Source organism: Allobosea sp. CRIB-10 (assembly GCF_900112185.1).
In the GTDB taxonomy this organism is placed as follows: Bacteria; Pseudomonadota; Alphaproteobacteria; order Rhizobiales; family Beijerinckiaceae; genus Allobosea.
On record NZ_FOKP01000019.1, the window covers coordinates 1 to 112,383 of the forward strand.

Sequence of the window (112,383 nt, forward strand, 5' to 3'; positions counted from 1 at the left end):
GACTTGCAGGGTCACGCATCACATCCCCTGGCGGCTGCTGCGCGGCGTCCTCAACGGCGATCGCCTCGACGAGCTGCACAAGCGCCTGGTCTGCCGGAAATGCGGCACCAGGCCGGCGCCCGAGGATGTCTGCATCCCGGAGCCGGTGAAGTTGCCGGGCGGGCCGCTCTATGGGCCGGGTTGATCGTTTCGCGGGCTCTGTTGACATACGCAAAAATGCGTATATGCTCCTTCCTGTCAGCAAGCGCTGGCGCCCGGCGCCTCCCGGCAATGAGGGGCAGGACCAAGACCATGGCCACGATCCGCATCCCCGTCTACGCGCAGGACAGCCACAATTACCTGACCTCCTCCGACCACGTGCACTATTCCTGGCGGTCGGCCGATGGCTTCGCCCACACCTACGCAGATCCGATGTCCGGCCGAGACACCGGCTGCATCGACCTTTCGGCCGAGGATAGCCGCCTGATCGGGCACATCGTCGCGCCGGCCGGCTCGAAGACCTATGTCAGCGTCTGCGAGATGGAGTGCCTGGCGCTGCCGGGAGACCGTTCCGGCTACGACATCTACGAGGCCGTCATGATCGCGAAAGCTGGCGAGTGCGGCCTCGGCTGGGAGCGGGCTCAATGAGCCCCTCCGTCAACCGCGGCCGAATCCTCGTCCAGGAGCTGGGCGCGGGCTGGGTGAGCAAGTTCACCGGGACGCTCCGCCCGCCGAAGGGCTGGGAGGCCGTGGCCGAGGTCAAGCGGCTCGACAAAGAAACCGGCTGGTCACTCATGATCCGCAACCAGCACAACGGCACGCTTGCGGCTTGGTACGGCGGCAGCATCGAGAGCCTGCCGCAGGACAAGGCGCGCGCGGCGCTCTCGGCTCTGCTCGGCGAGGATGGGGCCGATGCCGAGGAGCTCCCGGCCAACGCGGCCGAGGGCGGCCGCGAGGTCGCCGCCCTCCTTCAGCAATGGCGAGGCAAGGCGGCTATGACGCAGGGCGACGCAGCCACGTTGCTAGGCGTGCCGCTGCGGACCTATCAGGGCTGGGAGGCTGGCCGCGTCGGCAACACGCTGCGCCGCCTGATCGTCCTGGCGCTCAAGGCCTTCGACTGAGAGCACGTTACGGACGGCACTCACTCATCGGCCGATCCAGCGTGACAGTTCGAGATCGGGCGTCATGCCCGTTCTCCAGCGCCATGCGATTGAATTTGCTACATTTTCGTGAACTGTCATGCACGCGCTCGCCATACCGGCAAATCATGACAGTTCCGGCGGGCGCCGCGACGGGATTTCAATGGGTTAGCGCGCCGCCCGATTTCTGGCTTTCTGCCTTTCGGGATTTCTGGCCACTCAGGCCGCGAAGGATCAAATGGCAATAGCCGCCGCGCCGTTCGCCGCCTAAGCCCTTGCGCCGCCGCCGCTTTCCGCCTGATCCCGGATAGTCCCGGTTAATCCCGCCTCATTGCCATGTGATTGTTCGTTTCACACATCGGTCATCGGAAACCTCGGCTCGGCCCCGGACACGCAAAAGCCGCCGGCTGGGCAGCGCGGCGGCTTCGTTCGTCTCAGGCGCAATTCGTGAGCGTTCCTGATCTCTACCCGATCAGCGTCACGATGTCAAGGACAAAATTCCTACTCTGCAGAGAATGGTCAAACCTCCGTCTTCTCCACCCATTTGATCTGGGTCTGCGGCTTGTAGGCGTCCATCTTGTCGAGCAGCGCCGCCGGATCGGTCTCCATCATCGCCATGTCGCGATGGGCCTGCCACATGAAACCGGCCTTCGTCGTATTGTCGAGGAAAGCGAAGAGCGCGTCGTAGAAGCCGTCGATGTTGAGAAAGCCGAGCGGCTTGCCGTGGATGCCGAGCTGGCTCCAGGTCCAGATCTCGAAGATCTCCTCGAAGGTGCCGATGCCGCCGGACATGGCGATGAAGCCGTCGGAAAGCTCGGCCATGCGCGCCTTGCGGATATGCATGGTCTCCACCACCTCGAGCCGGGTCAGCTTGTTGTGGCCGACCTCCTTCTCGCGCAGCGCGCGCGGGATCACGCCATGGACCTCGCCACCGGCTTCGAGCGCGGCATTGGCGACGATGCCCATCAGGCCGACGGCGCCGCCGCCATAGACCAGCGTCAGGCCGCGCTTGGCGATGACCGTGCCCATGGCGCGGGCGCCCTCGGCATGGACGGGATCATGGCCCGGGCTCGAGCCGCAGAAGACACAGACCGATTTCATGAGGCGAGTTCTTGCAAGATGCGGGCCCAGGAACGCTGGCCCTTGTGGAAGGAGGACAGATCGTATTTCTCGTTCGGCGAATGGACGCGGTCGTCGTCGAGGCCGAAGCCGACGAAGAGCGTGTCGAGCCCGAGCGTGCGCTTGAAGTCGCCGCCGACCGGAATCGAGCCGCCGCTGCCGATCGAGACGACACGGCCGCCCCATTCCTCGGCGAGCGCCTTGCGCGCCTTCTGCAGCACGGGGGAATCGACCGGCACGGCGAGCGCCGGCGAGCCGGAATGGCTGATGAACTCGGCGGTGACGTCCTCCGGCAGGCGCTCGCGCACGAACTGGTGGAAGGCGGCGGTGATCTTCGCCGGGTCCTGGTCGCCGACGAGGCGGAAGGAGACCTTGGCCGAGGCCTTGGCCGGGATGACGGTCTTCGAGCCCTCGCCGGTATAGCCGCCCCAGATGCCGTTGACGTCGCAGGTCGGGCGCGACTGGATCTGCTCGATCAGCATGCGGCCCTTCTCGCCGATCGAATGCTTCAGCCCGATCTGGCCGAGGAACTCCTTCTCGGTCAGGTTGAGATCGGCCCATTCGGCCTTCTGCGCATTGGTCGGCTCGTGCACGCCATCATAGAAGCCGGGAATGGTGATCCGGCCGCTCTCGTCATGGATCTCGGCGACGATCTTGGTCAGCACATGGATCGGATTCGCGGCGGCGCCGCCGAACAGGCCGGAATGCAGGTCGCGGTCGGCCGCGCTCAGGCGCACCTCCTGGTAGACCATGCCACGCAGGGTCGAGGTGATCAGCGGCGTGACGCGGTCCCACATGCCGGTGTCGCAAACCAGCGCGAAATCGGCCTTCAGCTCAGCGGCGTTGGCCTTGATGAAGCCCGGCAGGTTGACCGAACCGGATTCCTCCTCGCCCTCGACCAGGATGGTCAGGCCGATCGGCAGGTCGCCGGTCTCGGCGAGCGTGGCGCGGATGGCCTCGATGAAGGTCATGACCTGACCCTTGTCGTCGCAGGCGCCGCGAGCGAGGATCGCCTTCCGCCCCGGCTCGATCTCCTTGACGGCCGGCTTGAACGGATCGTTGTCCCAGAGCTCCAGCGGATCGACCGGCTGGACGTCGTAATGGCCATAGAACAGCGCATGCGGCGCGCCGGGCTTCGGGCGATGTGCCAGCACGACCGGGTGACCGCCGGTCTCGCGCAGTTCGGCCTTGAAGCCGAGGCCTTCCAGATCACGACACAGCCATTCGGCCGCCTCGCGCGTCTGCGGATTGAAGGCCGGATCGGTTCCGATCGAAGGGATTTCGAGCCAGGACGACAGGCGAGCCAGCGAAGCGTCGAGATCGGCGTCGAGGCGGGAGAGGATGGCGGGAAGCTGGGACATGGCGCTCACTGGAGGCTGATTCCGGTGGCGCCATCATGCCCAGTCGCGCGCCGGATGCCAGCCATCCGCGCGCATGGCGGCAGATTGATTACCGCCGCCCGCCGGTGAGGCTCCCGAGCACGCCGCGCAGGATGGCGTTGCCGACCTGCCGGCCGATCGAGGTCGCGGCCGAGCGCGCCGCCGAGGTGATGATCTTCTCGGTCATGCTCTGCGGCAGCGGGCCACCACGGCTGCCCGGCCCGGTCTTCGGGCGCTGCTGGGGAGCGCCACCGCCGAGCCAGCCGCCGATCGTGTCGAGGATGCCGCCGCCCCCTTCGGTCGACGCCTCCACCGGCGAGCCGTCGGCATTCATCCCCTTGCGCGTCATCAGCGCCTCATAGGCCGAGTCCCGGTCGACCATGGTGTCGTATTTGCCGGTGAAGCCGGAGTCGCGCATGCACTGCGTCCGCTCCTGCGGCGTGATCGGGCCGACCTGCGCCATCGGCGGCGCGATCAGGCAGCGTTCGACGATGGTCGGCGAGCCCTTGCCCTCCAGCGTCGAGACCAGAGCCTCGCCGACGGCGAGCTGGGTGATCGCCTGCTCGGTGTTGATTTTCGGGTTCTGCCGGAACGTCTCGGCGGCGGCCCTGACAGCCTTCTGGTCGCGCGGGGTGAAGGCGCGCAGCGCGTGCTGGACGCGGTTGCCGAGCTGGGCCAGCACGGTATCGGGAATATCGAGCGGGTTCTGGGTGACGAAATAGACGCCGACACCCTTGGAGCGGATCAGGCGCACCACCTGCTCGACCGCGGTCAGCAGCGCCTTGGGCGCGCCGTTGAAAAGCAGATGCGCTTCGTCGAAGAAGAAGACCAGCTTGGGCTTGTCGAGATCGCCGACCTCGGGCAACTGCTCGAACAGTTCCGAAAGCAGCCAGAGCAGGAAGGTGGCGTAGAGCCGCGGATTGGCCATCAGCTTGTCGGCGGCCATGATGTTGATGATGCCGCGGCCGTCGCGGTCGGTCTTCATGAGGTCGTTGATGTCGAGCGCCGGCTCGCCGAAGAACAGGTCGCCCTTCTGGTTCTCCAGCACGAGCAGCGCGCGCTGGATGGTGCCGACCGAGGCGGAGGTGACGTTGCCGTATTTGGTCGTCAGCTCCTGCGCGTTCTCGGCGATGAAGCTGAGGATCGCGCGCAGATCCTTGAGGTCGAGCAGCAACAGCTTCTGCTCGTCGGCGATACGGAAGGCGATGTTGAGCACGCCTTCCTGGGTGTCGTTGAGATCGAGCAGGCGCGCCAGCAGCAGCGGGCCCATCTCGGAGATGGTGGCGCGGACCGGGTGGCCCTGCTCGCCGAACACGTCCCAGAACACGGTGGTGAACTGGTCGGGCTCGTATTTGAGCTTGAGCTCCTCGGCGCGCTTGACGAAGGGCGGTTTGGAATTGCCCGGCGCTGCGATGCCGGAGAGATCGCCCTTGATGTCGGCAGCGAAGACCGGCACGCCGTGCTTGGCAAAGCCCTCCGCCAGAACCTGCAGCGTCACCGTCTTGCCGGTACCGGTCGCGCCGGTGACCAGGCCGTGGCGGTTGGCGAGCTTGAGCAGCAGCACCTCCGGCTTCTCGCTCTTGCCGATCAGGATCGTGCCGTCATCCGCCATGGTCGCGCCTGTTCCGTTGCCATAAGGTCGTGGAAAGGGTGTAGCGAAACGAGAAGTTGGGCGGAAGCATGAAGATCGCTTCCATCGCAGATAGTTTATGTGTAAACTATTTTCAGAGCACCCGAAGGCTCAGCATCAGAGGACCGCACGATGGATGAACTGATCTCCCGCATCATGGCCGCTTCCGGCCTCGACCAGTCGCTGGTGCAGAAGGCGATCGGCATCATCCTCGCTTTCCTGCAGAAGGAAGGCCCCGCGGCCGAGATCGGCCAGCTGATGGCGGCGCTGCCGGGTGCGCAGGAGCTCGCCGACGCCGAAGGCGGCGCCAAGGGCGGCCTGCTCGGCACGATCGGCGGCATGATGGGCGGTGGCGGCGGCGTCATGGCGCTCGGCGGCCAGCTGATGGGCGCCGGCCTGTCGATGGGCCAGATCCAGAGCGTCTCGAAGGAGATGTTCGCCGTCGGACGCGAAAAGGCGGGCGAGGACACGATGGGCGCCATCGTCGGCGCGATCCCAGGCCTCGGCCAGTTCGTCTGAGCCGAAACATCCCTAGGAGATATTGCGACGCCGCCCTTCCGGGGCGGCGTTTTCGTTTGCAGGCATAGGCGTTCCCTGTCGCGGGAATTACGCATTTCGGCACGGCTTTCCGACCAAGGGGGCATTTGCGTTCGCGCCGAGCCATGGCAATCAGGACTTCGCGGTTGCACAATGGGCCGCCAATTGGCGTGTGTTCCACCGCCCGACGGACATGGCGGGAGGAACGCATGCAAGGAGTTCGTTGCTGATGACCTCGACAGTCCTCGCCGACCTGCCCTTCATGGACGCATTCCCGACGCCGGGCGAGGCGCAGTGGCGCGCGGCGGTCGACAAGGTGCTGAAGGGCGCCGACTTCGAGAAGAAGCTGGTCGGACGCACGACGGACGGGATCCGCATCGAACCGCTCTACGAGGCGGCAACCGAGCAAGGCGCACGCCCCCTGCGCGCAGAGGCCGGACGCTGGCGCGTCGCGGCGCGCGTCGATCACCCGGATACAACTGAAGCGTCGAGGCTCGCCCTCGCCGAGCTGGAAGGTGGTGCCGATTCCCTCAGCCTGGCTTTCGCCGGTGCTCCTGCGGCGCATGGCTTCGGCCTTACCGCAGCGTCGGTCGAGGCACTCGACCTGGCGCTCGACGGCATCATGCTCGACCTCGTCCGCCTGCGGCTCGATCCGGCTCCCGGCGGCCGCAAGCACGCGCTGCTGCTGGCCGAGCTGGCCGAGAAGCGCGGTCATGCACCCTCCTCCCTCCAGATCGATTTCGGCATGGAGCCGATCGGCGTGCTCGCCAGCTCGGGCGCGCTAGCAGTACCATTGCCCGAGCTCGGCAAGCGCATCGCTGAGACGATCGGGACGCTGAAGGCGCGCGGCTTCGTCGGCCCGTTCCTCGCAGCCGATGGCCGAATCTGGCACGAGGCCGGCGCGACCGAGGCTCAGGAGCTCGGCGCCGTGCTGGCGACCGCTGTCACCTATCTGCGCCTGCTCGAAGCTGAAGGCCTCCCGCTCGCCGAGGCGCGCGACGCCATCTCCTTCACCCTCGTCGCCGATCCCGACGAATTCGTCACCATCGCCAAGCTGCGCGCCGCCCGCCTGCTCTGGGACCGGGTGCAGCGCGCTTGCGGGCTTGAGCCAAAACCCGTCTTCATCCATGCCGAGACTGCCTGGCGCTCGCTGACCCGGCGCGATCCGTGGGTGAACCTTTTGCGCGGCACGATCGCCGCCTTCTCGGCCGGCGTCGGCGGCGCGGATTCGATCGGCGTGCAGCCCTTCACCGCGGCGCTCGGCCTGCCTGACGGCTTCGCCCGCCGCATCGCCCGCAACACCCAGTTGATCCTGCTCGAAGAAGCCAATCTCTGGCGCGTCGCCGATCCGGCGGCCGGCGCTGGCGGCTTCGAGGCCCTGACGCAGGCTCTGTGCGAACAAGGCTGGCGCAAGTTCCAGGACCTCGAGGCGGAAAGCTCCGACGGCCTTACCGGCATCGTCGCCGCGCTCGCCAACGGCCATATCCAGAAGGGGCTGGCGCGCGAGCGCGACGCCCGGGCCAAGGCGATCGCGACCCGGCGCGAGCCGATCACCGGCACGAGCGAGTTCCCGAACCTGTCGGAAGCCTCGGTCTCGGTGCTGGCACCGCCGCCCGCTGCTTCCACTGAACGCACCGGTAGCGACGGCGCGATCACCGTCGATGCGCTACCGAGCATCCGCCTCGCCGAGCCGTTCGAGGCGTTGCGCGCCAGCGCCGACATCGCCGAAGCCGCCGGCGAGCGGCCGAAGGCCTTCCTCGCCACGCTGGGCTCGATCGCTGGCTTCACCGCACGATCCGGCTTCGCCCGCAACCTGTTCGAGGCCGGCGGCATAACTGCGCCCTCGCGCGACGGTTTCGCCAAGACAGGCGCGACCGATCTCGACGCGCTCATCGTAGCTTTCCGCGCTTCCGGAGCGAAACTCGCCTGCCTCTGCGGCTCCGACGAGAGCTATGCCGCTGAGGCGGCCCCCGCAGCGAAGGCGCTGACCGCGGCGGGCGCCACGGTCTGGCTCGCCGGCCGGCCCAGCGAGCAGGAAGCGGCGCTGCGCGAAGCCGGGGTAACGAACTTCATCTTCGCCGGCTGTGACGCCATCGCCGTGCTGCAGGATGCGCTGGCGATCGCCATATCCCCTGTCAGCACCAGCAAGGGATAAGCATGCCGATCGCCCTCACCATCGCCGGCTCCGACTCCAGCGGCGGCGCCGGCATCCAGGCCGACCTCAAGACCTTCGCCGCGCACCAGGTCTACGGCGCCAGCGTCATCGTCGCACTGACCGCGCAGAACACCACGGCGGTGACCGCGATCCATCCGGTGCCGGCCAATTTCGTCGCCGCCCAGATCGATGCCGTCTTCGACGATCTCAAGGTCGATGCAGTCAAGATCGGCATGCTTGCCACCGCCGAGCTGATCGAGACCGTCGCCGACGGGCTCGAACGCCATGGCGCGAAGAATATCGTGCTCGATCCGGTGATGATCGCGGCTTCCGGGGGGCGGCTCCTGCAGGAAGATGCGATCGAGGCGCTGAAGCGCCGCCTGCTGCCGCTCTGCACCATCGTAACGCCCAACTTGCCCGAGGCCGCCGCGCTGCTCGGAACCGCCATGGCGGAGACCGAGGAGGCTGCGGCCGAACAGGCCGAGGCGCTGCTCGCGCTCGGCCCGGCCAATGTCCTGGTCAAGGGCGGCCACGGCAGCGGCGACGACAGCGTCGACATCCTGATCGGCCGGGATGGCCGCCGCGAGCGCCTGGTCGCGCCGCGCATCGCCACCCAGAACACCCACGGCACCGGCTGCACGCTGTCCTCGGCGATCGCCTCGGGCCTCGCCCACGGCATCGCGCTGAACGAGGCGGTGGCATTGGCCAAGCGCTACATCTCGGCCGCGATCGCGGCCTCGGACATGGTCAAGGTTGGCCGCGGCCACGGACCGGTGCATCATTTCCACCATTGGTGGGACCGACCAGACGGGAGCAAGCCATGACCGCGATCCCGGATTTCACGAAGCTCGCCTTCGCCGACGGTGCGGCCGGCGCGGTGCCCGCTCCGCAGAGCAAGGGCGATATCTGGCAGACGCCGGAAGACATCCCGGTCAAGCCGCTCTACACGGCCGCCGACCGCGACGGCCTGCCCTTCGTCGACACGCTGCCGGGCATTGCGCCCTATCTGCGCGGCCCCTACCCGACCATGTATGTCAACCAGCCCTGGACGATCCGGCAATATGCCGGCTTCTCCACGGCGGAGGATTCCAACGCCTTCTACCGGCGCAACCTCGCCGCCGGCCAGAAGGGCCTGTCGGTCGCCTTCGATCTCGCCACCCATCGCGGCTATGACAGCGACCATCCGCGCGTCGGCGGCGATGTCGGCATGGCCGGCGTCGCGATCGACTCGATCTATGACATGCGCACGCTGTTCTCCGGCATCCCGCTCGACCAGATGAGCGTGTCGATGACGATGAATGGCGCGGTGCTGCCGGTGCTGGCGCTCTACATCGTCGCGGCGGAAGAACAGGGCGTGCCGGCGGCCAAGCTGTCGGGGACCATCCAGAACGACATCCTCAAGGAGTTCATGGTCCGCAACACTTATATCTACCCGCCCTCGCCCTCGATGCGGATCATCGGCGACATCTTCGCCTACACCTCGGCGAGCATGCCGAAGTTCAATTCGATCTCGATCTCCGGCTACCACATGCAGGAGGCCGGAGCGACGCAGGACCTCGAGCTCGGGTACACGCTCGCCGACGGCGTCGAATACATCCGCGCCGGCCAGCGAGCGGGCCTCGGCGTCGACGTCTTCGCGCCGCGGCTCTCCTTCTTCTGGGCCATCGGCATGAACTTCTTCATGGAGGTGGCGAAGCTCAGAGCCGCCCGGCTGATCTGGGCCAAGCTGGTCAAGGATTTCGGGGCGCAGAACGAGAAGTCGCTGCCCTTGCGCACCCATTGCCAGACCTCGGGCTGGTCGCTGACGGCGCAGGACGTGTTCAACAATGTGCCGCGCACGATGATCGAGGCGATGGCGGCGACGCAGGGGCACACCCAGTCGCTGCACACCAACGCGCTCGACGAGGCGCTGGCGCTGCCGACCGATTTCTCCGCCCGCATCGCCCGCAACACCCAGATCGTGCTGCAGCAGGAGAGCGGCACCAACCGGATCATCGATCCCTGGGGCGGCTCCTATTATGTCGAGCGATTGACCGCCGAGCTCGCAGCCAAGGCCTGGGGCCATATCCAGGAGGTCGAGGCGCTGGGCGGCATGGCCAAGGCGATCGAAGCCGGCATCCCGAAGCTCAGGATCGAAGAGGCCGCGGCCAAGACTCAGGCGCGCATCGATGGCGGCCAGCAGGCGATCATCGGCGTCAACATCTACAAGCCGGAGAACGAAGCGGCGATCGACGTGCTCAAGGTCGACAATGCCTCGGTCCGCGCCCAGCAGCTCGACAAGCTCCGGCGGCTGAAGGCCGAGCGCAACGAGGCCGAGACGCAGGCCGCCCTCACCGCGCTGACCAACGGTGCGCAGGGCGGAGGCAACCTGCTCGACCTCGCGGTCAAGGCGGCGCGGGCCAAGGCGACCGTCGGCGAGATCTCGATGGCGATGGAAAAGGTCTTCGGGCGCCACCGCGCCGAGATCAAGGCGATCTCGGGCGTCTACAAACGGGAGGTCGGCACGATGAATCCCGCCGTGACGCGCGTACAGGCGATGTGCGAGGCCTTCGAGGAGGCCGATGGGCGCCGCCCGCGCATCCTCGTCGCCAAGATGGGCCAGGACGGCCATGACCGCGGCCAGAAGGTGATCGCCTCGGCCTTCGCCGATCTTGGCTTCGACGTCGACATCGGCCCTCTCTTCGCGACCCCGGACGAGGCCGCGCGCCAGGGCGTCGAGAACGACGTCCACATCGTCGGCGTCTCCTCGCTGGCGGCGGGGCATCTGACACTGGTGCCGGAGCTCAAGGCTGCGCTTGCCAAGGCCGGCCGGCCGGACATCATGATCGTCGTCGGCGGCGTGATCCCGCCGCAGGATTTCGACGCGCTGATCGCGGCCGGCGCCAGCGCGATCTTCCCGCCGGGCACCGTCATCGCCGATGCGGCCGAGAAATTGCTGGAAGAGCTGAACCAGCGCCTGGGCTACGCGCAGAAAAGCGCGGCGGAGTGATTCGCCGCGCTTCGTCTGGCGTCACGGCTCACCAGCCGCCGCGCCAGCGATGATAATACCGCGGCGGCGGCGGCGGGCCATAGAAGCGCGGGCCATCATAGTGGTGGCGGCGCCAGCGCGGCACGCCCCAGTAGCCATAGGCCCGCGGCGGGCCGCGCCAGCCATAGCCGGGACCGGGACCGCCGTAATAGGCCTGCTGGATCAGGACGCCGGCCTCGGCCTTGCTGGGCGTTGCTGCGCTGATCCCGAGCGCGGCGGCCGCGATGAGGCCGGCGGAAGCGAGAGTGCGAAACATCGTGACGTCTCCTTTGCCGGAGCGGAAACGCTTCCCGCTCTGGCACGGACTATCGCGCTCCCGGGCTGAACCGGTTTTGAGCAGGACGTTCAGCCGGCGTTTAGGTCAGCGCCCCGCCAGAGCGTCCCGTTTCATCAGCAGCGATGCCCCGATCACCGCGGCCGCCACCGCCGCGATCATGATCGTGCAGGCGGCGTTGATCTCGGGCGTCACCCCGAGGCGGATCGCCGAATAGAGCCGCATCGGCAGCGTCGTCGCGCCCGGCCCGGTGGTGAAGCTGGCGATGACCAGGTCGTCGAGCGAGAGCGTGAAGGCCAGCATCCAGGCGGCAGCGACGGCCGGCCAGATCAGAGGCAACGTCACCGTCCGGAAGGTTTCCACCGGAGTCGCGCCGAGGTCGCGCGCGGCTTCCTCCAGCGAGCGGTCGAAGCCGGCGAGCCTGGCCTGCACAACGATGCAGGCGAAGCCGAGGCTGAAGGTCGCGTGGGCGATCACCACGGTCCAGTAGCCGCGCTCGACATCGCCGGCGACGAAAAGGAGCAGCAGCGACAGGCCGGTGATCACCTCGGGCATCACCAAAGGCGCCATCACCATGCCGGAGAACAGCGTGCGGCCGGAAAAGACCCGGTAGCGCGCCAGCGCCAGCGCTGCCAGTGTCCCCAGCACCGTCGCGAGCGTCGCCGAGACCAGTGCGACACGGATCGTCAGCCAGGCCGCGTCGAGCAAGGGCTCGTTGCGCAGCAACGCACCATACCAATGTGTCGAGAAACCGCCCCAGACCGTCACCAGCCGCGAGGCGTTGAAGGAATAGGCAATCAGCGCGACGATCGGCAGATAGAGGAAGGCGAAGCCGGCGACGAGCGCGGCGAGATGGAAGGCTCCGAAGCGCCTCATCGTGCCGCTCCCCTCGCCCGCTGCAACAGCATCAGCGGCAGGACGAGGACGACGAGCAGCACGATCGCCACCGCGGAAGCCAACGGCCAGTCTCGGTTCGAGAAGAACTCGTTCCAGAGCACCTTGCCGACCATCAGCGTGTCGGAGCCGCCCAGCAGGTCGGGGATGACGAACTCACCGATCGCCGGGACGAAGACCAAAGCCGAGCCGGCGATGATGCCGGGGATCGACAGCGGCAGGGTCACCGTCAGGAAAGTGGTCAGCGGCGTCGCGCCGAGATCGGAGGCCGCTTCCAGCAAGGTGCCGTCGAGCTTCTGCAAAGTCGAGAACAGCGGCAGCACCATGAAGGGCAGATAGGAATAGACCATGCCGATCAGCACGGCGGCATCTGTGTTGAGCAGGCGCAAGGGGTCGCTGGTCAACCCGATGCCCATCAACGCCATGTCGAGCAGGCCGTCCGGCCTGAGGACACCGATCCAGGCGTAGACGCGGATCAGGAACGAGGTCCAGAACGGCAGGATGACGAGGACGAGCAAGATGCCCTGCCAGCGCTTCGGAGCCAGCGCCATCGCATAGGCGAGCGGGTAGCCGATCGCGAGCGCGATCAGCGTCGTCAGCGCCGCGATGCGCAGCGAGGAGAGATAGCTCTGCCAGTAGAGCGGATCGTCGCCGAGCAGGCGGAAATTCTCGAGATCGAGCGCGCCAAGGAACTCGCCGAGCTGGGCGAAGCCGGGGAAATGCGGCGCATAGGGCGGCTGATCGGTCGCGGCGTCCGAAAGCGCGATCCGCAGCACGATGACGAAAGGCACGAGGAAGAAGGCGACGAGCCAGAGATAGGGAATGGCCGCGACCAGCAGGCCCCGCCCCGCCCCACTGCTTCGCGGAACCGGCGTGCTCACGACGCCAGCACCATGCCGGCCTCGACGTCCCAGGAGAGCCAGACCTTGTCTTCCCAGGCGAAGGGCCGCTCGATCCGCCTTGTGCGGTTGGTCAGCGAGACCTTGAACAGCTTGCCCTCGTCACCGCCGACCATGACCTGGACCATCGTCATGTCGCCGAGATAGCCGATGTCCCAGATCTCGCCCGCGACCTTGTTGACGCCCTGCGCGGGCTCGTCATGGCTGAGCGCGATCTTCTCGGGGCGCAGGCCGACGGTGAGCGCATCGCCCGGGCGACAGCTTGGCGCATCCTCGTCGAGCTCGATCACGCCGACAGGCCAGCTTTCCAGTGTGACGAGATCGCCCGCGACGCCGGTCACCCTGCCCTCGATCAGATTGATGTCGCCGACGAACTCCGCGACGAAGCGGCTGGACGGCGCCTCGTAGATCAGGTCCGGCGGCGCGATCTGCAGCAGCCGGCCATGGTCCATCACCGCCATGCGGTCGGCCATGGTCATGGCCTCATCCTGGTCGTGGGTGACGACCATGAAGGTCAGGCCGAGATCGGCCTGCAGGTCCATCAGCTCGTATTGCGTCTCCTCGCGCAGCTTCTTGTCGAGCGCCCCGAGCGGCTCGTCGAGCAGCAGGAGCTTGGGCTGCTTGACCAAAGCGCGGGCGAGCGCGACGCGCTGGCGCTGGCCGCCCGAGAGCTGGTCCGGCCGGCGCTTCTCCATGCCCTTGAGGCGCACGCGCCCGAGCATGGCCTCGACACGCGCAGCGATCTCCGCCTTGCGCAGGCCCTCGCGCTTCAGCCCATACGCGATATTGTCGCCGACGCTGAGATGCGGGAACAGCGCATAGGACTGGAACATCATGTTGACCGGCCGCTGGTGCGGCGGCACCGCGGTGATGTCGACGCCGTCGAGCAGGATCTCGCCCTCGTCGGGCTGCTCGAAGCCGGCGAGCATGCGCATCAGCGTGGTCTTGCCGCAGCCGGACGGGCCCAGCAGCGCGAAGAACTCGCGCTGATGGATCGCAAGCGACAGCCGGTCGACCGCGGTCACCGCGCCGAAGCGCTTGGTGACGTTCCGGAATTCGACCAGCGGCTTCGCCGCCGGGTCGTTCCAGGGCTGGAAGTCGCGCCGGACGCTGCCGGGCGAGGCGCGTCGTCCGGCAGCCTCAGGCCTGTTCACCTGCCGCTCTTGACGCGGGTCCACAGCCGGTTGACCACCCGCTGTATCTTCTGGTCATACGGCGTGATCGTGTAGAGGCGGCTCATCACCGCATCGGTCGGATAGATGCCCGGATTGTCGCGCACGTCGGCCGAAAGCAGCGGCTTCGCGGCGAGATTGCCGTTGGCGTACTGGATGAAGTCCGAGTTCTTCGCCGCCATCTCCGGCCGGTTGACGAAATCGATGAACTGCAGGGCCGCTTCGGGATTGCCCGCATCCTTCGGGATCACGAAGGAATCGAACCACATCAGCGCGCCCTCCTTGGGGATGACATAGCTGATCTCGACCTTGTTCTTGGCCTCGACGGCGCGCTTCCTGGCCTGCAGCACGTCGCCGGAATAGCCGACCGCCAGGCAGATATCGCCATTGGCGAGCGCGTTGATGTATTCCGACGAGTGGAATTTCTGGATGTGCGGGCGGATCTTGCGCAGCAATTCGCCGGCCTTGTTGAGGTCGGCCTCGTTCTTCGAATCGGGATCGAGCCCGAGATAGCGCAGCGCCGCCGGGAACATTTCCTCGACCGCGTCGAGCACGTGCACGCCGCAATTGGAGAGCTTCTTCAGCTTCTCCGGATCGAAGACGATGCTCCAGCTGTCGATCACGGCGTCGTTGCCGAGCCGCTCCTTGATCTTGGCGGTGTTATAGCCGATCCCGGTGGTGCCCCACATATAGTTCACGGCGAACTTGTTGCCGGGGTCGTATTTCGACAGGCGCTGCTTGATCTCGGGCCAGGCGTGCCTGAGGTTTTGCACCTTGGCGGTGTCGATCGGCGTATAGAGCCCGATCGGGATGTGCCTGGGCAGGAAGGAGGCGGTGACGACGACGAGGTCGTAGCCGGTCTTGCCGGCGAGAAGCTTGGTCTCGACCGTCTCCATCTGGTCGAAGGTGTCGTAGACGACAGTGATGCCGGTCTCTTTCTTGAAGGCGTCGAGCACCTCCGGATTGACGTAGTCCGACCAGTTGAAGATGCGCAGTTCCTTGTTCTCCTGCGCCCCAGCCGGGCCAGCCGCGAGAGCGAACCCGAAAGCCGCCGCGGCGGCCAAGCTATGCATAACCGACGTCAACGTGCGCAATCTGCCCCTCCTTTGATTTCGCGCGGGCAAGCTAGCAGCTTGTGACCAAGCCTCAACCTCGATTTCGTGATCGGCGACGCTCCGTCGCGCCTTGTTGCGGCCCCGCCTCGCCCCCTATTTTCCGCAGAAGCATGATCCGACGGTTTTTCCTGTTCTTCGCGCTCGTTTTCCTCCTGCCCCTCGGCACCCATGCCGCCTGGTGGCAGTGGCAATCCCGCGCGCCTGACTGGGCCCGTGCCGACTGGTCGAGCGCCGCGCTTCTGCCTGCTCCCGCCATCGCGCCCGAGGCGAGCGTCCACGTCTTCGCCGCTCGTGTCGGCCGCTGGCGCGGTGTCTTCGCCCATCACTCCTGGGTGGTGGTGAAGGAGAAGGACGCCGCGGCCTATACCCGCTTCGACGTCGTCGGCTGGGGCAATCCGGTGCGCGTCAACGTCCGCGTCGCCGACGGGCGCTGGTACGGCAATGTCCCGGAGTTGGTCGGCGAGATCAAAGGGCAGGCCGCCGAGGCCCTGATCCCGCGCATCCGCGAGGCCGTGAAGAGCTATGGCTATAGCGACTACGGCTCCTATGCCGCCTGGCCCGGACCGAACTCGAACAGCTTCGTCCAGCACATCCTCGCTGAAGTGCCGGAGCTCGGCCGCGCCTTGCCGCCGACCGCGATCGGCAAGGACTGGCGCGAGAGCGGCCTTTATGCCGGTTTCACGCCAAGCCGCACCGGCCTGCAAGCCTCGCTCTACGGGCTCGCTGGCTTCACCTTCGGATGGGTCGAGGGCGTCGAGATCAACCTGCTCGGGCTGGTCGCCGGCTTCGACCTGCAGCGGCCGGCGCTGAAGCTGCCGGGCTGGGGGCGCGTCGGCCTCTAGCGGCTGCGCAATGGTGTCCTGATTGGACGCGTGTCGTCCCGGGCGACCGCAGGGAGACCCGGGACCCATTCCGGAACCTCTTTCGGGAAGGCTCAGGAATGGATCCCGGATCGGCGCGGCTTCGCCGCTTGTCCGGGATGATCAACATCGAAAGCCACGGCAAATCGCTCAATTCCGCAGCACCAGACACGCCCCGCCTGCCTGCCGCAGACGATTGCAGGCCAATGTCGCCTCGCGCAGGCTCTGCGCCGGCAACCTGACGCGGTAGAAGCGCCCTCTGCCCCGGCCTGGCACCGCCGAGCCGAGGATCATCGTCGGCTTGCCCGCCAGCAGTGAGGCGAAGCGCGCCGCGACGCGCTGATAGGAGGCGATGGCGCGCGCTTTCGAGGTGTTGCCGGCGAGTTGCACGCCGAATGGCCCATAGGCGCCCTCGACCAGCGCCGCCGGCGTGGCGATGCGGATCGACGCGACCGTGGCGAGGCAATCGGTCTCCTCGCGCGTCGCCGGCGGTGGCGTCTCGCCCGCGCCCAATCGCCATTCCTCGACGGGGCGGCCGGTGATGAAACGGACATAGGCCTGCGTCTCGTAAGGCAGCATGCCGCCACGCTCGACCCAGCGCGCGACGCGGTTCGGCCCGCCATTATAGGCGGCAGCGGCGAGGCCGAGATTGCCGAACTGGTTCTTCAACGCTGCGAGAAAGGCGGCGGAATGCGGGATCGCCGCCTCCGGATCGAACGGATCGGCGAGGCCGCGCTCATTCGCCGTGCCCGGCATGAACTGGGCGATGCCCTGTGCTCCGGCGGGGCTGACGACGTTCGGCCGGAAGCTGCTCTCGCGCCAGATCAGGCGGGTGAAGAAGGCGACCGGCAGGTCATGCGTCTTCGCGGCGCCCTCGATCAGGCGGCAGATGGTCTGCGCCACGCTCTCGGTCTGCGGCTCGGCGAACGCCGGGCCGCCAAAGAGCGGATAACCGAGCGTGGCGACGAGCGCCGCGACGAGGATGCGGCGCCGCCCTGCCCTCACGCGGCGTCGAGCGCCTGGGCGAGATCCGAGATCAGGTCCTCGATGTTCTCGATGCCGACCGAGATGCGGATCAGCGCGTCTGTGAGGCCGATCTCCTCGCGCAGCTCCCGGGCGACGCCGGAATGGGTCATCGCGGCCGGATGCGAGACCAGCGTCTCGGTGCCCCCGAGGCTGACCGCGAGCTTCATGATCTGGAGATTGTCGAGCACGGCGAAGGCTTCCTTCTCGCCGCCCTTGACGTCGAAGGCGAAGGTCGAGCCCGGCTCGACGCATTGCCGGTCGAACACCGCCTTGCGCGGATCGCCTTCGGCGAGATCGCCGAGATAATGGACCTTGGCGATCTTCGGGTGCTTGCGCAGATAGTCGGCGACCTTGCGGCCGTTCTCGTTGGCGCGGTGCATGCGGATGTCGAGGGTCTCGAGCGAACGCATCAGCATCCAGCAGGAGTTCGGATCGAGCTGTGTGCCGAGCGAGCCGCGCCAGCTCTTCACCTGCCGCACCAGCGCCTTTGAGCCGCTGATCGAGCCGCCGACGAGATCGCTGTGGCCGCCGACATATTTGGTCAGCGACAGCAAGGTGAGATCGGCGCCGTGCTTCAGCGGCTTCTGGAAGATCGGCCCGAGCATGGTGTTGTCGACCACGACCGGCGGGCGATGGCCCTGGCTCTTCTCCAGCTCGTCGGCGATGGCCTTGCAGGCCGAAAGATCGACGAGACCGTTGGTCGGGTTGGCCGGCGTCTCGACCAGGATCATCGCGACGCGACCCTTGGCGGCGGCATCCTGCGCCACCTTGCGCATCTGCGCGACGTCGACGCCGTCCGTGAAGCCGAAGGGGGTGACGCCGAAGGCGCCCATCTGGTTCTTCAGCAGCGTCTCGGTGCCGCCATAGAGCGGGCGGCTATGGACGATGGTATCGCCCGGCCGCAGGAAGGCGAAGCAGGTCGTCGCGATCGCCGCCATGCCGCTGGCGAAGACGGCGCAGGCTTCGGCCTCGTCCCAGATCGCCAAGCGATCCTCGAGAATCTCCATGTTGGGATGGTTGAAGCGCGAATAGACCAGGCCCGATTTCTCGCCCGGCTTGAGCTGGCGGCGGCCGGCGGTCAGGTCGAAGAAGTCCTTGCCCTGCTGGGCGTTCTCGAAAACGAAGGTCGAGGTCAGGAAGACCGGTGGCTTGAGCGCGCCTTCCGACATGGCCGGCGAATAGCCATAGCCCATCATCAGGGTCTCGGGATGCAGCCGGCGATTGGCGATCCGGTCCTTGTGGTAGTTGTCGTCGCTCATGACTGCCTCCTGCCCGGCCAATACGGCCTCGCGACGTGAGCCTAGGCTGATCCTAAGGCCATTGCATGAACGATCATCTGTGCCCTAGAGCAAGATTTTGCAGCTTCCTGCTCGCAGATTAGCCTGGAGGAGCAGATCATGCTCGATACGATCGACCGCCGCATGCTCACCCTGCTGCAGGAGGATGGCCGCATCACCAATCAGGACCTGTCGGAGAAGGTCGGCCTGTCGCCGACGCCATGCCTGCGCCGGCTGAAGCGGCTGGAGGAAACCGGCGTCATCAGAGGCTATTCGGCGATCGTCGATCCCAAGGCCTATGGCCTGCCTTTCAGCGTCTTCGTCTCGGTCCGGCTCAGCCAGCAGAACACGGAGCAGATCGCCGAGTTCGAGAGGGCGGTCGAGAACTGGCCCGAAGTGGCGGAGTGCTATCTGATGACCGGCTCGCAGGATTATCTGCTGCGGGTGCTGACCGACGGCATCGAGGGCTATGAGCGCTTCCTGAAGCAGAAGATGACGCGATTGAAATGCGTCCAGTCGGTCGAATCCAATTTCGCGCTGGCGACGATCAAGAAACGCGTCGGCCTGCCGCCGCTCTAGGTGATTCGAGGAAAGAAGGCTGCAACACCGTGGACATCGAGATCGAAACCTCGCGACTCGTTCTGCGCCCCTGGAGCGAGGCGGACATCGAGCAGCTTACGCTTGGCCTGAACGATCTCGACGTTGCGAAGTGGCTGGCCTTCGTCCCCCACCCCTATACGGCCTCGCACGCCAGGGATTGGGTCAGCAGATGCCGGGAGATTGCGAGCGCCAGCGCCCAGCCGACTGCCTACGAATTTGCGATCGAGCTCAAGTCCGAGCTACGCGCGATCGGGGGGATCAGTCTCAACAAGATCGACCCAGCGGCCGGGACGGCTGGCGGAGGAATCTGGATCGCCAACGGTTATCAGGGCCGCGGCTATGGACGCGAAGCGTTCGACGCCAAGATCCGGTTTGCCTTTCGCGACCTCGGCCTGACGAAGCTGGTCAACGGCTATTTCGACGGCAATGAGAGCTCCTGGGCGATGCAGCGCAAATTGGGTTATCGGCCCGCCGGCGAGGTGCCGAGCCGTTGCATGGCTGACGGCCGGCAAACCATCGAGCATGTGACGACGCTGCTGCGCAGTGACTGGCAGGGTCGTGTGGGCTGAACGAGCGACCGCCGCGCAAGGAACGATCCACCTCACATGCTGGCGCGGCAAGGCTGCCATGTGGTCAAGAGCGGTGGCCACCCTCCGCTCTCCCCCTAAGCTCCTCTGGCAAGGGCCGTCGGCAAAGACGGACCACACGGAGGAACACCATGAGCAGAGCAGATCGCGCCAACAGCGCAGCGTCGCTGTTTGCCATCGCCGCCGTCACGATCGCCGGATGCCTGCCCGCCAAGGCCGAGCTGTCCAGCGCGGTGAAGCGCTCCGAGCAGACGGTCGCCGGCCTGCAAGGGCCGGCGGAGTTGATCCTCGATCAATGGGGCGTGGCGCACATCTACGCCTCCTCGAGCCGAGATGCCCTGTTCCTGCAAGGCTACAACGCGGCGCGCGACCGGCTCTGGCAGATCGATCTCTGGCGCAAGCGCGGGCTCGGGCTGCTCGCCAAGGATTTCGGCCCGTCCTATGTCGCGCAGGATCGGGCCGCGCGGCTTTTCCTCTATCGCGGCGAGATGGACAAGGAATGGGCCGCCTACGGCCCCGACGCCAAGGCCTATACCGACGCCTTCGTCGCCGGCATCAACGCCCGCGTCGACGAGGTGCGCTCCGGCAAGCAGCCATTGCCGCTCGATTTCCGCGTCTCCGGCACCTTGCCGGATCGCTGGAGCGCCGAGGACGTCGTGCGCATCCGCAGCCATGGCCTGACCCGCAACGTGATGTCCGAGGTGGTGCGCGCCCGCGTCGCCTGCGCCGCCGGCATCGAGGCCGATCGCTTCCGGCGCGTGCTGGAACCGAGCGTGAAGACCAAGGTGCCGGAGGGGCTCGATCCCTGCGCGATCAAGCCGGACATCCTCGACGACTACACTCTCGCGACCCGCGAGGTCACCTTCGCTGCGCCCGGCGAGAAGCGCGCCGCGCTGGACCGCGACGCCATCTTCGCCGCGGCCGGCGACAGCGTCTCGACCATCGGCTCGAACAACTGGACGATCGCGGCGAACCGCACCGCGACCGGCCGGCCGATCCTGGCCAACGACCCGCACCGCGCCCATGGCGTGCCGTCGCTGCGCTATGTCGTGCACCTCAACGCGCCGGGTCTCTCCGTGATCGGCGCCGGCGAGCCGGCCCTCCCCGGCATCTCGATCGGCCACAACGGCGAGATCGCCTTCGGCCTGACGATTTTCGCGATCGATCAGGAGGACCTCTACGTCTACGAGACCAACCCGACCAATCCGAACCAGTATCGCTATGGCAGCGGCTGGGAGGAGATGCGGACCGTCAGCGACACGATTGAGGTCAAGGGCGAGACGCCGCGCCAGATCGAGCTGAAATTCACCCGCCACGGCCCGATCATGAAGGCCGAGCCCGACGAGAAGCGCGCCTTCGCCATCCGCACGGTCTGGTTCGAGCCGGGCACCTCGGCCTATTTCAACTCGGCCGAATACATGACCGCGAAGGACTGGGCCGGCTTCAAGAAGGCGATGGCCGAATGGGGCGCGCCATCCGAGAATCAGGTCTATGCCGACAACAAGGGCAATATCGGCTGGATCGTCGGCGGGCGGGCGCCGCAGCGGCCGAACCATGACGGCCTGCTGCCGGTGCCGGGCGATGGCCGCTATGAGTGGACCGGCTTCCTGAAGGCCGGCGAATTGCCCGAGACCTACAATCCCACGGAGGGCTTCTTCGCCACCGCCAACGAGATGAACATCCCGAAGGATCATCCGCTGCTCGCCAAGCGCATCGGCTTCGAATGGTCCGATCCCTCGCGCATCAACCGGATCAAGGCGGTGCTCGGCACCAAGACCAAGGTGACGCTCGCCGACGCAATGGCCCTGCAGAACGACGACAGCTCCGACAACGGCCGCAAGCTCGCCGCCCTGTTGGTCCCGCTAACCTCGGACGATCCGATTACCGCTGAGGCCCTGAAGCTGGTCAAGGGCTGGAACCACGAGACCGCGGTCGACAGTGCCGCCGCCGCATTGTCGGAAGTCTGGATGAGCAAGCATCTCGGCCGGGCACTGACGGCCAAGGCCGTGCCGGAAAAGGCGCGCAGCGTGATCGGGCCGCTCGATGTCGCGGCGGTCGTCGCTTATCTGCAAGCGCCCGACAGCGCACTCGGCGCCGATCCGAAAGCGGGCCGCGACGCCTTGCTGCTCGAGACGCTGAAAGCGGCGATGGAGGAGCTGCGCCAGTCGCTCGGGCCGGACACGGCGAAGTGGAACTGGGGCAAGCTCCACCACGCCCAGTTCGACCACGCGCTCTCGCCGCTCGCCGGCGGTCCGGATCGGGCGCAGCTCAATGTCGGGAGGCTTGCCATGGGCGGCTCGGCCTTCAGCCCGCGCGCGGCGTCTTACCGGATCTCCGACTTCAAGGTCACTGCCGGCGCCTCGTTCCGCATGGTGCTCGACGTCGGCAACTGGGACGAGAGCCGCTTCATCAACACGCCGGGCCAGTCCGGCGACGCCTACAGCGCGCATTATCGCGATCTCGCGCCGCTCTGGGCCGCCGGCGACTACGCGCCGCTGCTCTATTCGAGGGAGGCGATCGAGAAGGCGGCACGCTCAGTGATCGCGCTCAAGCCAGCCGGCTGACGCAACTCTGCAGGAGGACGGAGGCTCGGCCTCCGTTCTCAGGCTCGCGCCCGGTCGATGGCGCGGCGAACGACCTGCGTCACTTCGCTGTTCGACAGGAAGAGGTCGTGGCGCAGCAGGCTCCAGCCGCGGCCGGCCGTGTCGGCGACGCGCACGCCGAGCTGCTCCAGGCGCTCGCGGTCGGCGGCGCCGGCACGGGCGACGCCGCCGGCGATGCGCGAGGAGACAGCGAGCGCCTTGTCGCCGGGATCGATGATCACGGTCATGCGCTGGGCGATGGAGCCGAGCCGCGGCACGGTCTGCTCGAAGGCGTCGATGTCGACATCGGGCGAAGCCAGCACGACCGCGCCGATCCGGTCGGAGAGGCCCTCGAAATCACGCAACTCGCGCAGGCCTTCCAGCGTCAGGAAGCTGCCCATCGAATGCGCGACGATGTTGATCCGCCCGATCGTCGGGTTGGCGACCAGCGCCTTCAGGGTCTGGACGAAGCCGTCGCGCGACCAGAGCGCGCTCTCGCGATCATAGGCATAAGCGAGCAGCCCGCCGCCGGACGGCCAGGTGAACAGCGCCGTGCGGCCCTCGAAGGCGAGCGCATGCGAGAGCTGGCCGGCGCTGCGCGCGGCCGATTCGAAGGTCTCGTTGAAGCCGTGGACATAGAGCAGCACATCGCGGCCGGTCGCCGCTTCGGAGAAGGCGCGAGCGGCATCGCTCGCGGTCCGGCGGGTCACGCCGAGCACAGCCCAATCACCGCTGACGACCGAACTCACCTGCGCCGCGACGCCGCGACCCGGCGCCGACAGCCTGACCTCGGCAAACGTCAAGCCGCTGCCGCGCTCGGAGCCGAAATAAGGCGCGCGATCGCCCGTCGGCCTGCGTGTCGTCGCAACCAGCAGCTGCGGCTCCTTGCCGAAGGCTGAAGAGTCCGCCGGCCCGACGAAGGGGGAGACGGACGCTTCGCTCTGCGCGCAGCCGGCCAGTCCCGCCCCGAGCAGGGCGACGAAGGAGCGGCGTGAAACGGCGTGTCGCGAAGGCGAGGTCACTGGCGAAGTCCGGATATGGGGGTGCGCGGACCTTCTGGCCGCAAACCCTTAAGGCCAGACCAACGCGGCCAGAATTAGGCAGCTATTTGTCGCGGGCGGCAAAGTCCTGCGGCTCAGTGCGGCCGGCGCCGAGCGTACCGCCATCGATCCCGTCGGCACTGAGCCGCTTTCCGATCATCTGAACGACGCGCGGGGTCGTCGCGAACTTGCCGTGGTTGTAGTCGTCGCCGCTGCGATCCTTCGACAGGTCGATGATCCTTGCCCCGGCGCGGCTGAGATCGGCGACGATCTCGGTATCCTTCTCCGAGATGGCCCCGAGCCTGGCCTTGTCCCCGGCGAACTGGCGCGAGAAATCGAGCGCCCGATCATCCGAGGAGACGAAGACGGTGACCGGCCGTTTGATCGCGGCGAGCTGGGTCTTGAAGACGTCGAGATCGATGTCAGGGGCCGCCAGCATGACGTTGCGCAGCTTGCCGCCAAAGCTGCCATCGCCGCGGATCGCCGCCTGGCGCAAGGTCTCGACCGTCAGCAGCGTTCCCATCGAGTGCGCCAGGATGTCGAAGCGGTTGGCGCCGAGATCGCGAGCGATGACGCGCAGACCCGTCTCGAGCGCATCGCGCGAGAAATCAGCACTGTCGCGGTCATAGGGATAAGCGAAAAGCTGCGCCCGCGACGGCCAGGTGAACAGCACCGGCACGCCCTTGAAGCCGGAATCGGTGACGATCTGGGCGAAGCGGAAGGCGGCATCGGCGAAATTCGTGTTGAAGCCGTGGACGAAGACGAGCACCTCGCGGTCGGCCTGCGGCCGCTGAGCGACTGCACCCTTTACGTCTTTCAACATCTCCGGCTCGGAGAGGAGCTTGACGTCAGCGACGGTGAAATGGCTGGCCGGATCGCCGGCAGCCGTGACGCTGCCCGGGAGTTCGAGCTGGCCAACCTGATGGCTGCGGGGGATGCTGATGTCGAGCCGTGCGAAGGCAACGGCCGCGCTGCGCTCGCCGCTGAAATATTCGGGCTGCTTGGTCGAGGCGCGCGAGGTCGCGACGAAGATGCGGACTGTACCGGCGGTGTCCTCCGGCTTTGCCCCCGACACGACCAGGACGCGCGGCGGGCCGCCGCAGGCGGCAAGCACGAGCGACACCAACGAAACGACAACGAAAGACCGCAGGCTGGGCACGAAACACGCTCTCCGAACCGACGCGACTCGTCTCACCGTCCCGTCCGCTTTGCAAGACCGTGGACGGCGGATCGGTCTCCGAAAGCCTCGCTTCCGCTGCGGACACTCTCTTGCTACCAGCGGGTATGGTCGACCTCACAGCGCTCGGCGATGCGATTCTCAGGGGCGAGCGCGCGGCGCTGGCGCGGGCCATCACGCTCGCCGAAAGCCGGCGCGCCGACCACCGCGAACAGGCGCAGACCCTGCTCTCACGCCTTCTCCCGCACACCGGCAAGGCGATCCGCGTCGGCATCACCGGCGTGCCCGGCGTCGGCAAATCGACCACGATCGACGCGCTCGGCAGCTATCTGACGGGCCAGGGCCACAAGGTCGCGGTGCTCGCGGTCGACCCGTCCTCGACGCGCAGCGGCGGCTCGATTCTCGGCGACAAGACCCGCATGGCGCGGCTCGCCATCGATCCGCACGCCTATATCCGCCCCTCGCCCTCCTCCGGCACGCTGGGCGGCGTCGCCGCCAAGACGCGCGAGACCATGCTGCTCTGCGAAGCCGCCGGCTTCGACGTCATCCTGGTCGAGACGGTCGGTGTCGGCCAGTCGGAGACGGCGGTCGCCGATCTCACCGACTTCTTCCTGGTGCTGATGCTGCCCAATGCCGGCGACGAATTGCAGGGCATCAAGAAGGGCATCATCGAGCTCGCCGACATGCTCGCGGTCAACAAGGCCGACGGCGAGGGGGCGACCGCCGCGCGCGCCGCAGCGGCGCAGTACAAGGCGGCGCTGCACATCCTCGCTCCCGCGTCGACGCTGTGGTCGACGCCGGTGGTGACGATCTCCGGCCTGACCGGCGCCGGCCTCGACGCGCTCTGGGCCAAGATCGAGGAACATCGCAACCGGTTCGAGGCCAAGGGCCTTATCGCCGAGAAGCGCCGGCGGCAGGATGTTAAGTGGATGTGGGCGATGGTGCAGGACCGCTTGCAGGCCAAGCTCCGGCACGATCCGGCCCTGAAGGCGCGCGCGCCGAAGCTGGAAGCCGCGGTCGCCGCAGGCGAGATGGCGCCGACTGCCGCCGCCGACGAGATCGCAAAGGCGCTCGGGCTGTAATCCGACCCAACGGCCCGCCGCGGCACGCCTCTTGAAGCCTTTCAGCCAAAATGGAGGCTCTGATGACGCTTTCGCGCCGCGACTGGCTGCGGACGGCCCTTTTCGGCACGGTAGCAGCAACGACTGGTCCCGCCCTGGCACAGTCGCCGCGGGCCAGCATGTCGGCCGCGCTCGGCACGCTGGGCCTCGAAGCAGCGCAGTTCGGCCTGCGGCCCGGCGCGACCGAAGACCAATCGCGTGCGCTCCAGGCGGCCCTCGCCGAGGCCGTCAAGCGCGAGGCGCCGTTGCTGGTTGCGCCCGGCCGCTATCGCATCGCCAATGTCGTTCTGCCCGAGAACGCCCGCCTGATCGGCGTGCCCGGCGCGACGCAGTTCATCGCCGCGCAGGCGGGATCGCTCCTGCTGGCGCGGCGGATCAAGCGCGCGGCGATTTCCGGGATCGTGCTCGACGGCCTCGATATGAAGCTCGACCAGCGCACCGGCCTACTCAATATCGACGATGTACTCGACTTCTCCCTCTCCGACTGCGAATTCGCCAATGCCGGCTCGGTCGGCCTCACGCTCAATCGCACGGCCGGACGCATCGAGCGCAACCGTTTCCGCTCGATGCGGGATTCGGCGCTGTTCTCGTTCGATTCACGCGGCCTCTCGATCGAGGGCAACACGGTCGAGGATTGCGGCAACAACGGCATCCAGCTGTGGCGCGGCCAGGCCGGCGACGACCAGAGCCTCATTCGCGGCAACCGGCTCAACCGCATCCGCAACGATGCCGGCGGCGACGGACCGTATGGCAACGGCATCAGCCTGTTCCGGGCCGGCGGCGTGGTGGTCGAGGGCAATACGCTGCGCGATTGCGCGCTGACCTTCATCCGCAACAATTCCGGCTCGAACGTGCAGATCCTCGGCAATCAGGGCCGGCGCTGCGGCGAGACCGCGCTCTATTCCGAATTCGCCTTCGAGGGCGCGATCATCGCGAACAACCTGGTCGAGGATTGCGCACAGGGTGTCAGCATCACCAATCTCGATCATGGCGGGCGGCTCGCAGTGCTCGCCAACAACATCATCCGCAACGCCCAGAAGGGGCTGGCGCCGAAAGGCAAGATCCTGGCCGGCGGCGCCGGCCTGCATGTCGAGGCGGAGGCGGCGGTCACCGGCAATGTCGTCGAGAACGCCAGCGATGTCGGCATCACGCTCGGCTGGTCCTGGGCGATGCGCAACCTCGTCGCGACCGGCAACGTCGTCCGGCGCACCGGGATCGGCATCTCAGTCTCGCTGGTCCCCAAGGAGCGCAACGCGCTGATCGCCAACAATGTGATCAGCGAGGTCAAGATCGGCGCCGTGGTCGGCACCGAGTTCGGCAAGGCGGTGACCGGCGACCTGACCAAGGGCGAGGATAAGCGCGCCGCCGGCATCCGGGTCGAAGGTAACACCGTCGGCTGACGTGCAGCGCTCTATCAGGTGCGCAGCGCTTCCGCCGCATGGACACGGCCAACCTCGATGCCGTTCCAGTTCTTCATCACCGTCTCGCGGAACGGCGCGAAGGCCGCCTCGTCACCGTCCTGCCGCGGCAGGAAGCGCTCGACCAGCGCAGCCATGGCGATCTCGGTGGCGCGGCCGGCGCCATCGTCGCATTTCAGCGCGATGCCATAGCCGAGCTCCGGCAGCGTGCCGCAATAGACCCCCTCGGCCCCGGTCTTGATGAAGGCGCGAGCGCCGAAGACCTCCATGAAGCGGGTGTCGAAGCGGCCGGTGCCGGCGACCATGAACGGGTTGGCGGCAACCGCCTCGCGGATACGCCGGGCCGCCTCGGCGCGTTTGGGGCCGAGGCTATTGCCGGTGCCGAAGCGGGCGAAACCGAGCGCCAGCGCCTTCAGCGGCACCGCATAGGTCGGGATCGAGCAGCCGTCGGTACCGGACAGCTCGGCCGTGTGCGGGGCGCCGGTCACCTCCTCCAGCGCGGCACGCACGGCCTGCTGGACCGGATGCGTGCCCTTCACATAGCCGGCGGGGTCCTCGTCGATGCCGCAGGACAGGCAGACGAAGCCGGCATGCTTGCCGGAGCAGTTGTTGTTGAGCGCGCTCGGCTCGCGGCCGGCCTTGGCGAGCGCACGCGCTGCCGCCTCGCCCATCGGCCAATGCGCGCCGCATTCGAGGCAGGAGGCGTCGCGGCCGGCCTTCCTGAGCATAGCGAGCGAGGTCTCGGCATGGCGCTCCTCGCCGGAATGCGATGAGACGGCGAGCGCGATCTCGGTCGGCGTCAGGCCGTAGCGGTCGGCGGCACCGCTCTCCAGCAGCGGCAAGGCCTGCAGCGCCTTCACCGCCGAACGCGGAAACACCGGGCGCTCGACATCCCCCAGCGAGAGCACCACCGCCCCGTCCGCATCGACGACGATCGCCGCGCCGCGATGGCGCGATTCGACGGTGCTGCCGCGGGTGACTTCTGCGAGCACGGGATTGTCCATCTGGCATCTCCGGCGGAACGGGCACCGCCTTGTCGCGTTTGTCTCTCGACCTGTCAAAGCCCATGGCGCACAGTGCGGGCATGGGGCAGGTCGGCGCCCTCGCCCGTCCGCAAACATGAGCAGATGTCGTGCCCGATGAGGCGCGGCCCAGGATCAGATGACCGACAGCAGCACGGCCCCCGACTACGAAGTCGAATACAACAACCGCGCCCGCGTTCCCGAGCACCCCGGCATCATCGCCGGCTGGGCCCGCGATGCCGCCGCTTATCGCGAGGTCGCGGTCAGCGAGCTCGGGGTCCGCTATGGCGAGGGCCCACGCCAGAGTTACGACCTGTTCAAGCCGGAAGCGGTGAAGAGCCAGGCGATCGTGCTCTTCATCCATGGCGGCTACTGGCAGGCGCTCGATCCGAGCTTCTTCTCGCATATGGCGCGCGGGCTGAACCTGCGCGGCGTTCCTGTCGCAGTCGCGGGCTACGATCTCTGCCCGCAGGTCGAGGTCGGCCATATCGTCTGGGAATTGCAGCAGGCCGCAGCGGCGATCTGGCGGCGCTACAACCTGCCAGTGGTCGCGGCCGGGCATTCGGCCGGCGGCCAGCTCTCGGCCTGCCTGCTGGCGACCGACTGGGGGAATGTCGACGCCAAGCTCCCGGACCAGGTCGTGCCGGCCGCCTATGGCATCTCCGGCCTCTACAATCTGAAGCCGCTGACCGAGACCAGCATCAACAAGGCGCTCGGTTTGACGATGGAAGGCGCCGAGCGCGAAAGCCCGCTGTTCTGGCCGGCGCCGTCCGGGCTGGTGATGGATGCAGTCGTCGGCGGAGCCGAAAGCGCCGAATATCTCAAGCAGAGCCGTAGGCTGACCGATGTCTGGGGCCTGGAGGGCGTACGCACGCGCTATGAGGAGATCGACGGCGCCAACCATTTCACGGTGATCGCCGGCCTCGCCGACCCGCAGAACGCGATGACGCGGCGTATCGCGGAACTCGCAGGCGCTTGACCCGCCCGCACCAGCGGCTATCGAGAGGCGTCAGGATTCCGGAGCCAAGCGATGCAGACCTTCTTCGTCGAGATCAAATGCAAGCTCGGCAAGACCTATGAGGTCGCCAGCGAACTCGCCGATCGCGAGATCGCCTCGGAAATCTACTCGACCGCCGGCAATTACGACATCCTGGCCAAGTTCCATGTCGCCGCCGATGTCGACATCGGCCATTTCGTCGCCCAGAAGGTGCAGTCGATCCCCGAGATCGCCGACACCCACACGATCATCACCTTCAAGGCGTTCTGAGCCAAGAGCCGGTTCCGATCAGATTGGCTCTATCTGATCGGCATGGTGAGGCCGTCCTCCGGCAACATCGCAACGAGCAGGTCGGCAAAGCGTCGTGCCGCGGGCGCGACCGAGCCGGCGGACGGGAACAGCAGCATCGTCCGGTAGGCGATGGCCGGCGCGAAGCGGCGGGCCACCAGCCCCTGCATGCCGCCGAATGTCAGCGGAAACGGGTTCAGCAAGGCCACGCCGACGCGCTGCCGGACCATCTCGGCGACGAAGACGGCTGCCGTGCCCTCCCCGACCAGGCGCAGAGCCACGCCGGCGTCGGCGAAGGCCTGCTCCACCTTGATGCGCTCGGGAAAGCGCCGTGCGAGGGCGATGATCGGCTCTTCGGCGAGGTCCTGAGGCCCGAGGACATCGCGGTCGGCGAGCGGATGATCCTCCGGCATCAGCACATGCGCGACGGCTTCCCGGATAGCCTTGCCATGAATGCCGATATGCGATGCCGACATGTCCACGAGTCCGAGATCGGCGGCGCGGTCGGCGACCTGCGTGATCACGGTCGAGCTGGTATCGATCTCCACATTCGCGACGACGTCGGGCTCCTGCCGGCGGAACTCCGCCAGAACCGGCGGCAGGACGAACTGGGCCAGGGTCGGCGGCGTCGCGATGCGCAGCACGCTCGCCTGAACGGATTGTCCGGGCCAACGGTTCAGCCGGTCGAGCGCCGCGAAGATCGGCTGCGCCTCCGCGTCCAGCGCAAAGGCATCTGCAGTGGGCACGAGCCTGCCGCCCTCACGCGCGAACAGCGGGCGGCCGACATGCGCTTCAAGCGCCGCGAGCGCCCGCGATACGGCGGGCTGCGAAATCCCGAGCATCTGCGCTGCTGCCACGGTCTTGCGGGTCGCGATCATAGCCTGGAGCACTTCGAGCTCTCGCAAGCTCGGAGGCCGCCGGTCGGCGCTCGCCGTGTTCGCCATGATCGCGTCCCGCCCTATCCGCACGCCGCATCCGCCTATGCGGTGAGATTATATCAAAGCGCGCGCCGTATAATTTACAGGTATACAAAATCGTTCTACAAGCCCGGGCGGGCGAGATCAGGGGCAGACCGGCCAATCCGGCGACTCGCCAGCCGCGGCTCAGTTGTTAAAGATGGCGCCTCGAAGCCATCGGGAGGTTCGGAATGAAAACGTTCAGCGCCAACGGGCTGAAAGCTCTCAAGCTCGCCATTCTGGCGGCTCCGGTCATGACCATTGCCGGCCTGGCATCGGCCCAGGAGCTGAAGATCGGCCTGTCGGCCGAGCTCAGCGCGATGGACCCGCACTATCACAACGTCTCGCCCAACAACATGCTGTCGCGGCACATCTACGAGCCGCTGGTCGGCCAGGACGAGAAGCAGGCGCTGAAGCCGCTCCTCGCCGAGAGCTGGAAGGCGATCGACGACACGACCTGGGAGTTCAAGCTGCGCCAGGGCGTCAAGTTCCATGACGGCACGCCGTTCACGGCCGACGACGTGATCGCCACCATGCAGCGCGCCCCGAACGTGCCGAAGAGCCCGTCGAGCTTCTCCGCCTATGTCCGCGGCAAGGAGTTCACCAAGGTCGACGACTTCACCGTGCGCGTGAAGACCGCGACACCGGCGCCGCTGGTGCCGACCGACCTTTCGACCTTCGGCATCATCCCGGCCAAGTGCAAGGACACCACCACCGAGGACTTCAACCTCGGCAAGTGCACCACCGGCGGCACCGGCGCCTACAAGCAGGCCGAATATGTCGCCGGCGACCGCGTCGTGCTGACCCCGAATGAGAGCTACTGGGGCGGCAAGGAGCCGTGGTCGAAGGTCACCTTCCGGATGATCACCTCGGCCCCGACCCGCGTCGCGGCGCTGCTCGCCGGCGATCTCGACGTGATCGAGAACGTCCCGACCTCGGATGTCGCCCGGCTCAAGGGCGATGCCAAGCTCAGCGTCGCCAGCACGGTCTCGAACCGGGTGATCTACTTCCACATGGATCACTTCCGCGAGGTCTCGCCCTTCATCAAGGGCAAGGACGGTTCCGAGATCAAGAACCCGCTGCGCAACCTCAAAGTCCGCCAGGCGCTGTCGATGGCGATCAACCGGCCGGGCATCGTCGACCGCATCATGGAGAAGGAGGCGATCCCCGCCGGCCAGCTCCTGCCCGACGGCTTCTTCGGCACCTCCAAGAAGCTGAAGCCGGTGGCCTACGACCTCAACGGCGCCAAGAAGCTGCTCGCCGAGGCCGGCTACCCCAACGGCTTCAAGATGAAGCTGCACGGCCCGACCAACCGCTACCTCAACGACACCAAGATCATCGAGGCTGTCGCGCAGATGTTCTCGCGCCTCGGCATCGAGACCGAGGTCGAGACGCTGCCGTCGGCGAACTTCTTCACCCGCGCCTCGCAGGGCGGCCAGGGCAATGTGCCGGAGTTTTCCTTCATCCTCGTCGGCTGGGGCGCCGGCACCGGCGAATCCTCGGACTCGCTGAAGGCGCTGCTCGCCACCTTCGATCCGCAGAAGGGCATGGGTGCGACCAATCGCGGCCGCTACTCCAACCCGGCCTTCGACGCCAAGCTCGTCGAGGCGCTGCGCACCGTAGACGATTCCAAGCGCGATGCGGCTCTGGCCGAGGCGATGGATATCGGCATGAACGATGTCGGCCTGATCCCGACCCATTTCCAGCTGAACACCTGGGCCTCGCGCAAGGGCGTCAAGGTGCAGGCCCGTACCGACGAGTACACGCTCGCCACCGGCATCCGTAAGGACTGACCGGACCTGTCGATCCCGGTCCGAACCGGCTTGAAGCCCGGTCCGGACCGCGCGACACTCTTTTCTTGTTGAAATGCGAAGACGTCACCCCATCGGCCCCGCCGAATGGGGTGATGTTCCGCACTCCGATCCGGAAGGCACCGGACCATGCTGGCATTCGTCCTGCGCCGCCTGGCGCAAGCCCTCTTCGTCATCGCGGCGATGCTCGTGATCGTCTTCTTCGGCGTGAATGTCGTCGGCGATCCCATCTACATGCTGATCTCGCCCGAGATGGACCAGCAGCAGATCGCCGAGACAGCGCGCGCGCTCGGGCTCGACCGGCCGATCTGGGAGCAATTCCTGGTCTTCCTGAAGAACGCCGCCCAGGGCGATCTCGGCCGCTCCTTCGTCCATGGCGAATCCGCGATCAAGCTGATCCTGCACCGGATGCCGGCGACCCTGGAGCTCGCCTTCGTCGCGCTGGTACTGGCGATCGTGATCGGCTTGCCGCTCGGCCTCTATGCCGGCCTGAAGCCGGAGAGCCGGTTGTCGCGCTTCATCATGGCCGTCTCGATCCTCGGCTTCTCGCTGCCGACCTTCTGGGTCGGCCTGATGCTGATCCTGACCTTCGCGGTCAGCCTCGGCTGGCTGCCGGCGACCGGGCGCGGACCGACCGTCTCGATCCTCGGCTTCGAGACCTCGCTGCTCTCGCTTCAGGGCTGGCAGCACGTCGCCCTGCCCGCCTTCAACCTGGCGCTGCTCAAGATCTCGCTGGTGATCCGCCTGGCGCGGGCCGGCGCGCGCGAGGCGGCGCTCATGGACTATGTCAAGTTCGCGCGGGCCAAGGGCCTGTCGCAGAGCCGCATTATCGGCGTCCACATCCTCAAGAACATCATGATCCCGATCGTGACCGTGCTCGGGCTGGAGTTCGGCTCGCTCGTCGCCTTCTCAGTGGTGACCGAGACGATCTTCGCCTGGCCCGGCATGGGCCGCCTGCTGCTGGAAGCGATCACAAGGCTCGATCGGCCGGTGATCGTGGCTTACGTCATGGTCGTCGTCGTGCTGTTCGTCACCATCAACCTCCTGGTCGACCTGGTCTATTCGGCCCTCGACCCACGCGTGCGCCTGACGGAGGCGACATCATGAGCGAAGCCGCCCTGCCCTCCGCCGCGGCCACGCCGCCGGCTGCACCCGCCAAGGAGGAAACGCCGTTCCGGCGCTTCGTCCGGTCCTTCATCGAGGACCGGCTGGCCCTGTTCGGGCTCGCCCTCTTCATCCTGATCGTGCTGCTCGCCGTGGCCGCGCCGCTGATCGCGCCTCAGAATCCCTACGACCTCGCCAGCGTCGACGTGATGGATTCGCGCCAGCCGCCGGGTTCGCCCGCCGGCGAGGGCTTCACCATGTGGCTCGGCTCGGACGGCGTCGGGCGCGACCTGCTCTCCGGCATCCTCTACGGCCTGCGCATCTCGCTGATGGTCGGCGCCTTCTCCGGCATTCTGGCGGCGACGCTCGGCGCCGCGGTCGGCCTGATCGCGGCCTATGCCGGCGGGCGGACCGAGAACGCGATCATGCGCCTCGTCGACCTGCAGCTCTCGCTGCCGTCGGTGCTGGTCGCGCTGATCCTGGTGGCGGGCCTCGGCAAGGGCGTCGACAAGATCATCATCGCGCTGGTGATGGTGCAATGGGCCTATTACGCCCGTACCGTGCGCGGCTCGGCCCTGGTCGAGCGGCGCAAGGAATATGTCGAGGCGGCGCAGTCGCTCGGCCTGTCCCATGCCCGCACCGTCTTCCGGCACATCCTGCCGAACTGCCTGGCTCCGGTGATCGTCATCGTCACCGTGCAGACCGCCCATGCCATCTCGCTGGAGGCGACGCTGTCCTTCCTCGGCGTCGGCCTGCCGCAGACCGAGCCCTCGCTCGGCGTGCTGATCGCCAACGGCTTCCAGTACATGCTCTCGGGCAGCTACTGGATCTCGGTCTTCCCCGGCTTTGCGCTGCTCATGACGATCGTTTCGATCAACCTGGTCGGCGACCGCCTGCGCGACGTGCTCAACCCGCGGCTGGAGAAGTGAGCATGGCGCCAGTTCTCGAAGTCAGCGGTCTCAAGACCCATTTCTTCACCCGCGCAGGCACGGTGAAATCGGTCGACGGCGTCTCCTTTCGCGTCGAGCGCGGCGAAGTGCTCGGCCTCGTCGGCGAGTCCGGCTCGGGCAAATCGGTCACCGGCTTCTCGGTGATGGGCCTGATCGATCCGCCCGGCAGGATCGTTGAGGGCTCGATCAAGCTAAACGGCAAGGAGTTGGTCGGGCTCGACGAGGAGGGCTTCCGCAAGGTCCGCGGCCGCGAGGTCGCGATGATCTTCCAGGACCCGATGATGACGCTGAACCCGGTCCTGCGCGTCGACACGCAGATGATCGAGGCCGTCACCGCCCATGACAAGGTCTCGCACAAGGCGGCGCGCGAACGCTCCCGCGACGCCCTCGCCAAGGTCGGCATCCCCTCGCCCGAGGAGCGGCTCAACGCCTATCCGCACCAGTTCTCCGGCGGCATGCGCCAGCGCGTCGCGATCGCGATCGCCCTGCTGCACCGCCCGCCTCTGATCATCTGCGACGAGCCGACCACGGCGCTCGACGTCACCATCCAGAGCCAGATCCTCGCCGAGATGCAGAGCCTCTGCGCCGATACCGGCACGGCGCTGGTTTGGATCACCCATGATCTCGGCGTCGTCGCCGGCCTCGCCGACCGCATCGCGGTGATGTATGCCGGCCGCATCGTCGAGACCGGCGCTGTCGATCCGGTGCTCGACGCACCCCTTCACCCCTATACCAACGGTTTGCTCGGTTCGCTGCCGGCCGAGGGCGAGCCCGGCGCGCCCTTGCGCCAGATCAGGGGCTCGACGCCCTCGCTGGCGCGCCTGCCGCAAGGCTGTGCCTTCGCGGCGCGCTGCGATTACGCGCAGGCCGATTGCCTCGCCATCGCCCCCGACGTCACCCCCTTCCCGGGCGAGCGCGGCGTGCGCTGCCACCACCCGCTGAACCTCGCCGGAGTTGCGGCATGAGTACGCCGATCCTCACACTTGAAGGCGTCTCGAAGCGTTTCACCAAGCCGCTCGACACGGCCTCGAAATTCGCCAATCTGCTCGGCGCCAATTACAGCGAGCAGACGGTGCACGCCGTCGACGGCGTCGACCTCTCGATCCGCCAGGGCGAGGTCGTCGGCCTCGTCGGCGAGTCCGGCTGCGGCAAGTCGACGCTCGGCCGCGTCGTCGCCGGCGTCCACCATGCCAGCTCCGGCCGCGTCTCCTGGCGCGGCCGCTACACCGACGAGATGTCGGCGGAGGAGCGCAAGGCGGCGACGCTCGCCATCCAGATGATCTTCCAGGACCCGATGTCCTCGCTCAACCCGCGCCTGCGCGTCACCGACATCGTCGGCGAGGCACCGGTCGTGCACGGGCTGGTGCCGAAGGCTCAGCAGGACGCCTATGTCGCCGAGATGCTCGACCGGGTCGGCCTCGACTCGACCTATCGCCGCCGCTATCCGCACCAGTTCTCCGGAGGCCAGCGCGCCCGCATCGGCATTGCACGGGCGCTGGCAGTCAAGCCGCAATTCCTCGTCTGCGACGAGAGCGTCGCCGCACTTGATGTATCGATTCAGGCCCAGGTCCTGAATCTTTTCATGAAGCTACGCGACGAACTTAACCTGACTTATCTTTTCATTAGCCATGATCTCTCGGTGGTCCGCCACCTCTCCGACCGGGTCGTGATCATGTATCTCGGCCGCGTGGTCGAGGCGGCGCCGGCAAGCGAACTGTTCAAGGGCCCGCAGCACCCTTATGCGCAGGCGCTGCTCGCCAATGTGCCGTCGATCAGCGCCCGCAAGAAGCGCTTCGCTCCGCTGAAGGGCGAGATCCCCTCGCCGCTGCATCCGCCGTCAGGCTGCCATTTCCATCCGCGCTGCCCGCAGGCCGGCCCGCGCTGCAGGGCCGAGCGCCCGGCGCTGAAGGAGATCGCGACGGGGCATGTCGCCGCCTGCCATCTGCATGATGGCGGTGTCGGGGCGCTGGCGGCCTAGCGCCTCAGCTCAGATCGGCGAGAGCTGCCAGGCATATTGATAGCGCCCGTACTGGGTACTGGTGACGCCGTTGCGTTCGGTGCCGGGGAATTCCTCCGGCGGCGTCACTACCGTCACCCTGAAGACGGCGCTCTTGCCAGGCTTGAGCAGGCCCATATGGACGGCGGCTGCGCCAAGCGTCGAGTCGCCGCTGTAGATGTCGGTGCCCCAGAGCTGGCCTTCCAGCGCGCCCGTGATGCGGAAATAATAGACGGCACCGACCTTCTCGCAGAGCCCGTGCATGTTTGTCGGCGCCTCCGACGCGATGGAACTCTGATCGAGCAGCGTCCGGAGCTGCCGGCGCGAGAGCTTCCCGCGCTTGTCGAAATAGGCGACGAGATCCTGAACGACTTTCACGATGCGCCTCCCGCTTGCATGACGACGACCCGGCCATAGGACGGCTGGAACGAGACCGAGGGCTTGGGCAGCGCCCAGAGCACGGCATAGGGCACGGCTTCATTTGGATAGCTGACCTCGCCGTCGGTAATGACGATCGCGGCGCTGACGCGCGGATCGTCCGATAGGGCTTCGAGTGCCGGCGTCAAGTCGCTGCCGCCATAGCCGCTGATCCGGTAGTCCGCGAGCGCCGCCGGCGAGAGCACCTCGTCGCAGGTGACGACGCTGTCGCACTGGACGACGCGGATCTCGTCGACGCCGGCCGCATCGCAGAACTCGGCGATGGCGCCGAGCGCCTTCGGGATATCGTCGCCCATCGAGGCGCTGGTATCGAGGATGACGTTCAGCATCCAGGAATGGCGCTTGCGGCCGGGCATGACGGCATCGCTGCGATCGTGGCCGCGACGCGAAGCGCGGGTGTAGGTGCGCTCGCCCGGCGCAGCGCCGTCGAGCCAGGCCTGGAGCGCGACATGCCAGGGCGTGTGGAAGAAGCCGCGTTGCGCCTGCACGCTCTGCTGCTGGCCGCCTGCGCTGTCGCCCCTGCCGCGCAGGGCGCCCATGGCCTTCGCCAGCACCATGCCGCGGCCGGCGAGGTCGCGGACCGCCTGTGCCCGCTCGGCCTGGTCGGCGCTGTCCTCGGGGAAAAGCTCGCGCTCGCGCTGGGCGTCGAGCGCATCGCCCATCGCGCCCGCGGGCGCCTGACGCGCCGCGCCGAGCACCTGCTCGACGGTGACGACCTGCCCTTCCCAAACCTGCGTGCGCGACGGCATGTAATTGCCGGTGCGGCGCATCTCCAGCACGATGTCCTCGGCCGAGCGCTCGCGGGCGCCCTGCATATCTAGTCCACCCGCTGGGATCGTCGTGGTGCCGAGCGCATGCCGCAGCATGTCGTTGATGATGTAATCGTGGGCGTAATTGAACTCGAGCGCGGCGCTGCCGCGGGCCCGGTCATGGGTGCGCAGCGCGAGATGCAGCAGCTCATGGGCGAGCACGAAGACGAGGTCGTCGGCTGAGAGTCTCGCCGTGAACGCCGGGTTTGCCAGCAACCTTCCCGAGGCGAAGACGCCCATGGTCGGAACGCGCTCGTCGATCTCGACCCTGACGGCGGCGGCAAGCCCGGCCAGATGCGGGAATGGCGCTGTCACCAAGCGGAGGCCCCGCATGATCCGCGCGTGGGTAGCGCGGTCGGCAACCGAAAGATCAGGCGCGGTGCTCATGCCGCGACCTTGCGCAGGAGGTCGTACATCGCCCGGTCCGCGCCGAGCGCCCCCCAGACCTCCACCATGTCATTGAGGATGAGGAGCTGGTGCTCGTGCGACAGGCTGCGCAGGAAGCGATTGATCACCGCCGGCTTCATGCCTTCCGCGCGCCCGTCCCTGACGAACTGGCGGATGCAGTCGAGGATGAACCAGCGGGCGGAATCGCCCTTGGGCAGCAGCTCGGGCTTGCGCAGATAATCCTCGAGCGGGCGCACCGCCCCGATCGAATCCTCGGCGAGCGCGCAGAACACCACCGCATCCTCCGGCGAGAGCCGGCCGAAGGCCAGCGCGCGCCGCAACTCATTGCTGAGGAAGCCGGCCTTCTGCGCCATGTCGAGTGCCCGCGACAGCAGCGTCCAGGCGCGCGGCGTCGAAAACGGCACGGGCTCGGCCGGCACCGGCCGCATCAACGCGTCGGGTATCGTCGCGATGAAGCTGCGGATCTCGGCGCGGACCCCGGCACGCTGGGCCCAGGCCAGCCAATCGGCGGTATCGACGCGCAATTGCAGGATGGTGACACGGTTGACCAGCGCCGAGCTCATCGCCCGCACCAAAGCGCGGTCCTGCAGGCGGTTGCCGGCAGCGACGACCCAGGTGCCTTTCGGCAGGGCATGCTCGCCCAGCCGCCGTTCCAGCAGCAGCGAATAGAATGCCTTCTGGACATCGGGCGAGCAGGCCGGCAATTCGTCGAGGAACAGGCAGAACGGCTCGGGCTTCTCCGGCAGCAGCACGCGCGGCGGGCAGAAGACCGAGCGCTCGCCGACGATGCGCGGGATGCCGCTGACGTCCTCGGGAGCGATCTGGGTGCCGAGCAGCGAGCGGCAGGGCAGTCCGGCCTCGCGCGCAGCTTCATAGACCAGTTCGGATTTGCCGAGCCCGGGCGGCGAGAGAAGCAGGAAGCTCTGTTCATGCGCCATGCACTGGATGAGCTGCTTGGCCTGTCGCAGCGAGACAACTTCCTCGAAGGCGGAACGCGTCGCTTCCATCAACCCCTCCCAAGGACGACCCGCGGAGATCAAATCGCGGATACGGCAAGAGGCAGTCTGCAACAGCCGAGGCCGTTGAAATCATTATTTCTTTGTAATGTTCAGTTTTGTTTCACGGTTGTTTCACAGGCTGCTCGTTTGGGGGATTTCAATCGATCCCACAGCGCCTGCTGGCCAAACTCGATCCTGTTTTCCCGGCAGCACAAGTCTTTCGCCGCCCGCCCCCGCTTGACGCCTACCCCCTTTCCGCGCGACCTCGTCTGTAAGCAATGGCGGCGCAGAGGAAGCGTGGGGATGGCTAAGAGCACATTGTCGGCGGATCTGCGTTCTGGCGCGCTGGTTTACCACCGCCTTCCCAAGCCCGGTAAGCTGGAGATCCAGGCGACCAAGCCGCTCGGCAACCAGCGCGACCTGGCGCTGGCCTATTCGCCTGGCGTCGCCGCGGCCTGCGAGGCGATCGTCGAGGATCCGGGCGAGGCGGCCGAGCTGACCTCGCGCCAGAACCTCGTCGCCGTCATCACCAACGGCACGGCCGTGCTCGGCCTCGGCGACATCGGCCCGCTCGCCTCCAAGCCGGTGATGGAAGGCAAGGCCGTCCTCTTCAAGAAATTCGCCGGGATCGACTGCTTCGACATCGAGGTCGAGCAGAAGAACATCGAGAAATTCGTCGAGGTCGTGGCCGCGCTTGAGCCGACCTTCGGCGGCATCAATCTCGAGGACATCAAGGGCCCCGAATGCTTCGAGATCGAGGAGCAGCTCAAGGCCCGGATGAACATCCCGGTCTTCCATGACGACCAGCACGGCACCGCGATCATCGTCAGCGCCGCCGTCCTGAACGGGCTCGACCTCGCCGGCAAGAAGATCGGCGAGGTCAAGATCGTGGTCTCCGGCGCGGGCGCCGCCGCGCTGGCCTGCCTCAATTTGCTCGTCTCGCTCGGCGCCCGCACGCAGAACATCTGGGTCACCGATCTCGACGGGGTGGTCTACAAGGGCCGCAACACGCTGATGGACCGCTGGAAGGAGGTCTACGCTCAGGAAACCGACGCTCGCACGCTAGCAGAGGTCATCCCAGGCGCCGACATCTTCCTCGGCCTCTCCGCCGCCGGCGTGCTGAAGCCGGAAATGGCCAAGGCAATGGCGCCGAGGCCGCTGATCCTGGCGCTCGCCAACCCCTATCCCGAGATCATGCCGGAGGAGGCGCTCGCCGTCCGCCCCGACGCGATGATCTGCACCGGCCGCTCGGACTATCCGAACCAGGTCAACAACGTCCTGTGCTTCCCCTACATCTTCCGCGGCGCGCTCGACGTGCAGGCGACGACGATCAACGAGCCGATGAAGCTCGCCGCGGTGCGCGCCATCGCCGCGCTCGCCCGCGAGGCGACCTCGGACGTGGCGGCGCGGGCCTATGGCGGCGAGGCCTCGACCTTCGGCGCGACCTCGCTGATTCCGAACCCGTTCGATCCGCGCCTGATCCTGCGCATCGCGCCGGCGGTGGCGGAGGCCGCGATGACCACCGGCGTCGCCAAGAAGCCGCTGATCGATGCCGAGGCCTATCGCGAGGACCTGTCCCGCTTCGTCTTCCGGTCCGGCTTCCTGATGAAGCCGCTCTTCGCCAAGGCGAAGGCCGATCCCAAGCGCGTGATCTATGCCGAGGGCGAGGATGAGCGCGTGCTGCGCGCCGCCCAGATCGCGATCGAAGAGGGCATGGCGATCCCGATCCTGATCGGGCGCCCCTCGGTGATCGAGACCCGCGTCAAGCGCTTCGGCCTGACGATCCGCCCCGGCATCGATTGCGAACTGATCAACCCCGAGGACGACCCGCGCTATCGCGACTACGTCCAGACCTATCTCGACATCGCCGGCCGGCGCGGCATCACGCCCGAGGCGGCCCGCTCGCTGGTGCGCACGAACAATACGGTGATCGCGGCGCTCGCCGTCGCCCGCGGCGAGGCCGACGCGATGATCACCGGTCTGGAAGGCCGCTTCCTCTCGCGGCTGCGCCATATCCGCGACATCATCGGCCTGGAGCCCGGCGTCTGTGACATCGCGGCGATGACTTTGGTCATCACCAGCAAGGGCGCCTTCTTCCTGGCCGACACCCATGTAAAGTACGATCCCACCGCCGAAGAGATCGCCGACATGACGATCCTCGCCGCCGGCCATGTCGAGCGCTTCGGCATCACGCCCAAGATCGCCCTGCTCTCGCATTCCGACTTCGGCGCGGCCGACACGCCGTCCTCGATCAAGATGCGCAAGGCGGTCAGGCTGATCCAGGAGCGCGCGCCGGAGCTGGAATGCGACGGCGAGATGGAAGCCGACACCGCCCTCGTCGCCGCGATCCGCGATCGCGTGCTGCCCTCCTCGAAGCTGAAGGGCGTCGCCAACGTCCTGATCTTCCCCAATCTCGACGCGGCCAACATAGCCTACCAGTTCGCCAAGGTGCTGGGGGATGCGCTTCCCGTGGGGCCGATCTTGATCGGCGCGGCCAAGCCGGTGCACATCCTGACCGGCAATGTGACGGCGCGCGGTGTGGTCAACATGACGGCGGTCGCGGTCGCCGAAGCGCAAGGGCGGGCGGTGGCCGGCTGACCTTGCGAGAAGGCTGGCTCAACTCGTTTCTGAGCCAGCTTTCGAAAGCGGGACAGGGACTTAAGCTGAACGGTTGATACCGGCTTTTCGCTCTTGGCGGGCGGCGCGCGATAGGCTCATACTTCGCTTCAGGAGCGGGAAAGGGGCCCGTCCGAATCGTTCGGAGAGCGCTCATGCGTGCGATCAACCGTCAGTCCGGTATCCGGCGTGCCATTCGGCCGCTCGCGCTGGCGAGCGGCCTTTTTCTTGCGCTCGCAGGCTTTGCCGGCGCCGCCCTGGCGCAGGTCGTGTTCCATCGCGGCAATGACGGCGACCCCGAAACGCTCGATTCGCACAAGACCTCGACGGTCAGTGAGGCCCATCTCCTGCGCGACCTCTCCGAAGGCCTGGTGATCCATCATATCAACGGCGAGGTCGTGCCCGGCGTCGCCGAAAGCTGGACGATGGCGCCGGACGGCAAGGTCTACAGCTTCAAGCTGCGCGCCAATGCCAAATGGTCGAATGGCGATCCGGTCAGCGCGAGCGATTTCGTCTTCGCGTTCCGGCGCATGGTCAATCCCGAGACCGGCGCGAAATACGCCAACATCCTCTATCCGATCCGCAATGCCGAGAAGATCAACAAGGCAAGCGAAGGCGCCAAGCTCGAGGATCTCGGCGTCAAGGCGATCGACGAGCGCACGCTCGAGATTTCGCTGGAGCGGCCCACCCCCTATTTCCTGGAATTGCTGACGCACCAGACCGGCCTGCCGGTCCATGTGCCGTCCGTCCAGAAATTCGGCAAGGACTTCGTCAAGCCGGAGAACTGGGTCTCGAACGGCGCCTACACGCTGAAGGAATTCGTGCCGAACTCGCATATCCGGCTGGAAAAGAACAAGGCCTTCCACGACGCGGCGAACGTCAAGATCGACACGGTGATCTACTATCCGACGCCCGACTTCTCCGCCGCGGCCCGCCGCTTCCAGGCCGGCGAGCTGCAGATGACATCCGACATTCCGGCCGATCAGGTCCAGCAGCTTCGCGAGAAGCTCGGCAAGGAGCAGGTCCGGATTTCGCCCTATCTCGGCACCTATTTCCTGATCATCAACACCGCCAAGAAGCCCTTCGACGACATCCGGGTGCGCCGCGCCCTCTCGCTGGTGATCGACCGCGAATTCATCGCCGAGGAGATCTGGGGCGGCACCATGCTGCCGGCCTATGGCGTGATTCCGCCGAACATCGGCAATTATGGCGAGCGGGCCGAGGCCGATTTCAAGGGCGCCTCCCCGCTCGATCGCGAGGACGAGGCCAAGAAGCTGCTCGCCGCGGCGGGCTTCGGCCCTGGCATGCCGCTCAGGGTCCAGTTGCGCTACAACACCACCGACAACAACCGCCGCACCGTGATCGCCATCGCCGAGCAGTGGAAAGCGATGGGCGTCGAGACCAGCCTCATCAACACCGACGGCAAGACGCATTTCGCGCTGCTGCGCGACGGGGGCGATTTCGACATCGCCCGCTATGGCTGGATCGGCGATTATTCCGACCCACAGAACTTCCTGTTCCTGTTCCAGAGCGACAACACCGGCTTCAACTCCGGCAAGTACAACAACCCGCAATTCGATGCGCTGATGAAGCAGGGCGCCGAGGAGATCGACATCGCCAAGCGCGCCGCGATCCTGCGCGAAGCGGACGCGATCCTCGCCGCCGACGTGCCCTGGATCCCGGTGCTGTACTATTCCTCGAAGAACCTGGTCTCGCCGAAGGTGCAGGGGTTCCAGCAGAACCTGCGCGGCGCGCTGCCGACGCGGTTCATGAGCCTGAAGCCGTGACAAACAAACGCCCCTGGCCCGCTAGGCCAGGGGCCTGAACCAGCCCCGTGCTCACCTACATCCTGCGCCGTCTCGCCACCGCGATCCCGACCCTGTTTGTGATCGTGACGATCTCGTTCTTCCTGATGCGCGTCGCGCCGGGCGGGCCGTTCGATCTCGAACAGCCGCTCGAAGCCAAGGTAATGGAGAACCTGCGGCGCATCTACAAGCTCGACCAGCCGCTGTTCCAGCAATACCTGACCTATCTCGCCGCCCTGCTGCGCGGCGATTTCGGCCCGTCCTTCTATTTCCGCGATTTTTCGATCGCCGAACTGTTCGCGCAGGGGCTGCCGGTCTCGATGCGGCTCGGGGCCTCGGCCTTGCTGCTCGCGCTCGCGATCGGCGGCCCGCTCGGCGCACTCGCCGCCTTTCGCCAGAACGGCGCGGCCGACCATGCCGTGATCGGCTTCGCCACCGCCGGCATCACCATCCCGAACTTCGTCGTCGCGCCCATCCTGCAGATCGTCTTCGGCCTGAGCCTGGCCTGGCTGCCGGTCGGCGGCTGGAATGGCGGCGCCTTTCGCAACAGCGTGCTGCCGATCGTGACGCTGGCCCTGCCCCAAATCGCCGTCATCGCCCGGATGACGCGCGCAGCGATGATCGAGACCTTGCGCGCCAATCATATCCGCACGCTCAGAGCCCAGGGCCTCTCGACCACGACCATCGCGCTGCATGCGGCGCGCGGCGCGGCGCTGCCGGTCGTCTCCTATCTCGGGCCGGCGGCGGCGAGCCTGCTCACCGGCTCGGTCGTGGTCGAGACGATCTTCGGCATTCCGGGGATCGGCCGCTATTTCGTCGAAGGCGCGCTCAACCGCGACTACACGCTGGTGATGGGCACGGTCGTCGTGGTCGCGATCTTCGTGCTGGTCTTCAACCTCGTGGTCGACGTGCTCTACGCGCTGCTCGACCCGCGCGTCAGGCTGGAGTGAGCGATGAGCGACACGAGCGCCTGTCCCACCCCGCCCATCGGTCGTTCGCTCTGGCAGGACGCGCGCATCCGCCTGCTGCGCAACCGCGCCGCGGTGGCGAGCCTTATCGTGTTGGCGCTGATGACGCTCGCCTGCGTCCTCGGTCCCCTCATGACCGGCCATCCTTATGACCGGGTCTATCAGGACTATGTTCGCGTGCCGGCAAGCCTTTCCGCCTACCCCAAGGATGAGGGACTGCCGGCGGCCGTGCAGCGCATCGCATCTCGCATCAGGGCCACGCCCAGCGACGTCGTGGCGGAGGCAACTCGCGTCAGGCTGGTCCTGACGGCGCAGCGGCCGATCGACCAGCGCCTGCTGGTCTATTTCGACCGTTCCGACCAGTTCGGCACGCCGGTGATCACCGCCAATGAGCAGGAGGGCCGCCGCCTCACGCTCGAAGTCCCGATCGAGCGCCAGTACTTCCTGTTCGGCACCGACTCCAATGGCCGCGACCTGCTGACCCGCACGCTGATCGCCGGCCGGGTCTCGCTCGCCATCGGCCTGCTCGCCACCGGTGTCGCCCTGGTGATCGGCGTCGCCTACGGCGCGACGTCCGGCTATCTCGGCGGGCGCATCGACATGGTGATGATGCGCATCGTCGACGTGCTCTATTCCCTGCCCTTCATCTTCTTCGTCATCCTGCTCGTCGTCTTCTTCGGCCGGAACTTCATCCTGATGTTCCTCGCGGTCGGCGCGATCGAATGGCTCGACATGGCCCGCATCGTGCGCGGCCAAGCGCTCTCGATCAGGCGTCAGGACTATGTGCTGGCGGCCGAGGCGCTCGGCGTCTCGACCGGCGGCATCCTCAGGCGCCATGTCATCCCCAACACGCTCGGGCCGGTCGTCGTCTACGTCACCCTGCTGGTGCCGAAGGTGATCCTGCTCGAGAGCTTCCTCTCCTTCCTCGGCCTTGGCGTGCAAGAGCCGATGACGAGCTGGGGCGTGCTGATCTCGGACGGAGCCCGCGCCATCCAGGCGACGCCGTGGATGCTGATCTTCCCGGCCGCCTTCCTGGTGACGACGCTGTTCTCGCTCAACTTCCTCGGCGACGGCCTGCGCGATGCGCTCGATCCGCGGGATCGCTGAGATGGGAAACGAACCGATCCTCGCCATCCGCGACCTCAAGGTCCGCTTCCGCACCAATGACGGCCCGTGCGAGGCGGTGCGCGGCATCGATCTCGATGTCGGCCCCGGCGAATTCGTCGCTATCGTCGGCGAATCCGGTTCGGGCAAGAGCCAGAGCGTGATGGCGGCCATGCGCCTCCTCGCCAGCAACGGCGAGGTTTCAGGCGCGATCCGCTATCGCGAGGTCGACCTTCTCACGCTGCCGCCCGCCGTCCTGAACAGCTATCGCGGCAAAAAACTCGCGATGATCTTCCAGGAGCCGATGACCTCGCTCGATCCGCTCTTCCGGATCGGCACGCAGATGGCGGCGCCCTTGCGCAAGCATCAGGGCCTGTCCCGAAAGGCGGCGCGGGCGCGGGCGCTGGAACTCTTGAAACTGGTGCGCATTCCGCATCCCGAGCGCCGGCTCGATTCCTATCCGCACGAGCTCTCCGGCGGGCAGCGCCAGCGCGTGATGATCGCGATGGCGCTCGCCAACGACCCCGACATCCTGATCGCCGACGAGCCGACGACGGCGCTCGACGTCACCATCGAAGCGGAGATCCTGGCGCTGATCGCCGAGCTCCGGCAGCGGCTGGACATGGCCGTGATATTGATCAGCCACGACCTTGGGCTCGTCCGGAAATATGCCGAGCGCGTCTATGTGATGAAGGCCGGCGAGGTCGTCGAGAGCGGCCCGGCCCAAGCGATCTTCGAGGCGCCGCAGCACCCATACACCAGGGCTTTGCTCGCGGCCGAGCCGCATGGCCATAAGGCGCCGCCGTCGCCGGATGCGCCGATCTTGCTCGAAGCCCGCGACCTGCGCGTCTCCTTCGACCTGTCACGCGGCTTCCTCAAGCGCGAGACTGTGACGCTGCACGCCGTCGACGGCGTCGACCTGACGCTGAAGCGCGGCCAGACCATCGGCATCGTCGGCGAATCCGGCTCTGGCAAGTCGACGCTCGGGCGCGCCTTGCTCAAGCTTCTTCCCTCCTCCGGCATCGTTCGCTTCGAGGACCGGGCGCTGGCGCCGCTCGACCGCGCCGCGATGCGCCCCTTGCGCCGCAGCCTGCAGGTCGTGTTCCAGGACCCGTTCGGCTCGCTTTCGCCGCGCCTCACCGTCGGCGAGATCATCACCGAGGGGCTGCTGGTGCACGAGCCCGCTTTGTCGCGCGCCGAGCGCGAGCGGCGGGCTGCAGCGGCGCTCACCGAGGTCTGCCTCGACCCGGCGCTGCGCAACCGCTATCCGCACGAGTTCTCGGGCGGCCAGCGCCAGCGCATCGCGATCGCGCGCGCCATGATCCTGCATCCGGCGCTGGTCGTGCTGGACGAGCCGACCTCGGCGCTCGACCGCACCGTGCAACAGAGCATCGTCGCCCTGCTGAAGGACTTGCAGGCGCGGCACGACCTCTCCTATCTCTTCATCAGCCACGATCTCGCCGTGGTCCGGGCCATGGCCGACGAGATCATGGTGATGAAGGATGGCAGGGTGGTCGAGCGCGGGCCGACCGAGGCGATCTTCGAAGCGCCGCAGCAGGACTATACCCAGCGCCTGATCGCGGCCGCGCTGAAGCACTGACACGAAAAAGCGCCGCCTCGCTGGAGCGAAGCGGCGCCCTATCGGTGTCCGGCCAGGGGAGGCCACCGACACCGGCTAGAGTGTTGTTCTCAGCATCTTCTTCACGCGAACCGGTACCCGCTTTGCTCGAAAATGCTCTGGCTATCAGTTCTCGACATAGCTGATCTTGCCGTCCGCGCCCTTCTTCCAGGTGTAGACGGTGTAGTCGAGATTGGTGCGGTCGCCCTTCTTGTCATAGGACATGTCGCCGAGCACGGTCTTGAACGTCATGCCCGAATGCATCGCGGCGGCGACCTTCTTCGGATCGAGCGATTTCGCCTGCTCGGCCGCCTGCTTCATGATCTGGACAGCGGCATAGGAGTAGAGTGTGTAGGCCTCGGGGTTGATGCCCTTCGCTTCGAAGCGCTTGACCACCTCGGCCGCTACGGGCCGCTTGCGCGGATCGGGCGGGAAGGTCATCAGCGTGCCTTCGGTGCCCGGCCCGCCGATCACGGCGTATTCGTCGGAGGTGATGCCGTCGGCGCCCATCACCGTCGTCGTCAGGCCCTGGTCGCGCATCTGGCGCACGATCAGGCCGAGCTCGGTGTGCAGGCCGCCCCAGTAGAGCAGGTCGGCCTTGGCGGCCTTGATCTTCGAGACCAGCGCCGAGAAGTCCTTCTCGCCGGTGTTGACGCCTTCATAGAGCACTTCCTTGATGCCGGCGGCGTGCAGGCCCTTGCGGGTCTCGTCGGCGAGGCCCTGGCCATAGGTCGTTTTGTCGTGCACGACCACGATGACCTTGCCCTTGAAGGTCTTGGCGATATGGCCGGAGGCGACGACGCCCTGCTGGTCGTCGCGACCACAGGTGCGGAACACGTTCCACAGGCCGCGCTCGGTGATCTTCGGGTTGGTGGCCGACGGACTGATCATCAGCATGCCGTTCTCGGCATAGACCTCGGATGCCGGCATCGTCACGCCGGAGTTGAAGTGGCCGACAACCCATTTGACGCCGTCGCCGACGAACTTGTTGGCCACCGAGACGCCCTGCTTGGGATCGCCGACGTCATCCCCGCTCGAAATCACGATCTGCTGGCCGAGGATGCCACCGGCCGCATTGATGTCGGCCACGGCCTGCTCGGCCCCGTTCTTCAATTGCGCACCGAAGGCGGCGCTGGCGCCGGTCATCGGACCGGCGACGCCGAGCTTGATCTGCGCCAGCGCTGCGCCATGCGACATCGCGAATGCGCCTGCGGCGAGCACCGCGATCAGATTGGTCCTCATATCCGTTCTCCTCCACGGTCCGAGCCGTGACCGGACGCTACGTCGCTTGCATTAACCTGTAAATGTGAGATAGCTGGTTACATGACGACTGATCGCACCGGCGGCCCCAGCCGCGCCAGCTCCTTGCCGCTCGTCGCAAGCGAGCTCGCCTTCGACTTCACCAACACCGCCTCGGATCGCGGCGGCCCCGACCAGCTCGAGCATCTGCGCGAGGGGCGCGACGTCGTGCTCTGGGCGCGGCACGCCAAGGTGATCAGCGACGGCGACCGAGACGCCGCGCTCGCCGCGATCGCTGCGGACGAGGCTCTGGCCGCCCGCCTGCTCGCCGAGGCACTGGATCTGCGCGACACGATCTACCGGATCGGCGCCGCGCTCAGCCGCCGCCAGCCTCCAACGGAAGAAGACCGAACGCAGCTCGCCGCCATCCACGCGCATTGCCTCGCCTGCGCCAAGCTCTCGCCGTTCGGTGACGGCTTTGTCTGGCGCTGGGATTCGAGCCAGACGCTGAGCGAGGCGATCCGCGGGCCGATCGCACTGTCGGCTCTGACCGTGCTGACCCAGCAGAACCTCGCCCGCATCAAGCAATGCGAGGGCGACCATTGTGGCTGGCTGTTCTTCGACACCACCAAGAACCGGCTGCGGCGCTGGTGCGAGATGTCGGTCTGCGGCAACCGTGCCAAGGTCCGCGCCTTCCGCCAGCGCCATTTCGAGGCGAAGACGGTCACCTAGTGCCGCCCTGCATCCGACGCTGAGCGGCAAGCCGGCATGCCATCTCGCTTCGCGCCTCCGGCTCGGCTAGGAAAGTCCGCCCTTCCTGCATGAGACCTTCCCCATGAGCCGCACCGTCTACGTCAATGGCGCCTACCTCCCCGAGGAAGAGGCGACGATCTCGATCTTCGACCGCGGCTTCATCTTCGGCGACGGCATCTACGAGGTCTCGGCCGTGCTCGGCGGCAAGCTGGTCGACTGCGAGGCGCATCTGGCACGGCTGGAACGTTCGGCCGGCGAGATCGGGCTCGAGCTGCCCTGCTCACGCGCAGAGCTGATCGCGATCCATCAGGAGCTGATCGCCCGCAACAGCCTGGATGAAGGCAGCATCTATCTGCAGGTCTCGCGCGGCGCCGCCGACCGCGACTTCCCCTTCCCCAAGGGCGTAAAGGCGTCCCTGGTCCTGTTCACGCAGGCGCGCCAGTTCGCCAATACGCCACTGGCCAAGACCGGCATCAAGGTCGTCAGCACGCCGGACCTGCGCTGGGCGCGGCGCGACATCAAGAGCGTCAATCTGCTTGCTCCGGTGCTGGCCAAGCAGTTCGCGGCCGAGAACGGCGCGCAGGAGGCCTGGATGATCGAGGACGGCGTCGTCACCGAAGGCGCTTCGTCGACAGCCTGGATCGTCAAGGGCAAGACGCTGATCTCGCGCCCGCTCTCGCACAAGGTGCTGCCGGGCATCACCCGGACGGCCGTGCTCGCCTTCCTGGCCGAGAGCGGCTTCACCTTCGAGGAACGCGAATTCACCCTGGATGAGGCGCTCGACGCCGAGGAGGCCTTCATCACCTCGGCGACCAGCCTGGTCATGCCGGTGACGACGATCGACGGCCACAGTATCCACAACGGTGCGCCGGGCCCGGCGACGATCCGGCTGCGCGAGATCTATCTCGACCACGCCCGCAAGGGCGGCGTGCTGGGCTGATTGCGCGTCATGCTCGGGTTTGACCCGAGCATCTCGGGACGAGAAGGCGCTCTATCCTGCAAGAGATTCTCGGGTCACCGCTACGCGGCGCCCGAGAATGACGGGTACACCACCCGCTCCCCCGCGACATAGGTCGCGACGATATTCCGCTCGTCGCCGAGCGTGACCAGTACGAAGAGCTCTTCGGCGAGGTCGCGCACCGTTTCCAGCCGGTGCGCCATCGCCCGCGTCGCGGCGGGGTCGAGCACGACGACATCGGCCTCGCGCCCCGCCTCGAACGAACCGATCAGATCGTCGAGCCCGAGCGCGGCGGCATTGCCCAATGTGATCGCATGCAAGGCTTCGAAGGCCGAGAGCGACTGCCCCTGCAGCTGCAGGATCTTGTAGGCCTCGGCCATGGTGCGCAGCATCGAATAGGAGGTGCCGCCGCCGATATCGGTAGCGAGCGCGACCTTGACGCCCTCATGCCGCGCCCTTGCCCAATCGAACAGGCCGGAGCCAAGGAAGAGGTTCGAGGTCGGGCAGAAGACCGCAATTGCACCATGCTGCGCGAAGGCCCGCCATTCGCGCTTGGTCATATGGATGCAATGGCCGAGCAGGCTCTTCCTGCCCAGCAGCCCGTAATCCTCGTAGATGCCGGCATAGTCGGCGGCGTCGGGGTAGAGCTCCCTGGCGAAGGCGATCTCGGCCCGGTTCTCGTTGATATGGGTCTGGACGAAGCAGTCGGGATGCTCGGCGACCAGCCTCTGCGAGGCCGCCATCTGCTCCGGCGTCGAGGTCACGGCGAAACGCGGGGTGATCGCATAGAGCTGGCGGCCCTTGCCATGCCAGCGCTCGATCAGCGCCTTGCTGTCGGCATAGCCGCTCTCGGCGGTGTCGGTCAGCGCCGGCGGCGCGTTGCGGTCCATCATCACCTTGCCGGCGATCATGCGCGTGTTGCGCCGGTGCGACTCGGTGAAGAAGGCCTCGGCCGACTGCTTGTGCACGGAGCAGTAGACCGCCGCCGTGGTGGTGCCGCTCGCCAGCAGCTCGTCGAGCAGGAAAGCCGAGAGCTTCTGCGCATGGCCCTGCTGCGCGAGCTTCTGCTCCTCGACGAAGGTGTACTTGTTCAGCCACTCCATCAGTTGCGCGCCATAGGAAGCGACGACTTGAGTCTGCGGCATGTGGATATGGGCGTCGATGAAGCCCGGCATGATCAAATGCGGGCGATGATCGATGATGGCCGCGCCGGCCGGCAGCGTCGGCAGCAGTTCCCTCGCCTCGCCCGCCGCTTTGATCAGGCCGCCCTCGATGACGAGCAGACCGTCCTCGACATAACGGTGCGCAACCTCGCCGATCTGATGCGGATCGCCGACGAACCAGAGAAGCCGGCCGCGCAGGGCCGATACCGCACCGTCTTTGCTCAAGGCTCGCCGCTCCGGCTCAAATCGTGATCATATCTGCACCAAATCAAAGCTTCCGGCCAAGCCGCGAACGTGCCTAATCTTGGGGCATGAATCCGATTTGCGAGCGGCCGTGCCGCCATGCGTGAGACCGTGCGTTTCCTGCTCGGCGACGAGCCGGTCGAGATCGCCTCCTGCGATCCGACCCGCACCGTGCTCGACTGGCTCAGGCTCGACCGGCACCGCACCGGCACCAAGGAAGGCTGCGCCGAGGGCGATTGCGGCGCCTGCACCATCGTCGTCGGCCGGCTCGACGGCGACCGGCTGCGCTATGAGGCGATCAATGCCTGCATCCGCTTCCTGCCGACGCTGGACGGCTGCCATGTCCTGACCGTCGAACATCTGAAGGCGTCGGACGGTGCGCTCCACCCGGTGCAGCAGGCAATGGTCGACTGCCATGGCTCGCAATGCGGCTTCTGCACCCCCGGCTTCGTCATGTCTCTCTTCGCGCTCTGGCTGAACGAGCGGGCGCCCTCGGTGCAGCGCATCGAGGACGCGCTCGCCGGAAACCTGTGCCGCTGCACCGGCTACGAGCCGATCATCGCCGCCGCACAGCGCATGGATGCCGCCGAGCGCGAGCAGGACCGCTTCGTCGCAGCGATGCCCGCGACCATCGCCCGGCTGAAGTCGCTCGCGGATGGCGAGACGCTCTCGATCGGCGATGGCGAGCGCCATTTCTACGCTCCCGCCACCGTCGATGCACTGGCCGAGCTCGTCAGCACCCACCCGCAGGCGACGCTTGTCGCCGGCGCCACCGATGTCGGCCTCTGGGTCACCAAGGGCATGCGCCGACTCGATCCGGTGATCTCTCTTGGCCGCATCGACGAATTGCGCGGGATCTCCGACGAAGGCGACCATCTGCGCTTCGGCGCGATGGCGAACCAGATCGCGGTGCGCGAGGCGCTGGCGACCATCTCGCCGCAACTCGACGAGATGATGCGGCGCTTCGGCGGCGAGCAGGTGCGCAATGCCGGCACGATCGGCGGCAATATCGCGAACGGCTCGCCGATCGGCGACCTGCCGCCGGCGCTGATCGCGCTCGGGGCGACGCTCGTGCTGCGCAAGGGCAGCGAGCGCCGCGAACTCCCGCTCGAAGCCTTCTTCCTCGACTATCGCAAGCAGGACCGGCAGCCGGGCGAGTTCGTCGAGGCGGTACTAGTGCCGAAGCTACCGGCGGGGGCGCTCTTCCACATCTCGAAGATTTCGAAGCGTTTCGACGAGGATATTTCGGCTGTTTGCGGCGCCTTCTATCTGGAACTGGACGAGGCCGGCCGCATCAGAGAGGCGCGGCTCGCCTATGGCGGCATGGCCGGCATCCCGAAGCGGGCGAAAGCCGCCGAAGCCGCTTTGCTCGGCCACTCCTGGAACGAGGCGACCATCGCCACCGCGATCGCCGCCCTCGCCCAGGATTTCACGCCGCTGACCGATATGCGGGCTTCGGCCACCTACCGGCTCAAGGTCGCCGGCAACCTGCTGCGGCGCTTCCTGATCGAGACGACGACTCCGGATACCGCTACCCGCGTCGCCGGCCTGCTGGCGGAGGCCGCTCATGGCTGACGCGCGCAAACGGCTCGACGCGACGGCGACGCGGCCGATCGTCGGCGCGCCGTTGAAGCATGATTCAGCCGAGAAGCATGTCGCTGGTGAAGCTCTCTACATCGACGACATCGCCGAGCCGGCCGGCCTTGCCCATGCCTATATCGGCCTCTCGACCATCGCGCATGGCAAGCTGCTCTCGCTCGACCTATCTGCCGTCGAAGCAGCGCCGGGCGTGCTGTCGGTCCTTACCGCCACCGACATACCCGGCGAGAACGACATCTCCTCGACGCACAAGCACGACGAGCCGGTCTTCGCGACGGCGGACATCCTGCATCACGGCCAGCCGCTCTTCGCAGTCATCGCCGAGACGCGCGAGCAGGCCCGCCAGGCCGCGCTGTTGGCCAAGGCGACCTATGACGAAGCACCTCCGCTGCTCGACGTCGCCGCCGCCCGCGCTGCCGGCTCCGAGCTCGTCACCGAGCCGCTCAAGCTCGAACGCGGCGACGTCGTCGCTGCCCTCGCCGGCAGCCCGCGCCGGCTCAAGGGCTCGATGGCGATCGGCGGGCAGGATCATTTCTACCTCGAAAGCCAGATCTCGCTCGCCATCCCCGGCGAGGACCAGGACATGCTGGTGCTGTGCTCGACCCAGCATCCGAGCGAGGTCCAGCACATGGTCGCAAACGTGCTCGGCGTCGGCGCGCATGCGGTGACGATCGAGGTCCGGCGCATGGGCGGCGGCTTCGGCGGCAAGGAGACGCAGGCCAATCTCTTCGCCTGCGTCGCCGCGCTCGCCGCGCGCAAGCTGAATCGGCCGGTGAAGCTGCGCCCCGATCGCGACGACGACATGGTCATCACCGGCAAGCGCCACGACTTCGTCGTCGACTACGAGATCGGCTTCGACGATGACGGCCGCATCCATGCGGTCGATGCCGTCTATGCCGCGCGCTGCGGCTGGAATGCCGACCTGTCCGGCCCGGTGACGGACCGGGCGTTGTTCCACATGGATAACTGCTATTTCTATCCGGCGGTGCGGGCCCGCTCGGAGCCCTTGCGCACGCATACGGTCTCTAACACCGCCTTCCGCGGCTTCGGCGGGCCGCAGGGCATGGTCGGGGCCGAGCGCTTCATCGAGGAGGTCGCCTACGCTACCGGGCTCGATCCGCTGGAGGTGAGGAAACGCAATCTCTATGGCGGCGACGGCCGGGAGACCACGCCCTATCACCAGCCGGTCGAGGACATGATCGCGGCCGAGGTGATCGACGACCTCGAGCATTCCTGCGACTACCGCGCCCGCCAGGAGGCGATCCGCGCCTTCAACCGGACGAGCCCCATCATCAAGCGCGGCATAGCGCTGACGCCGGTCAAGTTCGGGATATCCTTCACCGCGACCTGGTACAATCAGGCCGGCGCGCTGGTGCATGTCTATACCGACGGCACGGTGGCGCTGAACCATGGCGGCACTGAAATGGGCCAGGGGCTCTATCAGAAGGTCGCGCAGGTGGTGGCGCAGGCCTTCGGCATCGGGCTTGGCGACATCAAGATCACCGCGACGACGACCGGAAAGGTGCCGAACACCTCGGCCACCGCCGCCTCCTCCGGCTCCGACCTCAACGGCATGGCGGCGCTCGATGCCTGCGAGACGATCAAGCAGCGGCTCGTCGCCTTCGCGGCCAGGCACTGGCAGGAAAAACCCGAGGCGATCGCCTTCCTCCCCGGACGAGTCCAGGTCGGCGCCCGCGAGATCGGCTTCGCCGAGCTGATCAAGGCGGCCTACATGGCCCGCGTGCAACTCTCGGCCACGGGCTTCTATGCAACGCCGAAGATCCATTGGGATCGCAAGGCCGGACGCGGCCATCCGTTCTACTATTTCGCCTATGGCGCCGCCGCGGCCGAGGTCGCGATCGACACCCTGACCGGCGAGTACAAGGTCGAACGCGTCGACATCCTGCACGACTGCGGCAACTCGCTGAACCCGGCGATCGACAAGGGCCAGATCGAGGGCGGCTTCGTCCAGGGCATGGGCTGGCTGACCACCGAGGAGCTGGTCTGGGACGAGAAGGGGCGGCTCAGGACGCACGCGCCTTCGACCTACAAGATCCCGGTCGCCTCCGACCGGCCGCGCATTTTCAACGTCGCGCTCTTGGAGAAGGCGCCCAATCGCGAGCACACCATCCATCGCTCCAAGGCGGTGGGCGAGCCGCCGCTGATGCTGGCGATCAGCGTGCTGCACGCGCTCTCCGATGCGGTCGCCAGCGTCGGCGATCATCGCTTCTGTCCGCAGCTCGATGCGCCGGCGACGCCCGAACGGGTGCTCGATGCGGTCGAGCGAGTGCGGGCCCTGGCGGAGGGCGGGCGATGATCGTGAAGGTGCCCGCGAGATCCCCTCTCCCGGAGGACTTGCCCCGCGCACGGCTGCTCACATGGGCTCCTCCCTTCCCCCTTGTGGGGAAGGGTATGGGGATGGGGGGCGAACGACTGGGTGAGCGATGGCTTGTAGAAGCGGCTCGGCCCAGCTTCCAGCGAACTCGCCCCGACTTTCCGCCCCCCACCCCTGCCCCTCCCCACAAAGGGGAGGGGTTCCCCGCGCCCTTATGGGTCAGGCGATCATGACCCCCGCCAACTTCCTCGCCGCTAGCCTCACCGAAGGCGCCGTCATCGTCCGCATCACGGAGGCCCAGGGCTCGACGCCGCGCGAGGCCGGCGCGACGATGATCGTCAGCGCGCACGGTAGCGCCGGCACCATCGGCGGCGGCCAGCTCGAATTCCACTGCATCGACCTCGCCCGCGCCCTGCGCGACAGCGGCGGGCCGCAGCAGCTGATCGACATCCCGCTCGGCCCGCAAATGGGTCAGTGCTGCGGCGGGCGCGTGCGGGTCGCGATGGAGCCGGCGACCGCCGCCCATCTGGAAGCGCTGAGAGAGGACGAGGCGAAAGCAGCGGCCGAGCGGCCACAAGTGCTGATCTTCGGCGCCGGCCACACCGGCAAGGCCCTGGCGCGGAGCCTCGCTCTGCTGCCGGTCGCCGTTACATTGATCGACGATCGTCCTGGCCAGTTCGGCGAGGTGCCCGCGACCGTCGCCTGCCTGCAGCTCGACGATCCCGAGACCGCGCTGGCCACTGCGCGGCCGGGCTCGGCCTTTGTCACCCTGACCCATAGCCATGCGCTCGATTATCGCCTCACCGAGGCGGCGCTGCTGCGCGGCGATGCCGCTTATGTCGGCATGATCGGCTCAAGCACGAAGCGCTCCCGCTTCGAGGTTAGCTTCCGCCGCCGCCATCCCGGCAGCGAGGCGCTGGCCGGGCTCACCTGCCCGATCGGCGGATCGGATGTGCATGACAAGCGTCCGGAGGTCATCGCCGCCTTGACGAGTGCCGAGCTGGTGCGTTGCTTGCTTGGCGAGAAGGCAGGCCTCGCGGGGAGGTCTGCCACGGGACGAGCGAGGCCACGGAACCGCCATGACGCAGCCGCCTGACCAGACGGCACCTTCGCGCCTGGCGCTCGCCCATGTCTCGAAGAGCTTTCCGGGCGTGAAGGCCAATCAGGACATCAGCCTGTCCGTACGCCCCGGCGAGATCCATGCCCTGCTCGGCGAGAACGGCGCCGGCAAGTCGACCCTGGTCAAGATCATCTATGGCGTGCAGCGTGCCGACGAAGGGCAGATCAGCTTCGACGACCGCCCGGTCGAGATCGCCTCGCCCAAGGCGGCGCGCAAGCTCGGTATCGGCATGGTCTTCCAGCATTTCTCGCTGTTCGATGGCATGACCGTGCTGGAGAACATCGCGCTCGGCCTCGACGAGACCATGCCTGCCGAGGCGCTGAAGGCGCGGATCAAGGCGATCCTCGACAGCTATTCTTTGCCGCTCGACCCGGACCGCGAGGTGCATACGCTCTCGGTCGGCGAGCGCCAGCGCATCGAGATCGTGCGCTGCCTGCTGCAGAAGCCGAAGCTGCTGATCATGGACGAGCCGACCTCGGTGCTGACGCCGCAGGAGGTCGAGCGCCTGTTCGAGACGCTGCGCCAGATTGCCAGCGAGGGCTGCTCGATCCTCTACATCAGCCACAAGCTGCACGAGATCAAAGCGCTGTGCGAGGGCGCCACCATCCTGCGCGGCGGCCAGGTGGTCGCGACCTGCGATCCGCGTGTCGAAACGACGCGACGCATGGCCGAACTGATGATCGGCGCGGAGCTGAAGAGCATCGAGCGGCCGGCTGGTGACGGTAAGGCCGGCGCGGCCCGGCTTTCGGTCGAGAAGCTCGACATGCCGGGCGAGCCGCCTTTCGGCACAAGCCTGAAGGCCATCTCCTTCTCCGCCCAGGCCGGCGAGATCCTCGGCATCGCCGGCGTCGCCGGCAATGGCCAAGCCGAATTGCTGATGGCGCTTTCGGGCGAGCATCTCGCCTCCCGCAATGAGGCGATCCGGCTCGACGGCCAGCCGATCGGCCTGGCCGATGCCGGCGCCCGCCGCGCCGCCGGCCTCGCCTGCGTGCCCGAGGAGCGCAACGGCCACGCCGCCGTGCCCGAGTTCTCGCTCGCCGAGAACGTCGTGCTGACTGCGCGCCATCGCCTGCCACTCGCGCCATCGGGCGTGATCCGGCAAGGGCCGGTCGAGGCTTATGCGAAGGATGTCATCGCTCGGTTCGACGTACGTACCACGGGTCCAGCGGCACTGGCCGGCTCGCTCTCCGGCGGCAACCTCCAAAAATTCATCATGGGCCGCGAGATCGGGCAGCGTCCGGACGTGCTGGTGGTGGCGCAGCCGACCTGGGGCGTCGATGCCGGCGCCGCTGCGGCGATCCGACAGGCCTTGGTCGATCTCGCCGCGCAAGGCTCGGCCATCGTGGTGATCTCGCAGGATCTCGACGAATTGCTCGAGCTCTCCGACCGGCTCTGCGTCATCAATGAAGGCCGGCTGTCGCAGGCGCGGCCAGTCCCCGAGCTCAAGCTCGAAGAGATCGGCCTGATGATGGGTGGCATTCACGGCGAGAGCCAGCCCGGGGAGCCCGCGCATGCTTGAGTGGCGGCGCCGGCGCGAGCCCAGCAAGGCGATGCTGTACCTCAGCCCGCTGATCGCGGTCGGGCTGACCATGCTGACGGGCATGCTGGTCTTCGGCGCGATCGGCTATGACGGCCTGCGCGCAGTCACGGCGATCTTCATCACGCCGCTGGTCGAGCCGCAGCGCTGGGCCGATCTCGGCGTCAAGGCAGCGCCCTTGATCATGATCGCGCTCGGCCTCGCTATCGGCTTTCGCGCCAATGTCTGGAACATCGGCGCCGAGGGGCAGTACGTCATGGGTGCGATCGCCGGCACCGGCGTTGCGCTCCTGACCCATGACATGACGGGCTGGTGGATCCTGCCGGCGATGGCGCTCGCCGGGATTATCGGCGGCGCGGCCTGGGCAGCGCTCCCTGCCCTGCTGAAAGTCAGGCTGCAGGTCAGCGAGATCCTGACCAGCCTGATGCTGACCTATGTCGCGGTGCAGTTCCTGTATTACCTCGTGCGCGGCCCGTGGAAGGACCCGGACGGCTTCAATTTCCCGCAGACTAGGATGTTCAGCGCCTCCCAGACGCTGCCTGCGGTCGCGGAAGGCTCGCTCGTCCATCTCGGCGTGCCGCTCGCCGTCCTGCTCGCGCTGATCGCCTGGTTCGTGATGGCTAAGACCGTCGCCGGCTATGCCGTCCGCGTCGTCGGGCGGGCCCCTGCCGCCGCTCGCCATGGCGGCTTCGATGCCAACCGCGTCACCTGGGCGGCGCTGCTCGCCGGCGGCGGGCTTGCCGGGCTTGCCGGCCTGTTCGAGGCGGCCGGACCCTTCGGCCAGCTCACTCCACAATTCCCGGTGGGCTACGGCTTCACCGCGATCATCGTGGCCTTTCTCGGCCGGCTCTCGCCTCCCGGCATCGTCTTCGGCGCGCTGGTGCTCGCCGTGACCTATGTCGGCGGCGAGATCGCCCAGAGCACGGTGCGCCTGCCCTCGGCCGCCACCGGCATGTTCCAGGCGCTGCTGCTGTTCTTCCTGCTCGCGACCGATGTGCTGGTGCGTTACCGGCTCGCCTGGAAGACGCGGCCGGCGAGGAGCGCGCCATGACCGCGGCCATCCTCGTCTCGATCTTCATGACGCTCGCCGCGGCAGCGACGCCGATCCTGCTCGCGGCCTTGGGCGAACTCGTCACCGAGAAGGCCGGCGTCCTCAATCTTGGCGTCGAGGGCATGATGCTGTGCGGCGCCGTCGCGGGCTTTGCGGTGGCCTACTCCACGGGCAGCGTCCCGCTCGGCTTGCTGGCGGCGACGCTGGCGGGCGTCGCCGCGGCGATGATCTTCGCGCTGCTGACGCTGGGGCTCGGCTCGAACCAGGTCGCGATGGGCCTTGCGCTGACGATCTTCGGCATCGGCGCCTCCTCGCTGATCGGGGCCGGCTTCGTCGGCCGCACGATCACGCGGCTCGGCCCGCTTTTCCCGGCCGACTACGCCGCCCATCCCTGGCTGCGCCTCGTCGTCGGTCATGACGCCATCGTCTACCTATCGCTCGCGCTCGTCCTCGCCGTCAGCCTGTTCCTGCGCCGGACCAAGGCCGGGCTGATCCTGCGGGCCGTCGGCGAGAATGCCGATTCCGCCCATGCGATCGGCTATCGCGTGCTGGCGATCCGCACCGCCGCGACCGCCTTCGGCGGGGCGCTGGCCGGGCTCGGCGGCGCCTATTTTTCGCTGGCGCTGACGCCGATGTGGGCCGACCGCCTGACCGCCGGCCGTGGCTGGATCGCGCTCGCCCTCGTCGTCTTCGCCGCCTGGAAACCGGGCCGGCTGCTGATCGGCGCCTATCTTTTCGGCGCGGTCGCGACCTTCGAATTGCAGGCCAAGGCGGCCGGCCTCAGCTTCATCGCGCCCGAGGTGCTGGCGATGACCCCCTACCTTGCGACGATTGTGGTTCTGACCATGATGTCGCTAGGACGGAGAACCGGCGGGCGCGACGCGCCCGCCTGCCTCGGCAAGCCTTTCCCGGCGCCCTAACCGCGCTGCAACCGACAACGGGGAACACCATCATGTCTGCTATCATCACCCGCCGCACCCTTCTCGCCGGCACCGCCGCCAGCGCGGCCCTGCCGCTGGTCGGCGCGCGCGCCCAGGCGCCGTTCGGCGTCGGCTTCGTCTATGTCGGCCCGGTCGGCGATCATGGCTGGACCTGGACCCACGACCAGGGCCGCAAGGCGGTCGAGGCCGCCTATGGCAACAAGGTCAAGACCAGCTTCATCGAGAACGTCGCCGAAGGCCCGGATGCGGCGCGCGCCATCCGCCAGCTCGCCCAGGCTGGCGACCAGCTGATCTTCACGACCTCCTTCGGTTTCATGAATCCGACCATCCAGGTCGCCAAGCAGTTCCCGAAAATCAAGTTCGAGCATGCCACCGGCTATCAGCGCGCCGAGAACGTCGCGACCTACAATGCCCGATTCTACGAGGGCCGCGCCGTGATCGGCACCATCGCCGGGCATATGTCGAAGTCCGGGCAGGCCGGCTACATCGCCTCCTTCCCGATCCCCGAGGTGGTGATGGGCATCAACGCCTTCCATCTCGCGGCCAAGAAGGTGAACCCCAACTTCAAGACCAAGGTGATCTGGGCCTCGACCTGGTACGACCCGGCCAAGGAAGCCGATGCCGCCAAGGCGCTGATCGACCAAGGCTGCGACGTGATCACCCAGCACACCGACTCGGCAGCGGCCCTGCAGGCGGCCGAGCAGCGCGGCGTCTTCGCCTTCGGCCAGGCCTCGGACATGAAGGCCTTCGCTCCCAAGGCCCATCTCTCGGCGATCGTCGACGACTGGTCGGGGTATTACGTCAAGCGCGTCAAGGAAGCGATGGACGGGACCTGGAAGAGCGGCGACGTCTGGGGCGGCATCAAGGACGGCATGGTCAAGCTCGCGCCCTATAACGACGCGGTCACGCCGGCCGCCCGTGCCGCCGCGGACGAGGTCCAGAAGGGCATCGTCGCCGGCACGCTCCACCCCTTCACCGGCGAGCTCAAGGACCAGAAGGGCACGCTGCGCCTCAAGGCCGGCGAGACCGCCAGCGACGAGATCCTCTCGAAGATGGACTGGTACGTCGACGGCGTGCAGGCGTAAGCGAAGGACGCGTCATGCTCGGGCTCGACCCGAGCATCTCTTGCCGGAGGAGGCTCCTCTCAGCGCCTCCTCGTCCTGAGATTCTCGGGTCTGCGCTTCGCTCCGCCCGAGAATGACGCTCTCCAGCCGCGAACAAAAATTACCCGCAGGACCCCCCTTGCAGATATTTTAAGCTTGAAACAATATGGCTGCCGACACCACCGGACAGGGATGGGGAACCCCGCCGGCGGTCGCATCTGCCACGTCCCGGGAGGACATCGGACATGACGCTCAAATTCACTCTGTCGCTTAGCGCCGGCGTGCTCGCGCTCGGGCTTTCCGCTGCCCAAGCGCAGGAGCCCTTGAAGATCGGCGTGGTCAGCGTGCTGACCGGCCCTGCGGCCGCGCTCGGCCAGCAGGTTCGTGACGGCTTCCAGCTCGCGGTCGACCAGAATGGCGGCAAGCTCGGCGGCGTGCCGGTGCAGATCACCGTGATCGACGACGAGCTCAAGCCCGACGTCGCGGTCGGCAAGGTCCGCAGCTTCGTCGAGGGCGGCAAGGTCGACTTCGTGGTAGGCCCGGTGTTCTCGAACATTCTCGGCGCGATCGCCAAGCCGGTGCTGGATTCAGGTGCGATCCTGATCAGCCCGAATGCCGGCCCCTCGACCATGGCCGGCAAGGCCTGCCACCAGAACTTCTTCGTGACCTCGTACCAGAACGACCAGGTCCACGAGGTGCTCGGCAAATACGCGCAGGACCAAAACTATAAGAAGGCCTACATCATCGCGCCGAACTACCAGGCCGGTAAGGACTCGCTCGCCGGCTTCAAGCGCTACTTCAAGGGCGAGATCCTCGACGAGGTCTATGTTCCGTTGACCTCGCTCGACTTCTCGGCCGAGCTCGCCAAGATCGCCTCGGCCAAGCCCGACGTGGTCTTCGCCTTCCTGCCCGGCGGCCTCGGCGTCAACTTCGTCAAGCAGTGGTCGCAGGCCGGCCTCACCGGCAAGGTGCCGTTCCTTTCCGCCTTCACGGTCGACGAATCCACTCTCCCGGCGCAGCAGGACGCCGCCGTCGGCATGTTCGGCGGCATGACCTGGGCGCCCAACATGGACAACCCGCAGACGAAGAAGTTCGTCGCGGCCTATGAAGCGGCCTACAAGATCGTGCCCGGCTCCTATGCCCAGCAGGCCTTCGATGCGGCGCAACTGATCGACTCAGCGGTCAAGGCCGCCGGCGGCACCGCCGACAAGGACAAGCTGCGCGCCGCGATCAAGAAGGCCGACTTCACCTCGCTGCGCGGCAAGTTCAAGTTCAACACCAATGGCTATCCGATCCAGGACTTCTACCTGGTCAAGGTCGCCAAGCGGGCGGACGGCAAGTTCCAGACCGAGATCGCCCAGAAGGTGTTCGAGGACTACGCCGACCCGCATGCGAAGGATTGCGCGCTCAAATAGGGCGGCCGAACCTCGGGAACCCCTCTCCTGGAAGGAGAGGGGTAGGGGTGAGGTGTGCGTAGCGAAATCACTGGCCTTAACCTGACCGCACGGTCAGCACTCGCGGCGCTGGTCCGACGGCCTACACCTCACCCTGCCCTCTCCTTCCAGGAGAGGGTTCCCTGCGCCATTTCCGGACAGTCGATCGCGACCCAGCAATGACCACCGGCCTCCTCATCGTCCAGATCCTGAACGGGCTGCAGTTCGGCATCCTGCTGTTCCTGGTGGCGGCAGGGCTGACCCTGGTCTTCGGCGTCATGGACTTCATCAACCTGGCGCATGGCGTGCAGTACATGCTCGGCGCCTATCTCGCCGTGACCTTCGTCGCGCTGACCGGCTCCTTCGTGCTCGGCCTCGTGCTGGCATTGGCGGCAGCTTTGGTCTTCGGCCTCGCCCTCGAATTCATGGTCTTCCGCCATCTCTACGAGCGCGACCATCTCGACCAGGTGCTGGCGACCTTCGGGCTGATCCTGCTGCTCAACCAGAGCGTCAAGATGATCTGGGGCGCTGCTCCCCTCTCCGTTCCGCTGCCTGAGTTCCTCACCGGCAATGTAGCGCTGATGGACGGCATCCTCTACCCGACCTACCGCTTCGCGCTGATCGGCTCGGGCCTGGCGGTCGGCGCCCTGCTCTGGTTCATCGTCGAGAAGACCCGCACCGGCATGTTGCTGCGGGCCGGCGCCTCGAACGCCCCGATGGTCTCTGCCCTCGGCGTCGATATCCGCAAGCTGTTCATGATCGTCTTCGCCTTCGGCACCATGCTGGCGGGCTTCGCCGGGGCGATGGCGGCGCCGATCCTCTCGGTCGAGCCCGGCATGGGCGACAGCGTGCTGATCCTCGCCTTCGTCGTCATCGTCATCGGCGGCATCGGCTCGATCCGCGGCGCCTTCGTCGCGGCGCTGATCGTCGGCCTCGTCGACACGCTCGGCCGCTCCTTCATGAACGACCTGCTGCGGCTGTTCATGAGTGCCCCCTCGGCGCGGGCGACCGGCGCCGCGCTGTCCTCGATGCTGATCTACCTCCTGATGGCGGTGGTGCTGTTCGTGCGGCCGGAAGGCCTGCTGCCGGCGCGAGGCCGGACATGAGCTCGGCGACGACGACGGCCGAGGTCACCAGCGTCGCGCTGCCGCGCGAGCGCGCCAAGGTGCTGCTGCCGGCCATATTGTTCCTGCTGCTGGCGCTGGCGCCGCTCGCCGTCTCGCTCGGCATGCCGGCCGGCTGGCTTGCCTTGCTGACGCGGGCGCTGATCTTCGCCATCGCCGCGCTTTCGCTCGACCTGATCCTCGGCGTCGGCGGGCTCGTCTCCTTCGGCCATGCGGCCTTCCTCGGCATCGGCGCCTATGTCACCGGCATCATGATCACCGAGGGTAAGAGCGAAGCGCTCGTCATCCTGCCAGTGATTCTCGCAGTCTGCGCTCTGTTCGGCGCGATCACCGGCGCGGTCTGCCTGCGCACGCGCGGCGTCGCCTTCATCATGATCACGCTCGCCTTCGGCCAGATGGTCTACTTCCTGGCGCAGGCGCTCTCGGCCTATGGCGGCGATGACGGGCTGACGCTCTATGAAAAGAGCACCCTGCTCGCCTTCAACCCGTTCGCGAGCCGGACCTTGTTCTATTACAGCGTACTGATCGCGCTCGCCGGTGCCTATCTGCTGGTGCGCGGCCTCGTCGCCTCGCGCTTCGGCCGGGTGCTCAGGGCGGCGCGGGAAAACCCGGTCCGAGTCAGCGTCACCGGCTTCGACGTCAACAAGGTGCGCCTCGTCGCCTATGTGATCAGCGGCATGCTCGCCGGCCTGTCCGGCTTCTTCCTCGCCAACCACACCGAGTTCGTCAGCCCGGCCTTCATGTCCTGGCAGCGCTCGGGCGAACTGATCTTCATGGCGGTGCTCGGCGGCGTCGGCTCCCTCCATGGCGCGATCATCGGCGCGATCGCCTATCTGATCGCCGAGGATGCGCTCTCGCATCTCACCGAGCACTGGCGCGTCATCTTCGGGCCGATGATCGTGCTGTTCGTGCTGTTCACCCGCGGCGGCATCGTCGGCATGCTGCGCAAGCTGGGCCCGCGCCATGGCTGAGCCGGTCCTCGTCCTCGACGGCATCCGCAAGTCCTTCGGCGCATTGAAGGTCACCGACGGCGTCAGCCTCGCCGTCGCGCCGGGAGAGCTTCATGCGCTGATCGGCCCGAACGGCGCCGGCAAGACCACGCTGGTCCATCAGATCTCCGGCATGCTGACGCCCGATGCCGGCACGATCCGTTTCCGCGGCGAGGACGTCACGACCTTCAATGCCGAGAAGCGCGCCCGCCACGGCCTGGCGCGGACCTTCCAGATCACCTCGACCATCGCCTCGCTCTCGGCGCTGGAGAATGTCGCACTCGGCGTCCAGGCCAAGGCGAGCCATCCGCTCTCCCTCTTCCGCAACGCCGCCAGCGACGAGCGCCTAAATCGCCCTGCCCGCGCCGCGCTCGACGCGGTCGGCCTGTCGGAGCGCGCCCATGTCCCGGCCGGCAGCCTGTCGCATGGCGAGAAGCGGGCGCTGGAGATCGCCATGGCGCTGGCGCTGGAGCCGGCGGCGATCCTGCTCGACGAGCCGCTCGCCGGCGTCGGCAAGGAGGAAGGCGAGCGCCTGATCGCCCTGCTCAGGAGCCTGAAGGGGCGCTACGCCATGCTATTGGTCGAGCACGACATGGAGGCGGTGTTCGCGCTCGCCGATACGGTCAGCGTGCTGGTCTATGGCCGCGTCATCGCCTCGGGCAATCCGGCCGCCGTCAGGGCCGATCCGGCCGTGCGTGAAGCCTATCTCGGCGAGGAGGGCTGATGACCGACGACGTCACCCCTTGTCATTCCGGGGCTTCGCGCAGCGAAGAACCCGGAACCCACGACCGGGTGAGACCATGACGACCATGAACGATCGCGCTCGCCCGGTCATGGGTTCCGGGTTCGCTGCGCGCCCCGGAATGACAGAGAACGAGCCCGCACCATGCTGACGGTCGAAAATCTCGATGCCGGCTATGGTGAGGCGCAGATCCTGTTCGGTGTCGATCTTTCGGTCGGGGCCGGCGAGGTCGTGACCCTGCTCGGCCGCAACGGCATGGGCAAGACCACGACGGTGCGCGCCATCATGGGGCTGGTCCGGCCCCGCGCCGGCCGCGTCAGCTTCGGCGGCGTCGACCTCACCGGCAGCGCCCCGTTCCGGCTGGCGCAAGCCGGCATCGGCCTCGTCCCCGAAGGGCGGCAGGTCTTCCCGACGCTCTCGGTCGAGGAAAACCTGATCGCCACCGCCGCCAGCCGCTTTGGCCCGGCGCGCTGGACGCTGGAGCGCGTCTACGCCTTCCTGCCGCGGCTGAAGGAACGCAAGGCCAATCGCGGCAACCAGCTTTCCGGCGGCGAGCAGCAGATGCTGGCGATCGGCCGGGCGCTGATGACCAATCCCAAGCTCGTCATCCTCGACGAGGCGACGGAAGGGCTGGCGCCGATCATCCGCCAGGAGATCTGGTCCTGCCTGGCGGCGCTCAAGGCCGAGGGCGAGTCGATCCTGGTGATCGACAAGAACGTCGACGCGCTGGCGAAGTTCGCCGACCGGCATATCGTGCTGGAGAAGGGCCGCGTCGCCTGGCGCGGCAGCAGCGACGATCTGCGCAGCGACAGCGCAGTCAAGGACCGCTTCCTGCATCTGTAGCGCGAGCTGGAGAGGGAGACAGGCAAATGGGCTATCGCGTCGCCGCCGGTGGAACGAGCCATGTCTTCGCCGATCTCCGCGAGCTGATGGCGAAGGCGACGCCGCTGCGCTCGGGCGATCAGCTGGCCGGGCTCGCCGCCGGCAGCATGCAGGAGATGATGGCGGCGCGGATCGCGCTGGCGGACGTGCCTCTGCGGACCTTCCTGCACGAAGCGCTGATCCCCTATGAGGAGGACGAGGTCACGCGCCTCATCCTCGACACGCATAAGGCAGCCGCTTTCGCGCCGGTCGCCACGCTGACGGTCGGCGAGTTCCGCGACTGGCTCTGCTCCGATGCCGCGACGAGCGAAGTGCTGGCGCGCCTCGCTCCAGGCATCACGCCGGAGATGGCGGCGGCGGTGTCGAAGCTGATGCGCAACCAGGACCTGATCCTGGTTGCGCGCAAATGCCGGGTCGTCAGCCGTTTCCGCAATACGCTCGGCCTGCCCGGGCGGCTCGCCGTGCGCCTCCAGCCCAACCACCCGACCGACGACGCCGCCGGCATCCTCGCCTCGACCATAGACGGGCTGAGCTATGGCTGCGGCGATGCGGTGATCGGCATCAATCCCGCCTCGGACAGCCTCGGCCGGATCGGCGAGCTGCTGCGCCTGCTCGACGAGCTGATCGCGCGCTTCGACATCCCGACGCAGGGCTGCGTGCTGACGCATGTCACCAGCTCCATCGCCCTGATCGGGCAAGGCGCGCCGGTCGATCTCGTTTTCCAGTCTGTCGCGGGCACGCAGGCCGCCAACACCTCCTTCGGCGTCGACCTTTCCGTTCTGCAAGAGGGCATGGAGGCGGGCCGCTCGCTGAAGCGCGGCACGCTGGGCGACAACGTCATGTATTTCGAGACGGGCCAGGGCTCCGCCCTGTCGGCCAACGCTCATCACGGCGTCGACCAGCAGACGCTGGAAGCGCGCGCCTATGCCGTCTGCCGGGCTTACGAGCCGCTGCTGGTCAATACCGTCGTCGGCTTCATCGGGCCGGAATATCTCTATGACGGCAAGCAGATCATCCGGGCCGGGCTGGAGGACCATTTCTGCGGCAAGCTGCTCGGCGTGCCGATGGGTTGCGACATCTGCTACACCAATCATGCCGAGGCCGATCAGGACGACATGGACACGCTGCTGACCCTGCTGGGCACGGCCGGCGTCAATTTCATCATGGGCGTTCCCGGCGCCGACGACGTCATGCTGAACTACCAGTCGACCTCCTTCCACGACCAGCTCTACATCCGCGAGGTTCTCGGCCTGAAGCGCGCGCCGGAATTCGAGGCCTGGTTGCAGCGCATGGACATCACCGATGCGGCCGGGCGCCTGAGCGCGACGCAAGGTGGGCAGGCCCTTCTTGCAGCGATACCGGGCAGGGCAGCGTGAGCGAGGAGCCGAAACCAGGAGTACGGCCGTTGGCCGAGCTGACGCGGCTCACGCCGGCCCGCATCGCGCTCGGCCGTTCCGGCGCCTCCTTGCCAACGCGCGAACTGCTTCGCTTCGGCATGGCCCATGCCCAGGCCCGCGATGCGGTGCATGCGCCTTTCGATGCCGAGGGTGTGGCCGGCCGGCTTACGCAGCTCGGCCTGGAGGTGATCCAAGTCCGCAGCGCTGTGGACTCGCGTGAGGAGTATCTGCGCCGGCCCGATCTCGGGCGGAAGCTCTCCTCCGAGAGCCGCGAGGCGCTGACGGCACGACGCGGCGACTTCGATCTGGCGATCATCGTCGCGGATGGGCTCTCCTCGACGGCGGTCCATCAAAATATCGCTCCCTTCGTCGCGGCGCTGCTGCCATTGCTGGCGCGGCAGGGGCTGCGGCTCGCTCCGACCGTCGTCGCGCGCGAGGCACGGGTCGCGCTCGGCGACGAGATCGGCGAGGCGCTCGGAGCACGCGCCGTCGCCGTGCTGATCGGCGAGCGGCCCGGCCTGTCCTCGCCGGATTCGCTCGGCGCCTATCTCACCTTTGCGCCGCGAGCCGGCCTGACCGACGCCAACCGCAACTGCATCTCGAACATCCGCCCGGGCGGCCTCGCCTATGAGCATGCAGCCTTCAGGCTGTCGTGGCTGATCGCGGAGGCTTTCCGCCGTTCGCTGACCGGAGTCGGCCTCAAGGACGAGAGCGACTTCGCCCTGGAGGCGGGCACGGCCGGCAAGTCCACGATTGCCGGCTCAGGCCCGGGCGCAGAACCGCCCCCCATTTCCCCTGACATGACTCAAAAAGGAGACCGATGATGAAGCCTCTGACCGCCGGCGTGACCAAGGCCAATGAAGGGATCGACGCGATCTCCTGGAACATCCTCGGTCAGACCTATGTGCCGAAGATGCTGAGCGAGGACAGCTTTTCCTGGCACGCCACCTTCCCGCCCGGCACCTTCGTGCCGCCGCACATCCATCCGACGCAGGACGAGTTCATCTACATGCTCGAAGGCCGTCTCGACCTCGTGCTCGACGGCCAGGAATCGCATGCCCTGCCCGGCGATCTGATCAAGCTGCCGCGCAACATCCCGCACGGCCTGTTCAACAAGAGCGACGCGCCGGTGAAGTGCCTGTTCTGGGTCGCGCCCACGGGGCGGCTCTACGATCTGTTCTGGGCGATCCATTCGATGAAGGAGCAGAACCCGGCCGAGGTCGTCGCCCTGTCGGCGCGCTACGAGATCGACTTCCTGCCGCCGCCGCCCGAAGGCGCATGAGAACGGCACAGCGGGGTTAAGGTTAAAGGAAGCTTACTGCTGCAACCGCGGGCATGAACGGGCATTGTCTCAACCTGAGCTGGAACAAGGGCCAGGACCATGCCCGCCGAAACCGCTATCTCCGAACGCCGCCGATCCGCCCGGACCCGGACCCTGATCGGTGGCAAGGTCATCTTCAACCAGCGCCAGTCGACGCTGGACTGCACGGTCCGCAATTTGTCGGAAGACGGCGCGCTGCTGGTGTTCCCGGATAGCGTCGCCCTGCCGGAGCTGTTCGAGCTCTATTTTCCGGTGAAGCGGGAAAGCCGGATGGTGCGCAGCCGCTGGCGAGACGGCGGGCGCATCGGCGTCTCCTTCGGCGCCGTCGCAAAGCAGGATGAAGCGCCGGTTCCGCTCGACCTAGCGCGGCGCCTGCGCCAGCTCGAACAGGAAAACGCAACGCTCAAGGCGCGCATCGTCGAGTTGACGGAAGGCGCCTGAGTTCCGGCTGAATTTTGCCGGCTTTCAAAGCAGACATCGCGCCCGCTTCGAGGGGATAGCGATGAAACGATTCTGGCTTGCCGCCGGCGCAGTGGCCGCCGCTCTGGGCGTCACCACCTTCGTGCAGAACACTTCGCTGCTGGCATCGGGGACGACGGACCGCCCTATCCTGTTGGCGCATCGCGGGCTGGCTCAGACCTATCCATCGAGTGGCGTCACCGACACGACCTGCACGGCGAGCCGGATCAATCCGCCGGAGCATTCCTATCTGGAGAACACCCTCGCCTCCATGGAAGCGGCCTTCGCGGCCGGCGCGGATATCGTCGAGTTCGACATCCATCCGACCACCGACGGCCAGTTCGCCGTGATCCATGACTGGACGCTGGACTGCCGCACGAACGGCACGGGCGTCACCCGCGAAAAGACGCTGGCCGAGCTCAAGGCGCTCGACATCGGCCATGGCTACACGGCCGATGGCGGCAAGACCTATCCGTTTCGCGGCAAGGGCATCGGCCTGGTGCCGTCGCTCGACGAAGTGCTGGCGCACTTTCCTGATCGGCGCCTGCTGATCAACGTCAAGAGCAACGACCCGCGTGAGGGCGAAGCCCTGGCGGACCGCCTGCTGAAGCTGCCTCCCGCGCAGCTCTCACGGCTGATGGCCTATGGCGGCGACCGCCCGATCACGGTGCTGCGCGAGCGCATTCCAACCTTGCGCACCATGTCCAAGGAAGCGGAGAAGCGTTGCCTGATCCATCATCTCGGCCTGGGCTGGGCGGGGCTGACGCCGCAATCCTGCGAAGGCCAGCTGCTGCTGATCCCCTCCAATTACGTCAGCTGGATCTGGGGCTGGCCGGCGCGGTTTACCGCCCGCATGCGCGCCGCCGGCAGCGAGGTCATCGTCGCCGGCCCGCTGGTCGGCGGCGACGGCTCGGCCGGGGTCGACCGCGCGGAAGAGCTGAGCGCGCTCGACCGGCCCATCCCGGGCATCTGGACCAACCGGATCGACCGCATCGCCCCCCTGGTGCAGGCGGAGCAGCGCTGAAGCAACCTCAGCGCTTCGCCAGCTGCGCCGCCGAGAAGCCGGCCTTGCCGGCATAGGCGTTCACGATCTGCTCGCGCTTGCCATAGGACAGGACGCGCTCGACATCGTCGAAACCGTTCGGCGCCAGCGCATCGACCGCGTCGATGACGCGCTCCGGCCCGCCGGCACGGTTCATGGCAACGATCTCCGCCGTCGCCGGCAGGCGCTGCGCCTCATAGGCGGCGAGGGCGTGGCGTGAGTGTTCCGCCTTGACCAGGAGGTCGGCGAGGCAGCGGGCATCGAGGATCGCCTGCGAGGCGCCATTGGAGCCGACCGGGTACATCGGATGGGCAGCGTCGCCGAGCAGCGTCACCCGGCCATGTGTCCAGCGCGGCAGCGGGTCGCGATCGCACATCGGATATTCCCAGAAAGTGCCGCTCGCCTGGATCAAGGCGAGGATATCGACACCGGGCACGGTGAAGCGCTTGGCGAAAGGCAGCACGTCCTCGAGCCGGCCGGCCTTCGACCAGGCTTCCTTCGGCGGCGGCTTGGCAGGATCTCCGGTGCGGACGTTGACGACCCAGTTGGTCAGGCGCGTGCCGGGCGTCTTGCCCGCGGCGATCGGATAAAGCACCAGCTTGCCGGCCATGCCGCCGGCGATGATCATGCTCTCGCCGTCGAGGAAGGCCGGCCAGTCGCAGGCGCCGCGCCACATCTGGACGCCGTTCCAGCGCGGTCCGCCCTGGTTCGGGAAGTAATGCGCCCGCACCGTCGAATGGATGCCGTCGGCGCCGATCAGGATGTCGGCGCGGGCCGTCTCGCCGCCCTCGCCCAATTTGGCATCGGCGAAATGCGCGGTGACGCCGCCTTCGTCCTGCAGGAATCCTTGCAGGCGCCGGCCGGTGCGGATCGCGTCGGCTCCCAGCCGCGCGACCACGGCATCGCGAATCACGCCCTGAAGCCGGCCGCGATGGATCGAGAACTGCGGCACCGGAGCGCCTGCGTGCAGGCCTCGCAGCTCGCGCCACACGGTCTGGCCGAAACGGTTCATGTAGATCAGCTCGCGGGTGCGGATCGCCACCGCATCGAGCGCCGGCAGCAGGCCGAGCTCGGCCAGCTCCCGGATCGCATGCGGCAACGTGTTGATGCCGACGCCGACCTCGCGGATCTCGCTCGCCTGCTCGTAGACGGTCGCGGCGATGCCGCGCGCATGCAGCATCAGGGCCAGTGACAGCCCCCCGATGCCGCCGCCGATGATGATGGCCTTCATGCCGCGTTCCGCCCCCCTGAATTATTTCAAACTTGAAATAACTCGGCCCGATTTGTCAATCGGTCCACAAAGCTGGTGAAAACCGCCGCAATTTCGCGGCTTTTGACAGGAACGAAGCCGATTGCTGTGCGTATGTACGGCCGATGCCGTCGTGTTTCGGCGGCAGGCATGTCAAAGGGCGAATTCGTGCGCGAAAGCGCGTCGATTCGCCGCGACGCGCCGGAGTCCGTTGGGGTCCGGCGTGGCGTCAATTTAAACATCATTGGTCTCAGGAGGTTTTCATGACCAAGAACGAACTGATCGCCGCGATCGCGGACGAGACGGGCAAGACCAAGGCCGACGTCTCGGCCATTCTCGGCTCGCTCGCCGGCGTCGTCGCCAAGACGCTGAAGTCGGGCGGCGACATCACGCTCGGCGGCATCGGCAAGCTGGCTGCCGCCAAGCGCGAAGCCCGTGAGGCCCGCAACCCGTCCACCGGCGCGACCATCAAGGTCCCGGCCAAGACGGTCGTGAAGTTCAAGGTCACCAAGGATCTGGCCGACGCCGTCGCCTGAGTCTTGTCGGACAGCGGCGGCTCCCGCGTCGTGTGGAGGCCGCTTGACCGATCAGCCTGCATCGCAAGCTGATCGGTTAAACGGCCTTACGAGCCGCCGCAGCTTGACCTTGAGACGCTGCTAGCCACAGTAGCGCGATGTTCCTCCGCCTCTTCACCGATCTGCGCGCCGCCAAGGTCCCGGTGACCTTGCGCGAATATCTGGCGCTGCTCGAAGGCGTCGAGGCCGATCTCGCCGAGTATCGCGTCGACGAGTTCTATTATCTCGCCCGTGCCTGCCTGGTGAAGGACGAGCGCCATCTCGACCGCTTCGATCGCGTCTTCGCCGAGGTCTTCAAAGGCGTCGAGACGCTTGGCGAGGCCTTCGAGCAGGTCGGCATTCCCGAAGAGTGGCTGCGCAAGCTCGCCGAAAAGTTCCTCACCGACGAGGAGAAGGCCCAGATCGAGGCGCTCGGCTGGGAGAAGCTGCTGGAGACGCTGAAGCAGCGTCTCGCCGAGCAGAAGGGTCGCCATCAGGGCGGCTCGAAATGGATCGGCACCGCCGGCACCTCGCCCTATGGCGCCTATGGCTACAATCCCGAAGGCGTGCGCATCGGCCAGGACAAGAACCGCAATTTCCGCGCGGTGAAGGTCTGGGACAAGCGCGAGTTCAAGGATTTCGACGACACGCGCGAACTCGGCGTGCGCAACCTGCGGATCGCGCTGCGCCGCCTGCGCAAATTCGCCCGCACCGGCGCGGCCGAGGAGCTCGACCTCGACCAGACCATCACCGAGACTGCCAAGCACGGCTATCTCGACGTCAAGCTTCGGCCCGAGCGGCACAACGCAGTCAAGGTCCTGCTCTTCCTCGATGTCGGCGGCTCGATGGACTGGCATATCGAGCTGGCCGAGGAGTTGTTTTCGGCGGCGCGCGCCGAGTTCAAGCATTTCGAGCATTTCTACTTCCACAACTGCCCCTATGAGCGGGTCTGGAAGGAGAACCGGCGCCGGCACGACCAGATCATCCCGACCTTCGACGTGCTGCGGACCTACCCGGCCGATTACCGCCTCGTCTTCGTCGGCGACGCCTCGATGAGCCCCTATGAGATCGCCATGCCCGGCGGCTCGGTCGAGCACTGGAACGAGGAGGCCGGCGAGGTCTGGATGCGGCGGCTGACCGAGCGCTTCAGCAAATCGGTCTGGCTCAACCCGGTGCAGCAGAATCTGTGGGGCTACACCCAGTCGATCCGCCAGATCGCCGGGCTGATGGGCGGGCGGATGTTTCCGCTGACGCTTGATGGCCTGGACGGTGCGATGAAGGCGCTTACACGATAGACGGCAGATTCGTCATGCTCGGGCTCGACCCAAGCATCTCTTTCAGGAGCTTCTCGGGTCCCCACTTTGCTCTGCCCGACAATGACGGCTAGAGCATGCCGATATGAGCCTCGCCAACGACGATACAACCCTGCCCTTCTGGCGCCAGCGGCCACGGCCGATCGGCTTCGAGATCGCCTATCGGCTCAAGGGCGACGTGCTGGAGATCGATTCGACCCGCAAGGTCGACCAGGTCAGGCTCTCCGCCGTCGAGCAGGTGCGCTTCATCTATGCGCCGAGCAATGTCTCGGCGAAGGGCTTCCGGACCCAGCTGCGCTTGAGCGACGGCAAGAGCATCACCTTCGGCAACCTGTCCTGGCGCTCGCTCACCGACATGGAACGCGACGATGCGCGCTACCACGCCTTCGTCGCGGCCCTGTCCGCTGCGATCACGCGCGCCAATCCCCGGGCGCGCTTCCTCGCCGGCAAGCCCTATCTGCTCTGGCTGGCGCTGACGCTGGCCGGCGGAGGCGCGATGGTGATGCTGACCTTCTTCAGCCTGCGCGCCTTGCAGCAAGGCGCGCCCACCGCCGCCGGGCTCGGGCTCGTGCTGGCGGCGGCCTCGTTCTGGCAGGTCTGGCCGATGATCAGGCTCAACCGACCGCGGGACCTCGCGGCCGGCGAAGTCCCCGACGATCTCGTCCCGGGCCGGCAGCCAGCCTGAGTTTCGCTATCGAACCACCAGCACCGAGCATTTCGCCCGCCTGACGATGGTCGAGGCGTTGGAGCCGATGACATAGGCGAGCATGCCGGGCTCGTGCGAGCCGATGACGATCAGGTCGGCGCCGCTGGCGTCGGCCTCTGCCAGCACCTCGCCATGGACCGAGCCGACCAGGACCTTGGCCGAGACGCGCTCGGCCGGCAGATTCACCTTGGCAGCGATCTCGGCGAGCTTGGCTTCGGATTCGGACTGCTGGCCGGCGTCGAAATCGGCCGGCACGAATTCCATATAGGTAATCGGCACCAGCGAGCGGACATAGACCAGCCTGATCGAGCCCTCGGACTGGACCGCGAAGCCCTCGGCCGCGGTGATGGCAGGGCCTGCCAGCTCTGCCTCGGCGAGATCGACCGGTACCAGAATCGATTTGTACATCGCATCCTCCTCCGGCGTGGCCCGCCCGGCCGCATGGTCGAACGATCGGAACCGACGCCTACACACTATGTCGGAGCACATTCTCCCAAGGGAAGAGCGTCGCGTCGTCGCGACGGATTTCTGTGCCCGACGGTGCGATGATGGCCGATACGGCCGAGAACGTCGTTGCTGCCGATCAATCAGACCTATGAACGCGCGGAAGCCCTCCCGTTCCGGAGGAGAGGGTCTGGCGGTTCCAGGGCCCGTCGCGAGGCGATGCCTTGGGAAAACGAGATGCTTCCTGAAAACTCAGCCCTGGCGGGCCGGCGTGCGCACCACGAGTCCGTCGAGATCGTCGCGCACCCTGATCTGGCAGGACAGGCGCGAATTCGGCCGGACGTCGAAGGCGAAGTCGAGCATGTCCTCTTCCATCGGCTCGGCATGGCCGGTCTTCTCGGTCCAGGCCTCGTCGACATAGACATGGCAGGTGGCGCAGGCGCAGGCGCCGCCGCATTCGGCCTCGATGCCCGGCACACCGTTGCGGACCGCGACCTCCATCACGGTCGAGCCCGTCTCGCCCTCGACCGTGCGGCTTGTGCCCTGGGCGTCGATGTAAGTGATCTTCGGCATCGTGAACTCCGGCCGCCTGGCGACGGCTGCGCAGCTGGCGCAAGCGGGAGGAACCGGCCGGGCGTCCTGGCGGGCCACGGACAGGTTCGCGAGAGGGACAACGTCCGCGAGAGGCTCGCGGACACCGCATCTCTAGAAGATTTCGAAAGCGCGCGAAACGGCGATCTCCGCCGTGCCGACCGCCCGTGCTGCGGCGTCAGGCCGCGCAGTCGAGCCGGGAAATCACGGCGCGCGCCTCGGCTGCGGCGAGCGTCAGCGCATCCAGCGCGTCCTCGCGCGGCGCGGCGCCGGCCTGGGTGAGCTGCTGCTCGATCCGGTCGGCGGCCTCAGCCACCTGCCAGGCGCCGATGGCGCGGGCAGCTCCCTTCAAGGTATGCGCGGCATCGCGGCCGGTGCTGGCGTCGCCGGCATGGATGGCGCGCAGCTGGCGAGCGCATTGCTGGGCGAACAGCGTCAGCAGCTCGCGCTCAAGCTCGGCATCGCCGCCGGTCTGGCGGGCGAGGTGCACGAGGTCGATGGCAGTCTGGGGCATGGGGAACTCGGTTTTCTCTCAAGCTGCGGGACTCGTGCAGCCTTCTGACCCTTCATCAAGCGCCGTTATGGTGAATGAGGCGTTAACGACGTTTGTGAATCAGACGCTCAAACGGGTTTCAATCACTGCTTGCCTCAACTACCCTTCGAGACAGTAAACGATGGGCGTCGTGTCGCTTTTGACGGGTTCCGGCTGGAGGCTGCCGGCTCCCGCTCTGCGGCGGACATGACCGCCCATCGCGAGTAGCGTAGCGAGGCGGCATTCATGACCCGGCAGAACAAGCTCCAGGATCCGACCGAAGCGGCAATGTCGGCGATCGAGGAGGCGCTGCGGCTCGACCCGTCGAAGACCGACGGAACGGCTTCCACAGAGCCGAGATTGCCCTCGACCACCGAGAACGAACTCAAGATCGAATTGCCGCGCGTCGAAAGCGCTCCGGTCACGCCAGCGGTGGCCGAAGCCGCGCTGGAAATGCCGGCCGCCCCTGCCCGCCCCGCCATCGCGCCGGACACCAGCCGCGTCGCCAATGACGACCGCCGGGACTCCTCCTCGCTCGTCCAGGCTTTCGCCGCCCGTCCCTCTGGACGGCCCTATTGGCTTGCGGCGCTGGCGTCCCTGGTGTGGGCCGGCGGCGTCGGCTTCACCCTTGTCAGCCGCTACGGCACCTTCACCGAGGGCCTGCCGGCCGGCATGGCCGCCTGGGGCCCGGGCCAATGGGCGCTGCTGGCGCTGGGCGCCGGCGCGCCGGTCGTGTTCTTCTTCGTGCTGGCCGCGCTCTATCGCCGGACCCAGGAGATGCGGCTGGTCTCGCGTGCGATGACCGAGGTCGCGCTGCGTCTGGCCGAGCCGGAAGTCGTCGCAACGGATTCCGTGCTGTCGCTCAGCCAGACCATCCGCCGCGAGGTCGCCGCCATGGGCGACGGCATCGAGCGCGCCGTGGCGCGCGCCGGCGAGCTCGAGACCATCGTGCGCGGCGAGATCGCGACGCTGGAACGGGCCTATGCCGACAATGAGATCCGGCTGCGCTCCCTGATCGACGAGCTGGTGACCCAGCGCGAATCCGTCGTCGGCAATGCCGAGCGCGTGAAATTCGCGATCTCGGGCGCGCATGAGAGCATCACCAAGGACCTGGAGAGCGCCAGCCGCTCGATCTCCGAGGCGGTGGCCGAGGCCGGCGAGCGCGTCACCTCGCGCCTGACCGACAAGGGCGACCAGATCACGCTCGCGCTCGGCCATGCCGGCGAGCGCATGGTCGACGAGATCAGCGGCCGCGGCAACGACCTGGTCGAGCGCCTGCAGTCGACCTCGCACGATGTCAGCGAGCGCATGACGGCTGCGAGCCAGTCTGTCACCGCCGTGCTCGACAACCGCGCCCAGGAGATCGCCGGCTCGCTGGAGCGCACCGGCGCCGTACTCACCGAGGGCCTGACCGCCGGCGCCCGCGACGTCACCCGCGCCATCAGCGAGACCGGCGCGCAGGTCGTCGAATCGCTGGCGAGCCGCGCCGAAACCGTCAACGAGACCCTGCGGGCCACCGGCGACAACCTCGCCCAGGAGATCAGCCAGCGCGGCGCCACCGTCGCCGAGCGCTTCGAGCAGAGCGGGCGCACGCTGGTCGAGCTGTTCGACACGCAGAGCAGCAGCCTGACCCAGCGCCTGACAGAGACCGGCGAGGCGCTGCGTACGTCGATCAGCAGCGAAGGCGAGAGCGTCACAACCCGCCTGGCCGAGGTCGGCCGCGGCGTGCACATGCTGCTCGGCAAGCAGAACGAGCTCGTCGTCAACCGCATCCAAGAAGCGGGTGACACCGTCCACGGCCTGATCGCCAGCCAGGGCGAGACGCTGGTCGAGAAGCTCGAAGGCACTGTCAAGACCGTCGACGAGCTCCTGCGTGAGAAGACCGATTCGATCGTGGTCCGCTTCGACGAGGCCGGCCGCGGCCTGCATACGCTGATCGGCGAGCGCGGCGAGGAATTGACCGCCCGCATCTCCGCCGTCGGCGCGACCGTGCACAGCCTATTCTCCGAAGAGGCGAGCAGCCTCGTCACCCGCCTGTCCGACCTCGGCCACGAGGTTCGCAGCACGATCGGCGAGCAGGGCGATCATCTCGTCGGCCGCCTCTCCGAAACCGGCCAACGCCTGCAGGAGGCGATCAGCGAGCGCGGCGACGGGCTGGTGCTGCGCATGGCCGAGATCGGCCAAGGCGTCGAGCATGCGATCGGCGAGCGCGCCGACAGCATCGTCACGCGCGTGGCCGATGCCGGCCGCAGCGTCGAGGCGATCATCGGCGAGCGTGGTGACGGCCTCGTCTCCCGCCTGTCCGAGACCACGTATCAGATCGAGCAGACGCTGGGCGGCCGCGCCGACGGCATCGTCGCCCGCATCGCCGATGCCAGCCGCGGCATCGAGAGCGTGATCGGCGAGCGCGGAGACGGCCTCGTCGCCAAGCTGTCCGAGACCACCGAGGAGATCCACCGGACGCTCGGCGACCGCGCCGAGGGCATCGTCGCCCGCGTCGCCCATGCCGGCCGCGATGTCGAATCGGCGATCGGCGAGCGTGGCGACGGCCTGATCGCCCGCCTGTCCGAGGTCGCACGCGAGGTCCACGCCACCATCGGCGAGCGCGGCGACAGCCTGGTCGCCCGCCTGTCGGATGTCGGCACCGAGGTCCATACCGCGATCGGTGACCAGCGCGAGACGCTGGTCACCCAGCTCACAGATGCCGGCGCCAGCGTGCGCAACCTGCTCATCGCCGAGGGCGAGGCGCTCAGCGGCCGCGTCATCGCGACCGGCCAGGACATGCAGGAGCTGCTCTCCGGCCAGAGCCAGGCGCTGGTCACCCGCGTCGCCGATGTCGGCCGCTCGGTCCATGGCCTGCTGGCGGAGCGCGGCAATGCGCTGATCGACCGGCTGGCCGAGGCCAGCGGGACCGCGCATCAGCGGCTCGACGAGACGGGTGAGGCCCTCGCCGCCAAGATTCTGGCCGCCAGCGAGACGGCGAAATCCGTCATCGACGACCAGCATACCGGCTTCATCGCCCGTCTCAGCCAGGCCGGAGACGAGGTCGGCACCCTGCTCGGCACGCAGCGCGACGCGATCATCGCCGGCCTCACCGCGACCGGCCGCGAGGTCCATGGCCTCATCGGCGAGCAGAGCCAGGCTCTGGCCGGCCGCCTCGGCGAGGCGACCAAAGCCCTGTCCGACGCCATCAATGTCGATGGCCGCGAGATCGCCGACCGCGTCTCGGAAGCCGCGAACGCCTTGCGCGGCACCTTCACCACCGAGGCCGAGCGCGCCAGCAGCCTGCTCGCCGCGACCGGCAAGGACGTGGTCATCGCCCTCACCCAGCAGGGCGGACGCGTCAACCAGGCGCTCGCCGCCAATGCCGAATCGCTGCTGCGCTCGGTCGATGCCCGCTCGCAGGCGCTCAACGAGTCGCTCGCCAGCAAGCACGATGCGCTGAACCGCCTCTTCGACGTCCAGGGCCGCGAGATCGAGGCCTCGATCGGCGCCCGTCTCGGCGCCTTCGAGGAGATCATCGTCACCCGCGGCGGCACGCTGGCCGCCAAGCTCGGCAACGACGCCCGTTCCTTCACCGACCAGGTGACGCTGCGCCTGACCCAGGTCGAGAAGCTGCTCGGCGAGGAAGGCCAGGCGCTGGCCGAGCGGATCGGCGAGCGCTCGCAGCACGCCGCCGAGACCATGATGGCCCGCACCCAGGAAGCGGCCGCCGCCATGGAGACGCAGATCAAGACCTTCGAGGAGCGCTCCAGCGCCAAGAGCGCCGAGATCGCGACCTCGCTCGACGGGCTCATCGCCCGCATCGACGGCAATCTCGGCGCGCGCGCCAACGCGCTCAACGAGGCGTTGGTCGAGCGCACCGTCGACATCGCCCGCGTCATGGCCGAGGGCGGGCGCGAGGTCACCCGCGCCCTCACCGCCAAGGCCGACGAGATCGGCGAGATCGTCACCAGCAAGAGCGAGGCGCTGACGCAGACGCTCGCCGAGAAGGCCGACAGCATCAATGCGACGCTGGGCGGACGCGCCCTGCAGATCGCCGACACGCTCGACCAGAGCGTGGCGCGGTTCGAGGAGCGCGTCGTCAACCGGCTCGACACAGTCTCCGGCACGCTCGATGCGCGTGGCACCCAGATCGCGCAGACCCTGCAAGGCACGGCCGATTCGGTCGCCGGCGCGCTCGACAACCGCACCGAGGAACTGCGGGCCCTGTTCGACGGCAAGGGCGCCGGCCTGATCACCCTGCTCGACGAGCGCGGCAACCAGATCGTCCGGACCCTGCAAGGCACCTCAGAATCGATCGCCGGCTCGCTCGGCGCCCGCACCGACGAATTGCGCGCCTTGTTCGAGGACAAGGGCACCGGCCTGATCACCCTGCTCGACCAGCAGGGCAACCAGATCGTCCAGACCCTGCAGGGCGCTGCGGCCTCGGCCGCCGGCACGCTCAGTGCTCGCACCGACGAATTGCGCGCCCTGTTCGACGACAAGGGCACCGGCCTGGTCACCCTGCTCGACCAGCACGGCAACCAGATCGCCCAGACACTGCAGGAGAAGTCGGACGGCATCGCGGCGGCGCTCTCCGATCGTTCTAACGAGCTGCGCGCCGTGTTCGACGAGCGGGGCGGCGGCATCCTCAATGCGCTCGGCCATCGCGGCAGCCAGATCGCGCAGATCCTGCAGGAGCGCTCGGACGGCATCGCCAGCGCCCTCTCCGGCCGCACGGAAGAGCTGCGCGCCCTGTTCGACGAGCGTGGTGGCGATATGCTGAGCACGCTCGATCAGCAGAGCCGCAACCTGGCCCGGACTCTGGCGGAGCAGTCCGAGGGGATGAGCTCAGCGCTGACCACGCGCACCGAGGAGCTTCGTGCCCTGTTCGACGAGCGTGGCACCGGCGTCGTCGACGCGATCGGCCGCAAGGGCGCGACCCTCGCCAACCAGTTCGCCAGCATCGGCGAGGCGCTGGTCGCCAATATCGAGAACCGCGGCAACAGCATGATCGCCGGCCTGCACGAGCGCAGCGCCGAGATCAGCCAAGCGCTCGACCTCGCCTCCGGCGCGCTGCGCGAGACGATCGAGAGCGGCACCAACCAGTCGGTCGAGGCGCTGCTCAAGACCAACGAGCAGCTGCGTAGCGAGCTCGGCAGCATGCTGGGCCGCCTCGGCGAGGCCAACAAGCTGATGCAGCAGATCGTCACCGGCGCGAACAAGAACCTCGCGGCGGTGGAAGGCAGCCTGTCGGGCCGTGTCGAGGAACTGCAAAACGTGCTCTCGACGGTGGTGCAGGAGACCAACCGGACCTCGGAACAGGTCGCGAGCCAGATCGCGGCGCTGAGGGGCTATTCGGAAGGCACGCTGCGCGACACCGCGGCGCTGATCTCGCGGATCGACGCGCAGGGCTCCTCGATGACCGAGACTTCGCAGGCCAATGCCGCGGCGCTCAACGCCGTGGCGCAGCGGCTGGAGCAGGTCGAGGCGCGCGTCGGCAACGTCCTGTCCGATCGTAGGGAATCGCTGGAGCACCTGCATGGGCTGATCGCCACCCGCACCGACGACATCGAGCAGATCACCCGCTCGTTCTCGTCGCTGCTCGACGAATCGCTCAACAATGCCGAGACGCGGACCCGCCAGCTCAGCACCGTGCTCAGCGACGCCGCCGAATCGACCAGCAGTGCCATCGCTCAGCAGTTCGACTCGATCCGCGCCGCCAGCGGCCGCGAGCGCGAGGCGACGGCACAGGCGCTGCGCGCCGCCTATGAGGAGGTGGTGAACGAGGTCTCGGGCGAGCTCGGCAAGGTCACGGAGCGCTTCCAGAGCGCAGCCGAGGACATGCGTGCGATGTCGGCCGAGATCCATCGCGAGCTCGAGACGACCCGGACCGAGCTCAAGAAGGGCGTGCTCGAGCTGCCGCGCGAGACGCAGGAATCGACCGCCGCGATGCGCCGCGTCGTCGCCGACCAGATCAAGGCGCTGAACGAGCTGACCGAGATCGTCTCGCGCTCCGGCCGCAGCAGCGACGTCGCGCGCCCGAACGGCGAGCGGCGGGCGACGTCGAGCTATCAGCAGCCGACCCCGGTCGTGAGCACCTCGTCTTCGGTCGCGGTGCAGAGCGCCCCGGTCCTGACCGAGCCGCTGCGCGCCTCGATCGATCCGACGCCGGAGCCCGCGCGGGTCGAGCCGCAGGCGCAGGTTCTGCGCCCCACCCCGGCCCCAGAACCGGTGCGGCCCGAAATAGTCCAGCGCGCCGAGCCGGCCCGCCGGCCGGCCGCCGAGCAGCCTGTCCCGGCCAAGTCCGGCTGGCTCTCGGACCTGCTCAGCCGCGCCTCGCGCGACGACCGGGCGCCGGAAACGGCCAAGCCGACGGCGCACAGCATCGAGAAGCTCGACTCGCTCTCGGTCGACATCGCCCGGATGATCGACCATGACGCGGCCGTCGAGCTCTGGGAGCGCTACAAGCGCGGCGAGCGCAACGTCTTCACTCGCCGGCTCTACACCCTGCAGGGCCAGCAGACCTTCGACGAGATCCGGCGCAAATACCGCCGCGACACCGAGTTCAAGCAGACGGTCGACCGCTATATCGAGGAGTTCGAGCGCCTGCTCGGCGAAGCGGCCAAGGACGACCGCGACTCGATGGTGGCGAAGACCTACCTGACCTCGGAGACCGGCAAGGTCTACACCATGCTGGCCCATGCCAGCGGGCGGTTCGAGTAAGAGCCAGCACTACCGGATGCAAAAAAGGCCGCCCTCGTCGGGCGGCCTTACTTTTTGGTGGAGGTTGGACGCGATCTGCGCTCGACGCGTCACCAGCCCGGCTTGCCCTCTCAGCGCGCCCAGCGGGCGATCTGGATCAGCACCTGCGACAGGGCCTGGTCGAGAGCCTGCGCCGCACCTGCGCCCTCGGCGCCGGCCGGCACGCGCGCCGAGAACAGTTTGGCACGCTGGACCTTGCCGGTGCGGTCACCGATCAGCTTGGCGGTGATCTCGACCACGGCCTGGCCGCTGGCCGCGTCGATGTTGAAGGCGCGGATATCGGTGTTAAGCTGGAAGTCGGGGACGATGCGTTCGCCTGGCCGGCCGACGGCGGCGATGCGGCTGCCGTTCTCGAAGGTCTGGATCAGGCGGGTCTGCACCAGATTGGGCACCCGGTCGGCCCATTGCGCCCCGCCGAGGAAGGAGAGCGCGCCGCTCGAATCCTTGACGATCAGCCGGTCGGAATCGAGCGCCTGCACCGCCGTCGGCTGCGCGACGATCAGCACGCCGCCGCCCCCGCCGATGCGGCCGAAATCACGCGGCGCCGAGAGATCATAGGTGGTCGGCGCCGATCCGCCGCCGCAGCCGGCCAGCAGCAACGAACCTGTGATCGCCAGGGACAGGGCGCGCAGACGGCCATGAAGCAGCAGGGGCAGAATCGGCATGGTCATATCGGGCTAGCGCGATCCGCTGTATTGGGGAAGCGGCGGACGGCCGCCGAAGATGAACTGCTGGGGATTGCGCTCGACATTGCGCAGCACGCGGTTGATGTCTCCGAGCGTGCGCTTGCCGTCGGAGGCGAGCGTTTCGAGATCGCGCAGGCCCGGGCCGGTGAAGCGATTGATGCCCGTGGTGATCTCGGCGGTGCGCTTGTCGAGATTGTCGGCCAGCACACGGATCGACTTCGCAGCATTGGCGACTTCGGCGAAGGCACCCTGCCCGTCCTGCGTGTTCAGGAAGGACTGCGCCGCCTTGAGCACGCCCTCGACCTGGTCGGCGGCGCGGTTGAGCTTGTCGGTGATCGAGGCGACGTCGCTGACCGCCTTCGACACGTCGGCACTCGAGCCGCCCAGCGCCGCGGTGAACTTGTCGATGTTCTCGACGATGCCCGTGATCTTCTTCTGGTCGATCGAGCGCACCACCGACGTCAGTTCCTCGCTCAGTGTGCCGAGCTTCTGCGACAGCGGCGCAATCGTGTCTGCGATCTGGCCGAAGCTCGACATCAGCTTGTCGATATTGCCGGAATTGTCGCCGAGCGCCTGCGAGAACTTCTCGACATTGCGGACGGTATTGGTGATCGAGCCGGAGTTCTCCTTGATCAGCCCGTCGAGATTGCCGAGCACTTCATCGGCCTTCTTGGCGACATTGCGGACCGATTCGATAATGTCCTGCAATTCGGAACGCTCGGCGATGATGGTCGGCAGCGTCTCACCGGGCTTTGCTCGCAGCACCTCGGCGTCCGGCTCGCCGCCGATCAATTGCAGGGCAACGACGCCGGCCAGGCCCTGGGCCTCGATCCGGGCGCGGGTATCGACCCGCAGCGGCGTCGTGTTCTCGACCTCGATCACGCCGAAGATGCGACGCGGATCGTCCGGCTGCAGGCCGATCTGCTTGACCTCGCCGACGCGCAAACCGTTGAACAGCACGCTCGAGCCGCGCCCCAAGCCGGTGACGGTGCCCGTGAAGATCACGCGGATATCCTGCTTGCGCCCGCCACCGCCGCTGCCGAACCAGTAGACGAAGCCGAACATCGCCGCGATCACGGCGAGGGTGAAAAGGCCGACCAGGGCGTAGTTCGCACGGGATTCCATAGCGAGCGTCCGTCAGGTCCTCGTTTGTTCCGCCGGCATGCGGGCCCGCGCCCGCTCGCCGCCGAAATACGCCTTGAGCCAGGGATGATCGGAAGCCAGCATGGTGGCGAGCGGACCGACCGCGATGACACGTTTGTCCGCCAGGGCGGCAATCCTGTCGCACGCTACATAGAGACTGTCGAGGTCATGGGTTACCATGAACACCGTCAGGCCCAAAGTCTGCTTCAGCGTCATGATCAGTTCGTCGAACTCGGCGGCGCCGATCGGATCGAGGCCCGAGGTCGGCTCGTCCAGGAAGACGATCTCCGGATCGAGCGCCAGCGCCCGGGCGAGCGCGGCGCGCTTGATCATGCCGCCGGACAGTTCAGAGGGCACCTTGTCGGCCGCATCGGGTTTCAGCCCAACCATCTCGACCTTGAGCATGGCGAGTTCTTCGAGCAGGCGCGGCGAAAGCTGGAGATATTCCCGCATCGGCACCTGGATGTTCTGCTTGACGGTCAGCGCCGAGAACAACGCGCCCTGCTGGAACATCACGCCGAAACGGCGTTCGAGCCGGCGCCGGCCGCGCGGATCGAGCTTGTCGACGTTCTCGCCGAAGACCTCGATCGTGCCGCGCTGCTTGCGCACGAGGCCGAGGATGGTGCGGGTCAGCACCGACTTGCCCTGACCGGAGCCGCCGACGAAGCCGAGAATTTCACCACGCATCACATCGAGATCGAGCCCGTCCATGATCACCTTATCGCCGAACGCGACCCTGAGATCTCGAACGCGAATCACCGCTTCGGGTTCCGGTCCGGCCGACGCCTGGGGGCCGAGCGGGCCGGTCTGCGAGGGTCTGTCGAGCATGGCCGCTCCCCTCACATCCGAATCGAGGCGAAGAACATGGCGAACAGCCCGTCGACCACGATGACCATGAAGATCGCCTTCACCACCGATGCCGTCACCTGATGGCCGAGCGATTCGGCCGAGCCCTTCACCGCCAGCCCCTCGATCGAGGCGATCAGCCCGATCACGAACGCCATGAACGGGGCCTTGATGAGGCCGACCGCGAAATGCTGCCAGGTGATCACGGATTTCAGGCGGTCGAGATAGGTGTCAAGGCCGATGCCGCCATAGAGCCAGCTGACCAGCCCGGCGCCGACGAGGCCGGACATCGCCGAGATGAAGGTCAGGATCGGCAGCGCGATGATCAGCGCCAGGATGCGCGGCACCACCAGCACCTCGATCGGGTCGAGCCCCATCACCCGGAGCGCGTCGATCTCCTCGCGCATCTTCATCGAGCCGATTTCGGCAGTGAAAGCGGAGCCGGAGCGGCCGGCGACCATGATCGAGGTCAGCAGCACCGAGAGTTCGCGCAGGACGAGGATGCCGGTCAGGTTGACGACGAAGGCGGTGGCGCCGAAGCGCTGGAGCTGGAAGATGCCCTGCTGCGCGACGATGCAGCCGACCAGGAACGAGATCAGGATGATGATCGGCGCGCCGTTGAAGGCGATCAGCTCGATCTGATTGACGAGCGAAGGGCCGCGGAAACGCCGCGGTCCGAACAGCGCGCCGACGCAGCCCGCCATCACTTCCCCGAGGAAGATGGCGCCGCCGGCGAGGTCGCGGCCGAAGCGAGTGACGCCTTGGCCGATATCGACGAGAACGGTGACGAGCCCGATCGGATGGACCGGCGGCTGGTAGTCGGTGACGTTGCGCTCGACCTCTCGCAGGAGCACCGCGTGCTCCGGGCGACGGCTGGTCAATTCGACGGAAACGCCCTTCGCCTCGCCCGCCTGCTTGACCTGGTCGAGCACATAGGCGCCGAGCGTGTCGAGGCGCTCGATGGCCGACAGGTCGAGCCGCGCCTGACGCACGCTGCCGACGCGCTTGGACAGTTCGCTGGCCAGCGCCTCGAGACGCGGCGCCCGCCCGACGCTCCAGCGCCCCGCCAGCGACACGACCAGGACGCCGCCATCGTCGCGATAGACTGCCTGCGGCTCAACGTCGTCGGCGACAGCCATGACGGTTCGCCTGCTCCCCACGCTCAGATTCGGCCCCCAAGACCTGTATTGCCGCGCGCCCGAAGGATGGCAAGGGCCGCCAAGACCAGCCCGAGCAGCGCGACCGGCACCATGGCGAGGAATACGCCAGGGCCGAACAGGCGGTAGAGATAGCCGGAGAGAACCGTCATTACCCCCATGGCAAGCGCACCGGCGGCGACGAGGCGGCCCTGCGCGGCCGCCCGGCGCGCGTCCGGGGCAAGCGCCGACACCGCCGCCAGCGAGCCGAGATGCGCGCAGCCGAAGGTGATCCCGTGCAGGAGTTGCAGCAGGAAGGTGAGCGACAGATTTAGGTCGGCGCTCATCGCGCCGAAGCGCAATGCCGCCACGAGCGCCGCGATCGCGATCCAGCGCAGGCCGACGAGACCGCGCGCAGCGATGCCGCCCGCGATCAGGAAGACGGCGATCTCGGCGAGGACACCGACAGCCCAGAGCCAGCCGATCGCCTCGCCGCTGAAACCGAGGCTGCGCCAGTGCAACGAGCCGAAGGCATAGAGCGCGGCATGGGTGGCGTTGACGCAGGCCGCAGCCCCGACCGCCAGCCAGAACGGCAGCTTGAAGCTGGCGGGGGGCGCTCCTTGCCGGACGGCCGACGCGATGCCGCCCGGTGGCGACGGAGCCTGCAGCGCGGCGAGCGCCGCCAGCGAACTGCTGCCGGCGAGGACGAAGGGGATCAGCCAGGCGCCATGCTGCGCGATCAGATAGCCGCCGGCGAGATTCGAGAGCACGAACGTCACCGAGCCCCAGAGCCTGACGCGGCCATAATCCCTCAGCGCGCCCGCCTTCACCTGCTCGGTGGTCAGGACGTCGGCGAGCGGCACCACGCCCGACAATGCGATGGCGCTGAGCGCCGTCAGCATCGCGATCGGAACGAGTTGGTCCTGGGGTGCGAGAGCAAAATAGAGCGTCGCCGCGAGCGCATTCAGCAGGGCGAGCAGGAGATTTGGCTGCAGACGGTCACCGAGCCCCGTCACTGACGACGCGACAAAGACGCGCACCAGGATCGGGATCGCCAGGACATAGCCGATGTCGATATCGCTCAGCCCCTTCGAGGCGAGCCAGACCGGGAAAAAGGGCAGATAGAAGCCGACGCCGAGAAAGTTCAGCGCGTGCATCAGCGACAGGCGTGCCGCCAGCAGGCGCGAGAATCCGGACCGGAGCGGCGGTGACATGCCCTTGGCAGCGATTTCTTAAAGAATCAGCAGCAATTTTGCCGATGGGCATCTTCGGCCGGCGACATGCGATTCGGCCAGCCCATGGAGAGCAGTCTGGCCATGAGCGACGCGCGTTCGCTATTTCCGCTGAGCGCGGCCGACTATGACGCGATCGCGGCTGCCGTGATGGAGACGGCGCGCGGCCGTTGGTTCCTGGCCGAATATGCCAGGCGCAACCGGCAGGCCGACACCGAGATGGTGCTGTCGGCGATCGCCCGCCTCGAGCGGCTCTGCACCGTTCCTGCCGCGTCAGCGGAATTCAGCCCCGAGCTCTCGGAAACCGCCCGCGCCATTGCTGAACTGCACGATGATCTCGACCGCTCGGGCGTCAGCGGCACGTCCTCGCGCCTGTCGGCGCGCATTCAAGAAGCGGCCTCCGGCATCCTCGACGCCGCCGAAGCAATCCAGGAGATCGCCTGGACATTGCGCGAGGATGGGGCCGCGCCCGAGCTCTGCGACCGGCTCGACCGGCGCGCGACCGAGATCCACGGGACGACGACGATCATCGAGGCCGGCGCGAACCAGATCGAGAAGGTCGCCGACACCATCGCCATGCTCGATGCGAGCCTGCGCGATACGGCCGAGGGCTCCACCGCCTTCCTACTCGATACGCCGCCTCCTGCTCCGATCGTATCGGCGGCACCGCAACCACCGATGTCTACGAAGCCCGCGACCGATCCAGGCGACATCGACGTGGTCGAGGCCAGCACGCAGCAGCGCGCGCCTCTGAGCGAGGCCGGGCTGGGCCAACAGACACGCCCTTATCGTCGGCGCAACAGCACCCAGGTGGCCGAGGACGATATCGCCTTCGCCGATATCGGCGCGCCGGCCGAGGCGATCATGCTGCCGGACACGGCGAGTTCGGCCCGTCTCGAGCTCAGCTATTCCGAAGCGGATCTGCGGGCGATCGCCTCGCTGCCGGTCGAGGACCGGCTGCATTTCTTCGGCTGAATTCGTCGGGCTCAGTTCTCGCGCTTCAAGGCACTCTCATGCCAGCGCCGCAGCAGCAGATGCGAGATCAGGCTGGTCGCCAGGAAGATGGCGATGCCCGAGAGCGAGATCATCAGCAGCGCCGCGAAGACGCGCGGGATCTTGAGCTGGTAGCCCGCCTCGAGGATGCGATAGGCCAGCCCCGATTCCGAACCGCCCGTCCCCGCCACGAACTCGGCGACGACGGCGCCGATCAGCGCGAGCCCGCCCGAGATCTTGAGACCTGCGAGGAAATAGGGCAGCGCCGCCGGCAGCTTGAGATAGCGCAGCGTCTGCCAGCGCGTCGCGCCATGCAGCTGGAAGAAATTGATCAGGTTGTGATCGGCCGAGTTCAGCCCGAGGATGGTGTTCGACAGGATCGGGAAGAAGGCGACGATCCAGGCGCAGATCAAGAGCGAGAGATTGATGTCGCCGGCCCAGATGATGATCAGCGGCGCGATCGCGACGATCGGCGTGACCTGCAGGATCACCGCATAGGGCAGAAGCGCCATCTCCAGCCATTTCGACTGGGTGAACAATACGGCGAGCGCGACGCCGACGATCACCGCCGCCGCCAGCGCCATGAAGGTGATGCGCAAGGTGATCCAGAGCGAGGCCGAGAGCGTGCCCCAGTCGGCGATCAGGGTCTGGCCGACCAGGAGCGGTCCGGGCAGCACATAGGACGGCACCTCGTTCCAGCGCACGGCGAACTCCCAGAGCCCGAGCACTAGGATGCCGACGAAGATCGGGGCGAGGATGCGCGGCCAGAAGCTGACCGGCAGGCCGAGGATGGTGGGCTCGGCGAGTGCGAGCGGGCGGGCCTCGGCATCGGTGCCGTCATGCGGCACTGCGGTGGACGGAGAGGCAGAACTCATGCGCCGATCGCCTCCTTGAGCTTGCCGGAGGCGAGCCGGCAGAGATGGGCGTATTCGGCCGAGGTCCGGAACAATTCGTCGCGCGGATAGGGCGCGGAGACGTCGAGATCGGCCATGACGCGGCCGGGGCGCGCCGCCATCACCACGATGCGCTGCGAGAGATAGACCGACTCGAAGACCGAATGGGTGACGAAGACGGCGGTGAAGCGCTCGCGCCACCACAGGTTCAGGAGATCGTCGTTGAGGCGGTGGCGGGTGATCTCGTCGAGCGCGGCGAAGGGCTCGTCCATCAGGAGGATTTTTGGCCGCATCACCAGAGCGCGGGCGATCGAGACGCGCATCTTCATGCCGCCGGAGAGCTCGCGCGGATAGGATTTCTCGAAGCCCTTCAGCCCGACCAGCGCCAGCATCTGGGCCGCGCGCTCCTCAGCTTCGCGCTTCGGGACATGTTTCAGGACCAGCGGCAACATGACGTTGGCGAGCGCATTGGCCCAGGGCATCAGTGTCGGATCCTGGAAGACGAAGCCGAGATCACGCCCCGCCTTGTCCTCGCCCGCGCCGGGCCAGTCGATCGTGCCTGTGGACGGGCTGCCGAGCCCGGCGACCATGCGCAGCAGGGTCGACTTGCCGCAGCCGGAGGGGCCGAGCAGGCTGACGAACTCGCCGGTGCCGAGATCGAGATCGACATCGCGCACGGCGATGGTGCCGTTGGCGAACTGCTTGGAGACCCGCCGGATCGAGACGAGCGGAGCCCCGCTCGCCTGCCCCCCCGCCGGATGTGTGCTCAGATAGGCTGTGTCCAAAGGCCTGACGATCCGTTGTGTGGAGAGCCGTCATTCTCGGGCGGAGCGGAGCGCAGACCCGAGAATCTCCGGCAAGAGATGCTCGGGACAAGCCTGAGCATGACGCATTTCAGGGCTTGCCGACGCCCTTGTTGATGAACTCGAGGCTGTAGGCCTTCTTCACGTCGACGCCCGCGGGGATGACGCCGGCCTCGGTCATGGTCTTGGCGAAGCTTTCCCAGCGCGCATCGGTCATGGCGCCGATGCCGAGCGTCTTCGCATCCCCCGAGGCGACGATGCCGTTGTCGTTCATCACCTTGAGGGCGTAGTCGATCTTCTCCTGATCCATGTCGGGATTGTCTTTCAGGATCCGGGCATTGGCGGCAGCGATGTTCGGGCCGCCCTTCATGTACTCGGCCCAGCCTTCGGCGGTCGCGTCGACGAAGCGCTGCACGATCTCCTTCTTCTCCTGCACCATCTTGCGGGAGATCGTGATCGTCGTGTTGTAGTTCTCGAAGCCGGCATCGGCGAGGAGATGGACGACCGGCTCGACGCCGGCCTTGCGGATGACGAAGGGCTCGGAAGACAGGAAGCCCTGCTGGGTCAGCTTCTTGTCGGCCAGGAACGGCGCCATGTTGAAGGTGTAGGGCCGAATCTGCTCGTCGCGATAGCCGAATTTCAGCTTCAGGAACGGCCAGAAGCCGACGCGGGCCTGCGCCGCGATCAGGATCGGCTTGTCCTTGAGGGCAGCGAGCGTGTCGTTGCCCTGGCCGGGATGCGAGATCAGGACCTGCGGGTCCTTCTGGAAGATCGAGGCGATGCAGAGGAAGGGCAGGTTCTCCTGCGCGAAGCTGAGCGCCTCCAGCGAATTGCCCATAATCATGTCGACACGGCCGCCGAGCAGGAGCTGGGTCGGGTTCTGCTGCGGACCACCCGGCCGAATCTCGACGTCGAGCCCGTACTTCTTGTAGATGCCGTTGGCGGCGGCGAGATAGAAGCCGCCATGCTCGGTCTGGGCGCGCCAGTTGGTCTGGTAGCTAACCTTGTCGAGGGTCTGCGCATTGACGCGCGCACCCGGCAATGGGATCAGCACCGAGGCGGCCGAGCCACCGAGCAGGCCGAGCGCAGCGCGCCGGTCGAGGCGATACTTCATCGTCATGGCCGAACCCCCTCCATCTTTTCGCGAACCTGTTACCGGACCGCAAAACCCTTGCGCCCGGCAAGCAGCTTGTATGCCACGGCCGATAGGCCGCTGGAAATGCGTCGCTGTTGGCTTTCGCACAGACAGACCGCGCCGACGAGGCTCCAGGCTGCATGGCATGCGCGTACCATCAGCCCTTCCCTCGTCACCTTCGGACATTATGCTGCGTGATCCTGCCGCCTCGAGGCAGCAGGCGCGAATCGCGGGGCCGCCCGCAGCTTCATCGTCGAGACTTCGAGATCATGACCGCACGCTGCTGGGGCGACCTGAAGACCACCGACTTCGCCGGCCTCTCGCCCGAGACGACCATCGCCGTGCTGCCGCTCGCCGCGATCGAGCAGCACGGGCCACACCTGCCTGTGTCGGTCGATACCACCGTGATGAGCGCGATGCTGGCGCTGGCGATGCCGCAGGTTCCGGCCGGGCTCGATGTGCTGGTGCTGCCGACGCAGGCGATCTGCAAGTCGAACGAGCACCTGCATTCGCCGGGCACGCTGACGATCTCCTGGGAAAGCGCGATCCGCAGCTGGATCGAGATCGGCGAGAGCGTGAAGCGCGCCGGCCTGCGCAAGCTCGTGCTCGTCACCTCCCATGGCGGCAATGTCGACCCGATGAAGGTGGTGGCGCGCGAGCTGCGCGTCAGCCAGGGAATGTTCGCGGTCTCGACCTCCTGGAGCAATTTCGGCCTGCCACCGGAGCTTTATGGCGAGATGGACGCCAGACATGGCATCCATGCCGGCGACATCGAGACCTCGCTGATGCTGCATTTCCGGCCCGACCTCGTCGACATGAGCCAGGCCGGCCGCTTCGTGCCGAGGACGGTCGAGATGGCGGACGAGGGCTACACATGGCTGCGGCCGACGGGAGCCCACCCCTTCGCCTGGATGGCGCAGGATGTTCACCCTTCCGGCGCGGCGGGCGATGCCAGCCTCGCCACCGCCGAGAAGGGCAAGGCGACGGCCGAGCTCCAGGCCAGGGGCTTCGTCGAGCTGCTGGCTGATGTGGCGCGGTTTCCGCTGGCGAAGCTGCACAAGGCCAACTGACAGGCGTCATGCTCGGGCTTGACCCGAGCATCTCGTGCCGGAGGAGGCTCCTATGAGCGCCTTGTTGTCAGGAGATTCTCGGGTCTGCGCTTCGCTCCGCCCGAGAATGACGCCTCTTTCTCAATCCGGATCGAGCAGCCTCGGCCCTGCCCCCTGCTTGCCGAGTTCGTCCCAGGGGTTGTGCAGCGGGCAGCTCTTCACCGAGAGGCAGCCACAGCCGATGCAGTCGGTGAGGTGGTCGCGCAGGCGCGTCAGCCGGTCGATGCGATGCTCAAGCTCCTCCTTCCAGGCGGCGGAGAGCCGGGTCCAGTCCTCCGCCGTCGGCGTGCGCTCCTGCGGCAGCGCCTTGAAGGCCTCGCGGATGGTCTTGAGCGGGATGCCGGTGCGCTGCGCCACCTTGATGATGGCGACGCGGCGCAGCACCTCGCGCGGATAGCGACGCTGATTGCCGGCATTGCGGCGACTGCGGATCAGGCCTTCGGCCTCGTAGAAGTGCAATGCGGAGACCGCGATGCCGCTACGGCTCGCGACCTGGCCGACGCTGAGATCGTCGGCGAACAGATTGCGGGCTGGGTGCTTCATGGCTCTTGACCTTAACCTTACTTAAGGTCTTATAGAGATCGCTCCGCTGCACCGCCAGCCCCTCGGAGCCCTCCCATGCATCGCCCGCTCATCCCCCAGATCAAGGTTGCCGTGATCTATGGCAGCACGCGCCAGGGGCGCCTCTGCACCAAGGTCGCCGGCTGGACGATCGCGCAGATCGAGGGCGACGGGCCGTTCTGCGTCGAGAGCGTCGACCCCGGCGCGCACGACCTCGCCGAGCAGACCGAACGGCTCGGCCGCGCCGACGCCTTCATCGTGGTCACGCCCGAATACAATCGCAGCTTCCCGGCCCCGCTGAAGGCGCTGATCGACGGGACCGGAGCGGAATGGCGTGGCAAGCCGGTCGCCTTCGTCTCCTATGGCGGAGTTTCGGGAGGCCTGCGCGCCGTCGAGCAACTCCGCCTCGTCTTCGCCGAACTGCACGCCGCGACGATCCGCGACGGCGTCTGCTTCGCCAATGCCTGGGACCAGTTCGACGAGACCGGACGCCTGCGCGACGCCGACCGGGCCGAACGGGCGATGGCGACCATGCTCGGACAATTGCACTGGTGGGCGAGCGCGCTTAGGACCGCTCGGAATACCGTGCCTTATGGGCAGTTCGCGGCGTGAATGAGAGGACAGCCTAACGCCGCGATGCAGTTTGCTTCACAAATTCGAACTGGTCGCGGCGGCGGCATCCGGGAAGGATCAGGCGAACCGATCCCTCCCACCGCGGAGCCGCCATGCAGCTCAAACTCCTGCGCAACGCCCTGCTCAAGCTGAGCTATGCCGGCAAGACCCTGCTGATCGATCCCGATCTCGGCGAGAAACTCAGCCGCCGCTCGATCGCCGGCAAGTCGCAGAACCCCATGGTCGACCTGCCCGAGCCGATCGAGGAGATCCTCGCCGGCGTCGACCATGTCATCGTCTCGCATCTGCATGCCGACCATTTCGACGAGGTCGCCAAGACCAGGATTCCGAAGGACATCCCGCTGATCTGCCAGCCCGGCAATGAAGAGGCGATCCGGGCGGCCGGCTTCAGCAATTTCGAGCCGCTCGAATGCTTCGTCCGGATCGGGCCGATCGTGGTCAAGTCGCAGCCGGCCCAGCATGGCACCGGACCGGTCGTCGACATCATGGGCAAGGTGATGGGCTTCACCCTGGAAGCGCCGGGCGAACCTTCGGTCTACTGGTGCGGCGACAGCGTGCTCTATCCGCCGCTGCAGGAGGCCGTTGCCAAGGCTGAGCCCGATGTGATCGTCACCCATTCCTGCGGCGCCCTCTGGGACGGCACGCTGATCGTGATGGATGCGCAGCAGACGCTCGACCTTGCCGAGCAGGCGCCGCAGGCGACCATCGTCGCGACCCATATGGAAGCGCTCGACCATGCCAGCGTCAGCCGGCAGGCTCTGCGCGAAGCCGCCGATTCCCGCGGCATCGCCCGCGAGCGGCTCCTGATCCCCGCGGATGGCGAGACGATCGAGCTGAAGGCGCCGATGGGCGCCTGAGCGGTGCTTACCTGACGCGCTTGGCGTCGACGCCGAAGGAGCGGAAGGTGTTGCGGTCGACGATAGTCACTGTCGTCGACGAGTTGGAACTGCCGAATTCGCTCTTGAGGGACATCTCCAGCACGCACTCGCCAGTTCCGGAACCGGGCCTGGCGGTCCAATGACCGGAGGTGACCTGTTCCTCCCACTTGCCTTGCTGATTGACGAACCGGCGGACGGCCCTGAACGAGCCGTCGGCATTATAGGCGTCGAGATTGTCGACCTTGACCTTCTTCGGGCCCATGGCGACGTCGCCCTTGGTGGCCCAGCGCCCGGTCAGCGTACCCTGGCAATCGGTGGCGGCGGAGGCGACCCCGGCCGAGCCGAAAACGGCTGCGAGGAGCGGCAGGAGGAAGCGGCACATGACGATCTCCGGAGAGCGATGCAGGTCTCACTGCACCGATACTCTCTCCGGAAAGGCCTGATCGCATCCTCCATTCGAAGGAGCGGCCGCTACTCCCCCGCCTTGAGCCGCTTGGCGTAGATGTCCTTGTACTGCTCGCGCAGCAGATTCTTCTGGACCTTGCCCATGGTATTGCGCGGCAGGTCGGCGACGACGAAGACCTGCTTGGGCTGCTTGAACTTGGCGAGGCGCTGCTCCAGGGCCTTGGCGATGCCGGCAGCGCTGATATCGGCCCCGGGCTTAGCTACCACCACGGCGGTGACGCCCTCGCCGAAATCCGGATGCGGGCAGCCGATCACGGCGCTCTCGATAACGCCCGGCATCTCGTCGATCTCGGCCTCGACCTCCTTGGGGTAGACGTTGTAGCCGCCGGTGATGATCAGGTCCTTGCCGCGCCCGACGATGTGGACATAGCCGGCCGGATCGATCTTGCCGAGATCGCCGGTGATGAAGAAGCCGTCGGCCCGGAACTCGGCCTTGGTCTTTTCGGGATTGCGCCAATAGCCCTTGAAGACGTTCGGCCCCTTGACCTCGATCATGCCGATCTCGTCGCGGGCGAGTTCCTTGCCGGTCTCCGGATCGGTGACGCGGGCCGAGACGCCCGGCAGCGGGAAACCGACCGTGCCCGCCACCCGGTCCCCGTGATAGGGATTCGAGGTGTTCATGTTGGTCTCGGTCATGCCGTAGCGCTCGAGGATTGCGTGGCCGGTGCGCTCGCGCCATTCGCGATGCGTCTCGGCCAGCAGCGGCGCCGAGCCGGAGACGAAGAGGCGCATGTGCTTCACCGCCTCCTTCGACAGGCGCGGATCCTGCAGGAGGCGGACATAGAAGGTCGGCACGCCCATCATGCTGGTGGCCTTCGGCAGGTATTTGAAGACCTGCTCAGGATCGAACTTCGGCAGCAGGATCATTGAGGCGCCGGCCAGGAGGATGGTGTTGGTCGCGACGAAGAGGCCGTGGGTGTGGAAGATCGGCAAAGCGTGCAACAGCACGTCGTCCTTGCTGAAGCGCCAATAGTCGACCAGCGCCAGCGCGTTCGAGGCGAGGTTGTCATGGCTGAGCATGGCACCCTTGGAGCGCCCGGTCGTGCCGGAGGTGTAGAGGATGGCGGCAAGATCGTCCGCGCCGCGCGCGACGTCCGTGAACTCGCCCGAGGCGGCATTGGCCTTGTCGAGCAGGCTGCCGGCACCGACGCCGAGCGTTTCCAGCTTCGCGCCAGCCTTGTCGGCGAAGGGCTTCAGCGCCTCCGCCTTGGCGGGATCGCAGACGAAGACGGCCGGCTCGGCATCGCCGAGGAAATACTCGATCTCGGCCGGGGTATAGGCGGTGTTGAGCGGCAGGAAGATCGCGCCGGCGCGGACCGTGCCGAGATAGAGCATCAGCGCCTCCAGGCTCTTCTCGACCTGGACGGCGACGCGGTCGCCCGGCTTGACGCCGAGCGCCACCAGCGCATTGGCGAAGCGGGCGGAAACCGCGACCATGTCGGCGTAACTATAGGTCCGGCCGTCATCGAGGAACGCGAAGGGCGCGGCCGGCGCCGGCCTCCGGGCCTTGATCAGGTCGAACAGATGATTGCCCATGATTTCGGGTCCTTTCAGGCGTTTCCGCGACGTTTCCTCAGCCCTCATCCTGAGGAGCCGCGTCAGCGGCGTCTCGAAGGATGCTCCAGATGTCTCCGGAACCTCCTGGAGCATCCTTCGAGACGCGCCTTTGGCGCACCTCAGGATGAGGGCTCAACCCTTCAAATGACCTGAAGGGCTCCGTGAATCAATTGTTGGCCGGCCGCAGCAGCTTCTTCACCGAGGAGGAGGCGACGACGGTGTTGCGGCTGGCGAAGGCTTCGTGATTGGTCTCGATGTCGCCCAGCTCATAGCGGTAATTGACCATGACGCCATGCGACTCGCGCTGGCCCCGGTCGGAGAGATTGCCGCCGACATTGATGCGCTCCAGCCGCGCGCCATTGCCGAGATGGAAGCGGGCGACCGGGTCGATCACACGCCCAGAGGAGGTGCGGGCTCGCAGCATGTACTGCGCCATCATCTGGCCGAGCAGCTTGTCGCGGCGGGCGCGAGTGACCTCGTCCTGCTTGGCGACCTCAGCCGGCGACTGCATCAAGAGCGTCGCCTCCTCATTGGTCAGGCCGAGCCCGGCCGGTTCCGCCAGCTCCTGGCCTAGCCAGCGGGCGAAGCCCGGCACCGGCGAGAGCGTGACGAATACGTCGAGGCCCGGCAGCTCCCGCTTCAGATCCTCGGCGACCTGCTTGATCAGGAAATTGCCGAAGGAAATGCCGCGCAGACCCTCCTGGCAATTGGAGATCGAATAGAACACCGCCGTCGTGGCGGAGGAGGCCGGCAACACCTCGCGATCCTCGCTGAGCACGTCGACGATGCGGCTCGGACTCTCGCGGGTCAGCGCCACCTCGACGAAGATCAAGGGCTCGTCGATCAGCTGGGGATGGAAGAAGGCGAAGCAGCGCCGATCGGCCGGCTCGAGCCGGCGGCGCAGATCATCCCAGTCCTTGATGGCGTGGACCGCCTCGTAGCGGATGATCTTCTCCAGCACATTGGCCGGCGTGGTCCAGTCGATCCGGCGCAGCACCAGGAAGCCGCGATTGAACCAGGAGCCGAACAGGTGTCGGAAATCGGCGTCGACCGCCTTGAGCTCCGGCTCCTCCTTCATCGCCTCGAACAGGCTCTCGCGCATGCGCACCAGCACATGCGTCCCGCCGGGCGCGAGATTGAGCCGGCGGAAGAGCTCCTGCCGGCGCGGCTCCGAGGCGAGATGGAGCTGCCCGATCGCCTCGGCATCGGGATTGTCACGGTAACGCTCCAGCGCGGCTTCGAGCCGCTCGTGGTCGGGGCCGAAGCGCTCATGCAGCAGGCGGAAGAAGGCGAGCCGGCCGGCGTCGTCGAGCTGCTCCCAATCCTCCAGCACCGCCTGCGCCAGTGCCATGCCCGAGGCCTCGCCGCGGCCCGAGAGCAGATCCTCGCAGAGCTTGTCGAGCGGCCGCCGGCGGTTCGAGGCGAAGCGCTCGAAATTGATCAGCGCCCGGCCGCGATCGGCGACGCTGGTCAGGAGATCGCCAAGAAACGCCATCTGCACCCCCAAAGCCTCGCTTGAGCCGCCTATCCTATACGAGTTTATCGCAGTGCAAATGCGACGGTCCGCGACACGATCGCCCTACTTCAACAGCTGCCACGCCTTGAGGAAGAAATCGGGCGCGCCGAAATTCCCCGACTTCAACGCCACCACCATCTCCGGCCCGTCGACGACACGGGTCCACGGCACGCCGGGGTCGATCTCCGGGCCGATCTCCAGCGTTCGGATGGCAAGGCCCTGCACGACCGCGCCGGAGGTCTCGCCACCTGCGACGAGCAGGCGGGTGACGCTGCCGGCGTTGAGCAGGCGCGCGAGTTCGGCGAAGGCGTGCTCGACGATCTCGCCGGCCTTGTCGCGGCCGAGCTTGTCCTGCACCGAAGCGACCTCGGCCGGATCGTCGCTGGAATAGACGAGGAAGGGCTTGTCGACGGGCTGAGCCAAGGCCCAGTCCGCCAGTTCCTTCGCCGTCTGCTGGCCGCCGGCCAGCGCCAGCGGATCGACCTTCAGCGCCGGGATCCCGACCGCGAGCGCCGCCTTGATCTGGCCGCGCGTCGCCGCCGAGCAACTGCCGGAGATGATGCCGGCGCGGCCGGTCGGGGCGGCGAGATGCGTCGCGGTCTCGCGCCAGGGCAAGAGCCCCGCCTTGCGGAAATTCTCGGGCAGTCCCATCGCGATCCCGGAGCCGCCGGTGAGCAGGACATGGTCGGAGATGGCCTCGCCGAGCACCATCAGATGGCCGTTGTCGAGCGCGTCGGTGACGACATAGCGCACGCCGTCGGCGGCCAGCTCGGCCAGGCGCTTGCGCACGGCGGCGGCGCCCTGGTTGACGGAAGCATAGGAGGCGAGCCCGACCTTCTGAGGAGTCTGCGCACCCATCAGCCGCATCAGGTTGGCATCCCGCATCGGCGTCAGCGGGTGGTCCTTCATCGAGCTCTCTTGCAGCGGCACCTCGCCGACGAAGAGATAGCCCTGGAAGATCGAGCGGCCATTGGCCGGGAAGGCCGGGCAGACGATCGCCTGATGGGCATTGAGGCGCTGCATCAGCGCGTCCGCGACCGGGCCGATATTGCCCTTGGCGGTCGAGTCGAAAGTCGAGCAGTATTTGAACAGGATCTGCCGCGCACCGGCCGCGAGCAGCGCTTCGCAGGCGGCGAGCGAATCCGCCACCGCCTCCGCGACAGGATTGGTGCGCGATTTCAGCGCCACGACGACGGCGTCGGCCTCGGGCAGCTTTGCCCCGGCAGCGGGGGCGCCGATGACCTGGACCGTGCGCATCCCGGCACGGTTCAGCGTCAGGGCGACATCGGTCGCGCCCGTCATGTCGTCGGCAATCACACCCAGCAGCATTGTTTGACCTTCCCTTGCCTTCTTTCGCGGGCAATGGCCCGCGGCGAAAATCTTGCATACCAGAATTGGCGCGCGCGGCGAGAGGCCATCACCGCGCCACCGCCATGCAACCCCTGCTCCACGCCGTCACATTGTATCCATTGCACCAGACACCACGGCATGGAATGTTTCTGGCCAAGCTCGGCCTGGGCAAGGAAAGCCCTATCGACGATCACCGCAAACGCCAGCTTGGTACCGAATGGGACCAAACAGGAATGCCCCGCGAAGCTCCGTGATCGCCGCAAGAGCGATGGAGTCTCGGGAAAGGGGCCAAGGTCAAAGCAAAACAACGATGAGGGGAACAGCGATGAAACGTATCGTTCTGCTGGCGTCCGCGGCTCTGCTCGGCCTCGCCATTCTTCCAGCTCAAGCCCAATCGCCATCGACCTTGCGCATCGGCCTGCAGGAGGACCCCGATGTGCTCGATCCGCACAAGGCCCGCACCTTCGTCGGCCGCATCGTCTTCATGGGGTTGTGCGACCGGCTCGTCGACATCGACCCGGAGCTGAAGATCATCCCGCGGCTGGCGACGCAATGGTCGTTCTCGGGCGATGGGCTGACGCTGACGATGAAGCTCCGGACCGACGCCAAGTTCCATGATGGCGAGAGCTTCAACGCCGAGGCGGCCAAGGCCAATCTCGAACGGGCGATGACGCTGCCGGATTCGCTGCGCAAATCCGAACTCGCCTCGGTCGCGAGCGTGGAGGCTCCCGATCCGGCGACCCTCATCCTCAAGCTGAAGCGGCCCGACGCGACGCTCCTCGCCCAGCTCACCGACCGCGCCGGCATGATGCTGTCGCCGAAGAGCCTCGGCCCCGACATCTCGGCGAAGCCGGTCTGCTCCGGCCCCTACCAGTTCGTCGAGCGCGTCCAGAACGACCGCATCGTGCTGGAGAAGTTCAAGGGGCACTGGGAAGCCGACAAGTACCAGTTCGACCGGATCGTCTATCGCGCTATCCCCGACACCACGGTCCGGCTGGCCAACCTGCGCGCCGGCGAGCTCGATATGCTGGAGCGGCTGGCCCCGACCGACGTGAAATCGGCCAAGGGCGACAAGAGCCTCAAGGTCGAGAGCACTGCCAATCTCGGCTATCAGGGCATCACCATCAACACCAACCATGGCGACGCCGCCAACCAGCCGATGGGCAAGGACAAGCGCGTCCGGCAGGCGCTGTCGCTCTCGATCGACCGGAAGGTGCTGAGCCAGGTGGTGTTCGAGGGGCTCTATGCGCCGATGAACCAGCCCTTCAACCCCGGCAACCAGTATCTTTCCGCCGTCCTGCCCGTGCCGGAGCGCGACGTCGCCAAGGCCAAGGCGCTGCTGAAGGAAGCCGGGGCCGCCAAGGTCAGCGTCGAGCTTTTCGTCACCAACAACCCGGTCGACGCCCAGCTCGGTCAGGTCATCCAGGCGATGGCGCAGGAAGCGGGCATCGACATCCAGATCCGCTCGAGCGAGTTCGCCAGCCAATTGCGCGACCAGCAGCAGGGCAAGTTCCAGATGAGCCGGATCGGCTGGTCCGGACGCATCGATCCGGACGGCAATATCCACCAGTTCGTCACGACCAAGGGCAACCAGAACGACGGGCGCTACTCCAATGCCGAGGTCGACAAGCTGCTCGACGAGGCCCGCACGCTTTACGACGTCGCCGAGCGCAAGAAGCGCTACGACGCGGCGCAGAAGATCCTGCAGGACGAACTGCCTATCGTCTATCTCTACAACCAGACCGTCTTCTTCGCGCTGCGTTCAAACCTCCAGGGCTTCGTGATCAATCCCGACGGGATGATCCGGCTCTCGGGATTGAAGCGGTCGTGATTGGCCCCATGGCCTATTCTGCGGGATGCGCCGACAAGTCCCCTTCCTCCCGCTTGCGGTGGGGAAGGGTTAGGGATGGAGGGCCGGAAAGCCAGAACTCCATCCTGAATCGTTTCACCAAGCGGCGCTGCCCCCCACCCCAGCTCTCCCCACCGCAAGCGGGGGGAGGGAGAAGGCAGCCATGTTCGCGCTGATCGGCCGACGCGTCCTGATCGCGATCCCGACGCTGTTCCTGGTGTCGCTGTTCGTCTTCGCCCTACAAAGGGCGCTGCCGGGCGACCCGTTCCTGGTCATCGCCGGCGAGGAGCGCGATCCCGAGGTGATCGCACGCCTGCGCGCGATCTACCGAATGGACGATCCGATCGTCGTGCAGTTCTTCGCCTGGCTCGGCCAGGTGCTCCAGGGTGATTTCGGCCGCTCGCTGCGCACCGGCGAGCCCGTGCTGACCCTGATCCTGCAGAAGCTGCCGGTGACGATCCAGCTCGCCACCGCCTCGATCATCGTCGCGCTCGCAATCGGCCTGCCGGCCGGAATCATCGCGGCGCGACGCAAGGGCACCATCGTCGACTATTCGGCGAGCGCGCTCGCTCTGTCCGGCCTGTCGATCCCCAACTTCTGGCTCGGCATCATGCTGATCCTCGTCATCGCCGTGGAGCTGAAATGGCTGCCGGCTTCGGGCTTCGAGTCGATCTTCGTCGACCCCAAGGCCGCGATCGAGCGCCTGATCATGCCGGCCTTCGTCCTCGGCGGCGGGCTCTCGGCCTTCATCATGCGCCATACCCGCTCGGCCATGCTGGAAGTGCTACGCTCCGACTATGTCCGCACAGCGCGCGCCAAGGGGCTCGACGAGCAGACCGTCGTCAACCGCCACGCGCTACGCAATGCGCTGATCCCGATCATCACCCTGTCGACGCTGCTGTTCGGCGAACTGCTCGCCGGCGCGGTGCTGACCGAGCAGGTCTTCACCATCCCCGGTTTCGGCAAGCTGATCGTCGATGCCGTCTTCAACCGCGACTATGGCGTCGTCCAGGGCGTGGTGCTGTGCACGGCGCTCGGCTTCATCCTGATGAACCTGCTCGCCGATGTCCTCTATATCCTCGCCAATCCGCGCCTGAGGAACGCCTGATGAGCGCCGTGACCGAGACCGGCGCGGCCGGCCCCTTGCAGGCGCGCCCGGGTGTGATGCGACGGCTCGTCCGCAACCGCTCGGCGCTGATCGGCGGAGCCCTCGTCCTGACCTTTGTGCTGCTGGCGATCCTGGCGCCGATCCTGCCGCTGGCCGATCCGCTGAAGTCGAACTTCCTCGCGATCCGCAAGCCGCCTTCCGAGCTGTACTGGTTCGGCACCGACGAGCTCGGCCGTGACCAGGTATCGCGCCTGTTCTATGGCGCACAGACCTCGCTGCTCGCCGGCATCGTCTCGGTTGCGATCGCGCTGGCGATCGGCATTCCCTTCGGGCTCGCCGCCGGCTGGTATGGCGGCTGGATCGACATCGTGATCTCGCGTGTCACCGAGGCCCTGCTGGCCTGCCCGTTCCTGATCCTCGCCATCGCCTTCGCCGCCGTGCTCGGACCGTCGCTGACCAATGCGATGATCGCGATCGGGCTCTCGGCGGTGCCGATCTTCATCCGGCTGGTGCGCGGCCAGGTGATGACGGTCAAGGCGGAGGACTTCGTCGAGGGCGCCCGCTCGGTCGGCGCGCGCGACCTGCGCCTGATGCTGGTCCATGTCCTGCCGAATACGCTCTCGCCGATCATCGTGCAGGCGACCCTGTTCATGGCGCAGGCGATCATCCTGGAAGCCGCCCTCTCCTTCCTCGGCCTCGGCCAGCAGCCGCCCTCGCCGTCCTGGGGCCAGATGCTCAACGTCGCCAAGAATTTCATGGAGCAGGCGCCGTGGATGTCGGTGGCGCCCGGCATCGCCATCTTCCTGGCGGTCCTCGGCTTCAACCTGCTCGGCGACGGCCTGCGCGATGCGCTCGATCCCAAAGAATCCTGATCCTGCTACCCAAGGAACTGATCATGTTCACCACCCGCCCCGAGATCCTCGGCACCTTCGGCGTCGTCACCTCGACGCATTGGCTCGCGACCGCGTCCGGGATGGCGATGCTGGAGAAGGGCGGCAACGCCTTCGACGCCTGCGCCGCCGCCGCCTTCGTGCTGCAGGTGGTCGAGCCGCACCTCGTCGGCCCGGCCGGCGACATGCCGGCGGTGTTCTATTCGGCCGAGACCAGGAAGGTCGAAGTGCTCTGCGCCCAGGGGCCGGCGCCGGCCGCCGCGACGATCAAGGCCTATAAGGACCTCGGCATCGACATCATCCCCGGGGACGGCCTGCTCTCCACCGTGATCCCCGGCGCATTCGGCGGCTGGATGACCATGCTGCGCGACCATGGCCGGCTGCCCCTGCGCGAGGTGCTGGAGCCGGCGATCGGCTATTTCGAGAACGGTCACCCGATGCTGCCGCGCGTCTCCGACACGATCGCAGGCCTCAGCGACCTCTTTACCAATGAATGGCCGACCTCGGGCGCGGTCTACCTGCCCGGCGGCAACGTCCCTAAGGGCCGCGAGCTCTTCCGCAATCCAGTGGCGGCCGCGACCTACAAGCGCATCCTCGCCGAGGCGGAAGCCGCCGGCGGCGATCGCCAGAAGCAGATCCAGGCCGCTTACGATGCCTGGTACAAGGGCTTCGTCGCCGAAGCGATGGACGCCTTCTGCCGCACGGAAGCGCCGATGGATTCGACCGGCCGCCGGCACAAGGGCCTGCTCACCGCGCAGGACCTGGCCGGCTGGACGCCGCACTACGAGGCGCCGGCGAGCGTGACCTATCATGACTGGGAGGTGTTCAAGATCGGCCCCTGGGGCCAGGGCCCGGTCTTCCTGCAGACGCTGAAGATCCTCGAAGGTTTCGACCTCTCCGCAATGGGCCCGGCCAGCCCCGAGTTCATCCACCATGTCGCCGAAGCGATGAAGCTCGCCTTCGCCGATCGCGAGGCCTATTACGGCGATCCCGACTTCGTGAAGGTGCCGCTGGCGACGCTGCTGTCGGACGACTATGCCCGCGGCCGGCGCGCGCTGATCGGCAACGAGGCTTCGCTCGAAATCCGTCCCGGAGCGGTCGCTGGCTTCGAAGCGCAGGTCGCACAGGCGCTCGCCAATATCCGGATTGCCGGCCAGCATGGCGCGGCGACCAGCGCGACGGTCGGCGAGCCGACGCTCGCCTCTATGGTCGCCTCCTCGCAGCGCGGCGACACCGTCCATATCGACGTGATCGACCGCTGGGGCAACATGGTCGCGGCGACGCCCTCGGGCGGCTGGCTGCAATCCTCGCCGGTGATCCCCGAGCTCGGCTTCCCGCTGAACTCGCGCGCCCAGGCCTTCTTCCTCGAAGAGGGGCTGCCCTCCTCGCTCGCGCCCGGCAAGCGCCCGCGCACGACGCTGACCCCGACCATCGCCTTCGAGAACGGAGAGCCGCGCCTCGCCTTCGGCACGCCGGGCGGCGATCAGCAGGAGCAATGGCAGCTCGGCATGTTCCTGCGCCGGGTGCATCACGGCCTCAATCTGCAGGAGGCGATCGACCTGCCGCTTTTCCACACCCAGCACTTCCCCTCGACCTTCTATCCGCGCGAGGCGCGGCCGGGCCATCTCACGGTCGAGGAGAGCGTCGGCGAGGCTGTTCTGGCCGATCTTATCCGCCGCGGACATGAGCTGGAGCGGGCGCCGGCCTGGACGGTCGGCCGTCTGACCGCTGCCGAGAAGAGCGCCAACGGCCTCTTGCGCGCCGCGGCGACCCCGCGTCTGATGCAGGCCTACGCCGCCGGCCGCTGAGGAATAAGCCTATGACCTGGTCAATCGTCGCGCGCGATGCCGCGACCGGCGCCTATGGCGTCGCCGTCTCGACCTGCGCCTTCGCCGTCGGCTCGCGCGTGCCCTATGGCTGCGGCCGGGTCGGTGCGATCGCGACGCAGGCCTTCGTCAACCCGCTCTACGGTGTCGATGGCCTCAGGCTGCTGCAGGAAGGGCGCTCCTCGGTCGAGATCATCGCCAACCTGACCGCGGCCGATGAAGGCCGGGCGCATCGGCAATTGCACCTGATCGACCGCGACGGCCGCACCGCCTCCTATACCGGCAATGCCTGCATCGACTGGTGCGGGGCGGTGAACGGGCCGCAGGTCTCGGTCGCCGGCAACATGCTGGCCGGTCCGGACGTCGTCCAGGAGACGCTGAAGGCCTATGTCGAGAACTCAGGGCTCGACTTCGATGAGCGGCTGCTGGTGGCGCTCGAAGCCGGCGAAAAGGCCGGCGGCGACAAGCGCGGCCGGCAGTCCTGCGCGATCCGGATCTGGGCGAGCGAGCCGGTGCCGAGCTTCGACATCAGGGTCGACGACCATGCCGATCCGCTCGCCGAACTGCGCCGGATCTGGCGGGTGGCGCATCAGCGTTCCGTGCCGTTCCAGCAGGCTTCGCCGTCAAGGGCGCGGCCTGCCGGCGTCACCGACCGGGCCGAGCTCGACCGGCTGTGCGCGGAATACGCCGAGGCGTGGAACGCGCGGCATCCGGAGTAGTGTCCGTCATTCCGGGGCGCCGCGTAGCGGCGGGCCCGGAACCATGACCACGACGTTGATCCAGTTCGTCATGCTCGCCCTTGTGGCGAGCATCCACGTCTTGAACGCTCCGCTCGATCAGTAAGGCGAAGACGTGGATGGTCGGGACAAGCCCGACCATGACGGTGAGTGCAGTGTTCATGGGTTCCGGGCTCAGGCCTTCGGCCTGCCCCGGAAAGACGGCTGACGTCACGCCGCCTTCGCCGCCCGCCCCTCAGCCGCCCACTTGGCGTACCAGCTCTTGAAGCGGCGCCATTCGGTCTCGACATAGTTGCGCTGGGCGTCGGAGAGCCTGTCGGCGTCGTTGAAATGGCGCTCATAGGCCTTGTGACCCTCCAGCACCATCAGGTGCTTGTAATAGAGCACGAGGTCGACACCCTCGTCGAAGGACGACAGTACGTACAGCGCCCGCTCCAGCTCGAGCGCGTCGCGCTCGGCCTGCGGATCGCCGGCAGCGGCCTTCTGCGAGAGCGCGACGAGGTGCAGCACTTCCTTCGGCAGCGCATTGCCGATGCCGGTGATCGCGCCGCCGGCGCCGCAGCGGATGAAGCCGTGGGTGACCTGCGTATCGACGCCGACCATCAGGGTCAGCTTCGGATCGCGGCTGGTGATGTGCTCGGCCGCATAGGTCAGCGCCGCGCCGCCGCCGAATTCCTTGAAGCCGACGAGATGCGGGAAGCGCTGGTTCAGCGCGAAGAACAGGTCGGCCTTGGTCTCGTAGCCGTAATAGGGGCTGTTGTAGATCACCGAGGGCAGGTCGACCGCGGCTTCCAGGATGCCCTCGAAATGGGCGCGCTGGGCCTGGAGCGAAGAGCCGCGCGAGAGCACGCGCGGGATGACCATCAGGCCCTGCGCGCCGGCCTGCTTGGCATGGGCGGCGAGCGCGGCGGCGCGCTTCGGGTTCTGCGCGCCGGTGCCGACGATCAGCGGGATGCCGCCCTTCACCAGGGCTTCGACGCCCTCCATGCGCTGCTCGTCGGTGAGCAGCGGCCAATCGCCCATCGAGCCGCAATAGACCACCGCCGACATGCCGGCGTCGATCAGATGGCGGCCGGTGCGCACCAGCTCGGCGTAGTCGACGTCGCCCGAGGCGGTGCAGGGGCTCATCAAAGCGGGAATGGTGCCGCTGAAGATGTTCTTGGTCATGACAGGGGTCCGCTGGCGGGAGGGAGGCGGCTGCGGACGAAGCGCCCGCAGCCAGGATAGTAGACTAAAAAATCAGGCGGTGATCGCCTTGCCGGCCTTGCGCAGGTCGGCGAGCACCGGCGCCTTGGGCAGCCAGATCTTGTCGAACTCGGCGACGACCGCCTCGGCATCCTTCGGATTGGCGAGCTTGAAGTTGGCGCCGGCCGCCTTGAACTGCTCGACCAGCTTGGGCTCGTTGACCGCGAGCGCGTCGATCTGTTCGTCGAGCGCGGCGCGGACCGTCTTCTGGATCAGCTCGCGATCGGCCGCCGGCATGCCCTGCCAGACACGGCCCGAGGCGAGCGCGATCACCGGCATGAAGATCGCGTTCATCTGCAGGATGGTCTTGGAGACCTTGTCGAAGCGCTGGTTCCAGGAGAACTCCAGGTCGGCCTCGAGCCCGTCGACCTGGCCGTTGGTCATGGCATCGAAGACCTGCGGCGTCGGGATCGGCGTCGGAGCGGCGCCGAGCAGCTGGTAGAAGTCGCGATAGACCGGCGTCGGGTTGATGCGCAGCTTCATGCCCTTGATGCCGGCGACGCCGTCGATCTCCTTGGCGGAGAACACGGCGCGCATGCCGGTGATGCCCCAGGCCAGGCCGACGCAGCCGGTCTCGCGCGGCAGCACGTCGAACAGCTTCATCGCGACGGGGTCGCGCACCAACTTGGCGATCTTGGCGGTGGAGTCGACGATATAGGGTGCGGTGATCGCGCCGATCGCCGGCACGCGCGAGCCGAGCTCGGCTGCCATGATCCAGCCCATGTCGAGCGCGCCGGACTGCATCTGCTGCAGCATCGCCGCCTCGTTGCCGAGCTGGCCGGAGTGGAAGACCGTCAGGTTCAGCCGGCCATTGGTCTCGGCCTTCAGCCGCTCGCCGACCTTGACGGCCGCGACGTTCCAGGGATGGCCGTTCGGGGTCAGGATGCCAAGGCGCAGCTCCTTGCTCTGGGCAAGCAGCAGCGCGGGCTTGGCGATCGGCAGGGTCGCCGCGGCAGCGATGAGATGACGGCGTGAAATGGTCATGACGGTACTCCCCTTATTGGTTGGCAGGCGGGTTCACTTCACCAGGGCCAGCGAGAGCCATGGGTAGATCGAGAGCAGGACCAGGAGGACGCAGGAGATGATGAAGAAGGGCAGCGTCACCAGGAACATCTTGCCGGGCTTGGCCCCCGTCACCGCGGCGGCGACGAAGAAGCACAGGCCGACTGGCGGCGAGAGCAGGCCGAGCACGAGGTTGATCACCACGACGACGCCGAAATGCCGGGGGTCGATGGCATAGACCTCGGTCGCGATCGGCAGCAGGATCGGCACCGTCATGATCAGGCCGGGGATGCCGTCGATCACCGTGCCGATCACCAGCAGGATGACGTTGACCAGCAGCATGAAGGTCACCGGATCCTTGGCGATCGCTTGGATCGAGGCGGCGACGCTCTGCGGGACCTTGCCGTAGACCAGCACCCAGGAGAACACGGCCGCTGCGGCGACGAGGAAGAGCACGATCGCCGAATAGACGCCGGCGCGCAGCATCATCTGCGGCAGCTGGCCGAAGCTGAGCTGCTTCGTCCAGTAGCGGCCGATCAGCAGCGCTGCGACCGAGCCGACGGCCGCCGCCTCCGTCGCATTGGCGAACCCGCCGAGGATCGAGCCGACGATGACGATCGGGATCAGCAGCGTCGGCGCGGCGCCCAGCACGATCTTGACCCGCTCGCGCAGGGAGAGCTTGTCGCCGGCCGGATAGTTGTAGACGAAGCCCATGCCGGCGATGATCAGGAAGAACAGGACCGTCAGAAGCACGCCCGGGACGATGCCCGACAGCAGCATGTCGCTGACCGAGACCTGGGCCAGCACGGCATAGACGACGAACATCACCGAGGGCGGGATGATCGGGCCGAGCATGCCGCCATAGGCGGTGAGGCCGGCGGCGAAGTCCTTGTCGTAGCCTTTGCGCTCCATCTCGGGGACCATGACCTGCGCCATGATCGCGACCTGGGCCGTGGCCGAGCCGAGGATCGAGGCGACGAACATGTTGGCGAGGATGTTGACATAGGCCAGCCCGCCCTTGAGCGAGCCGACGAAGGCCATGGCGAGATCGACGATGCGGCGGGTGATGCCGCCGCCATTCATGATCTCGCCGATCAGGATGAAGAGCGGGATCGCGATCAGCCCGTAGCTGTCGACGCCGCCGAACATCTGCAGCGGGTAGTTCGGCAGGAGCTGCATGTTGCCGGTCGCCGCCATGTAGATCAGCGCGCCGAGGCACAGGCACAGCGCGATCGGCACGCCGGCCAGCATGATGCCGAAGAAGGCTCCAATCGTGAGTGCCATCAGTTCACCACCCCGTCGGCATTGGCGGCGAAGCCGGGCAACTCCTGCCTGGCGACGAGGCCGAGATCCTCGAACAGGTTCGCCAGCGCATGCAGTGTCATGGTGAAGGCGAAGAGCGGCATGATCAGGTAGATCACCCAGGTCGGCCAGTTCAGCGTCTGGGTGCGCTCGGTGTAGATGAAGTTGAAGGACCCGGCGGCGTATTCCCTGGCATCGAAGCCCGCTTGCGCGATCCCGACCGGATCGAGCCAGAGCCAGCACATCACGCCGAGGCTGATGCCGAACAGCACGACGCCGAGCGTCGCGATCACCCGGAAGATCGCGGCACCACGCTCCGAGAAGCGCTCGGTCAGCATGGTCACCGCAAAATCGAGCCGCATGCGCGTCATGGCGGAGGCGCCGATGAAGGTGAGCCAGACGACGCTATAGACCGCGGATTCGTCGATCCAGTAGATCGGATAGCCGGTGTAGCGTGTGACGACGTTGAGCAGGATCAGCGCCGAGAGCAGGAACATCAGGCCCTGGATGGCGCGGTGCTCGACCCGGAGCAGTCGCCCGGACATGGCGACGATCGCCTCCGGCACGGCCATGGAGCGGCCTTTCGCCGCGACAGCTTCGTTGTTCATGCTTGCCTTCCCCTTGACGATTTGTAGATTGTATAAAATCTACGTGTCAATGGTTTTTCGCAGCGCGACCAGCTAGGGTGCCCGCGATGTCGCCTCCCCTGAAGCACCGCACACTGTCCTCGGCGATCGTCGATCGGCTCCGTCAGGAAATCCTCGACGGCAGCTACCCGGCCGGCTCGCAATTGCGGCAGGACGCGCTGGCGCAGGCCTATGAGGTCAGCCGCATCCCGGTGCGCGAGGCGCTGTTCCAGCTCGAAGCCGAGGGCTTCGTCAGGATCGTGCCGCACAAGGGCGCGATCGTTTCAGGCCTGTCGCTGGACGAGATCAACGACGTCTTCGAGCTGAGGAAGCTGCTCGAACCGCGTTTGCTCGCGAGTTCGGTGCCGACGCTGACGGCTGAGGACTTCGCCGCCGTCGCCGGGATGGAGGCTGCGTTCGAGGAGGCGATGACGGCGCGCGACATCAGCCGCTGGGGACTGCTGAACGCCGATTTCCATATGGCGCTCTACGCTCGGGCGACCCAGCCGCGTACACTCGCTATCGTGGCGGGGCTATTGCAGACCAGCGACCGCTATACGCGGCTGCAGTTGCAGCGCAGCTCCTCGATAGAGCGGGCGCGGACAGAGCACAACGAATTGATCCGGCTCAGCCGCGCCGGAGCGATGAAGGAGGCGTGCCGCCTCCTCGTCGACCATATCGAGCTGGTTAGGCGCGATCTGGTGGCGTTCCTGGAGGAACGCGGGAAGGGGTAAGAGCTCCCCTTTCCTTCATGGTCGGGCTTGTCCCGACCATCCACGTCTTCCTTCGGGCAATGCGACGTTCAAGACGTGGATGCTCGCCACAAGGGCGAGCATGACGGCGTTGTTCCCAAACGAGAGTTGATCAGGTCAGCTTACCCCTCGCCGCCACCGGCAGCTCGCCAATCAACTTGTCGCCGCGCACCGTCACCAGCCGGTCGACCATGTTGACGACGACGCAGACATGGTTCGGCACCACGCGCACGACCTCGCCGACATTGGGCCGTTCATTGCTGCCGGAGAGGTCGAGGAAGCCGTGCTCCTCGGCGAATTGCGCGATCTTGGCCAGCGGGTATTCGAGGATGTAGCCGTGTCCGTCGAGCCCGCCCTTGTCGCTGGTCAGCGTCTTCGAGCCGGAATCGAGGATGCCGCGCTCCGGCCCGGCCCGGCTGACCACCGTCGCGTAGACTGTCAGCGCGCAGTCCTCAAGCGCCGCCACCCCGGCGGCGACCTGCATGCGGTCGTTGAAGATCGAGGTGCCCGAGCGGTGCTCGGTCGAGCCCTTGAGCTTGCCGATATTGGGGATGTTGGGCGAACCGCCGGTCGAGACGATGCCGGCCTCCAGCCCGGCCTCGCGCAGGCCGGCATTGGCAGTGTCGAGGAAGTCCTGCGTCGCCGGCCAGCCGGTCTCGGGCGGGTACATCAGGAAACCGGCGAAGGTCAGCCCCTTCGACGCGGCGATCTGCTTGGCGAGCGCGACAGCCTCGCCCGGCGTCTCGACGCCGGCGCGCTTGCGGCCGGTATCGCACTCGACCACGACCTCGAGATTGCGCCCGGCGATCTCGGCGGCCTTGGGCAGGCCGGCGATGGTGACAGGATTGTCGGCCGCGACGATCATGCGGACGCGTCGTTGCAAGGCACCGAGACGCCCCAGCTTTTCCTCACCCAGAATGTTGTAGCTGATCAGGATGTCGTCGATGCCGCCATCGGCCATGACCTCGGCCTCGCCGAGCTTTTGGCAGGTGATGCCGCGCGCGCCGGCGGCGACCTGGAGCCGCGCCAGCTCGGGCGATTTATGCGTCTTGATATGCGGGCGGTTGGCGACGCCGGCCGCATCGCAGGCGGCCTGGAGCCGGGCGATGTTGGCCTCGACCTTGTCGAGGTCGATGACGACGGCCGGCGTGCCGTAGACGCGGGCGATCTCTTCTGCGAGCGCGGTCGTCACGGCAGCACCCGGACGATGACTTCGATCTCGACGGTCATATTGTTGGGCAGCGAGCCCATGCCGACAGCCGAGCGGGCATGGCGGCCGTTGTCGCCGAGCACGGCGACGAACAGGTCCGAGCAGCCATTGATGACCTTGGGGTGCTGGGCGAAGTCGGGGGCGGCATTGACCATGCCGAGCAGCTTGACCACCTCGATCTTGTCGAGCGAGCCGGCCGCCTTCTTCATCGCCGCGAGCAGGCCGAGACCGGTCTGCTTGGCATGCTCATAGGCGTCCTCGATCGAGACGTCGGCCCCAACCTTGCCGGTCGGATAGGTGCCGTCGGCACGCTTGGGGCCCTGGCCGGAGAGATAGATGAAGTCGCCGACGCGCTTGAAGCTGACATAGGTCGCGACCGGGGTCGGGACGTCCGGCAGCGTCAGGCCCAATTCCCTCAGCTTGTCATCGGCACTCAT

101 protein-coding genes (1 of these 101 only partly in view) are annotated in these 112,383 nt (G+C 67.1%); 58 read left to right on the forward strand and 43 right to left on the reverse strand.

Translation table 11 applies throughout. From position 1 onward, the window contains the following. The 3 genes from BMZ69_RS31715 to BMZ69_RS21095 all read left to right on the forward strand — a co-directional run. Positions 1 to 184: hypothetical protein (locus BMZ69_RS31715; protein ID WP_175506918.1), on the forward strand; the 184-nt coding region annotated here is incomplete at its 5' end. Positions 185 to 291: 107 nt separating this feature from the next. After that, entirely contained in the window at positions 292 to 627 is a 336-nt protein-coding gene (locus BMZ69_RS21090; RefSeq protein ID WP_092160388.1) for a hypothetical protein, read from the forward strand. After that, entirely contained in the window at positions 624 to 1,100 is a 477-nt protein-coding gene (locus BMZ69_RS21095; RefSeq protein WP_092160390.1) for a helix-turn-helix domain-containing protein, read from the forward strand. Before BMZ69_RS21090 ends, BMZ69_RS21095 begins: the two co-directional genes overlap by 4 nt. Before the next feature lie 537 nt (positions 1,101 to 1,637). On the opposite strand, the gene BMZ69_RS21100 is transcribed toward BMZ69_RS21095, so the two are convergent. From BMZ69_RS21100 to BMZ69_RS21110, 3 genes are all read right to left on the reverse strand, one after another. Then, positions 1,638 to 2,219: an LOG family protein gene (locus BMZ69_RS21100; protein WP_092160392.1), complete on the reverse strand. Its 582-nt coding sequence runs from the start codon at positions 2,217 to 2,219 to the stop codon at positions 1,638 to 1,640. Then, positions 2,216 to 3,598: a M20/M25/M40 family metallo-hydrolase gene (locus BMZ69_RS21105; RefSeq protein WP_092160395.1), complete on the reverse strand. Its 1,383-nt coding sequence runs from the start codon at positions 3,596 to 3,598 to the stop codon at positions 2,216 to 2,218. The genes BMZ69_RS21100 and BMZ69_RS21105 overlap by 4 nt, the downstream gene beginning before the upstream one ends. Positions 3,599 to 3,686: 88 nt before the next feature. Beyond that, on the reverse strand, positions 3,687 to 5,228 hold the full coding sequence (locus BMZ69_RS21110) for a helicase HerA-like domain-containing protein (protein WP_092160397.1): 1,542 nt from the start codon (positions 5,226 to 5,228) through the stop codon (positions 3,687 to 3,689). 150 nt (positions 5,229 to 5,378) lie between these two features. Between BMZ69_RS21110 and BMZ69_RS21115 the strand changes: the two genes are divergently transcribed. The 4 genes from BMZ69_RS21115 to scpA all read left to right on the forward strand — a co-directional run bounded on the left by BMZ69_RS21115 (position 5,379) and on the right by scpA (position 10,927). Continuing rightward, positions 5,379 to 5,765 carry a hypothetical protein gene (locus tag BMZ69_RS21115; RefSeq protein ID WP_092160399.1) on the forward strand — a complete coding sequence of 129 codons (387 nt, stop codon included), beginning with the start codon at positions 5,379 to 5,381 and terminating at the stop codon, positions 5,763 to 5,765. A gap of 247 nt (positions 5,766 to 6,012) precedes the next feature. Beyond that, on the forward strand, positions 6,013 to 7,938 hold the full coding sequence (locus BMZ69_RS21120; protein ID WP_244543461.1) for a methylmalonyl-CoA mutase subunit beta: 1,926 nt from the start codon (positions 6,013 to 6,015) through the stop codon (positions 7,936 to 7,938). Between the two features lie 2 nt (positions 7,939 to 7,940). Further along, the gene (thiD, locus tag BMZ69_RS21125; protein WP_092160403.1) at positions 7,941 to 8,762 is read left to right on the forward strand and encodes a bifunctional hydroxymethylpyrimidine kinase/phosphomethylpyrimidine kinase; all 822 of its coding nucleotides are present in this window, start codon (positions 7,941 to 7,943) and stop codon (positions 8,760 to 8,762) included. Further along, on the forward strand, positions 8,759 to 10,927 hold the full coding sequence (gene scpA / locus BMZ69_RS21130; protein WP_092160404.1) for a methylmalonyl-CoA mutase: 2,169 nt from the start codon (positions 8,759 to 8,761) through the stop codon (positions 10,925 to 10,927). Before thiD ends, scpA begins: the two co-directional genes overlap by 4 nt. Before the next feature lie 28 nt (positions 10,928 to 10,955). Here the strand turns inward: scpA and BMZ69_RS21135 are convergent, their stop codons facing one another. From BMZ69_RS21135 to BMZ69_RS21155, 5 genes are all read right to left on the reverse strand, one after another. Beyond that, positions 10,956 to 11,222: a hypothetical protein gene (locus tag BMZ69_RS21135; protein ID WP_092160407.1), complete on the reverse strand. Its 267-nt coding sequence runs from the start codon at positions 11,220 to 11,222 to the stop codon at positions 10,956 to 10,958. 105 nt (positions 11,223 to 11,327) lie between these two features. After that, positions 11,328 to 12,116: an ABC transporter permease gene (locus tag BMZ69_RS21140; RefSeq protein WP_092160417.1), complete on the reverse strand. Its 789-nt coding sequence runs from the start codon at positions 12,114 to 12,116 to the stop codon at positions 11,328 to 11,330. Next, a complete protein-coding gene (locus BMZ69_RS21145) occupies positions 12,113 to 13,015 on the reverse strand; it encodes an ABC transporter permease (protein WP_244543462.1) in 903 nt (300 codons plus the stop codon). Before BMZ69_RS21145 ends, BMZ69_RS21140 begins: the two co-directional genes overlap by 4 nt. Then, complete coding sequence (locus tag BMZ69_RS21150; protein WP_092160420.1) at positions 13,012 to 14,187, reverse strand: ABC transporter ATP-binding protein; 1,176 nt, start codon at positions 14,185 to 14,187, stop codon at positions 13,012 to 13,014. Before BMZ69_RS21150 ends, BMZ69_RS21145 begins: the two co-directional genes overlap by 4 nt. Next, positions 14,184 to 15,278: a polyamine ABC transporter substrate-binding protein gene (locus BMZ69_RS21155; protein ID WP_092160423.1), complete on the reverse strand. Its 1,095-nt coding sequence runs from the start codon at positions 15,276 to 15,278 to the stop codon at positions 14,184 to 14,186. Before BMZ69_RS21155 ends, BMZ69_RS21150 begins: the two co-directional genes overlap by 4 nt. Before the next feature lie 152 nt (positions 15,279 to 15,430). Here BMZ69_RS21155 and BMZ69_RS21160 point away from each other — a divergent pair, with 152 nt between their 5' ends. After that, entirely contained in the window at positions 15,431 to 16,162 is a 732-nt protein-coding gene (locus tag BMZ69_RS21160) for a DUF3750 domain-containing protein (RefSeq protein WP_092160426.1), read from the forward strand. A gap of 168 nt (positions 16,163 to 16,330) precedes the next feature. Here BMZ69_RS21160 and BMZ69_RS21165 read toward each other — a convergent pair whose 3' ends face one another. Together BMZ69_RS21165 and BMZ69_RS21170 are read right to left on the reverse strand one after the other, a co-directional pair. Next, positions 16,331 to 17,185 (reverse strand): lytic transglycosylase domain-containing protein, encoded by an 855-nt coding sequence (locus tag BMZ69_RS21165; RefSeq protein ID WP_092160430.1) that lies wholly within the window; start codon positions 17,183 to 17,185, stop codon positions 16,331 to 16,333. Next, positions 17,182 to 18,465, reverse strand: a complete 1,284-nt coding sequence (locus BMZ69_RS21170) for a cystathionine gamma-synthase family protein (RefSeq protein ID WP_092160433.1) — start codon at positions 18,463 to 18,465, stop codon at positions 17,182 to 17,184. The genes BMZ69_RS21165 and BMZ69_RS21170 overlap by 4 nt, the downstream gene beginning before the upstream one ends. 138 nt (positions 18,466 to 18,603) lie before the next feature. On the opposite strand from BMZ69_RS21170, the gene BMZ69_RS21175 reads away from it, so the two are divergent. The 3 genes from BMZ69_RS21175 (at position 18,604) to BMZ69_RS21185 (ending at position 22,234) form a co-directional block, all read left to right on the forward strand. Next, the gene (locus BMZ69_RS21175) at positions 18,604 to 19,062 is read left to right on the forward strand and encodes an Lrp/AsnC family transcriptional regulator (RefSeq protein WP_092160435.1); all 459 of its coding nucleotides are present in this window, start codon (positions 18,604 to 18,606) and stop codon (positions 19,060 to 19,062) included. A 29-nt stretch (positions 19,063 to 19,091) separates the two neighbouring features. Further along, on the forward strand, positions 19,092 to 19,652 hold the full coding sequence (locus BMZ69_RS21180; protein WP_175506919.1) for a GNAT family N-acetyltransferase: 561 nt from the start codon (positions 19,092 to 19,094) through the stop codon (positions 19,650 to 19,652). A 149-nt stretch (positions 19,653 to 19,801) separates the two neighbouring features. After that, the gene (locus tag BMZ69_RS21185; protein WP_092160439.1) at positions 19,802 to 22,234 is read left to right on the forward strand and encodes a penicillin acylase family protein; all 2,433 of its coding nucleotides are present in this window, start codon (positions 19,802 to 19,804) and stop codon (positions 22,232 to 22,234) included. A 38-nt stretch (positions 22,235 to 22,272) separates the two neighbouring features. On the opposite strand, the gene BMZ69_RS21190 is transcribed toward BMZ69_RS21185, so the two are convergent. Together BMZ69_RS21190 and BMZ69_RS21195 are read right to left on the reverse strand one after the other, a co-directional pair. Further along, positions 22,273 to 23,274 carry an alpha/beta hydrolase gene (locus BMZ69_RS21190; RefSeq protein ID WP_092160441.1) on the reverse strand — a complete coding sequence of 334 codons (1,002 nt, stop codon included), beginning with the start codon at positions 23,272 to 23,274 and terminating at the stop codon, positions 22,273 to 22,275. An 82-nt stretch (positions 23,275 to 23,356) separates the two neighbouring features. After that, complete coding sequence (locus tag BMZ69_RS21195) at positions 23,357 to 24,451, reverse strand: alpha/beta hydrolase (RefSeq protein WP_092160443.1); 1,095 nt, start codon at positions 24,449 to 24,451, stop codon at positions 23,357 to 23,359. Between the two features lie 125 nt (positions 24,452 to 24,576). On the opposite strand from BMZ69_RS21195, the gene meaB reads away from it, so the two are divergent. Next, entirely contained in the window at positions 24,577 to 25,551 is a 975-nt protein-coding gene (gene meaB, locus BMZ69_RS21200; protein ID WP_092160445.1) for a methylmalonyl Co-A mutase-associated GTPase MeaB, read from the forward strand. 62 nt (positions 25,552 to 25,613) lie between these two features. Next, positions 25,614 to 26,990: a TIGR03808 family TAT-translocated repetitive protein gene (locus BMZ69_RS21205; RefSeq protein ID WP_175506920.1), complete on the forward strand. Its 1,377-nt coding sequence runs from the start codon at positions 25,614 to 25,616 to the stop codon at positions 26,988 to 26,990. 14 nt (positions 26,991 to 27,004) lie between these two features. On the opposite strand, the gene BMZ69_RS21210 is transcribed toward BMZ69_RS21205, so the two are convergent. Beyond that, entirely contained in the window at positions 27,005 to 28,012 is a 1,008-nt protein-coding gene (locus BMZ69_RS21210; RefSeq protein ID WP_092160450.1) for an asparaginase, read from the reverse strand. A 157-nt stretch (positions 28,013 to 28,169) separates the two neighbouring features. Between BMZ69_RS21210 and BMZ69_RS21215 the strand changes: the two genes are divergently transcribed. Both BMZ69_RS21215 and BMZ69_RS21220 read left to right on the forward strand, forming a co-directional pair. Beyond that, the gene (locus tag BMZ69_RS21215; RefSeq protein ID WP_092160452.1) at positions 28,170 to 29,009 is read left to right on the forward strand and encodes an alpha/beta hydrolase; all 840 of its coding nucleotides are present in this window, start codon (positions 28,170 to 28,172) and stop codon (positions 29,007 to 29,009) included. Between the two features lie 51 nt (positions 29,010 to 29,060). Beyond that, positions 29,061 to 29,297 carry an Lrp/AsnC ligand binding domain-containing protein gene (locus BMZ69_RS21220; protein ID WP_038361355.1) on the forward strand — a complete coding sequence of 79 codons (237 nt, stop codon included), beginning with the start codon at positions 29,061 to 29,063 and terminating at the stop codon, positions 29,295 to 29,297. A gap of 29 nt (positions 29,298 to 29,326) precedes the next feature. Here BMZ69_RS21220 and BMZ69_RS21225 read toward each other — a convergent pair whose 3' ends face one another. After that, entirely contained in the window at positions 29,327 to 30,259 is a 933-nt protein-coding gene (locus tag BMZ69_RS21225; RefSeq protein WP_092160454.1) for a LysR substrate-binding domain-containing protein, read from the reverse strand. Between the two features lie 203 nt (positions 30,260 to 30,462). Here BMZ69_RS21225 and BMZ69_RS21230 point away from each other — a divergent pair, with 203 nt between their 5' ends. From BMZ69_RS21230 to BMZ69_RS21250, 5 genes are all read left to right on the forward strand, one after another. Then, positions 30,463 to 32,064 carry an ABC transporter substrate-binding protein gene (locus tag BMZ69_RS21230; RefSeq protein WP_092160455.1) on the forward strand — a complete coding sequence of 534 codons (1,602 nt, stop codon included), beginning with the start codon at positions 30,463 to 30,465 and terminating at the stop codon, positions 32,062 to 32,064. Positions 32,065 to 32,211: 147 nt separating this feature from the next. Continuing rightward, entirely contained in the window at positions 32,212 to 33,189 is a 978-nt protein-coding gene (locus tag BMZ69_RS21235; RefSeq protein WP_092160456.1) for an ABC transporter permease, read from the forward strand. After that, positions 33,186 to 34,115, forward strand: coding sequence for an ABC transporter permease (locus tag BMZ69_RS21240; RefSeq protein ID WP_092160457.1), 930 nt, complete (start codon positions 33,186 to 33,188; stop codon positions 34,113 to 34,115). Before BMZ69_RS21235 ends, BMZ69_RS21240 begins: the two co-directional genes overlap by 4 nt. A 2-nt stretch (positions 34,116 to 34,117) precedes the next feature. After that, on the forward strand, positions 34,118 to 35,101 hold the full coding sequence (locus BMZ69_RS21245; protein ID WP_092160458.1) for an ABC transporter ATP-binding protein: 984 nt from the start codon (positions 34,118 to 34,120) through the stop codon (positions 35,099 to 35,101). Continuing rightward, entirely contained in the window at positions 35,098 to 36,114 is a 1,017-nt protein-coding gene (locus BMZ69_RS21250; protein WP_092160459.1) for an ABC transporter ATP-binding protein, read from the forward strand. The genes BMZ69_RS21245 and BMZ69_RS21250 overlap by 4 nt, the downstream gene beginning before the upstream one ends. Before the next feature lie 9 nt (positions 36,115 to 36,123). On the opposite strand, the gene BMZ69_RS21255 is transcribed toward BMZ69_RS21250, so the two are convergent. The 3 genes from BMZ69_RS21255 to BMZ69_RS21265 form a co-directional block, all read right to left on the reverse strand. Further along, positions 36,124 to 36,510 carry an LCCL domain-containing protein gene (locus BMZ69_RS21255; RefSeq protein WP_092160460.1) on the reverse strand — a complete coding sequence of 129 codons (387 nt, stop codon included), beginning with the start codon at positions 36,508 to 36,510 and terminating at the stop codon, positions 36,124 to 36,126. Continuing rightward, entirely contained in the window at positions 36,507 to 37,694 is a 1,188-nt protein-coding gene (locus BMZ69_RS21260) for a vWA domain-containing protein (protein ID WP_244543465.1), read from the reverse strand. Before BMZ69_RS21260 ends, BMZ69_RS21255 begins: the two co-directional genes overlap by 4 nt. Positions 37,695 to 37,762: 68 nt before the next feature. Continuing rightward, the gene (locus BMZ69_RS21265; RefSeq protein WP_092160462.1) at positions 37,763 to 38,794 is read right to left on the reverse strand and encodes an AAA family ATPase; all 1,032 of its coding nucleotides are present in this window, start codon (positions 38,792 to 38,794) and stop codon (positions 37,763 to 37,765) included. 294 nt (positions 38,795 to 39,088) lie between these two features. On the opposite strand from BMZ69_RS21265, the gene BMZ69_RS21270 reads away from it, so the two are divergent. The 5 genes from BMZ69_RS21270 (at position 39,089) to BMZ69_RS21290 (ending at position 46,878) form a co-directional block, all read left to right on the forward strand. Next, positions 39,089 to 41,383, forward strand: a complete 2,295-nt coding sequence (locus BMZ69_RS21270) for an NADP-dependent malic enzyme (RefSeq protein ID WP_092160463.1) — start codon at positions 39,089 to 39,091, stop codon at positions 41,381 to 41,383. Between the two features lie 173 nt (positions 41,384 to 41,556). Then, positions 41,557 to 43,188 carry a peptide ABC transporter substrate-binding protein gene (locus tag BMZ69_RS21275; RefSeq protein ID WP_210188060.1) on the forward strand — a complete coding sequence of 544 codons (1,632 nt, stop codon included), beginning with the start codon at positions 41,557 to 41,559 and terminating at the stop codon, positions 43,186 to 43,188. 47 nt (positions 43,189 to 43,235) lie between these two features. Continuing rightward, positions 43,236 to 44,156: an ABC transporter permease subunit gene (locus BMZ69_RS21280; RefSeq protein WP_092160464.1), complete on the forward strand. Its 921-nt coding sequence runs from the start codon at positions 43,236 to 43,238 to the stop codon at positions 44,154 to 44,156. Between the two features lie 3 nt (positions 44,157 to 44,159). Further along, positions 44,160 to 45,281, forward strand: a complete 1,122-nt coding sequence (locus BMZ69_RS21285) for an ABC transporter permease subunit (RefSeq protein WP_092160465.1) — start codon at positions 44,160 to 44,162, stop codon at positions 45,279 to 45,281. A gap of 1 nt (position 45,282) precedes the next feature. Then, positions 45,283 to 46,878 (forward strand): ABC transporter ATP-binding protein, encoded by a 1,596-nt coding sequence (locus BMZ69_RS21290; RefSeq protein WP_092160466.1) that lies wholly within the window; start codon positions 45,283 to 45,285, stop codon positions 46,876 to 46,878. 144 nt (positions 46,879 to 47,022) lie between these two features. Here the strand turns inward: BMZ69_RS21290 and BMZ69_RS21295 are convergent, their stop codons facing one another. Next, entirely contained in the window at positions 47,023 to 48,138 is a 1,116-nt protein-coding gene (locus BMZ69_RS21295) for a branched-chain amino acid ABC transporter substrate-binding protein (protein ID WP_092160467.1), read from the reverse strand. An 81-nt stretch (positions 48,139 to 48,219) separates the two neighbouring features. Here BMZ69_RS21295 and BMZ69_RS21300 point away from each other — a divergent pair, with 81 nt between their 5' ends. Both BMZ69_RS21300 and BMZ69_RS21305 read left to right on the forward strand, forming a co-directional pair. Further along, a complete protein-coding gene (locus BMZ69_RS21300; protein WP_092160468.1) occupies positions 48,220 to 48,867 on the forward strand; it encodes a CGNR zinc finger domain-containing protein in 648 nt (215 codons plus the stop codon). Between the two features lie 103 nt (positions 48,868 to 48,970). After that, a complete protein-coding gene (locus BMZ69_RS21305; RefSeq protein ID WP_092160469.1) occupies positions 48,971 to 49,828 on the forward strand; it encodes a D-amino-acid transaminase in 858 nt (285 codons plus the stop codon). Positions 49,829 to 49,908: 80 nt separating this feature from the next. Here the strand turns inward: BMZ69_RS21305 and guaD are convergent, their stop codons facing one another. Then, positions 49,909 to 51,234 (reverse strand): guanine deaminase, encoded by a 1,326-nt coding sequence (guaD, locus tag BMZ69_RS21310; RefSeq protein ID WP_244543463.1) that lies wholly within the window; start codon positions 51,232 to 51,234, stop codon positions 49,909 to 49,911. Positions 51,235 to 51,351: 117 nt separating this feature from the next. Here guaD and xdhA point away from each other — a divergent pair, with 117 nt between their 5' ends. The 17 genes from xdhA to BMZ69_RS21395 all read left to right on the forward strand — a co-directional run bounded on the left by xdhA (position 51,352) and on the right by BMZ69_RS21395 (position 70,309). Beyond that, positions 51,352 to 52,827, forward strand: coding sequence for a xanthine dehydrogenase small subunit (gene xdhA / locus BMZ69_RS21315; protein ID WP_092160470.1), 1,476 nt, complete (start codon positions 51,352 to 51,354; stop codon positions 52,825 to 52,827). Further along, a complete protein-coding gene (gene xdhB, locus BMZ69_RS21320) occupies positions 52,820 to 55,168 on the forward strand; it encodes a xanthine dehydrogenase molybdopterin binding subunit (RefSeq protein WP_092160473.1) in 2,349 nt (782 codons plus the stop codon). The genes xdhA and xdhB overlap by 8 nt, the downstream gene beginning before the upstream one ends. A gap of 247 nt (positions 55,169 to 55,415) precedes the next feature. Next, on the forward strand, positions 55,416 to 56,282 hold the full coding sequence (gene xdhC / locus BMZ69_RS21325) for a xanthine dehydrogenase accessory protein XdhC (protein ID WP_092160662.1): 867 nt from the start codon (positions 55,416 to 55,418) through the stop codon (positions 56,280 to 56,282). Further along, a complete protein-coding gene (locus BMZ69_RS21330; RefSeq protein WP_092160475.1) occupies positions 56,266 to 57,825 on the forward strand; it encodes an ABC transporter ATP-binding protein in 1,560 nt (519 codons plus the stop codon). The genes xdhC and BMZ69_RS21330 overlap by 17 nt, the downstream gene beginning before the upstream one ends. After that, positions 57,818 to 58,894, forward strand: coding sequence for an ABC transporter permease (locus tag BMZ69_RS21335; RefSeq protein WP_092160477.1), 1,077 nt, complete (start codon positions 57,818 to 57,820; stop codon positions 58,892 to 58,894). The genes BMZ69_RS21330 and BMZ69_RS21335 overlap by 8 nt, the downstream gene beginning before the upstream one ends. Continuing rightward, positions 58,891 to 59,814, forward strand: coding sequence for an ABC transporter permease (locus tag BMZ69_RS21340; protein ID WP_092160479.1), 924 nt, complete (start codon positions 58,891 to 58,893; stop codon positions 59,812 to 59,814). The genes BMZ69_RS21335 and BMZ69_RS21340 overlap by 4 nt, the downstream gene beginning before the upstream one ends. A 32-nt stretch (positions 59,815 to 59,846) precedes the next feature. Continuing rightward, on the forward strand, positions 59,847 to 60,920 hold the full coding sequence (locus tag BMZ69_RS21345) for a BMP family ABC transporter substrate-binding protein (RefSeq protein ID WP_092160481.1): 1,074 nt from the start codon (positions 59,847 to 59,849) through the stop codon (positions 60,918 to 60,920). A gap of 263 nt (positions 60,921 to 61,183) precedes the next feature. Beyond that, positions 61,184 to 62,353: an ABC transporter substrate-binding protein gene (locus BMZ69_RS21350; protein WP_092160483.1), complete on the forward strand. Its 1,170-nt coding sequence runs from the start codon at positions 61,184 to 61,186 to the stop codon at positions 62,351 to 62,353. Positions 62,354 to 62,550: 197 nt separating this feature from the next. Continuing rightward, entirely contained in the window at positions 62,551 to 63,477 is a 927-nt protein-coding gene (locus BMZ69_RS21355; protein ID WP_092160485.1) for a branched-chain amino acid ABC transporter permease, read from the forward strand. After that, on the forward strand, positions 63,474 to 64,466 hold the full coding sequence (locus BMZ69_RS21360; protein WP_092160488.1) for a branched-chain amino acid ABC transporter permease: 993 nt from the start codon (positions 63,474 to 63,476) through the stop codon (positions 64,464 to 64,466). The genes BMZ69_RS21355 and BMZ69_RS21360 overlap by 4 nt, the downstream gene beginning before the upstream one ends. Continuing rightward, on the forward strand, positions 64,459 to 65,208 hold the full coding sequence (locus tag BMZ69_RS21365) for an ABC transporter ATP-binding protein (protein WP_092160490.1): 750 nt from the start codon (positions 64,459 to 64,461) through the stop codon (positions 65,206 to 65,208). Before BMZ69_RS21360 ends, BMZ69_RS21365 begins: the two co-directional genes overlap by 8 nt. A 162-nt stretch (positions 65,209 to 65,370) precedes the next feature. Continuing rightward, the gene (locus BMZ69_RS21370; RefSeq protein ID WP_092160492.1) at positions 65,371 to 66,069 is read left to right on the forward strand and encodes an ABC transporter ATP-binding protein; all 699 of its coding nucleotides are present in this window, start codon (positions 65,371 to 65,373) and stop codon (positions 66,067 to 66,069) included. Positions 66,070 to 66,095: 26 nt separating this feature from the next. Beyond that, positions 66,096 to 67,484, forward strand: a complete 1,389-nt coding sequence (locus BMZ69_RS21375) for an ethanolamine ammonia-lyase subunit EutB (protein WP_092160523.1) — start codon at positions 66,096 to 66,098, stop codon at positions 67,482 to 67,484. Positions 67,485 to 67,513: 29 nt separating this feature from the next. After that, on the forward strand, positions 67,514 to 68,329 hold the full coding sequence (gene eutC, locus BMZ69_RS21380) for an ethanolamine ammonia-lyase subunit EutC (protein ID WP_139219138.1): 816 nt from the start codon (positions 67,514 to 67,516) through the stop codon (positions 68,327 to 68,329). Beyond that, a complete protein-coding gene (locus BMZ69_RS21385) occupies positions 68,329 to 68,787 on the forward strand; it encodes a cupin domain-containing protein (protein WP_092160664.1) in 459 nt (152 codons plus the stop codon). The genes eutC and BMZ69_RS21385 overlap by 1 nt, the downstream gene beginning before the upstream one ends. Before the next feature lie 99 nt (positions 68,788 to 68,886). After that, positions 68,887 to 69,267 (forward strand): PilZ domain-containing protein, encoded by a 381-nt coding sequence (locus BMZ69_RS21390; RefSeq protein ID WP_092160527.1) that lies wholly within the window; start codon positions 68,887 to 68,889, stop codon positions 69,265 to 69,267. 61 nt (positions 69,268 to 69,328) lie between these two features. Then, on the forward strand, positions 69,329 to 70,309 hold the full coding sequence (locus BMZ69_RS21395) for a glycerophosphodiester phosphodiesterase family protein (RefSeq protein WP_092160531.1): 981 nt from the start codon (positions 69,329 to 69,331) through the stop codon (positions 70,307 to 70,309). A gap of 7 nt (positions 70,310 to 70,316) precedes the next feature. Here the strand turns inward: BMZ69_RS21395 and BMZ69_RS21400 are convergent, their stop codons facing one another. Next, complete coding sequence (locus BMZ69_RS21400) at positions 70,317 to 71,558, reverse strand: flavin-dependent oxidoreductase (RefSeq protein ID WP_092160533.1); 1,242 nt, start codon at positions 71,556 to 71,558, stop codon at positions 70,317 to 70,319. 281 nt (positions 71,559 to 71,839) lie between these two features. Between BMZ69_RS21400 and BMZ69_RS21405 the strand changes: the two genes are divergently transcribed. The 3 genes from BMZ69_RS21405 (at position 71,840) to BMZ69_RS21415 (ending at position 74,128) form a co-directional block, all read left to right on the forward strand. Further along, complete coding sequence (locus tag BMZ69_RS21405; protein ID WP_092160536.1) at positions 71,840 to 72,112, forward strand: HU family DNA-binding protein; 273 nt, start codon at positions 71,840 to 71,842, stop codon at positions 72,110 to 72,112. A 137-nt stretch (positions 72,113 to 72,249) separates the two neighbouring features. Beyond that, entirely contained in the window at positions 72,250 to 73,425 is a 1,176-nt protein-coding gene (locus tag BMZ69_RS21410) for a vWA domain-containing protein (RefSeq protein ID WP_092160539.1), read from the forward strand. A gap of 103 nt (positions 73,426 to 73,528) precedes the next feature. Beyond that, entirely contained in the window at positions 73,529 to 74,128 is a 600-nt protein-coding gene (locus BMZ69_RS21415; protein ID WP_092160541.1) for a hypothetical protein, read from the forward strand. A gap of 6 nt (positions 74,129 to 74,134) precedes the next feature. Here the strand turns inward: BMZ69_RS21415 and BMZ69_RS21420 are convergent, their stop codons facing one another. From BMZ69_RS21420 to BMZ69_RS21430, 3 genes are all read right to left on the reverse strand, one after another. Beyond that, positions 74,135 to 74,557 (reverse strand): universal stress protein, encoded by a 423-nt coding sequence (locus BMZ69_RS21420; RefSeq protein ID WP_092160544.1) that lies wholly within the window; start codon positions 74,555 to 74,557, stop codon positions 74,135 to 74,137. Positions 74,558 to 74,845: 288 nt separating this feature from the next. Continuing rightward, on the reverse strand, positions 74,846 to 75,166 hold the full coding sequence (locus tag BMZ69_RS21425; protein WP_092160547.1) for a 2Fe-2S iron-sulfur cluster-binding protein: 321 nt from the start codon (positions 75,164 to 75,166) through the stop codon (positions 74,846 to 74,848). A gap of 196 nt (positions 75,167 to 75,362) precedes the next feature. Continuing rightward, positions 75,363 to 75,698 carry an Hpt domain-containing protein gene (locus tag BMZ69_RS21430; RefSeq protein WP_092160550.1) on the reverse strand — a complete coding sequence of 112 codons (336 nt, stop codon included), beginning with the start codon at positions 75,696 to 75,698 and terminating at the stop codon, positions 75,363 to 75,365. A 264-nt stretch (positions 75,699 to 75,962) separates the two neighbouring features. Between BMZ69_RS21430 and BMZ69_RS21435 the strand changes: the two genes are divergently transcribed. Then, positions 75,963 to 82,424 carry an apolipoprotein A-IV repeat region-like domain-containing protein gene (locus BMZ69_RS21435; RefSeq protein ID WP_092160552.1) on the forward strand — a complete coding sequence of 2,154 codons (6,462 nt, stop codon included), beginning with the start codon at positions 75,963 to 75,965 and terminating at the stop codon, positions 82,422 to 82,424. A gap of 110 nt (positions 82,425 to 82,534) precedes the next feature. Here the strand turns inward: BMZ69_RS21435 and BMZ69_RS21440 are convergent, their stop codons facing one another. The 5 genes from BMZ69_RS21440 to BMZ69_RS21460 are packed head-to-tail and all read right to left on the reverse strand — an operon-like array spanning position 82,535 to position 87,488. Continuing rightward, positions 82,535 to 83,128 (reverse strand): ABC-type transport auxiliary lipoprotein family protein, encoded by a 594-nt coding sequence (locus BMZ69_RS21440; RefSeq protein WP_092160665.1) that lies wholly within the window; start codon positions 83,126 to 83,128, stop codon positions 82,535 to 82,537. A gap of 12 nt (positions 83,129 to 83,140) precedes the next feature. Beyond that, positions 83,141 to 84,274, reverse strand: coding sequence for an MlaD family protein (locus BMZ69_RS21445; RefSeq protein WP_092160554.1), 1,134 nt, complete (start codon positions 84,272 to 84,274; stop codon positions 83,141 to 83,143). Positions 84,275 to 84,286: 12 nt separating this feature from the next. Then, positions 84,287 to 85,120 (reverse strand): ABC transporter ATP-binding protein, encoded by an 834-nt coding sequence (locus BMZ69_RS21450; RefSeq protein ID WP_092160556.1) that lies wholly within the window; start codon positions 85,118 to 85,120, stop codon positions 84,287 to 84,289. A gap of 11 nt (positions 85,121 to 85,131) precedes the next feature. Further along, positions 85,132 to 86,277 (reverse strand): MlaE family lipid ABC transporter permease subunit, encoded by a 1,146-nt coding sequence (locus BMZ69_RS21455; protein WP_092160558.1) that lies wholly within the window; start codon positions 86,275 to 86,277, stop codon positions 85,132 to 85,134. 23 nt (positions 86,278 to 86,300) lie between these two features. Further along, complete coding sequence (locus tag BMZ69_RS21460) at positions 86,301 to 87,488, reverse strand: MFS transporter (RefSeq protein ID WP_092160562.1); 1,188 nt, start codon at positions 87,486 to 87,488, stop codon at positions 86,301 to 86,303. A gap of 102 nt (positions 87,489 to 87,590) precedes the next feature. Here BMZ69_RS21460 and BMZ69_RS21465 point away from each other — a divergent pair, with 102 nt between their 5' ends. After that, positions 87,591 to 88,481, forward strand: coding sequence for a hypothetical protein (locus BMZ69_RS21465; RefSeq protein ID WP_092160567.1), 891 nt, complete (start codon positions 87,591 to 87,593; stop codon positions 88,479 to 88,481). An 11-nt stretch (positions 88,482 to 88,492) separates the two neighbouring features. On the opposite strand, the gene BMZ69_RS21470 is transcribed toward BMZ69_RS21465, so the two are convergent. From BMZ69_RS21470 to BMZ69_RS21480, 3 genes are all read right to left on the reverse strand, one after another. Then, a complete protein-coding gene (locus BMZ69_RS21470) occupies positions 88,493 to 89,374 on the reverse strand; it encodes an ABC transporter permease (protein ID WP_092160570.1) in 882 nt (293 codons plus the stop codon). Then, complete coding sequence (locus BMZ69_RS21475) at positions 89,371 to 90,177, reverse strand: ABC transporter ATP-binding protein (RefSeq protein ID WP_244543464.1); 807 nt, start codon at positions 90,175 to 90,177, stop codon at positions 89,371 to 89,373. Before BMZ69_RS21475 ends, BMZ69_RS21470 begins: the two co-directional genes overlap by 4 nt. 109 nt (positions 90,178 to 90,286) lie before the next feature. Continuing rightward, positions 90,287 to 91,315 carry an ABC transporter substrate-binding protein gene (locus BMZ69_RS21480; protein WP_092160573.1) on the reverse strand — a complete coding sequence of 343 codons (1,029 nt, stop codon included), beginning with the start codon at positions 91,313 to 91,315 and terminating at the stop codon, positions 90,287 to 90,289. Between the two features lie 284 nt (positions 91,316 to 91,599). Here BMZ69_RS21480 and BMZ69_RS21485 point away from each other — a divergent pair, with 284 nt between their 5' ends. Further along, positions 91,600 to 92,400: a creatininase family protein gene (locus BMZ69_RS21485; RefSeq protein WP_092160576.1), complete on the forward strand. Its 801-nt coding sequence runs from the start codon at positions 91,600 to 91,602 to the stop codon at positions 92,398 to 92,400. Positions 92,401 to 92,520: 120 nt separating this feature from the next. Here the strand turns inward: BMZ69_RS21485 and soxR are convergent, their stop codons facing one another. Further along, positions 92,521 to 92,982, reverse strand: coding sequence for a redox-sensitive transcriptional activator SoxR (gene soxR, locus BMZ69_RS21490; RefSeq protein WP_092160578.1), 462 nt, complete (start codon positions 92,980 to 92,982; stop codon positions 92,521 to 92,523). 75 nt (positions 92,983 to 93,057) lie between these two features. Between soxR and BMZ69_RS21495 the strand changes: the two genes are divergently transcribed. After that, positions 93,058 to 93,612, forward strand: coding sequence for an NADPH-dependent FMN reductase (locus BMZ69_RS21495; protein ID WP_092160581.1), 555 nt, complete (start codon positions 93,058 to 93,060; stop codon positions 93,610 to 93,612). Positions 93,613 to 93,725: 113 nt separating this feature from the next. Further along, entirely contained in the window at positions 93,726 to 94,490 is a 765-nt protein-coding gene (locus BMZ69_RS21500) for an MBL fold metallo-hydrolase (protein ID WP_092160584.1), read from the forward strand. Positions 94,491 to 94,497: 7 nt separating this feature from the next. On the opposite strand, the gene BMZ69_RS21505 is transcribed toward BMZ69_RS21500, so the two are convergent. From BMZ69_RS21505 to otnK, 4 genes are all read right to left on the reverse strand, one after another. Further along, complete coding sequence (locus tag BMZ69_RS21505) at positions 94,498 to 94,893, reverse strand: hypothetical protein (protein ID WP_092160587.1); 396 nt, start codon at positions 94,891 to 94,893, stop codon at positions 94,498 to 94,500. Between the two features lie 89 nt (positions 94,894 to 94,982). Next, on the reverse strand, positions 94,983 to 96,512 hold the full coding sequence (locus BMZ69_RS21510; protein WP_092160589.1) for a malonate--CoA ligase: 1,530 nt from the start codon (positions 96,510 to 96,512) through the stop codon (positions 94,983 to 94,985). Positions 96,513 to 96,699: 187 nt separating this feature from the next. Next, the gene (locus tag BMZ69_RS21515; protein WP_092160592.1) at positions 96,700 to 98,028 is read right to left on the reverse strand and encodes a malonyl-CoA decarboxylase; all 1,329 of its coding nucleotides are present in this window, start codon (positions 98,026 to 98,028) and stop codon (positions 96,700 to 96,702) included. A gap of 84 nt (positions 98,029 to 98,112) precedes the next feature. Further along, complete coding sequence (otnK, locus tag BMZ69_RS21520) at positions 98,113 to 99,378, reverse strand: 3-oxo-tetronate kinase (RefSeq protein ID WP_092160594.1); 1,266 nt, start codon at positions 99,376 to 99,378, stop codon at positions 98,113 to 98,115. A gap of 346 nt (positions 99,379 to 99,724) precedes the next feature. Between otnK and BMZ69_RS21525 the strand changes: the two genes are divergently transcribed. The 5 genes from BMZ69_RS21525 (at position 99,725) to BMZ69_RS21545 (ending at position 105,791) form a co-directional block, all read left to right on the forward strand. Continuing rightward, the gene (locus BMZ69_RS21525) at positions 99,725 to 101,230 is read left to right on the forward strand and encodes an ABC transporter substrate-binding protein (RefSeq protein WP_092160596.1); all 1,506 of its coding nucleotides are present in this window, start codon (positions 99,725 to 99,727) and stop codon (positions 101,228 to 101,230) included. A gap of 181 nt (positions 101,231 to 101,411) precedes the next feature. Continuing rightward, positions 101,412 to 102,356, forward strand: a complete 945-nt coding sequence (locus tag BMZ69_RS21530; protein WP_092160598.1) for an ABC transporter permease — start codon at positions 101,412 to 101,414, stop codon at positions 102,354 to 102,356. Beyond that, positions 102,356 to 103,228, forward strand: coding sequence for an ABC transporter permease (locus BMZ69_RS21535; RefSeq protein ID WP_092160601.1), 873 nt, complete (start codon positions 102,356 to 102,358; stop codon positions 103,226 to 103,228). The genes BMZ69_RS21530 and BMZ69_RS21535 overlap by 1 nt, the downstream gene beginning before the upstream one ends. Positions 103,229 to 103,245: 17 nt before the next feature. Further along, positions 103,246 to 105,054, forward strand: coding sequence for a gamma-glutamyltransferase family protein (locus BMZ69_RS21540; protein ID WP_210188066.1), 1,809 nt, complete (start codon positions 103,246 to 103,248; stop codon positions 105,052 to 105,054). An 11-nt stretch (positions 105,055 to 105,065) separates the two neighbouring features. Further along, a complete protein-coding gene (locus BMZ69_RS21545; RefSeq protein ID WP_092160606.1) occupies positions 105,066 to 105,791 on the forward strand; it encodes a DUF1028 domain-containing protein in 726 nt (241 codons plus the stop codon). Positions 105,792 to 106,019: 228 nt separating this feature from the next. Here the strand turns inward: BMZ69_RS21545 and BMZ69_RS21550 are convergent, their stop codons facing one another. The 4 genes from BMZ69_RS21550 to BMZ69_RS21565 all read right to left on the reverse strand — a co-directional run bounded on the left by BMZ69_RS21550 (position 106,020) and on the right by BMZ69_RS21565 (position 109,966). Beyond that, the gene (locus tag BMZ69_RS21550) at positions 106,020 to 106,976 is read right to left on the reverse strand and encodes a dihydrodipicolinate synthase family protein (RefSeq protein WP_092160609.1); all 957 of its coding nucleotides are present in this window, start codon (positions 106,974 to 106,976) and stop codon (positions 106,020 to 106,022) included. 72 nt (positions 106,977 to 107,048) lie between these two features. After that, positions 107,049 to 108,038 carry a TRAP transporter substrate-binding protein gene (locus BMZ69_RS21555; protein ID WP_092160611.1) on the reverse strand — a complete coding sequence of 330 codons (990 nt, stop codon included), beginning with the start codon at positions 108,036 to 108,038 and terminating at the stop codon, positions 107,049 to 107,051. A gap of 33 nt (positions 108,039 to 108,071) precedes the next feature. Continuing rightward, positions 108,072 to 109,340 (reverse strand): TRAP transporter large permease, encoded by a 1,269-nt coding sequence (locus BMZ69_RS21560; protein WP_092160614.1) that lies wholly within the window; start codon positions 109,338 to 109,340, stop codon positions 108,072 to 108,074. Next, the gene (locus BMZ69_RS21565; RefSeq protein WP_092160616.1) at positions 109,340 to 109,966 is read right to left on the reverse strand and encodes a TRAP transporter small permease; all 627 of its coding nucleotides are present in this window, start codon (positions 109,964 to 109,966) and stop codon (positions 109,340 to 109,342) included. The genes BMZ69_RS21560 and BMZ69_RS21565 overlap by 1 nt, the downstream gene beginning before the upstream one ends. Positions 109,967 to 110,052: 86 nt before the next feature. On the opposite strand from BMZ69_RS21565, the gene BMZ69_RS21570 reads away from it, so the two are divergent. Then, entirely contained in the window at positions 110,053 to 110,718 is a 666-nt protein-coding gene (locus BMZ69_RS21570; RefSeq protein WP_092160618.1) for a GntR family transcriptional regulator, read from the forward strand. Between the two features lie 130 nt (positions 110,719 to 110,848). On the opposite strand, the gene BMZ69_RS21575 is transcribed toward BMZ69_RS21570, so the two are convergent. Beyond that, on the reverse strand, positions 110,849 to 111,928 hold the full coding sequence (locus BMZ69_RS21575) for an alanine racemase (protein WP_092160620.1): 1,080 nt from the start codon (positions 111,926 to 111,928) through the stop codon (positions 110,849 to 110,851). Then, positions 111,925 to 112,383 (reverse strand): RidA family protein, encoded by a 459-nt coding sequence (locus tag BMZ69_RS21580; RefSeq protein ID WP_092160622.1) that lies wholly within the window; start codon positions 112,381 to 112,383, stop codon positions 111,925 to 111,927. Before BMZ69_RS21580 ends, BMZ69_RS21575 begins: the two co-directional genes overlap by 4 nt. Then, positions 112,380 to 112,383, reverse strand: the 3' end of a protein-coding gene (locus tag BMZ69_RS21585) for a GNAT family N-acetyltransferase (RefSeq protein ID WP_210188062.1). Its footprint extends 524 nt past the window's final position; 4 of the gene's 528 nt are visible here — the last part of the coding sequence; its start codon lies beyond the right edge, outside the window; the stop codon is at positions 112,380 to 112,382. Before BMZ69_RS21585 ends, BMZ69_RS21580 begins: the two co-directional genes overlap by 4 nt.

What these genes read in the sequence shown, in the direction of transcription:
- BMZ69_RS21355 (WP_092160485.1), top strand. Translation starts at nt 62,551, where the DNA reads ATGACCACCGGCCTCCTCATCGTCCAGATCCTGAACGGGCTGCAGTTC.
- BMZ69_RS21345 (WP_092160481.1), top strand. Translation starts at nt 59,847, where the DNA reads ATGTCTGCTATCATCACCCGCCGCACCCTTCTCGCCGGCACCGCCGCC.
- BMZ69_RS21455 (WP_092160558.1), bottom strand. Translation starts at nt 86,277, where the DNA reads ATGGCTGTCGCCGACGACGTTGAGCCGCAGGCAGTCTATCGCGACGAT.
- BMZ69_RS21295 (WP_092160467.1), bottom strand. Translation starts at nt 48,138, where the DNA reads ATGAGGACCAATCTGATCGCGGTGCTCGCCGCAGGCGCATTCGCGATG.
- BMZ69_RS21395 (WP_092160531.1), top strand. Translation starts at nt 69,329, where the DNA reads ATGAAACGATTCTGGCTTGCCGCCGGCGCAGTGGCCGCCGCTCTGGGC.
- BMZ69_RS21435 (WP_092160552.1), top strand. Translation starts at nt 75,963, where the DNA reads ATGACCCGGCAGAACAAGCTCCAGGATCCGACCGAAGCGGCAATGTCG.
- BMZ69_RS21440 (WP_092160665.1), bottom strand. Translation starts at nt 83,128, where the DNA reads ATGCCGATTCTGCCCCTGCTGCTTCATGGCCGTCTGCGCGCCCTGTCC.
- BMZ69_RS21570 (WP_092160618.1), top strand. Translation starts at nt 110,053, where the DNA reads ATGTCGCCTCCCCTGAAGCACCGCACACTGTCCTCGGCGATCGTCGAT.
- BMZ69_RS21535 (WP_092160601.1), top strand. Translation starts at nt 102,356, where the DNA reads ATGAGCGCCGTGACCGAGACCGGCGCGGCCGGCCCCTTGCAGGCGCGC.
- BMZ69_RS21270 (WP_092160463.1), top strand. Translation starts at nt 39,089, where the DNA reads ATGGCTAAGAGCACATTGTCGGCGGATCTGCGTTCTGGCGCGCTGGTT.
- BMZ69_RS21510 (WP_092160589.1), bottom strand. Translation starts at nt 96,512, where the DNA reads ATGGGCAATCATCTGTTCGACCTGATCAAGGCCCGGAGGCCGGCGCCG.
- xdhC (WP_092160662.1), top strand. Translation starts at nt 55,416, where the DNA reads ATGACCCCCGCCAACTTCCTCGCCGCTAGCCTCACCGAAGGCGCCGTC.
- BMZ69_RS21555 (WP_092160611.1), bottom strand. Translation starts at nt 108,038, where the DNA reads ATGACCATTTCACGCCGTCATCTCATCGCTGCCGCGGCGACCCTGCCG.
- xdhB (WP_092160473.1), top strand. Translation starts at nt 52,820, where the DNA reads ATGGCTGACGCGCGCAAACGGCTCGACGCGACGGCGACGCGGCCGATC.
- BMZ69_RS21275 (WP_210188060.1), top strand. Translation starts at nt 41,557, where the DNA reads ATGCGTGCGATCAACCGTCAGTCCGGTATCCGGCGTGCCATTCGGCCG.
- BMZ69_RS21470 (WP_092160570.1), bottom strand. Translation starts at nt 89,374, where the DNA reads ATGAGTTCTGCCTCTCCGTCCACCGCAGTGCCGCATGACGGCACCGAT.
- BMZ69_RS21210 (WP_092160450.1), bottom strand. Translation starts at nt 28,012, where the DNA reads ATGGACAATCCCGTGCTCGCAGAAGTCACCCGCGGCAGCACCGTCGAA.
- BMZ69_RS21365 (WP_092160490.1), top strand. Translation starts at nt 64,459, where the DNA reads ATGGCTGAGCCGGTCCTCGTCCTCGACGGCATCCGCAAGTCCTTCGGC.
- meaB (WP_092160445.1), top strand. Translation starts at nt 24,577, where the DNA reads ATGGTCGACCTCACAGCGCTCGGCGATGCGATTCTCAGGGGCGAGCGC.
- BMZ69_RS21120 (WP_244543461.1), top strand. Translation starts at nt 6,013, where the DNA reads ATGACCTCGACAGTCCTCGCCGACCTGCCCTTCATGGACGCATTCCCG.
- thiD (WP_092160403.1), top strand. Translation starts at nt 7,941, where the DNA reads ATGCCGATCGCCCTCACCATCGCCGGCTCCGACTCCAGCGGCGGCGCC.
- BMZ69_RS21135 (WP_092160407.1), bottom strand. Translation starts at nt 11,222, where the DNA reads ATGTTTCGCACTCTCGCTTCCGCCGGCCTCATCGCGGCCGCCGCGCTC.
- BMZ69_RS21410 (WP_092160539.1), top strand. Translation starts at nt 72,250, where the DNA reads ATGTTCCTCCGCCTCTTCACCGATCTGCGCGCCGCCAAGGTCCCGGTG.
- BMZ69_RS21300 (WP_092160468.1), top strand. Translation starts at nt 48,220, where the DNA reads ATGACGACTGATCGCACCGGCGGCCCCAGCCGCGCCAGCTCCTTGCCG.
- BMZ69_RS21245 (WP_092160458.1), top strand. Translation starts at nt 34,118, where the DNA reads ATGGCGCCAGTTCTCGAAGTCAGCGGTCTCAAGACCCATTTCTTCACC.
- BMZ69_RS21450 (WP_092160556.1), bottom strand. Translation starts at nt 85,120, where the DNA reads ATGCTCGACAGACCCTCGCAGACCGGCCCGCTCGGCCCCCAGGCGTCG.
- BMZ69_RS21375 (WP_092160523.1), top strand. Translation starts at nt 66,096, where the DNA reads ATGGGCTATCGCGTCGCCGCCGGTGGAACGAGCCATGTCTTCGCCGAT.
- BMZ69_RS21170 (WP_092160433.1), bottom strand. Translation starts at nt 18,465, where the DNA reads ATGAGCGACGACAACTACCACAAGGACCGGATCGCCAATCGCCGGCTG.
- BMZ69_RS21425 (WP_092160547.1), bottom strand. Translation starts at nt 75,166, where the DNA reads ATGCCGAAGATCACTTACATCGACGCCCAGGGCACAAGCCGCACGGTC.
- BMZ69_RS21290 (WP_092160466.1), top strand. Translation starts at nt 45,283, where the DNA reads ATGGGAAACGAACCGATCCTCGCCATCCGCGACCTCAAGGTCCGCTTC.
- BMZ69_RS21140 (WP_092160417.1), bottom strand. Translation starts at nt 12,116, where the DNA reads ATGAGGCGCTTCGGAGCCTTCCATCTCGCCGCGCTCGTCGCCGGCTTC.
- BMZ69_RS21285 (WP_092160465.1), top strand. Translation starts at nt 44,160, where the DNA reads ATGAGCGACACGAGCGCCTGTCCCACCCCGCCCATCGGTCGTTCGCTC.
- BMZ69_RS21565 (WP_092160616.1), bottom strand. Translation starts at nt 109,966, where the DNA reads ATGAACAACGAAGCTGTCGCGGCGAAAGGCCGCTCCATGGCCGTGCCG.
- BMZ69_RS21370 (WP_092160492.1), top strand. Translation starts at nt 65,371, where the DNA reads ATGCTGACGGTCGAAAATCTCGATGCCGGCTATGGTGAGGCGCAGATC.
- BMZ69_RS21480 (WP_092160573.1), bottom strand. Translation starts at nt 91,315, where the DNA reads ATGACGATGAAGTATCGCCTCGACCGGCGCGCTGCGCTCGGCCTGCTC.
- BMZ69_RS21205 (WP_175506920.1), top strand. Translation starts at nt 25,614, where the DNA reads ATGACGCTTTCGCGCCGCGACTGGCTGCGGACGGCCCTTTTCGGCACG.
- soxR (WP_092160578.1), bottom strand. Translation starts at nt 92,982, where the DNA reads ATGAAGCACCCAGCCCGCAATCTGTTCGCCGACGATCTCAGCGTCGGC.
- BMZ69_RS21110 (WP_092160397.1), bottom strand. Translation starts at nt 5,228, where the DNA reads ATGGCGGATGACGGCACGATCCTGATCGGCAAGAGCGAGAAGCCGGAG.
- BMZ69_RS21215 (WP_092160452.1), top strand. Translation starts at nt 28,170, where the DNA reads ATGACCGACAGCAGCACGGCCCCCGACTACGAAGTCGAATACAACAAC.
- BMZ69_RS21580 (WP_092160622.1), bottom strand. Translation starts at nt 112,383, where the DNA reads ATGAGTGCCGATGACAAGCTGAGGGAATTGGGCCTGACGCTGCCGGAC.
- BMZ69_RS21095 (WP_092160390.1), top strand. Translation starts at nt 624, where the DNA reads ATGAGCCCCTCCGTCAACCGCGGCCGAATCCTCGTCCAGGAGCTGGGC.
- BMZ69_RS21545 (WP_092160606.1), top strand. Translation starts at nt 105,066, where the DNA reads ATGACCTGGTCAATCGTCGCGCGCGATGCCGCGACCGGCGCCTATGGC.
- BMZ69_RS21495 (WP_092160581.1), top strand. Translation starts at nt 93,058, where the DNA reads ATGCATCGCCCGCTCATCCCCCAGATCAAGGTTGCCGTGATCTATGGC.
- BMZ69_RS21305 (WP_092160469.1), top strand. Translation starts at nt 48,971, where the DNA reads ATGAGCCGCACCGTCTACGTCAATGGCGCCTACCTCCCCGAGGAAGAG.
- BMZ69_RS21500 (WP_092160584.1), top strand. Translation starts at nt 93,726, where the DNA reads ATGCAGCTCAAACTCCTGCGCAACGCCCTGCTCAAGCTGAGCTATGCC.
- BMZ69_RS21525 (WP_092160596.1), top strand. Translation starts at nt 99,725, where the DNA reads ATGAAACGTATCGTTCTGCTGGCGTCCGCGGCTCTGCTCGGCCTCGCC.
- BMZ69_RS21385 (WP_092160664.1), top strand. Translation starts at nt 68,329, where the DNA reads ATGAAGCCTCTGACCGCCGGCGTGACCAAGGCCAATGAAGGGATCGAC.
- BMZ69_RS21550 (WP_092160609.1), bottom strand. Translation starts at nt 106,976, where the DNA reads ATGACCAAGAACATCTTCAGCGGCACCATTCCCGCTTTGATGAGCCCC.
- BMZ69_RS21100 (WP_092160392.1), bottom strand. Translation starts at nt 2,219, where the DNA reads ATGAAATCGGTCTGTGTCTTCTGCGGCTCGAGCCCGGGCCATGATCCC.
- BMZ69_RS21225 (WP_092160454.1), bottom strand. Translation starts at nt 30,259, where the DNA reads ATGGCGAACACGGCGAGCGCCGACCGGCGGCCTCCGAGCTTGCGAGAG.
- otnK (WP_092160594.1), bottom strand. Translation starts at nt 99,378, where the DNA reads ATGCTGCTGGGTGTGATTGCCGACGACATGACGGGCGCGACCGATGTC.
- BMZ69_RS21430 (WP_092160550.1), bottom strand. Translation starts at nt 75,698, where the DNA reads ATGCCCCAGACTGCCATCGACCTCGTGCACCTCGCCCGCCAGACCGGC.
- BMZ69_RS21185 (WP_092160439.1), top strand. Translation starts at nt 19,802, where the DNA reads ATGAGCAGAGCAGATCGCGCCAACAGCGCAGCGTCGCTGTTTGCCATC.
- BMZ69_RS21155 (WP_092160423.1), bottom strand. Translation starts at nt 15,278, where the DNA reads ATGCATAGCTTGGCCGCCGCGGCGGCTTTCGGGTTCGCTCTCGCGGCT.
- BMZ69_RS21505 (WP_092160587.1), bottom strand. Translation starts at nt 94,893, where the DNA reads ATGTGCCGCTTCCTCCTGCCGCTCCTCGCAGCCGTTTTCGGCTCGGCC.
- BMZ69_RS21090 (WP_092160388.1), top strand. Translation starts at nt 292, where the DNA reads ATGGCCACGATCCGCATCCCCGTCTACGCGCAGGACAGCCACAATTAC.
- BMZ69_RS21115 (WP_092160399.1), top strand. Translation starts at nt 5,379, where the DNA reads ATGGATGAACTGATCTCCCGCATCATGGCCGCTTCCGGCCTCGACCAG.
- scpA (WP_092160404.1), top strand. Translation starts at nt 8,759, where the DNA reads ATGACCGCGATCCCGGATTTCACGAAGCTCGCCTTCGCCGACGGTGCG.
- BMZ69_RS21530 (WP_092160598.1), top strand. Translation starts at nt 101,412, where the DNA reads ATGTTCGCGCTGATCGGCCGACGCGTCCTGATCGCGATCCCGACGCTG.
- BMZ69_RS21405 (WP_092160536.1), top strand. Translation starts at nt 71,840, where the DNA reads ATGACCAAGAACGAACTGATCGCCGCGATCGCGGACGAGACGGGCAAG.
- BMZ69_RS21560 (WP_092160614.1), bottom strand. Translation starts at nt 109,340, where the DNA reads ATGGCACTCACGATTGGAGCCTTCTTCGGCATCATGCTGGCCGGCGTG.
- BMZ69_RS21250 (WP_092160459.1), top strand. Translation starts at nt 35,098, where the DNA reads ATGAGTACGCCGATCCTCACACTTGAAGGCGTCTCGAAGCGTTTCACC.
- xdhA (WP_092160470.1), top strand. Translation starts at nt 51,352, where the DNA reads ATGCGTGAGACCGTGCGTTTCCTGCTCGGCGACGAGCCGGTCGAGATC.
- BMZ69_RS21485 (WP_092160576.1), top strand. Translation starts at nt 91,600, where the DNA reads ATGACCGCACGCTGCTGGGGCGACCTGAAGACCACCGACTTCGCCGGC.
- BMZ69_RS21340 (WP_092160479.1), top strand. Translation starts at nt 58,891, where the DNA reads ATGACCGCGGCCATCCTCGTCTCGATCTTCATGACGCTCGCCGCGGCA.
- BMZ69_RS21460 (WP_092160562.1), bottom strand. Translation starts at nt 87,488, where the DNA reads ATGTCACCGCCGCTCCGGTCCGGATTCTCGCGCCTGCTGGCGGCACGC.
- BMZ69_RS21265 (WP_092160462.1), bottom strand. Translation starts at nt 38,794, where the DNA reads ATGGAAGCGACGCGTTCCGCCTTCGAGGAAGTTGTCTCGCTGCGACAG.
- BMZ69_RS21400 (WP_092160533.1), bottom strand. Translation starts at nt 71,558, where the DNA reads ATGAAGGCCATCATCATCGGCGGCGGCATCGGGGGGCTGTCACTGGCC.
- BMZ69_RS21420 (WP_092160544.1), bottom strand. Translation starts at nt 74,557, where the DNA reads ATGTACAAATCGATTCTGGTACCGGTCGATCTCGCCGAGGCAGAGCTG.
- BMZ69_RS21330 (WP_092160475.1), top strand. Translation starts at nt 56,266, where the DNA reads ATGACGCAGCCGCCTGACCAGACGGCACCTTCGCGCCTGGCGCTCGCC.
- BMZ69_RS21235 (WP_092160456.1), top strand. Translation starts at nt 32,212, where the DNA reads ATGCTGGCATTCGTCCTGCGCCGCCTGGCGCAAGCCCTCTTCGTCATC.
- BMZ69_RS21240 (WP_092160457.1), top strand. Translation starts at nt 33,186, where the DNA reads ATGAGCGAAGCCGCCCTGCCCTCCGCCGCGGCCACGCCGCCGGCTGCA.
- BMZ69_RS21230 (WP_092160455.1), top strand. Translation starts at nt 30,463, where the DNA reads ATGAAAACGTTCAGCGCCAACGGGCTGAAAGCTCTCAAGCTCGCCATT.
- BMZ69_RS21105 (WP_092160395.1), bottom strand. Translation starts at nt 3,598, where the DNA reads ATGTCCCAGCTTCCCGCCATCCTCTCCCGCCTCGACGCCGATCTCGAC.
- BMZ69_RS21175 (WP_092160435.1), top strand. Translation starts at nt 18,604, where the DNA reads ATGCTCGATACGATCGACCGCCGCATGCTCACCCTGCTGCAGGAGGAT.
- BMZ69_RS21415 (WP_092160541.1), top strand. Translation starts at nt 73,529, where the DNA reads ATGAGCCTCGCCAACGACGATACAACCCTGCCCTTCTGGCGCCAGCGG.
- BMZ69_RS21160 (WP_092160426.1), top strand. Translation starts at nt 15,431, where the DNA reads ATGATCCGACGGTTTTTCCTGTTCTTCGCGCTCGTTTTCCTCCTGCCC.
- BMZ69_RS21335 (WP_092160477.1), top strand. Translation starts at nt 57,818, where the DNA reads ATGCTTGAGTGGCGGCGCCGGCGCGAGCCCAGCAAGGCGATGCTGTAC.
- BMZ69_RS21515 (WP_092160592.1), bottom strand. Translation starts at nt 98,028, where the DNA reads ATGGCGTTTCTTGGCGATCTCCTGACCAGCGTCGCCGATCGCGGCCGG.
- BMZ69_RS21350 (WP_092160483.1), top strand. Translation starts at nt 61,184, where the DNA reads ATGACGCTCAAATTCACTCTGTCGCTTAGCGCCGGCGTGCTCGCGCTC.
- BMZ69_RS21390 (WP_092160527.1), top strand. Translation starts at nt 68,887, where the DNA reads ATGCCCGCCGAAACCGCTATCTCCGAACGCCGCCGATCCGCCCGGACC.
- BMZ69_RS21465 (WP_092160567.1), top strand. Translation starts at nt 87,591, where the DNA reads ATGAGCGACGCGCGTTCGCTATTTCCGCTGAGCGCGGCCGACTATGAC.
- BMZ69_RS21220 (WP_038361355.1), top strand. Translation starts at nt 29,061, where the DNA reads ATGCAGACCTTCTTCGTCGAGATCAAATGCAAGCTCGGCAAGACCTAT.
- BMZ69_RS21445 (WP_092160554.1), bottom strand. Translation starts at nt 84,274, where the DNA reads ATGGAATCCCGTGCGAACTACGCCCTGGTCGGCCTTTTCACCCTCGCC.
- BMZ69_RS21360 (WP_092160488.1), top strand. Translation starts at nt 63,474, where the DNA reads ATGAGCTCGGCGACGACGACGGCCGAGGTCACCAGCGTCGCGCTGCCG.